108 protein-coding genes and 3 pseudogenes (2 of these 111 only partly in view) are annotated in these 113,927 nt (G+C 60.5%); 82 read left to right on the forward strand and 29 right to left on the reverse strand.

Annotated features, from left to right (window positions below; all coding sequences use genetic code 11):
- The 5 genes from QEO92_RS30355 to QEO92_RS30375 form a co-directional block, all read left to right on the forward strand.
- A protein-coding gene (locus QEO92_RS30355) for an ABC transporter ATP-binding protein (protein ID WP_227705779.1) crosses the window boundary here: on the forward strand, positions 1–823 show its 3' portion. The gene continues 194 nt to the left of window position 1, outside the view; only the last 823 of its 1,017 coding nucleotides appear in the window; the start codon falls outside the window, past its left edge; the stop codon is at positions 821–823.
- Positions 820–1,887 (forward strand): ABC transporter ATP-binding protein, encoded by a 1,068-nt coding sequence (locus QEO92_RS30360; RefSeq protein WP_407722190.1) that lies wholly within the window; start codon positions 820–822, stop codon positions 1,885–1,887. Before QEO92_RS30355 ends, QEO92_RS30360 begins: the two co-directional genes overlap by 4 nt.
- Positions 1,888–1,943: 56 nt before the next feature.
- Complete coding sequence (locus QEO92_RS30365) at positions 1,944–3,509, forward strand: ABC transporter substrate-binding protein (RefSeq protein ID WP_227705780.1); 1,566 nt, start codon at positions 1,944–1,946, stop codon at positions 3,507–3,509.
- Positions 3,510–3,627: 118 nt separating this feature from the next.
- Positions 3,628–4,587, forward strand: coding sequence for an ABC transporter permease (locus tag QEO92_RS30370; protein ID WP_227705781.1), 960 nt, complete (start codon positions 3,628–3,630; stop codon positions 4,585–4,587).
- Entirely contained in the window at positions 4,584–5,495 is a 912-nt protein-coding gene (locus tag QEO92_RS30375; protein WP_227705782.1) for an ABC transporter permease, read from the forward strand. The genes QEO92_RS30370 and QEO92_RS30375 overlap by 4 nt, the downstream gene beginning before the upstream one ends.
- An 81-nt stretch (positions 5,496–5,576) precedes the next feature.
- Here the strand turns inward: QEO92_RS30375 and QEO92_RS30380 are convergent, their stop codons facing one another.
- Complete coding sequence (locus QEO92_RS30380) at positions 5,577–7,166, reverse strand: ABC transporter substrate-binding protein (protein WP_227705783.1); 1,590 nt, start codon at positions 7,164–7,166, stop codon at positions 5,577–5,579.
- Between the two features lie 265 nt (positions 7,167–7,431).
- Here QEO92_RS30380 and QEO92_RS30385 point away from each other — a divergent pair, with 265 nt between their 5' ends.
- The 10 genes and pseudogenes from QEO92_RS30385 (at position 7,432) to QEO92_RS30430 (ending at position 19,101) form a co-directional block, all read left to right on the forward strand.
- Positions 7,432–9,060 carry a GMC family oxidoreductase gene (locus QEO92_RS30385; protein WP_227705784.1) on the forward strand — a complete coding sequence of 543 codons (1,629 nt, stop codon included), beginning with the start codon at positions 7,432–7,434 and terminating at the stop codon, positions 9,058–9,060.
- The gene (locus QEO92_RS30390; protein WP_227705785.1) at positions 9,057–10,115 is read left to right on the forward strand and encodes an amidohydrolase family protein; all 1,059 of its coding nucleotides are present in this window, start codon (positions 9,057–9,059) and stop codon (positions 10,113–10,115) included. Before QEO92_RS30385 ends, QEO92_RS30390 begins: the two co-directional genes overlap by 4 nt.
- 2 nt (positions 10,116–10,117) lie before the next feature.
- Entirely contained in the window at positions 10,118–11,221 is a 1,104-nt protein-coding gene (locus QEO92_RS30395) for an amidohydrolase family protein (RefSeq protein ID WP_227705786.1), read from the forward strand.
- Positions 11,222–11,890: 669 nt separating this feature from the next.
- Positions 11,891–13,246 (forward strand): ABC transporter substrate-binding protein, encoded by a 1,356-nt coding sequence (locus QEO92_RS30400; protein WP_227705787.1) that lies wholly within the window; start codon positions 11,891–11,893, stop codon positions 13,244–13,246.
- A 60-nt stretch (positions 13,247–13,306) separates the two neighbouring features.
- On the forward strand, positions 13,307–14,629 hold the full coding sequence (locus tag QEO92_RS30405; protein ID WP_227705788.1) for a carbohydrate ABC transporter permease: 1,323 nt from the start codon (positions 13,307–13,309) through the stop codon (positions 14,627–14,629).
- Between the two features lie 11 nt (positions 14,630–14,640).
- Positions 14,641–15,465, forward strand: coding sequence for a carbohydrate ABC transporter permease (locus QEO92_RS30410; RefSeq protein ID WP_227705789.1), 825 nt, complete (start codon positions 14,641–14,643; stop codon positions 15,463–15,465).
- Positions 15,465–16,520, forward strand: a complete 1,056-nt coding sequence (locus QEO92_RS30415) for an ABC transporter ATP-binding protein (RefSeq protein ID WP_037145428.1) — start codon at positions 15,465–15,467, stop codon at positions 16,518–16,520. Before QEO92_RS30410 ends, QEO92_RS30415 begins: the two co-directional genes overlap by 1 nt.
- Positions 16,520–17,266 (forward strand): annotated as a pseudogene (locus tag QEO92_RS30420) (glycerophosphodiester phosphodiesterase); the annotation flags it as partial. The gene QEO92_RS30415 and the pseudogene QEO92_RS30420, both read left to right, overlap by 1 nt.
- On the forward strand, positions 17,249–18,262 hold the full coding sequence (locus tag QEO92_RS30425) for a LacI family DNA-binding transcriptional regulator (protein WP_227705896.1): 1,014 nt from the start codon (positions 17,249–17,251) through the stop codon (positions 18,260–18,262). The pseudogene QEO92_RS30420 and the gene QEO92_RS30425, both read left to right, overlap by 18 nt.
- Before the next feature lie 2 nt (positions 18,263–18,264).
- Positions 18,265–19,101 (forward strand): inositol monophosphatase family protein, encoded by an 837-nt coding sequence (locus QEO92_RS30430; RefSeq protein WP_227705790.1) that lies wholly within the window; start codon positions 18,265–18,267, stop codon positions 19,099–19,101.
- Here QEO92_RS30430 and QEO92_RS30435 read toward each other — a convergent pair whose 3' ends face one another.
- On the reverse strand, positions 19,102–19,398 hold the full coding sequence (locus QEO92_RS30435) for a DUF2218 domain-containing protein (protein WP_227705791.1): 297 nt from the start codon (positions 19,396–19,398) through the stop codon (positions 19,102–19,104).
- Positions 19,399–19,568: 170 nt separating this feature from the next.
- On the opposite strand from QEO92_RS30435, the gene QEO92_RS30440 reads away from it, so the two are divergent.
- From QEO92_RS30440 to QEO92_RS30470, 7 genes are all read left to right on the forward strand, one after another.
- Positions 19,569–20,603 (forward strand): LacI family DNA-binding transcriptional regulator, encoded by a 1,035-nt coding sequence (locus QEO92_RS30440; RefSeq protein WP_037145434.1) that lies wholly within the window; start codon positions 19,569–19,571, stop codon positions 20,601–20,603.
- A 111-nt stretch (positions 20,604–20,714) separates the two neighbouring features.
- Positions 20,715–21,383, forward strand: a complete 669-nt coding sequence (locus QEO92_RS30445) for an amino acid ABC transporter permease (RefSeq protein WP_227705792.1) — start codon at positions 20,715–20,717, stop codon at positions 21,381–21,383.
- Between the two features lie 12 nt (positions 21,384–21,395).
- Positions 21,396–22,052, forward strand: a complete 657-nt coding sequence (locus tag QEO92_RS30450) for an amino acid ABC transporter permease (protein WP_081952674.1) — start codon at positions 21,396–21,398, stop codon at positions 22,050–22,052.
- Positions 22,053–22,103: 51 nt separating this feature from the next.
- Positions 22,104–22,907 (forward strand): transporter substrate-binding domain-containing protein, encoded by an 804-nt coding sequence (locus tag QEO92_RS30455; RefSeq protein ID WP_227705793.1) that lies wholly within the window; start codon positions 22,104–22,106, stop codon positions 22,905–22,907.
- A gap of 28 nt (positions 22,908–22,935) precedes the next feature.
- Positions 22,936–23,715 (forward strand): amino acid ABC transporter ATP-binding protein, encoded by a 780-nt coding sequence (locus QEO92_RS30460; RefSeq protein ID WP_052182570.1) that lies wholly within the window; start codon positions 22,936–22,938, stop codon positions 23,713–23,715.
- Positions 23,716–23,777: 62 nt separating this feature from the next.
- The gene (locus QEO92_RS30465) at positions 23,778–24,683 is read left to right on the forward strand and encodes a 2-hydroxyacid dehydrogenase (RefSeq protein WP_227705897.1); all 906 of its coding nucleotides are present in this window, start codon (positions 23,778–23,780) and stop codon (positions 24,681–24,683) included.
- A 14-nt stretch (positions 24,684–24,697) separates the two neighbouring features.
- Positions 24,698–25,021: a hypothetical protein gene (locus QEO92_RS30470; RefSeq protein WP_227705794.1), complete on the forward strand. Its 324-nt coding sequence runs from the start codon at positions 24,698–24,700 to the stop codon at positions 25,019–25,021.
- Positions 25,022–25,090: 69 nt separating this feature from the next.
- Here the strand turns inward: QEO92_RS30470 and kynA are convergent, their stop codons facing one another.
- A complete protein-coding gene (kynA, locus tag QEO92_RS30475) occupies positions 25,091–25,930 on the reverse strand; it encodes a tryptophan 2,3-dioxygenase (protein WP_037145443.1) in 840 nt (279 codons plus the stop codon).
- 236 nt (positions 25,931–26,166) lie between these two features.
- Between kynA and QEO92_RS30480 the strand changes: the two genes are divergently transcribed.
- Genes QEO92_RS30480 through QEO92_RS30515 form a run of 8 tightly spaced genes read left to right on the forward strand, consistent with a single transcriptional unit; the run spans position 26,167 to position 34,571 of the window.
- The gene (locus QEO92_RS30480; RefSeq protein ID WP_227705795.1) at positions 26,167–27,201 is read left to right on the forward strand and encodes an ABC transporter substrate-binding protein; all 1,035 of its coding nucleotides are present in this window, start codon (positions 26,167–26,169) and stop codon (positions 27,199–27,201) included.
- A 1-nt stretch (position 27,202) separates the two neighbouring features.
- Positions 27,203–28,063 carry an ABC transporter permease gene (locus QEO92_RS30485; RefSeq protein WP_227705796.1) on the forward strand — a complete coding sequence of 287 codons (861 nt, stop codon included), beginning with the start codon at positions 27,203–27,205 and terminating at the stop codon, positions 28,061–28,063.
- Entirely contained in the window at positions 28,060–28,851 is a 792-nt protein-coding gene (locus QEO92_RS30490; protein ID WP_227705797.1) for an ABC transporter permease, read from the forward strand. The genes QEO92_RS30485 and QEO92_RS30490 overlap by 4 nt, the downstream gene beginning before the upstream one ends.
- 8 nt (positions 28,852–28,859) lie before the next feature.
- The gene (locus QEO92_RS30495) at positions 28,860–29,927 is read left to right on the forward strand and encodes an ABC transporter ATP-binding protein (RefSeq protein ID WP_227705798.1); all 1,068 of its coding nucleotides are present in this window, start codon (positions 28,860–28,862) and stop codon (positions 29,925–29,927) included.
- 2 nt (positions 29,928–29,929) lie between these two features.
- Entirely contained in the window at positions 29,930–30,877 is a 948-nt protein-coding gene (locus QEO92_RS30500; protein ID WP_227705799.1) for an N-carbamoyl-D-amino-acid hydrolase, read from the forward strand.
- A gap of 22 nt (positions 30,878–30,899) precedes the next feature.
- Positions 30,900–31,538, forward strand: a complete 639-nt coding sequence (locus QEO92_RS30505; protein WP_227705800.1) for a helix-turn-helix domain-containing protein — start codon at positions 30,900–30,902, stop codon at positions 31,536–31,538.
- Positions 31,535–33,376: an adenine deaminase gene (locus QEO92_RS30510; protein ID WP_227705801.1), complete on the forward strand. Its 1,842-nt coding sequence runs from the start codon at positions 31,535–31,537 to the stop codon at positions 33,374–33,376. Before QEO92_RS30505 ends, QEO92_RS30510 begins: the two co-directional genes overlap by 4 nt.
- 10 nt (positions 33,377–33,386) lie before the next feature.
- Positions 33,387–34,571 carry an alanine racemase gene (locus QEO92_RS30515; RefSeq protein WP_227705802.1) on the forward strand — a complete coding sequence of 395 codons (1,185 nt, stop codon included), beginning with the start codon at positions 33,387–33,389 and terminating at the stop codon, positions 34,569–34,571.
- 124 nt (positions 34,572–34,695) lie between these two features.
- On the opposite strand, the gene QEO92_RS30520 is transcribed toward QEO92_RS30515, so the two are convergent.
- The 6 genes from QEO92_RS30520 to QEO92_RS30545 all read right to left on the reverse strand — a co-directional run bounded on the left by QEO92_RS30520 (position 34,696) and on the right by QEO92_RS30545 (position 40,393).
- Entirely contained in the window at positions 34,696–36,594 is a 1,899-nt protein-coding gene (locus QEO92_RS30520) for a nitric oxide reductase activation protein NorD (protein WP_227705803.1), read from the reverse strand.
- A gap of 10 nt (positions 36,595–36,604) precedes the next feature.
- A complete protein-coding gene (locus QEO92_RS30525; RefSeq protein ID WP_037145453.1) occupies positions 36,605–37,417 on the reverse strand; it encodes a CbbQ/NirQ/NorQ/GpvN family protein in 813 nt (270 codons plus the stop codon).
- Positions 37,418–37,477: 60 nt separating this feature from the next.
- On the reverse strand, positions 37,478–38,824 hold the full coding sequence (locus QEO92_RS30530) for a nitric-oxide reductase large subunit (protein WP_037145454.1): 1,347 nt from the start codon (positions 38,822–38,824) through the stop codon (positions 37,478–37,480).
- A gap of 21 nt (positions 38,825–38,845) precedes the next feature.
- Entirely contained in the window at positions 38,846–39,298 is a 453-nt protein-coding gene (locus QEO92_RS30535) for a c-type cytochrome (RefSeq protein WP_037145455.1), read from the reverse strand.
- A 255-nt stretch (positions 39,299–39,553) separates the two neighbouring features.
- The gene (locus tag QEO92_RS30540; RefSeq protein ID WP_037145456.1) at positions 39,554–39,826 is read right to left on the reverse strand and encodes a cytochrome C oxidase subunit IV family protein; all 273 of its coding nucleotides are present in this window, start codon (positions 39,824–39,826) and stop codon (positions 39,554–39,556) included.
- 15 nt (positions 39,827–39,841) lie between these two features.
- Complete coding sequence (locus QEO92_RS30545; protein WP_227705804.1) at positions 39,842–40,393, reverse strand: cytochrome c oxidase subunit 3; 552 nt, start codon at positions 40,391–40,393, stop codon at positions 39,842–39,844.
- 115 nt (positions 40,394–40,508) lie between these two features.
- Here QEO92_RS30545 and QEO92_RS30550 point away from each other — a divergent pair, with 115 nt between their 5' ends.
- Entirely contained in the window at positions 40,509–40,664 is a 156-nt protein-coding gene (locus QEO92_RS30550; protein ID WP_200883902.1) for a hypothetical protein, read from the forward strand.
- 10 nt (positions 40,665–40,674) lie between these two features.
- Entirely contained in the window at positions 40,675–41,358 is a 684-nt protein-coding gene (locus QEO92_RS30555) for an NnrU family protein (protein WP_227705805.1), read from the forward strand.
- A gap of 58 nt (positions 41,359–41,416) precedes the next feature.
- Here the strand turns inward: QEO92_RS30555 and ubiV are convergent, their stop codons facing one another.
- Genes ubiV through ubiT form a run of 3 tightly spaced genes read right to left on the reverse strand, consistent with a single transcriptional unit; the run spans position 41,417 to position 43,838 of the window.
- Positions 41,417–42,358, reverse strand: a complete 942-nt coding sequence (ubiV, locus tag QEO92_RS30560; protein ID WP_227705806.1) for a ubiquinone anaerobic biosynthesis protein UbiV — start codon at positions 42,356–42,358, stop codon at positions 41,417–41,419.
- Positions 42,359–42,360: 2 nt separating this feature from the next.
- Positions 42,361–43,338, reverse strand: a complete 978-nt coding sequence (ubiU, locus tag QEO92_RS30565; RefSeq protein WP_227705807.1) for a ubiquinone anaerobic biosynthesis protein UbiU — start codon at positions 43,336–43,338, stop codon at positions 42,361–42,363.
- Positions 43,329–43,838, reverse strand: coding sequence for a ubiquinone anaerobic biosynthesis accessory factor UbiT (ubiT, locus tag QEO92_RS30570; protein ID WP_227705808.1), 510 nt, complete (start codon positions 43,836–43,838; stop codon positions 43,329–43,331). Before ubiT ends, ubiU begins: the two co-directional genes overlap by 10 nt.
- Before the next feature lie 291 nt (positions 43,839–44,129).
- Here ubiT and QEO92_RS30575 point away from each other — a divergent pair, with 291 nt between their 5' ends.
- On the forward strand, positions 44,130–46,283 hold the full coding sequence (locus QEO92_RS30575; RefSeq protein WP_227705809.1) for a methyl-accepting chemotaxis protein: 2,154 nt from the start codon (positions 44,130–44,132) through the stop codon (positions 46,281–46,283).
- Between the two features lie 46 nt (positions 46,284–46,329).
- On the opposite strand, the gene QEO92_RS30580 is transcribed toward QEO92_RS30575, so the two are convergent.
- From QEO92_RS30580 to QEO92_RS30600, 5 genes are all read right to left on the reverse strand, one after another.
- Positions 46,330–47,276 (reverse strand): IS630 family transposase gene (locus QEO92_RS30580; protein WP_407721030.1). Its coding sequence is split into 2 segments (ribosomal slippage): positions 46,330–46,935 and positions 46,938–47,276, totalling 945 coding nucleotides; the frame shifts between segments, so codons are not numbered across the junction.
- Positions 47,277–47,368: 92 nt separating this feature from the next.
- On the reverse strand, positions 47,369–47,842 hold the full coding sequence (locus QEO92_RS30585; RefSeq protein WP_037146033.1) for a hemerythrin domain-containing protein: 474 nt from the start codon (positions 47,840–47,842) through the stop codon (positions 47,369–47,371).
- Between the two features lie 44 nt (positions 47,843–47,886).
- A complete protein-coding gene (locus QEO92_RS30590; RefSeq protein ID WP_037145465.1) occupies positions 47,887–48,162 on the reverse strand; it encodes a DUF6522 family protein in 276 nt (91 codons plus the stop codon).
- Between the two features lie 60 nt (positions 48,163–48,222).
- Positions 48,223–48,885, reverse strand: a complete 663-nt coding sequence (ric, locus tag QEO92_RS30595; RefSeq protein WP_227705810.1) for an iron-sulfur cluster repair di-iron protein — start codon at positions 48,883–48,885, stop codon at positions 48,223–48,225.
- 103 nt (positions 48,886–48,988) lie between these two features.
- Complete coding sequence (locus tag QEO92_RS30600) at positions 48,989–50,500, reverse strand: UbiD family decarboxylase (protein ID WP_227705811.1); 1,512 nt, start codon at positions 50,498–50,500, stop codon at positions 48,989–48,991.
- Positions 50,501–50,733: 233 nt separating this feature from the next.
- On the opposite strand from QEO92_RS30600, the gene napE reads away from it, so the two are divergent.
- The 5 genes from napE to QEO92_RS30625 all read left to right on the forward strand — a co-directional run bounded on the left by napE (position 50,734) and on the right by QEO92_RS30625 (position 55,120).
- The gene (gene napE, locus QEO92_RS30605) at positions 50,734–50,901 is read left to right on the forward strand and encodes a periplasmic nitrate reductase, NapE protein (protein ID WP_037146038.1); all 168 of its coding nucleotides are present in this window, start codon (positions 50,734–50,736) and stop codon (positions 50,899–50,901) included.
- A gap of 282 nt (positions 50,902–51,183) precedes the next feature.
- The gene (locus tag QEO92_RS30610; RefSeq protein ID WP_227705812.1) at positions 51,184–51,471 is read left to right on the forward strand and encodes a chaperone NapD; all 288 of its coding nucleotides are present in this window, start codon (positions 51,184–51,186) and stop codon (positions 51,469–51,471) included.
- The gene (gene napA / locus QEO92_RS30615; protein WP_227705813.1) at positions 51,446–53,950 is read left to right on the forward strand and encodes a periplasmic nitrate reductase subunit alpha; all 2,505 of its coding nucleotides are present in this window, start codon (positions 51,446–51,448) and stop codon (positions 53,948–53,950) included. Before QEO92_RS30610 ends, napA begins: the two co-directional genes overlap by 26 nt.
- Positions 53,920–54,411 (forward strand): nitrate reductase cytochrome c-type subunit, encoded by a 492-nt coding sequence (locus tag QEO92_RS30620; RefSeq protein ID WP_407722191.1) that lies wholly within the window; start codon positions 53,920–53,922, stop codon positions 54,409–54,411. Before napA ends, QEO92_RS30620 begins: the two co-directional genes overlap by 31 nt.
- Before the next feature lie 4 nt (positions 54,412–54,415).
- The gene (locus QEO92_RS30625; RefSeq protein WP_227705814.1) at positions 54,416–55,120 is read left to right on the forward strand and encodes a NapC/NirT family cytochrome c; all 705 of its coding nucleotides are present in this window, start codon (positions 54,416–54,418) and stop codon (positions 55,118–55,120) included.
- Between the two features lie 87 nt (positions 55,121–55,207).
- On the opposite strand, the gene QEO92_RS30630 is transcribed toward QEO92_RS30625, so the two are convergent.
- From QEO92_RS30630 to QEO92_RS30640, 3 genes are all read right to left on the reverse strand, one after another.
- Positions 55,208–55,579 (reverse strand): response regulator transcription factor, encoded by a 372-nt coding sequence (locus QEO92_RS30630; protein ID WP_037145476.1) that lies wholly within the window; start codon positions 55,577–55,579, stop codon positions 55,208–55,210.
- A 91-nt stretch (positions 55,580–55,670) separates the two neighbouring features.
- Positions 55,671–56,312 carry a response regulator transcription factor gene (locus tag QEO92_RS30635; RefSeq protein WP_227705815.1) on the reverse strand — a complete coding sequence of 214 codons (642 nt, stop codon included), beginning with the start codon at positions 56,310–56,312 and terminating at the stop codon, positions 55,671–55,673.
- Positions 56,305–57,915 (reverse strand): sensor histidine kinase, encoded by a 1,611-nt coding sequence (locus tag QEO92_RS30640; RefSeq protein ID WP_227705816.1) that lies wholly within the window; start codon positions 57,913–57,915, stop codon positions 56,305–56,307. Before QEO92_RS30640 ends, QEO92_RS30635 begins: the two co-directional genes overlap by 8 nt.
- Positions 57,916–58,257: 342 nt before the next feature.
- Between QEO92_RS30640 and QEO92_RS30645 the strand changes: the two genes are divergently transcribed.
- A complete protein-coding gene (locus QEO92_RS30645) occupies positions 58,258–58,776 on the forward strand; it encodes a Dps family protein (RefSeq protein ID WP_037145481.1) in 519 nt (172 codons plus the stop codon).
- A gap of 23 nt (positions 58,777–58,799) precedes the next feature.
- Positions 58,800–59,771: an alpha/beta fold hydrolase gene (locus QEO92_RS30650; RefSeq protein WP_037146040.1), complete on the forward strand. Its 972-nt coding sequence runs from the start codon at positions 58,800–58,802 to the stop codon at positions 59,769–59,771.
- Positions 59,772–59,895: 124 nt separating this feature from the next.
- On the opposite strand, the gene QEO92_RS30655 is transcribed toward QEO92_RS30650, so the two are convergent.
- Complete coding sequence (locus QEO92_RS30655; RefSeq protein WP_037145483.1) at positions 59,896–60,795, reverse strand: LysR family transcriptional regulator; 900 nt, start codon at positions 60,793–60,795, stop codon at positions 59,896–59,898.
- Between the two features lie 120 nt (positions 60,796–60,915).
- Between QEO92_RS30655 and QEO92_RS30660 the strand changes: the two genes are divergently transcribed.
- From QEO92_RS30660 to QEO92_RS30685, 6 genes are all read left to right on the forward strand, one after another.
- Positions 60,916–61,848 (forward strand): VOC family protein, encoded by a 933-nt coding sequence (locus tag QEO92_RS30660; protein ID WP_227705817.1) that lies wholly within the window; start codon positions 60,916–60,918, stop codon positions 61,846–61,848.
- A gap of 135 nt (positions 61,849–61,983) precedes the next feature.
- Positions 61,984–62,673 carry a hydrolase gene (locus tag QEO92_RS30665; RefSeq protein ID WP_037145487.1) on the forward strand — a complete coding sequence of 230 codons (690 nt, stop codon included), beginning with the start codon at positions 61,984–61,986 and terminating at the stop codon, positions 62,671–62,673.
- Between the two features lie 66 nt (positions 62,674–62,739).
- Complete coding sequence (locus tag QEO92_RS30670; RefSeq protein ID WP_037145489.1) at positions 62,740–63,027, forward strand: XapX domain-containing protein; 288 nt, start codon at positions 62,740–62,742, stop codon at positions 63,025–63,027.
- Positions 63,027–65,009, forward strand: coding sequence for an amidohydrolase (locus QEO92_RS30675; RefSeq protein WP_227705818.1), 1,983 nt, complete (start codon positions 63,027–63,029; stop codon positions 65,007–65,009). The genes QEO92_RS30670 and QEO92_RS30675 overlap by 1 nt, the downstream gene beginning before the upstream one ends.
- Positions 65,010–65,214: 205 nt before the next feature.
- Entirely contained in the window at positions 65,215–65,658 is a 444-nt protein-coding gene (locus QEO92_RS30680; protein WP_227705819.1) for a DoxX family protein, read from the forward strand.
- Complete coding sequence (locus QEO92_RS30685; protein ID WP_227705820.1) at positions 65,655–67,253, forward strand: MFS transporter; 1,599 nt, start codon at positions 65,655–65,657, stop codon at positions 67,251–67,253. The genes QEO92_RS30680 and QEO92_RS30685 overlap by 4 nt, the downstream gene beginning before the upstream one ends.
- Positions 67,254–67,575: 322 nt before the next feature.
- Here QEO92_RS30685 and QEO92_RS30690 read toward each other — a convergent pair whose 3' ends face one another.
- Positions 67,576–68,322, reverse strand: a complete 747-nt coding sequence (locus QEO92_RS30690) for a hypothetical protein (protein ID WP_227705899.1) — start codon at positions 68,320–68,322, stop codon at positions 67,576–67,578.
- Positions 68,323–68,893: 571 nt separating this feature from the next.
- On the opposite strand from QEO92_RS30690, the gene QEO92_RS30695 reads away from it, so the two are divergent.
- From QEO92_RS30695 to QEO92_RS30745, 11 genes and pseudogenes are all read left to right on the forward strand, one after another.
- Complete coding sequence (locus QEO92_RS30695) at positions 68,894–69,715, forward strand: DUF2092 domain-containing protein (RefSeq protein WP_407722192.1); 822 nt, start codon at positions 68,894–68,896, stop codon at positions 69,713–69,715.
- Positions 69,712–70,038, forward strand: coding sequence for a hypothetical protein (locus tag QEO92_RS30700; protein WP_037145501.1), 327 nt, complete (start codon positions 69,712–69,714; stop codon positions 70,036–70,038). The genes QEO92_RS30695 and QEO92_RS30700 overlap by 4 nt, the downstream gene beginning before the upstream one ends.
- A 280-nt stretch (positions 70,039–70,318) precedes the next feature.
- Positions 70,319–72,265 carry a DUF3604 domain-containing protein gene (locus QEO92_RS30705; RefSeq protein WP_227705822.1) on the forward strand — a complete coding sequence of 649 codons (1,947 nt, stop codon included), beginning with the start codon at positions 70,319–70,321 and terminating at the stop codon, positions 72,263–72,265.
- A gap of 42 nt (positions 72,266–72,307) precedes the next feature.
- Positions 72,308–72,721 carry a hypothetical protein gene (locus QEO92_RS30710; protein ID WP_227705823.1) on the forward strand — a complete coding sequence of 138 codons (414 nt, stop codon included), beginning with the start codon at positions 72,308–72,310 and terminating at the stop codon, positions 72,719–72,721.
- Positions 72,715–73,569: a peptidyl-prolyl cis-trans isomerase gene (locus tag QEO92_RS30715; protein ID WP_227705824.1), complete on the forward strand. Its 855-nt coding sequence runs from the start codon at positions 72,715–72,717 to the stop codon at positions 73,567–73,569. The genes QEO92_RS30710 and QEO92_RS30715 overlap by 7 nt, the downstream gene beginning before the upstream one ends.
- Complete coding sequence (locus QEO92_RS30720) at positions 73,566–74,555, forward strand: HupE/UreJ family protein (RefSeq protein WP_037145506.1); 990 nt, start codon at positions 73,566–73,568, stop codon at positions 74,553–74,555. The genes QEO92_RS30715 and QEO92_RS30720 overlap by 4 nt, the downstream gene beginning before the upstream one ends.
- A 138-nt stretch (positions 74,556–74,693) precedes the next feature.
- A pseudogene (locus tag QEO92_RS30725) lies at positions 74,694–74,897 on the forward strand (transporter); the annotation flags it as partial.
- 172 nt (positions 74,898–75,069) lie between these two features.
- Positions 75,070–76,218, forward strand: a complete 1,149-nt coding sequence (locus QEO92_RS30730) for an alpha/beta hydrolase (RefSeq protein WP_227705825.1) — start codon at positions 75,070–75,072, stop codon at positions 76,216–76,218.
- A gap of 285 nt (positions 76,219–76,503) precedes the next feature.
- Complete coding sequence (locus QEO92_RS30735; RefSeq protein ID WP_210058920.1) at positions 76,504–77,541, forward strand: IS110 family RNA-guided transposase; 1,038 nt, start codon at positions 76,504–76,506, stop codon at positions 77,539–77,541.
- A gap of 120 nt (positions 77,542–77,661) precedes the next feature.
- Positions 77,662–77,853: a hypothetical protein gene (locus tag QEO92_RS30740; protein ID WP_227701876.1), complete on the forward strand. Its 192-nt coding sequence runs from the start codon at positions 77,662–77,664 to the stop codon at positions 77,851–77,853.
- 37 nt (positions 77,854–77,890) lie between these two features.
- Positions 77,891–78,724: an IS5 family transposase gene (locus tag QEO92_RS30745; protein WP_210058921.1), complete on the forward strand. Its 834-nt coding sequence runs from the start codon at positions 77,891–77,893 to the stop codon at positions 78,722–78,724.
- 35 nt (positions 78,725–78,759) lie between these two features.
- On the opposite strand, the gene QEO92_RS30750 is transcribed toward QEO92_RS30745, so the two are convergent.
- The 3 genes from QEO92_RS30750 to QEO92_RS30760 all read right to left on the reverse strand — a co-directional run bounded on the left by QEO92_RS30750 (position 78,760) and on the right by QEO92_RS30760 (position 83,014).
- Positions 78,760–80,562, reverse strand: a complete 1,803-nt coding sequence (locus QEO92_RS30750; RefSeq protein ID WP_227705826.1) for an adenylate cyclase — start codon at positions 80,560–80,562, stop codon at positions 78,760–78,762.
- A gap of 460 nt (positions 80,563–81,022) precedes the next feature.
- On the reverse strand, positions 81,023–82,039 hold the full coding sequence (locus QEO92_RS30755) for an HAD family hydrolase (RefSeq protein WP_227705827.1): 1,017 nt from the start codon (positions 82,037–82,039) through the stop codon (positions 81,023–81,025).
- A 9-nt stretch (positions 82,040–82,048) separates the two neighbouring features.
- A complete protein-coding gene (locus tag QEO92_RS30760; RefSeq protein WP_227705828.1) occupies positions 82,049–83,014 on the reverse strand; it encodes a formylglycine-generating enzyme family protein in 966 nt (321 codons plus the stop codon).
- Between the two features lie 286 nt (positions 83,015–83,300).
- Between QEO92_RS30760 and QEO92_RS30765 the strand changes: the two genes are divergently transcribed.
- From QEO92_RS30765 to QEO92_RS30835, 15 genes are all read left to right on the forward strand, one after another.
- Complete coding sequence (locus tag QEO92_RS30765; protein WP_227705829.1) at positions 83,301–84,113, forward strand: transporter; 813 nt, start codon at positions 83,301–83,303, stop codon at positions 84,111–84,113.
- Positions 84,114–84,172: 59 nt separating this feature from the next.
- Positions 84,173–85,180 carry an ABC transporter substrate-binding protein gene (locus tag QEO92_RS30770; protein WP_227705900.1) on the forward strand — a complete coding sequence of 336 codons (1,008 nt, stop codon included), beginning with the start codon at positions 84,173–84,175 and terminating at the stop codon, positions 85,178–85,180.
- On the forward strand, positions 85,177–85,836 hold the full coding sequence (locus QEO92_RS30775; RefSeq protein ID WP_037146049.1) for a L,D-transpeptidase: 660 nt from the start codon (positions 85,177–85,179) through the stop codon (positions 85,834–85,836). The genes QEO92_RS30770 and QEO92_RS30775 overlap by 4 nt, the downstream gene beginning before the upstream one ends.
- A 15-nt stretch (positions 85,837–85,851) precedes the next feature.
- Complete coding sequence (locus QEO92_RS30780) at positions 85,852–86,166, forward strand: hypothetical protein (protein ID WP_037145514.1); 315 nt, start codon at positions 85,852–85,854, stop codon at positions 86,164–86,166.
- Positions 86,167–86,202: 36 nt separating this feature from the next.
- Positions 86,203–87,585 carry a DUF3300 domain-containing protein gene (locus tag QEO92_RS30785; RefSeq protein ID WP_227705830.1) on the forward strand — a complete coding sequence of 461 codons (1,383 nt, stop codon included), beginning with the start codon at positions 86,203–86,205 and terminating at the stop codon, positions 87,583–87,585.
- A 22-nt stretch (positions 87,586–87,607) separates the two neighbouring features.
- Entirely contained in the window at positions 87,608–88,546 is a 939-nt protein-coding gene (locus tag QEO92_RS30790; RefSeq protein WP_227705831.1) for a DUF2950 domain-containing protein, read from the forward strand.
- Between the two features lie 4 nt (positions 88,547–88,550).
- Positions 88,551–89,750 (forward strand): hypothetical protein, encoded by a 1,200-nt coding sequence (locus QEO92_RS30795; protein ID WP_227705832.1) that lies wholly within the window; start codon positions 88,551–88,553, stop codon positions 89,748–89,750.
- Positions 89,751–89,907: 157 nt separating this feature from the next.
- A complete protein-coding gene (locus QEO92_RS30800; protein WP_037145516.1) occupies positions 89,908–90,210 on the forward strand; it encodes a hypothetical protein in 303 nt (100 codons plus the stop codon).
- Positions 90,211–90,338: 128 nt separating this feature from the next.
- Complete coding sequence (locus QEO92_RS30805; protein ID WP_227705833.1) at positions 90,339–92,051, forward strand: tetratricopeptide repeat protein; 1,713 nt, start codon at positions 90,339–90,341, stop codon at positions 92,049–92,051.
- Positions 92,052–92,393: 342 nt separating this feature from the next.
- Entirely contained in the window at positions 92,394–92,897 is a 504-nt protein-coding gene (locus tag QEO92_RS30810) for a hypothetical protein (protein WP_227705834.1), read from the forward strand.
- A 14-nt stretch (positions 92,898–92,911) separates the two neighbouring features.
- Entirely contained in the window at positions 92,912–93,559 is a 648-nt protein-coding gene (locus tag QEO92_RS30815; protein WP_037145520.1) for a YidH family protein, read from the forward strand.
- 125 nt (positions 93,560–93,684) lie between these two features.
- Positions 93,685–95,244: an arylsulfatase gene (locus QEO92_RS30820; protein WP_037145521.1), complete on the forward strand. Its 1,560-nt coding sequence runs from the start codon at positions 93,685–93,687 to the stop codon at positions 95,242–95,244.
- Between the two features lie 56 nt (positions 95,245–95,300).
- The gene (locus QEO92_RS30825; RefSeq protein ID WP_037145522.1) at positions 95,301–96,851 is read left to right on the forward strand and encodes an arylsulfatase; all 1,551 of its coding nucleotides are present in this window, start codon (positions 95,301–95,303) and stop codon (positions 96,849–96,851) included.
- Positions 96,852–96,905: 54 nt separating this feature from the next.
- On the forward strand, positions 96,906–97,286 hold the full coding sequence (locus tag QEO92_RS30830; RefSeq protein WP_037145524.1) for a DUF1622 domain-containing protein: 381 nt from the start codon (positions 96,906–96,908) through the stop codon (positions 97,284–97,286).
- Positions 97,287–97,638: 352 nt separating this feature from the next.
- Positions 97,639–98,592 carry a SphA family protein gene (locus tag QEO92_RS30835; RefSeq protein ID WP_037145526.1) on the forward strand — a complete coding sequence of 318 codons (954 nt, stop codon included), beginning with the start codon at positions 97,639–97,641 and terminating at the stop codon, positions 98,590–98,592.
- A 162-nt stretch (positions 98,593–98,754) separates the two neighbouring features.
- Here QEO92_RS30835 and QEO92_RS30840 read toward each other — a convergent pair whose 3' ends face one another.
- Together QEO92_RS30840 and QEO92_RS30845 are read right to left on the reverse strand one after the other, a co-directional pair.
- The gene (locus QEO92_RS30840) at positions 98,755–100,713 is read right to left on the reverse strand and encodes a mechanosensitive ion channel family protein (protein ID WP_227705835.1); all 1,959 of its coding nucleotides are present in this window, start codon (positions 100,711–100,713) and stop codon (positions 98,755–98,757) included.
- Positions 100,714–101,033: 320 nt separating this feature from the next.
- Complete coding sequence (locus tag QEO92_RS30845; protein WP_227705836.1) at positions 101,034–102,101, reverse strand: AraC family transcriptional regulator; 1,068 nt, start codon at positions 102,099–102,101, stop codon at positions 101,034–101,036.
- 147 nt (positions 102,102–102,248) lie between these two features.
- Here QEO92_RS30845 and QEO92_RS30850 point away from each other — a divergent pair, with 147 nt between their 5' ends.
- The 5 genes and pseudogenes from QEO92_RS30850 (at position 102,249) to QEO92_RS30870 (ending at position 106,046) form a co-directional block, all read left to right on the forward strand.
- Positions 102,249–102,716, forward strand: coding sequence for an SDR family NAD(P)-dependent oxidoreductase (locus QEO92_RS30850; RefSeq protein ID WP_227705837.1), 468 nt, complete (start codon positions 102,249–102,251; stop codon positions 102,714–102,716).
- A gap of 527 nt (positions 102,717–103,243) precedes the next feature.
- Entirely contained in the window at positions 103,244–104,080 is an 837-nt protein-coding gene (locus tag QEO92_RS30855; RefSeq protein ID WP_227705838.1) for an alpha/beta fold hydrolase, read from the forward strand.
- 58 nt (positions 104,081–104,138) lie between these two features.
- Positions 104,139–104,892 (forward strand): annotated as a pseudogene (locus tag QEO92_RS30860) (SDR family oxidoreductase).
- 26 nt (positions 104,893–104,918) lie between these two features.
- Positions 104,919–105,338 carry a cupin domain-containing protein gene (locus QEO92_RS30865; RefSeq protein ID WP_037145531.1) on the forward strand — a complete coding sequence of 140 codons (420 nt, stop codon included), beginning with the start codon at positions 104,919–104,921 and terminating at the stop codon, positions 105,336–105,338.
- Positions 105,339–105,398: 60 nt separating this feature from the next.
- Positions 105,399–106,046, forward strand: a complete 648-nt coding sequence (locus tag QEO92_RS30870; RefSeq protein ID WP_227705839.1) for an HD domain-containing protein — start codon at positions 105,399–105,401, stop codon at positions 106,044–106,046.
- Between the two features lie 46 nt (positions 106,047–106,092).
- Here QEO92_RS30870 and QEO92_RS30875 read toward each other — a convergent pair whose 3' ends face one another.
- Entirely contained in the window at positions 106,093–106,479 is a 387-nt protein-coding gene (locus QEO92_RS30875; protein ID WP_227705840.1) for a winged helix-turn-helix transcriptional regulator, read from the reverse strand.
- Positions 106,480–106,561: 82 nt separating this feature from the next.
- Between QEO92_RS30875 and QEO92_RS30880 the strand changes: the two genes are divergently transcribed.
- Together QEO92_RS30880 and QEO92_RS30885 are read left to right on the forward strand one after the other, a co-directional pair.
- Positions 106,562–107,461 (forward strand): SDR family oxidoreductase, encoded by a 900-nt coding sequence (locus QEO92_RS30880; RefSeq protein ID WP_320443065.1) that lies wholly within the window; start codon positions 106,562–106,564, stop codon positions 107,459–107,461.
- A 428-nt stretch (positions 107,462–107,889) separates the two neighbouring features.
- Positions 107,890–109,404 (forward strand): sulfatase, encoded by a 1,515-nt coding sequence (locus tag QEO92_RS30885; RefSeq protein WP_227705841.1) that lies wholly within the window; start codon positions 107,890–107,892, stop codon positions 109,402–109,404.
- A 3-nt stretch (positions 109,405–109,407) separates the two neighbouring features.
- Here the strand turns inward: QEO92_RS30885 and QEO92_RS30890 are convergent, their stop codons facing one another.
- A complete protein-coding gene (locus QEO92_RS30890; protein WP_227705901.1) occupies positions 109,408–110,358 on the reverse strand; it encodes a LysR family transcriptional regulator in 951 nt (316 codons plus the stop codon).
- Between the two features lie 96 nt (positions 110,359–110,454).
- On the opposite strand from QEO92_RS30890, the gene QEO92_RS30895 reads away from it, so the two are divergent.
- The 3 genes in view from QEO92_RS30895 to QEO92_RS30905 are tightly spaced (at most 58 nt apart) and all read left to right on the forward strand, a layout consistent with a single transcriptional unit that may run on beyond the window.
- Positions 110,455–111,969, forward strand: a complete 1,515-nt coding sequence (locus QEO92_RS30895) for a sulfatase (RefSeq protein WP_227705842.1) — start codon at positions 110,455–110,457, stop codon at positions 111,967–111,969.
- A gap of 32 nt (positions 111,970–112,001) precedes the next feature.
- Entirely contained in the window at positions 112,002–113,345 is a 1,344-nt protein-coding gene (locus tag QEO92_RS30900) for an ABC transporter substrate-binding protein (RefSeq protein ID WP_227705843.1), read from the forward strand.
- A 58-nt stretch (positions 113,346–113,403) separates the two neighbouring features.
- Positions 113,404–113,927, forward strand: the 5' portion of a protein-coding gene (locus tag QEO92_RS30905; RefSeq protein ID WP_227705844.1) for a carbohydrate ABC transporter permease. The gene runs 403 nt beyond the window's last position; the window shows 524 of its 927 coding nt (coding positions 1–524); its start codon is at positions 113,404–113,406; the stop codon falls past the right edge of the window.

Here is a 113,927-nt window from a genome sequence, read left to right on the forward strand (position 1 = left end):
CCTCCGGCTCTTGCCGCCGCGCGATTCCCGCCTGGGCGGCAAGATCATGTTCGGAGGCCAGGACCTCGTTTCCTGTTCGGAATCGCAGATGAATCGCATTCGCGGGCGGCACATCAGCATGATTTTCCAGGAGCCGATGAGCGCTCTCGATCCGGTATTCACCGTCGGCTACCAGATAGAAGAAACCCTTCGGCGGCACTTCAAGCTCGACCGTAGGGAGGCGGCGGAGCGCGCCGTCGCGGCGCTTGATTCGGTCGGCATCGCGTCGCCACGCCACGTCGCGACACTCTATCCGATGAACCTTTCGGGCGGCATGCGCCAGCGTGTGATGATCGCCATGGCACTGGTCTGCGAGCCGCGCCTGCTCATCGCCGACGAGCCGACCACAGCCCTCGACGTGACGATCCAGGCGCAGATCATGGACCTGCTTCTAGGCCTTGCCGACCGCACCGGCACCGCAATCATGTTCATCACCCACAATCTCGGGCTGGTCGCACAGAGTTGCCATCGGATGGTGACAATGTATGCAGGACAGGTTGTCGAGAGCGGTCCGGTGAAGGACGTCATCGCCTGTCCCCGCCACCCCTATACGGCCGGGCTTCTGCAATCGATACCTGACAGCAACCGCCCACGAGGCACCCTGCCTTCGATCGCCGGCCGTGTTCCTTCGCTGCGTCACATGCCGAAAGGTTGCCGTTTCGGACCGCGCTGCACCTTTTCCGCCCAGCCTTGCGGCCTCTCCCAGAGCATCGAAAACACCGGCCGAAGGGAAGTGCGCTGTAATCGTTGGGAAGAACTCGAATTGGAGAGGGTCGAAGCATGAACGAAGTCGTTTCGTCCGGCCAGATGGCTCTCAAGGCCGACAACCTGCATGTCAGCTTCGGCAACGCACGGCGCGGCTCCCTTATCCGCGCCGTCGACGGCGTCAGCTTCAGCGTGCGCAAGGGCGAGATTTTTGGCGTGATCGGCGAGTCGGGTTCCGGTAAATCGACGCTCGGGCGCTGTCTTGTCGGCCTGCTCAGCCCAAGCGGCGGTGGAGTGCTGCACGGCGACATCGACCCGTTCAAGTTTTCCCGCCGCGAGCTCAACCGCCACCGGCGAAAGTACCAGATCGTTTCGCAGGATCCGAATGCGGCCTTCGATCCGCGCATGACCATCCTTCAGAGCGTCTGCGAACCGGCGGACATAGCTGGCGAGGGAACGAAGGCTCAGCGGCGCGAAAAGGCGTTCGCGATGCTGGACCGGGTGTCGCTGTCACCGGAAATGGCCAATCGTTATCCGCATGAGATTTCCGGCGGCCAGAAGCAGCGTGCCAACATCGCGCGGGCGCTGATGCTCGATCCGACCGTGATCGTGTGCGACGAGGTGGTCGCGGCGCTCGACGTGTCGATCCAGGCCGACATGCTCAATCTCTTCTCCCGGCTGCAGGAGCAGCTCGGCCTCACCTATGTGTTCATCAGCCATGATCTGAGAGTGGTCAGCCACATCAGCGACCGCGTGGCGGTCATGTATTTCGGCAAGATCGTGGAATTCGGTCCTGCCCATGCCGTGATCGACACTCCGCTGCATCCCTATACGGAAGCACTGCGATCGGCAGAACCCGAGGTCAATCCCGCTGCAGCCGAGGCTCGGCAGAGAATCATCCTTCAGGGCGAGATACCGAGCGCGATCTCGCCGCCGAGCGGCTGCCGCTTTCATACACGCTGTCCGCGTGTGCGGGACATCTGTCGCACGCAGGAGCCCCAGCAGCGCGAGTTGCTGCCCGGACGCCATGTCGCATGCCATTTCGCCGAGGAGATGCTCGGGGAAAAGGAGAGCAGAGATCTTGGTCCTGCGGGACGGAACGGCGCGGACCAGGGTGCTGCCGCCGCGCAGATGCCGACGTGATGGAATGCTGATGTAGTGGCCAAGCACGGCCGGTCATGGATGATGGAGGAGAAGACGTGACCACTAGTCTATTTGGAAAGATGCCGGATCTTACCCGCCGCTCGCTGTTGGCCGGAACAGCCGCCGCAGGCGGCCTGGCCCTGTTGCCGGCAATGGCGCGCGCTCAGGAAGCGCAGCCGAGGTCGGGCGGAACGCTCAGGGCCGTAATCCCGTTCAACCCCGCCGCGCTCGATCCGCTGACGGGCCGCAACAACCCCGATTTCAATACTCTTTTGATGATGTTCGACGCGCTGATCGGCTTCGATCCGCAAACGCTCGAACTTCAGCCGATGCTGGCGACGTCGTGGAAGTTCACGGATCCCACCACGCTGGTTCTGGAACTTCGCCAGGGCGTCGAGTTCCACGACGGCACGCCGTTCAACGCCGAAGCGGTCGTCTTCCACCTCAAGCGCGGTATGGAATACGATCGTTCGAACGTGAAATCGGATCTTGCGGTCGTCAAGCAGGTCGAGGCCACCGGCCCGTACCAGGTTTCGATCGCGCTGAAGTATCCGGATGCCACGCTCCCCTCGGTCCTGACCGACCGCGCCGGTCTTGTCGTGTCGCCTGCTTCGGTCAAGGCCGCGGCTGACGGCAACGTCGACCGCGCGCCGGTCGGCACCGGACCGTTCAAGTTCGTGGAATGGCAGGACAACACGATCATCAAGGTTACGAAGAACTCGAACTATTGGGGAGACGCGCCTTATCTGGACGGGATCGATGTCCGCATCGTCAACGAGTTCAACACGGCTGTCCGCACGGTGACGGCAGGCGAGTCCGACATCGTCCTCAACATGAGCGCACAGCAGATGGCCGTGGCCAAGCGCGACCCTAACCTGGTCGCTGAAGCCACGCCGTCGATGATCTACTACACGGCCTTCCTGAACTATGGCCAGGGACCGCTGGCGGACGTACGCGTTCGTCAGGCAATGAACTGGGCGCTCGACCGGCCGGTGTTGAACAAGGTCCTCTGGGGCGGCCTGGGCGGCGGGCATTGCAGCATGTTCCCGTCGGGCTTCTGGGCCAATGATCCCGCGACTGAAAACTTCTATACGAAGGATCTCGACCGCGCGAAGTCTCTCCTGAAGGAAGCGGGTTTCGCAAACGGCATCCAGATCGACACGTTCACCTGGGCGGACCAGGCCGCAGTCCAGCGCCAGGAGGTTCTGAGTGCCCAGCTTGCCGAGGCAGGCATCCGGCTGAAGGTCACCCCGGCGCAGCCGGCGCAGACGATGCAGTATTTTCTGACGGAGAAAAAGGGTCACATGCTGCTGACCCCGACGGGCGGCCTTCCCGACCCGGCAACCGCCTACGATCGTCAGTTTTCCGCGACGGCCTACCGCAACGCGGCCAAGACCGAATTGCCGGGCTATCGTGAACTGATGGATGAGGCCATGAGCACGTTCGACAACGCGAAACGCCAGCAGGTTCTCTACAAGATGCAGCGTTTCGTACTGGAGAATGCACTTCACCTGCCGCAGTTCTCGTCCGCCGGCATCATCGTACGCACGCCGAAGGTACACGGCTTCAATTTCAGCCTGTTGCAGCGCCCGCGCTTCCATAAAGTATGGATGGAGGCGTGAACCTCGGCAATACGACATCCCCACGCGGTGGTCGCTTCGGGATGTTGCGCGAAACCTAGACGGAGCGGGTTGCAGGCCCGCTCCGCGTCGGCATCAATTGCGGATCGACGGAGTGTAAATGATGGACGGCGTCCTCGGGATGGTTGCGCGAAGGCTGATGCAGCTTTTGCCCGTAATGATCGTGGCGACCTTCGTGGTGTTTTCCCTCGTCTATCTGATGCCGGGCGATCCGGCCGTCATGATTGCGGGCGATTACGCAACGGCCGAACGTATCGCGGAAATCCGCCACATCTACGGCTTCGACCGACCGATGCTCGTGCAGTATTTTGCCTGGCTGGGGAGCGTTTTGCAGGGTGATCTCGGCCACTCGCTCTTCTCTAACGAAGAGGTTCTGCGGCTGATCTTGGCGCGCTTGCCGCATACGATCCTGCTGGTCGTCTATGCGCTGGTCCTGGGCGCATTGATCGGCATCCCGCTCGGCATTCTCGCCGCCACGCGCCAGGGCACCACCCTCGACAAGATCATCACCAGCGTCGCCTCTCTCGGTGTCGCCGTTCCCAATTTCTGGCTCGGCATCATTCTGGTCACGCTGTTTTCGCTTGGCTATCGCTGGTTTCCCGCCACGGGCGCGGTTTCCTTCTTCGAAAAGCCGTTGGAAGCTCTCTACTATGCGACCCTTCCGGCGGTGGCGCTCTCGACCGGCGTCGTTGCGGTCCTGGCGAGACAGGTCCGCAGTGCGCTGCTCGAAGTGCTCGGCTCGCAATATATCCGCACCCTGCGCGCCAAGGGGCTTAGTTCGCGCTCGATCCTGTGGAAGCACGGGCTTCGAAACGTGTCGGCAACGATGCTGACCATTGCCGGCCTGCAGGTGAACCGGCTGTTTTCCAGCGCCGTCATCATCGAGGCGGTCTTCGCCGTGCCCGGTGTCGGCAATCTCATCAGCTATTCGGCACTTAACAAGGATTTCCCCGTCGTGCAGGGCGTGGCGCTCGTGCTCGTGCTGGTGGTGATCTTCACCAATCTTCTGGTCGATGTGCTGAACGCGACCTTCGATCCCAGAGTGGCGGCTTCGACATGACCGATACGAACATGACTGCGATCACTGAAAGCCGTGCCGAACCGGCAACCCGGTCGACCCTTCCGCCCCCCAACCGCTTCCGCTTCTGGGCGTGGCTATGGTCCGACAAGCGCGCCCTGATAAGCCTTCTCTATCTCTCGCTTCTCGTGTTGGCAGCGATCTTCGCGCCGCTGGTAGCGCCCTATCCGCCCAACGAGCAGAACCTGATGGACCTCCTGATGCCGCCGAGCGCCGAACATTGGCTGGGCACGGACGACCTCGGCCGGGACACGCTGAGCCGACTGATGTACGGCTCCTACAACGCGCTCTACGCCGCAAGCCTTGCCGTCGGCATCGGGGTTGCGATCGGTGTTCCGCTCGGGGTTTTCATCGGCTTCGTCGGCGGCTGGATCGACGAGCTCGGCAGCCGCATCATCGACGGCGTCCTGGCTTTTCCGCCGATCGTGCTCGCCGTTGCGGTCACCGGCGCGCTCGGCATCGGTCTTACCAATGCGATGATCGCGGTCGGCTTCGCCTTCGCGCCAGTGCTGGCCCGGACGATGCGGGCGCAGACCCTGGTGGTGAAGAACGCGCTCTACGTGGAGGCGGCAACCGGCTTCGGCGCGTCGCGCCTGCACCTGATCCTCCGCCATATCCTGCCCAATGCGATCCAGCCTGTGATCGTCGAGATCACCCTGATGCTGGCGGTGGCGCTCCTGGCGGAAGCGGGCTTGAGCTTCCTCTCGCTCGGCGTCCAGCCGCCGGAGTCGAGCTGGGGCGGTATGTTGGCGCGTGCCTATCACTATGTGGAAGTGGCGCCGGCGCAGATGTATGCGCCGGGTTTCGCCATCCTGTTCACGGCGCTCGCGTTCAACACGCTCGGCGAGTCGATCCGCGTGCTTCTCGACCCGACGATCAAGCGGCGGTGAACGTTCTCGCTGAGGCCAGACACGAAACGGCCCGGCCTTGCGACCGGGCCATTACTGTTGCTGGCTGATGCCGCGTCGGGATCAGGCGTTCTGGTCAAGCCATACGCGGTGGAACCGCGGAGAATGCAGTCGGTCGTAGTGCCAGTCCTTGACCTTCTTGTTGCGGATCGACATGGCGGCCGACGTCACCAGCGGCAGGTGCAGCGCCTGCTCCACGACGAAGCGCTGCAGGGCGGCGAAGGCCGCCTTGCGCTCTCCGGCGTCGGCCGAGGCGCCTGTCGCGTCCAAGAGTTTACGGAACTGCGGATCTTCCACTTTGCCGGCGTTGAACTGACCGCTCGCACCGAACAGCCGCTCATAGGTCTGGCTCGGATCGAGCCAACCGCCCTGCGGATTGAGGATCATCGAACCCTTGCCCTCAATATAGAAGAACTGGTTCACCACCTGCGGGGGCGAGGGCGTGACCTTGAGGCGGATGCCGACCTGCGAAAGCTGGTTGCCGACCAGTTCGAGGCGCTGGATCGACGTCTGGTCCGGCCAGCTCCAGGTTTCGACTTCGAGGCCGTTCGGATATCCGGCCTCCGCCAGCAGTTTGCGGGCCTTTTCCGGATCGTGCTGGTAGAAATTCGCCGTGCCGGCATCGACTGCCCAGAAGTCCTTCGGGAACATCGTCGAGGTCGGCTGCCCCAGGCCAAGCATCAGAACCTTGTTCAGTTCCTCCCGATTGATGGCGTAGTTCATCGCCTGCCGGACCCTGATGTCGTTGAGCGGCGGCTTGGCGAAGTTCATCATCAGCGTGAAGAAGATCATCGAAGGATTGGCCTCGGCGGTGAGATCCGGCATGCGGCGTGCGGTGGCGATCTGCTGCGCGGCCATGTTGAGCGCCAGATCGGTCTCGCCGGCAGTCACCGTGCGGGCGGCCGTGTTCAGCTCGTTGATGATGCGGAAGTCGATGCCGTCGAGATAGGGCAGGCCCTTCTGCCAGTAGTCGGGGTTCCTGGCGACCTTGATGAGCGTATTGTCCTGCCATTCAACGAACTTGAACGGTCCGGTGCCGACAGGATTGCGGTCGACATTGCCGTTGGCCGCAGCCTGGATGGAAGCGGGTGACACTATGCAGCCGACGCGCCCCGTCAGGATTGTCGGCAGCGAGTAGTTTGGCTGCTTGAGCTTTATCGTCACCTGGCCCGAGCCGGTGGCTGCTACTGATGCGACCGAGACCAGGTCCGACTTCACGTTGGAGCGCGGATCGTTCATCGAACGGTCGAGATTGAACTTCACGGCTTCGGCGGTGAACGGTGTTCCGTCATGGAATTTCACACCGTCGACAAGGTTGAGCACGAGCGTCTTAGGATCGGTGAAGGTCCAGTCCTTCGCCAACATCGGCTTGAGTTCGAGCGTGGCCGGATCGAACGCGATCAGTGCGTCGAATATCGCATACAGCGCATTGAAGTCGGGCACGTTGCGCCCGGTGATCGGGTCGAGTGCGGCCGGATTGAACGGCATCGCAATGCGCAGCGTGCCGCCCGGGCTGGGCTGTGACGCTTGAGCGAACGTCCGTCCAGGCAACAGCATCGCGCCGCCCAGCACTGCACTGGACGCAAGAAGCGTCCTTCGATTGATCCCGCTGCCGTTGATGATGGACGATCTTGCGTCCTGCTGCTTGCTCATCTCCTGGGCTCCTCCCCATGAAACAGATTGATGAAATAGATAGATGTCAGGCAGGCATGCGTGCATACATGATTGTCGCTTGGCCGGCTTCCTCCTCCGACTCTGCAGCACTCTGCCGAGCGCAAATCTACAACAGCACCTTTCCTGTGTATACTTTTTGCGTGAAGTTTTGACGCAAACAGCTTCCTTCCGACGGGGGCGTGTGCCATGATTATACGAGAGGCTGCGATGGCATTGCCGGTCGCAGGAAATGGAGGAGTGAAGCATGGGCGCGTTCGAGCGTTCCCGGACCTACGACTATATCATCGTGGGCGGCGGCACTGCAGGCTGCGTGCTCGCCAACCGCTTGTCGGCCGATCCGTCAGTTGAGGTGCTGATGATCGAAGGCGGCGGTGAGGGGCGTGGCTTCTATGTCGACATGCCGCTCGGTCTCGCCTTCCTGATCGGCAGGCCGCAATACGACTGGCTCTATAAGGGCGAGCCCGAGCCCTATCTCGAAGGGCGCCGGATGCCCTTGCCGCGCGGCAAGATGCTCGGCGGCAGTTCCGCCATCAACGGCCTGATCTATGTGCGCGGCCATGCCTACGACTACAATCAGTGGGCGCAACTTGGCAATCGCGGCTGGTCGTGGGAGAGCGTATTGCCCTATTTCAAGCGTTCCGAAGCTTTCCATCACCCGAGTTCGGAGGCGCACGGCACGGAAGGTGAATGGTCGGTTTCGGATCCCAACGTGCGGTGGGAAGCCCTGGTCGCCTATCGCCAGGCGGCGATCGAGCAGGGTATTCCAGCCTCGGACGACTACAATTCCGGCGACAACGAAGGTGTCGCCTTCTTCGTCGCCACCATCAAGAATGGCGTGCGTCACTCCACCGCGCGGGCCTTTCTCCAGCCGATCCGCCACCGCCGCAACCTGACCGTTGTCACCAATGCGCTCGTCGACCGCGTGACCTTCGACGGCAGGCGCGCGAGCGGCATCACCTTCAGCATCGATGGACAGAGCCAGGAGGCGAAGGCCGGGCGGGACGTCATTTTGTCGGCGGGAGCTTATGGTTCTCCGGCCATACTCGAGCGATCGGGCGTCGGTGCGCCGGACGTGCTGTCAGACGCCGGCATCGAGGTGCTGCACGGCCTGCCGGGCGTAGGCGAAAATCTGCAGGACCACTGGCATATCCGGGTGCAGCATCGCCTCCACAACACCCATACGCTCAATACCCGTGGCGGGACGCGCCTCGGCCGAATGCTGCTCGGCATGCAGTATCTTGCGACAAAGAGGGGACCGCTCGGCGGTTCGCCGACGCTGCTCGGCGCCTTCATCAAGACTTCGCCGGATGCGCCGGCTCCCGATATCCAGATCCACGTTTCAGGTTCCACGTCGCCAAGTTTCGGCGGTGCGATGCATCCGTTTCCGGGAATTACCTCGTCGGTATGCATCCTCAGGCCCGAGAGCCGTGGCCATTGCCATGTCGCGGATAGGGATCCTTCGGTCCAGCCGCGCATCCTGCATAATTTCCTGAAGGAGGAGGCGGACCGGGAGATTGTCATACGCTCGGTCGAGGCGGTCCGGCGCATTGTCGCCAGCTCGGCCATGGATCGTTTCGAGCCGGAGGAAATCCTGCCGACCGCTGCCGTGCAGTCGCGGGACGAACTGCTCGACTATGCGCGCCGGACCGTCAACACCACCTTCCATCCCGTCGGCACCTGCAAGATGGGCCGCGATCGTATGGCGGTGGTGGATGACCGGCTGCGGGTCCACGGTCTCTCCGGCCTGCGCGTCGTCGATGCCTCGATCATGCCCACCATCGTATCAGGCAATACCCAGGCCCCGACCGTCATGATTGCCGAGAAGGCGGCGGATTTCATCCGGGAAGAAAGAACGGGAGTGCAGGCTGCATGAACATGTCCAGAGTACAGACTGCCGGCGCGATCGACTGCGACGTCCATCCTCCGACGCCGCGCCGCGCGGACCTGCTTCCCTATCTCGACGACTATTGGACAGAGATCGTCACATCGCGCGAAGTCGACGTGCTGGAACTGATGGGCTATCCGGAGCGCACCCGCCCCTACATGCGGCCCGGCTGGGAGTGGACCGACGATCCGCTCACGCAGATGCAGAAGAACCTGCTCGATCCGCTCGGCCTCGAATGCGCCATCCTCAACGTCGTATCGGGTGCGCATGCGCTCTTCGACCCCTATCTCGCGGCCGCGATCTGCCGTGCCACCAACGACTGGCTCGCCGACAAGTGGCTCGATCGTGATCACCGGCTGAGGGCGTCCATGCTGGTGCCGCTCCAGAATGTCGAAGCCGCTGTCGAAGAGATCGAACGGAGGGCCGGCGACAAGCGCTTCGTGCAGATCCTGACGCTTGCCATGACCGAGCTTCCGCTCGGCCGCCGCACCTACTGGCCGATCTACGAGGCGGCTGAAAGACACAGGCTTCCGATCGGCATTCACGCGGGCTCGAATTTCCGCCATGCGCCCAGTCACAGCGGCTTCCATTCCTTCCTGATCGAGGACCATGTCGTGCAGCCACAGGGCTTCTCGACCCAGGTCGCGAGCCTGATTGCCGAAGGGGTCTTCACCAAATATCCGAACCTGAAGACGGTGCTGATCGAATCCGGCGTCACCTGGATGCCGGCCCTGATGTGGCGCATGGGCAAGGATTGGCGCGGCACGCGCATCGAGGTGCCGTGGGTCAAGGATGCTCCCGGCGATATTATCCGCCGGCATGTCCGTATGACATCGCAGCCTTTTGACGGGCCGGACGATATCGGGGACGTGGCCAAATCGCTCGACCATCTGCTGAGCGATGATATGCTGCTGTTTTCCTCGGACTACCCGCACTGGCATTACGAAGGAATGGACGTGTTGCCGGAGGGCCTGCCGGAAGCCAAGCTGAACAAAATTCTCCGCGACAACGTTCTTGCTACATATCCGAGGCTTGGAGATTGATAATGGAAACTCCCGTACTCGAACGAGCCGAAGACAAGACACAGGCGCTTGGCGTGGTGGACTGCGACGTGCATCCGGCCTTTTCCCGGCCGGATCAACTCACCGACTATCTACCCGAACGTTGGAAGACCCATATACGCGATTATGCCGTTCGCTCGGCAAACCCGCTCTACGGCACGCTGCCCTATCCGCGCATGACGCCGGGAAACGGCATGCGCCGGGATTCCTGGCCGCCGAACGGCGGTCCGCCGGCTTCCGACCTCGCCTTCCTGCGGGAGCAACTGCTCGACCAGTGCAATATCGACTACGGCATCCTGCAGCCGCTCGCCGCCGGCAGCATGGCCTTCAATCAGGAGCTCGGCGCGGCGCTATGTGCAGCCTTGAACGACTGGCAGATCGACAAGTGGGCGGGGCCGGAGCCGCGCCTGAAAGCCTCCATCTGCATCGCCCAGGAAGATGCGAAGGAAGCAGTCGCCGAAATCGACCGGCGCGTCACCGACCGCCGTTTCGCGCAGATCGCCATGCCGCCACGCACGATGGAGCCATGCGGCCGCCGCCGCTACTGGCCAATCTACGAGGCGGCCGAGCACTACGGCCTGCCGATCGGGCTCCATACCAGCGCCTTCGGTTACCGCCCGAACACACCGTCCGGCTGGACCTCCTTCTATCTGGAGGAGCACTATGCGGCTTCCAACAGCCTTCAGACCGTGCTGACCAGCATGATCCTCGAAGGCGTGTTCGAACAGTTCCCGAAGCTGAAGATCGTGCTCGTCGAAGGCGGCTTCTCCTGGCTGCCGTCGCTCGTCTGGCGTCTCGATCGCGAATGGAAGCGCATGAAGAGCGAGGTGCCGCATGTGAAGCGCAAGCCATCGGAATATGTGCGCGAGAATTTCTGGTACACGACGCAGCCAATCGAGGAGCCGGAAAACAACCGGCATCTTCTCGATATCCTGCGCTGGATCGGTGTGGATCGGCTGATGTTCTCGACAGACTACCCGCACTGGGATTTCGACGATCCGCGCTATGCCTTCAAAGTGCCGCTGACGCCGGCAGAACGTTATGCCATTTTCCGCGACAACGCCGTGAAGCTGTTTGGCCTGCAATAAGCACCACGCAGAATAACCATCCGGGGCAGAGCACCCCATGCCGTGCGCTGACGATGCCGGAGCCGCGAAACTGCAACATGTCCTCCTTCAGGCTTTTGCGGGGGACGCATCCGGCAGGCAAAAAAGAAATCCTCCTCTGATTTCAAGAGGAAGGTCACTTAGACAGCTCTGCTTCGTCCACGTCTGATTTCCGGCATTTATCCTGACGGTGTCATCGGGCAGGGAGCCGGGTCGCGAACCGGTTCATCCACGGGGAGATCCGGCGTCCGGTGATGGTCGTTCCACGGCAGGGGACGCGCCGTCAGGGCGCCAACCACCGGAAGACGAGGTTTCAATCCCGGAAACCGCGTCTCCGGAAAAGCCAAAGCGATCGGGCAGGCGGACGAGCCTGACATCAATATCACCTGATACCAACTGCCTGCCCATCCCACATGGACCGGGCCGCGGCGGAGTTTTCCTCCGCAGCGGGCATTCGTGCTGCGTGCAGATGGAGACAGCACAACTCCCCGAAGGAAATTTTGCACACGCGTACATTTTGTCATCCGGGTGTTATGAGGCGCCTCTAAACCGGCCTCGTTGTGACGATCTTCAGCGCTTCTTCAGACCCAGGGACGACCGGTCGCCTGGGGCCTGGGGAGGCAGCCAATTCACTCTTCGGGGAGTTAACCGATGACTGTTCTTCCGATCCTGAAATCCGCCACGCTCGCAGCCGTGCTGCTTGCTTCGACCGCTGTTTTCGCATCCGCCAGGGATGTCACCATCAAGGTATGGGCCGGTGGCACCGGGCCGACCGCCGACTACCGCATCGACAATATCAAAATGGCTGCCGATCTGATGCAGCGCGAGGCTGCCGTACGCGGCGAAGAGCTGAAGATCACCGTCGAGGGCCAGACATGGGCCGGCTGGGACGACTTCAAGCAGGCGGTGACACTGGCCGCCGAATCCAAGACCGCGCCGAACATCATCGTTTCCGGCCACGAGGACATCGGCACCTGGTCGAAATCCGGTCTGCTGCGTCCGGTCGAAGACTATGTCGATCTCGAAGCCTGGCCGCTCAGCCAGATCTATCCGAACCTGCTGGAGGTTGCGACTTTCGACGGCCGCCTGTGGGGCATCCCGCAGGACGCCGAGGCTCGCCCCTTCTTCTTCTCAAAGCCGCATCTGAAGGCGATCGGCTACACGGACGGACAGATCGAGGCCCGGCCGGCCAAGGTCGAGAGCGGCGAGTACACGCTCTACACCATGCTCGACGACGTGAAGAAAATGCAGGACCAGGGCGTCGTCGAAAAGGGCAAGGGCTTCATGCCGCGCCCGAGCAACGGTACCGACTACTGGCAGTTCTACCAGAGCTTCGGCGGCGAAATGACCGACAAGGACAGCGGCAAGCTGTTGCTCGACCGGCAGGCGCTGACGGACATGTACCAGTTCTTCGTCGATGCCGTCGACAAGGGCGTCGTGCCCTCGACCTATCTCGGCATGGCCTGGGACACCTGGCACGACGCCGTTGCCCACGACAAGGCGGGCGCCTGGCACGGCGGCACCTGGCACAAGGCGGAATGGGAAAGCAAGTGGGGCCTGAAGGACTTTTTCGGCCAGATCCAGTATAGCCTGATCCCCGCCGGCAACGAGCGCGGCCATGCCAATTCCGTCACTCATCCGCTCGTCTATCTGCTGTCGACTGCCGGAACGGACGACGATGCCGCGATTTCGGCCGAGCTGATCTCCATCGCCTCGGAGCCGCGCTTGAACGCTCTGCATGCAGTGAAATCCGGTCACCTCGCCATCGGCGAAGCGGAAGCCTCCGTGCCGCTCTACGCTAACGATCGTTGGGCGACGCTTGCCACCAAGGACTTGCTGCCGCACACGAATTCCATCCCGAACGATCCCGATTTCGGCCTCTACTGGAAGGCGATGTACAAGGGGCTCGAGGCCTCCTGGACGAAGACCTCCTCCGTCGCCGACGCGGTCAAGGCCGTCGAGACGGAAGTCCGCAACGCCCTCGGCGACAAGATCGTCATCCGCTAACCCGTCACCAGCCGGACAGGCCTCGTGCCAGTCCGGCTGGTCTTTCGCTTCCGGTGGTTCATGCGTTCTCCTCGGGTTTTCAAGATAAATCTTCTCGGCCTGGCCTTTCTGGCTCCGGCGCTGATCCTGCTGTTCGGCTTCTTCTTCCTGCCGGTGGTGCTGACCAGCGTGTTCGCCTTTACCAATATGAGCACCGCAACGGGGATCACCGGCGGCTCCTACATCGTCACCGGCAATCTCATCCGCTCGCTCGCAGAACAGGGTCTGGATCCGCTGACTGTCGATGCGCTGGGGCGATCCAGTTATGTGGTCGATCAGCAGGGCCTCGACAAGGCGCGAGCCGCCAAGGTCGATCCGAAGCTGCTTTCCGAGATCGAGGCCAGGCTGAAGGGCCGCATCTTTGCCAGTGCGGTCGAGTTCGAACGCGAGCTGAAGGGGTTGCCGTCCCGCCCGACGCGCGTGCGCGACCTGAAGGTCGCTGCCGGCGCGTTCGAACAGTCCGTGCTCAACATCCGCTACGAGAGCCGCAGCGACATCGAGGCCGCGCTGTCTGAGGTGCTGGATCATCCGTCCGGCGACGCGATCGGCCGGATTGCTGAGGCGAGCTATACCGGCTGGACCTGGACGACGGGTAACTTCATCAAGCTCGTTACCACCCCGGATACCTGGCGCATCGTCGTCAACACGGCCTTCTACGTGACGCTGACGCTGGCCTTCAATGTGCTGGTCGGCCTGTTCCTGGCTATCACGACATTTTATCTTCCGCCGGTGGGGGCTGGTTTTTTCAGCGTGCTGTGGCTTTTGCCGCGCATCACGCCGGTCGTCCTCTACGCCGTCCTGTGGAAATGGTTCACCTGGGATGGCGGCTTCGTCTTCAATATCGCCAGCGAGCTTGGCCTGCCCGCCTTCAACTACATGAAAGGATCGGTGCCCAGCGCCTGGACGGTCGTGATCCTCGCCAACGGGTTCATCGGCGCCTCCTTCGGGATGATCCTGTTTTCCGGGTCGCTGAAGGCCATTCCGGTGCAGCAACTATGGGCAAGCGAGGTGGACGGCGCCAGTCGCTGGCAGCAGATCCGCCATATCATCCTGCCTCAGATGCGCTGGCCGATCCTGTTCGTCACCAGCTATCAGACGCTGTCTCTGCTGTCTTCCTATCAGGAAATCTGGCTGACGACGAACGGTGGCCCGGGCAGCACCACGACGGTCTGGGCGCTGGAGGCCTTCAATACCGCGCTCAACAACTATACCGGCAACCTGCAATACGGCCTCGGCGCCGCCATGGCGCTGGCTCTGGTGACCGTCGGGCTGGTTCTTTCCATCGTCTACCTGCGTCTGTTCCGCTTTGACGACATGATGTCGAAGCCGAAGATCGAGTTCTAGGGGGCCGGGGCATGACACGCAATTTCGCCGCCTGGCCGATCATCCTCATTCTCCTGGTGCTCAGCCTGCCGCTCGTGGTGATGTATCTCTTCCTGGTCATCGATACATTCACCAATGCGCCGGTTGGCTCCATCCTGCCCAATGAATTTACGCTGCAGCACTGGCGCTTCCTGATCGACCCGACGATCACCGGCGATGTATGGAAACCGACGCTGACGACCTTTCTCTTCGCCATCAGCATGGTGGTGATTGTTGTCAGTGTTTCGGCGACCGCTGGTTATGCATTGTCACGGCTCGCTTTGCCGTTCCGGCGCTTCCTGCTCTCCGGCATCCTGGTCATGCATGCCTTCCCGTCGGTCACACTGATCATCGGCGTCTTCCTGGTCCTGCAGTTCGCCGGTCTCTACAATTCGTTGATCGGCGTCGTCCTGGTGAAATCCAGCCTCATGCTGCCTTTCGGCATCTGGATCATGAAAGGCTTCTACGATGCGGTTCCCTGGGAAATCGAAATGGCCGGCGTGCAGGACGGCGCCAGCCGCTTTACCGTCTGGCGGCGGCTGATCCTGCCACAGGTCAGGCCCGGGCTTCTGTCTCTGGCGATCTTCGCCTTCATCGATGGCTGGAGCGAATACATGCTGCCCCGCATTCTCGCACCTTCCAGCGATTTCGAGGTTTTGTCCGTGTATCTCAACACGGTGTCGGATCCGAATTCCAGTACCTACAACTTCAACATCTTCAAGTCGGTCGGGCTGTTCTACACGCTGCCAATCCTTGCGCTCTTCATCGTCTTCCAGAACCGGCTCATGAATATCTTCGGCGGAGGCACCAAAGGCTAATGCAGATCTCGATCCGCAATTTCACCAAGAAATTCGATGACACGCCCGTCATCGAAAATATGAACCTCACCGTCAACGGCGGGGAGATGCTGGCACTGCTCGGCCCGTCCGGCTGCGGCAAGTCCACCACGCTGTTTGCGATCTGCGGCATTCATCGCATCGACGGGGGACAGATCCTGTTCGGCGATCGCGACGTCAGCACCCTGCCGAGCCAGAAGCGGAATGTCGGCGTCGTGTTCCAGAACTACGCGCTCTATCCGCATATGACGGTTTATGAAAACATCGCGTTTCCGCTCACAGTCCGCAACGATCGGAAGGCGGACATCGACAAGGAAGTGCGGGCTATCGCCAAGCTGACCCACATCTCCGAACTGCTGGAGCGGCGTCCGGGCCAATTGTCGGGCGGCCAGCAGCAACGTGTGGCGCTCGCCCGCGCCCTGATCCGTCGCCCCGACGTGCTTCTCCTCGATGAACCGCTCGCCAATCTCGACGCGAAGCTGCGTCTCGAAATGCGTTCGGAAATCCGCCGCATCCAGCTGGAGACGGGCATTACCGCCGTTCTCGTCACCCACGACCAGGTGGAGGCCATGTCCATGTGCGATCGGATCGCCATCATGAAGGCGGGTGAGATCGTCCAGATCGCCACGCCATCGGAAATGTACAACGACCCGCGCACGGCCTTCGTCGCGGGGTTTCTCGGCAATCCGCCGATCTCCTTCCTCAAGGGCAGGGTGCAGCAGGGGGCTTTTGCGCTGGATGACGGTGGCCTGAAGCTGCCGCTCGCGGCCCTTTCCGGCATCCCGGATGGTACGGCACTGACGCTCGGCATCCGCCCCGAGCATTTCGGCATTGCCGGTGACGTGCCGATCGAAGGCAAGGTGACCTTTGCGGAAACGCAAGGCCGCGAAAACCTCTATGACGTCGTGCTGCCGGATGGTTCCGTGCTGCGCTCGATCCAGCCGGCGCGCAACGACGTGAGGCCCGGAGACAGCGTGCGCTGGAGCCTCGACAGCAAGGCGGCTCTCGTCTTCGCCGAAGACGGCCGGAGGCTCTGATCATGCGGGATTTCAGCGCCCTTTTCCACAAGTTCGACTGGCCGGAAAACAGGGGGAAATTGCCTTTCTGCATCGGCCATCGCGGTGCGAGCGGTCACGAGCGGGAAAACACACTCGCCGCCTTCCGCCGGGCTGCCGAACTCGGCGCCGAGATGTGGGAACTCGACACACAGATGACCGCCGACGGCGTCGTGGTCGTCTCCCATGACGATCATCTGGAACGCGTCTTCCAGAAGGACCTTCACATTTCGAAGATGACCTTCGGGGATCTGCGCGAAGCGATTCCCGACGTGCCGAGCTTCGAGGAAGTGGCAGCCCTCGGCCGCGAGACCGGCTGCGGGCTTTATATCGAACTCAAGCGACCGGGCACCGGCCCGCTCTGCTGGCGGCACCTGAAGGAGATGGGGCAGCGTTTCGCCTGCCTCGGTTCCTTCGATGTCGCCCAGGTGCGCGAGCTGCGCGACATGGGCTGCAACTATCCGCTCTCGGTACTCGTCCGCGTCGGAGTTGATCCGCATGCGCTCGGCGAGCAGTCCGGCGCCGATATCCTGCATCTCTGCTGGGAGCGCGCGAGCGACTCACCGCAGGAATTCGTCACCCGGGAACTGATCGAAAGAGCCTTCGCCGATGGTAAGGAACTGGTGCTCTGGCACGAGGAACGGCCGGATGTACTGAAGGACATCATGGCGCTGCCAGTCCTCGGCATCTGCACCGACCTGCCGGACCTGATGCGCCCGAAGGAAGGAAACGGCCTTTCCCGCGAGCCCCGCCGCGTCACGTCCTTTGACGTGGCGCGCGCGGCGGGCGTTTCCCGTGCCGCCGTGTCGCGCGCCTTCACACCCGATGCCAGCGTCTCGGAAAAGACCCGGCAGAAGGTCTATCAGGCGGCCAAGGAGCTCGGCTACCGGGTGAATTATCTCGCCCGCAGTCTGACCAACAAGCGGTCCGATTTCGTGGGCCTTGTCGCCGCGGGGCTCGACAACCCGTACCGTACCCAGCAGCTCGAACATCTGGCTCGCGCGCTGATCGCCCGCAACTATCGACCGATCCTGCTGCCGACCTCGAAGGAGGCCGATAGTGCGACCGTTATCGGGCAGTTGCTGCATTACTCCGTCTCCGGCGTCATCGTCACCTCCGACGCGCCGCCATCCCATATCTTCGAGGAATGTGCAGTCGAAGGCGTGCCGATCGTCCTGATCAACAAGGGTGAGGACTTCCCCTTCGTCGATCGAGTGGTTTCCGACGATCGTATGTCGGGTTACACGGCCGTCGATCATCTTATCGAAACCGGCGCGAAGAGGCTCGCCGTGATTGCCGGCAAGGCGGTCTCCTACTCATCGCGCCGTCGCGCCGAGGCTTTCCAGAGCCGCTGCACAGGCCTTGGAATCGAGGCGCCACTGATCCCGGTTGCGATCAACGATTACCGGCACGGCCACGAGGCGGCGGAAAAGCTGCTGGACATGGGCATAGACGGCGTCTTCTCCGTCAACGACTACATGGCCTGCGGCGTGCTCGACGGGCTCGCCAAGGCGGGCCGGGGCGACGGATCGGTCAAGGTCATCGGCCACGACGACATTCCCCAGGCAAGCTGGATTGCCTATGAGCTCACCACGTTCCAGCAGCCTTGCGACGTGCAGGCGGAACAGGTGATCGACCTGCTCACCAGCCGCATGTCCGAACCGGATGCCGTCGCGCGGGTGGAATTCACCCCCGTGACGCTGATCAAGAGAAGAAGTGCATAAAAATGTCATTGCAATTCGAGAGTTCATCTCTTCGGGCTCGATGCGAGGCGGCCGCCGCGATCGCGCGGCAGGTCGGCCAAGATACAGCTCGATTTCGGCAGGAGGCGCTGCCGGATGCGTTGGGGATCGAGAACAAGGGACCGCAGGATTTCGTGACGATCGCCGACCGCCGCTCGGAAGAGGCGATCCGCAACGCCCTGCTGGCGGTCTTTCCCGAGGATGCCTTCATGGGAGAGGAGGGGGGCGGTCAATCCGGCGAGAGGGGGACCTGGGTGGTCGATCCGATCGACGGCACGACGAATTTCATTCGCGGCTTCCGCCATTGGGGCGTGTCGATCGCCTTCGTTGCCGGCAGCGAGATCCTGATTGGCGCCATCTACGATGCAGCGCAGGACAAGGTGTTCCACGCGATCCGCGGGGAGGGCGCCTTCAAGGAAGGCCAGCCGATCGCAGCCGCGAAGACTGTGGACCCGGCCCAGGCAATCGCTGTCCTCGGCCACTCGCGCCGTACCGATTTTGAGGATTACATCTCCGTCTCGCGCCGGCTCTACGAGCGCGGCATCGATTACCGCCGAATGGGGGCGGCGGCGATCGGCCTCATCCGTGTCGCGGAAGGCATTTCGGACCTCTATTACGAGCGGCACCTCTCGGCCTGGGACATGCTGGCCGGCGCACTGATCGCAAAGGAAGCCGGCGCGACAGTCGCCGTGCCGCCGCTCGACCGGCTGCTTCACCGCGGCGGGCCGGTGGTCGCCTTTGCACCCGGTCTCGGGAACGAATTCTCCTTCCTGATCGAGATGGAAGGGCTTTCGGCGGCACAGCAGGACGGGCGAGCCTGATCAGGCGGCTATGGCCTGGTTCCAGACAAGTGGAGCCAGTTCTTCGCGAAACGCGAAGCGGACCAGATGGGATTCGATTACCTCTTTTGTCCGCGAGAGCTGCTCCTCGTCGGGCGCGGTGGCCGTCACCGTCAGGCTCGCGTCATCCGCATCGAGAATGCCCTTGCCCATCGCAAACGTGCATTCGCCGTGTGTCGGGGTAAAGCTTACCTCGATCTTGTGGGCGAAATGTTTGCAGAGCTGCTGGAGATATTTCGAACCCTGTTCGGTTTTCACGGCGGCAGTCGCCTGAAGCATTTGGATCTCCTTTACATGATTTTTCTTCTCCACTTATAGGCGGTGGCGTAGTGCCTGTCATCTCCTGAGCCGATCACGAAATCCGGATGGCTTGACCGGCGCTATCCCGAGGTCGGATTATAAGAAAAGAGCCCTATCCGGGTTCCCGTCACCTCTGCTAAGTGAAGTTCATGCCATCTGACGACCGAAAGAAAAGCCGTGTCACGCTTCTCGATGTGGCGCGGCATGCCAATGTCTCGCGCGCCACCGCTTCGCTCGTGATCCGCAAGAGCCCGCTGGTCGGGGCTGAAACGCGGGTACGCGTCGAAGCCGCGATGCGAGAGCTCGGCTATGTCTACAATATGGGGGCGGCGCGGCTTCGTGCGGAACGCAGCCACACGGTCGGCGTGGTCGTCCCGAATCTCACCAATCCGTTCTTTGCGGAACTCCTGTCCGGCATCGAGGCCGTGATCGATTCAGCCGGCATGGTCGTGATCCTGGCAAACAGCGGCGATCTTGTCGAACGGCAGGACATGGTCATGCGCCGCATGCGCGAACACGGCGTCGACGGCGTCATTCTCTGCCCGGCGGCGGATACTGCGCCGGAATTCGTCGAACGTGTCGGTGAATGGAACCTGCCGCTTGTGCAGGTGCTTCGTCATGTTTCGGAAGATGTCGATTATGCCGGGGTGGATTATGCCGCAGGCATGCGGCAGGCGGTGGATTACCTTGCGTCCCTCGGCCATCGCAAGATTGCCTTTGCTGTCCACGGGCCGGTCCATTCAGCCTATCTGGAGCGTATCGAAGGCTTCCGCGAGGCCATGGTCTCACGCGGTTTCGATCCGGGCATGATCATCCGGGTTCCATACCAGACGGCAAGAATTCCCGCTTCGGCTCACTTGCTCTTCGACAAGGGAGAAGAGCCGACGGCGGTCATCTGTTTCAACGACGTCGTGGCGCTCGGCCTGTCAGCCGGGCTTCACGACCTCGGGCGGGAAGTGGGTGAGAATTTTTCGCTGGTCGGTTTCGATGACGTGGCGGAAGCCGAGGTGATGCGTCCGCGCCTCACGTCCGTCTCCACCGGCCCGGTGACGATCGGTGAGAACGCCGCCCGGCTTCTGCTCGACCGTCTCATCGATCCGATGCTCCCACCCCGCAGGGTTGTGAAGGAAACGCAGCTTCATATCCGCCAGTCCTGTGCACCGCTTGCCGTTACCACCCTATAATAAACACCCACGGGTGGTTGACGCCCGTTGGAAAAGCTTTTAGATCGATCTAAATGAGCGTGCGCCACAGAGGAGCGGAGCCCGTTCGACAATGATTGGGGAGGTCCCAAGTTGTACAATTTCAACTTCGAGCCCGTGTTCGTGGGCTTCGATCAGCTCTTGCTCGGCGCCTGGCTGACGATCCAGCTCTCCTGCGCGGCGATGATTCTCGGCCTGATCGTCTCGGTTCTGTGTGCGGCCGGCAAGACTTCCGGGATTGCGCCGCTGCGCTGGCTGATCGATGCCTATATCGAGGTCATCCGCAACACGCCCTTCCTCGTGCAGATCTTCTTTATCTTCTTCGGCCTGCCATCGCTCGGCCTGCGCCTGACGCCGAACAGCGCGGCGCTTCTGGCGCTTGTCGTCAATTTCGGCGCCTACGGCACCGAGATCATTCGAGCCGGCATTGAATCGATCCAGAAAGGGCAGGTTGAGGCGGGCACGGCACTCGGTCTCTCCAAGCTGCAGATCTTCCGCTACATCATCATGAAGCCGGCGCTGCGCACCGTCTATCCCGCGCTGACCAGCCAGTTCATCTACCTGATGCTGACCTCCAGCGTCGTTTCGGCAATCTCGGCGGACGACCTCGCAGCCGCCGGCAACGACCTGCAATCGGCGACCTTCGCGAGCTTCGAGGTCTATATCGTCGTCACGCTGATCTATCTCGCCATGTCCGTCGGTTTCTCTGCGATCTTTTCGGCGATCGAGAAGGCCGCCTTCAAATATCCGTTGAGCCGGTAGGGGTAGGATATGCTGATCAGACCTTTCGGCTGGAACGAATTCTGGATCATCGTCATCGCGGCGCAATGGACGATCGCGCTCTCGGCGATCGCCTTTGCCGGCGGCGGAATCGGCGGCCTCGTTATCGCACTGGTGCGTGTCTCCGATTCCAAATGGCCGCGTCTCGTCGCAACGGGCTTCATCCGCGTTTTCCAGGGCACGCCGCTGCTGATGCAGCTTTTCCTGGTCTTCTTCGGGCTCAATATCTTTGGCCTCGGCATCAACCCTTGGGTTGCCGCTGCAATCGCCTTCACGCTGCATGCGAGTGCATTTCTGGGCGAAATCTGGCGCGGCTGCATCGAGGCAGTGCCGCCCGGACAACGGGAAGCGGCGACGGCGTTGGGCCTACGCTACTACAACCGCATGCGCTACATCATCCTGCCGCAGGCTTCCCGCATCGCGGTGGCGCCCACGGTCGGCTTCCTGGTGCAGCTCATCAAGGGCACATCGCTTGCGGCGATCATCGGCTTTACCGAGCTCACCCGCCAGGGTCAGATCATCAACAACGCGACCTTCAGTCCGTTCCTCGTGTTCGGGACGGTCGCCGCGGTCTATTTCGTGCTGTGCTGGCCGCTTTCGGTGCTCGCGCGGCGCATGGAAACCAGATTTTCCCGGGCGACGACACGCTGACGGGACCCGAGCCGGAGGGAGGAAGCCGGCATAACAGAAAGGGTAGGAAAAATGAACATTTCCAGACGCATGGTAGTGGCCGCGATCGGTGCGGGCCTGATGGTGGGCGCGATGGCCTCGACGGCCGCGGCGCAAACCGTCGAAAGCATCAAGGCTGCAGGAACGGTCAAGATCGGCATGCTGGTCGACTTCCCGCCCTTCGGCATCATGAACACCAGCAACGAGCCGGACGGTTATGACGCCGACGTTGCCAAGCTGCTCGCCAAGGAATGGGGCGTGAAGCTGCAGATCGTTCCGGTCACCGGCCCGAACCGCATCCCCTACCTGCAGAGCAACCAGGTCGACCTGCTCGTCGCCTCGCTCGGCATTACCGAAGAACGCGCCAAGAGCGTCGATTTCTCCGAGCCTTATGCCGGTATCTCGATCGGCGTCTTCGGAGCCAAGGACACTGCCGTTTCCAAGCCGGAGGACCTTTCCGGCAAGACGATCGGTGTTGCCCGCGCCTCGACGCAGGATACAGGGGTGACGAAGATCGCGCCAAAGGATGCCAAGATCCAGCGTTTCGATGACGACGCCAGCGCCGTGCAGGCCCTGCTGTCCGGTCAGGTGGAGTTGATCGGTGTGTCGAACGTCGTCGCCGCTCAGATCGAGGCTGCCGCTCCGGGCCGTTTCGAACAGAAGCTTCAGCTCAGCCAGCAGGTGCAGGGCATTGCGGTGCGCAAGGGCTCGGCTGAGCTGTTGACGGCTGTCAACACCTTCATCGACAAGGTCAAGGCCGATGGCGAACTCAGCAAGATTCACGAGAAATGGCTCGGCACGCCGCTGCCGGATTTCGTCGCCAACGCCAAGAAGTAAAAAGTAGGGATTGAAGGGAGTTCCTCGCATGAATGAGGTTACAGCAAACGCATCGGCCGCGGCCAGGCGGGGAGCTTCCGATCTGGCTGTGAGCATGGAAGGTGTCAACAAGTGGTATGGCGGCTTCCACGCGCTGAAGGATATCGAGCTTTCGGTCAACCGGGGTGAACGGATCGTCATCTGCGGCCCGTCCGGTTCCGGCAAGTCGACGCTCATCCGCTGCATCAATCAGCTCGAGACGATCCAGAAGGGTCGGATCGTCGTGGACGGTCACGATCTCACCGCCGGCGGCAAGAATGTCGATATCGTCCGCCAGGAGACCGGCATGGTCTTCCAGAGCTTCAATCTCTTCCCGCATATGACGGTTCTGGAAAACTGCACGCTGGCGCCGATGAAGGTGCGCGGCATTTCCCGCGCGGATGCGGAAAAGACCGCCCGCAAATACCTGGAACGGGTGCATATTCCGGAGCAGGCGGAGAAATATCCGGCCCAGCTTTCCGGCGGCCAGCAGCAGCGTGTGGCGATCGCCCGCGCGCTCTGCATGAACCCAAAGATCATGCTCTTCGATGAGCCCACCTCCGCGCTCGACCCGGAAATGGTCAAGGAAGTGCTCGACACGATGATCGACCTCGCGAAAGAGGGCATGACCATGCTCTGCGTCACGCACGAGATGGGTTTCGCCCGCCAGGTCGCCGACCGGGTGATCTTCATGGACCGCGGCGAAATCCTCGAAATGGGCACGCCGGACGAGTTCTTCGGCAACCCGAAGAACGAGCGTCTCAAGACCTTCCTCGGCCAGATTTCCTGAGCCGCAGCCATTCAAGATACGGAGTTCCGGACGTGAAACCAGATATCCTGCTCGTAGAACCGATGATGCAATTCATCGAGGATCAGCTCGACGCGGCCTACACGGTGCACCGGATGTACGATCCGGCACAGAAGGCGGCGCTGGAAGCGGCACTGCCGAAGATCCGCGCGGTCGCGACCGGCGGCGGCACCGGACTTTCCAACGATTGGATCGAGAAGCTGCCTTCGCTCGGCGTCATCGCCATCAACGGCGTCGGAACCGACAAGGTCGATCTGAAATTTGCCCGCAGCCGCAATATCGACGTGACCACGACGCCCGGCGTGCTGACCGACGATGTCGCCGATCTGGGCATCGCGCTGATGCTCGGCGTGCTGCGCCATATTGCCAGGGGTGACGCCTTCGTGCGCGAGGGAAAGTGGGGCAAGGAGGCTTTCCCGCTTGGCACAAGCCCGAAAGGCAAGCGGGTCGGCATTCTCGGCCTCGGCCAGATCGGCAAGGCCTTCGGCCGCCGCGCCGAAGCCTTCGGCATGGACGTGCGCTACTGGAACCGCTCAGCCGTCACTGACACGACCTGGAAATCCTGCGCCTCGCCGGTGGCGCTGGCGGAAGACAGCGACGTGCTCTGCGTCATCGTCGCGGCGAATGACGAGACCCAGAACATTGTCAATGCCGAGGTCCTGAAGGCTTTGGGACCGAAGGGTATTCTGATCAATATCGCGCGCGGCAGCGTTGTCGACGAGGACGCGCTGCTCGCAGCGCTGAACGATGGCACGATTGCCGCCGCCGGTCTCGACGTCTACCTCAATGAACCGCGTATTCGCGAAGACTTCTTCACAGCCCCGAATACCGTGCTGATGCCGCATCAGGGCAGCGCAACCTATGAGACGCGGGTCGCCATGGGCAATCTCGTGCTTGCCAATATCGCTGCCCACTTCGCCGGCGAAAAGCCGCCGACCACCGTGAACTGAGCCGGAGACATACGATGATCATCCGACAGGCCTTTTTTGAAGGCACGATCCATGCCGGCAAGGAAGAAGAGTTCAAGGCCTACGTCGCCGATAGGCTGATGCCGCTGTGGCTTTCCTTTCCCGGCGTGAGGGAGGTTCGCGTGCTCTACAATATCGAGCGGGACGAAGGAGCGCCGTCCTATCCCATGGTGCTATCCACCATGTATGACAGCCGCGAGGCGCTCGCTACCGCGCTCGAATCCCCGGTGCGCTATGAAAGCCGGGAAGTGACCAAGGGCCTGCTCGAAATGTTCGACGGCCGCATTCATCACCACGTTTTCGACCTCGCCCTGAACTGAACACCGGCGCGCCGCCTTCCACGCCGGTTATGAGGCAAGAGGAGGGAAGCCGCCTGAGGCGACCCTCGGTTACAAAACGGTACGCACCCGCCAGAGTTCGGGGAAAAGCTCCACCTCCAGCATCTTCTTCAGATAGTGGGTGCCGGATGTGCCGCCCGTCCCGCGCTTGAAACCGATCACACGCTCGACCGTGGTGACGTGGTTGAAGCGCCATCGGCGGAAATAATCCTCGAAGTCGACGAGCTTTTCCGCAAGCTCGTAGAGTTCCCAATATCGGCCGGGAGCGCTGTAGACCACCCTCCAGGCCTCCAGCACCTTCTGGTTCTCGCCGCGCGTCATGCGCCAGTCCGTGCGAGCCCCATCCTCGCCGATATCGAAACCGCGCCGGGCAAGCAGCATCAGCGCTTCGTCATAAAGGCTTGGCTGTGCGAGGATGCCTTCCAGCATGGCGATGATTTCCGGCCGGTGCGAATGCGGACCGAGCATTGCAAGGTTGCGGTTGCCGGCCAGGAATTCGATCGCGCGATACTGATAGGACTGGAAACCAGAGGATTTACCGAGCGAAGCGCGGAATTCGGTGTATTCGCTGGGCGTCATGGTGCGCAGCACGTCCCAGGCATTATTGAGCTGTTCGAAGATGCGGGCGACACGCGTGAGCATCTTGAAGGCCGGCTGAGGATCGTCGCCGCGGATCGCGGCGATTGCCGACGTGATCTCGTGGATTGCAAGCTTCATCCACAGCTCCGAAGTCTGGTGCTGGATGATGAAGAGCAGTTCGTCATGCGCCCCGGAAATCGGCTTCTGCGCATTGAGCACTTCCCCGAGGTGCAGATAGTCGGAATAGGACATCTGTTCGCGGAAGGACATTTCCGCGCCGTCCTCGACAGGATCGTAAGGTTTGGTGCTCATATGCGCGGCATCTCTTGTGTCTGGCGGTTCCAGGTCCCCTTGTGCCGGAGGTTTCGGCAAATATCCACCGCTTTGATCGACGGGCTGGGTCACTGCATTGACTAGTCATCTGACCATGCCGGCAAAACTGCCTATATTTTGGGCTGACATGGGGCTTGTATAAAAAATCACTCCATGTATGATTTTCCAAATCGAAAATTATTTTCCAAACCGATAACGAAGAGGGGTTGAGATAAATGTCATCGATGGTTTCCTTGATGCGTATGGCCGCATTTGTGACGGGCATCGCGCTGCCGGTTTTCGCCAACGCGCAGGAGAAGCTCGTCATCTCGGACTGGGGCTATGCCAATGATTTCCTCGTTCCGAAGGTCTACGAGCCTTTCGAAAAGGCCAACAATGTCAAGATCGTCATCGAGACGGGCGGGGCACCGGAGCGCCTGAACAAGGCCCGCATCCGCGGCGGTGTCGATATCATCTACCTGACCGACAAATTCTCCCAGATCGGCATCGACCAGGGGGCCTTCGACAAGATCGACGCCTCCAAACTCGCGAACTTCGATGAACTCTACGACGCCGCCAAGCACCCGCAGGGCGATTACGGCCCGGCTGTCACCTTTGGCCGCTATGGCATTGTCTACGACAAGACGCGCACCGCTACACCGATCACATCCTGGTGCGACCTGTGGCGGCCGGATTTCAAGGGCGCGATCGCCATGCCTGGCTTCAACACGACGGGCGGCCCGTCTGTCGTCATGATGGCCGCGAAATGCGCTGGCACCGATGCCTTCAACGACCCTGATGCAGCCTTCAAGAAGATGGCGGAGCTGAAGCCGAACATCGTCAAGACCTTCAGCTCCGGTTCGGAGCTCACCAACCTGCTCTCCACCGGCGAGGCCTTTATCGGACTCGCTCAGGACTATGCCTTCCCGGCGATCAAGGCCGCCAATGCGAATATCGGCTGGGCCGAGCTGAAGGAAGGCGACTTCGCCATGATGAACACGATCAACATTCCGGCCAATTCGAAGAACAAGGAGCTGGCGCTGAAGTTCATCGACTGGCAGCTCAGCAAGGACATCCAGCAGATCTCCTCGATTGCCCTCGGTGGCGGCCAGGGCCCCGTCAACAAGAATGTCGAACTGACGCCCGAACAGGCCTCGCGACTGGTTTATGGCGAAAAGGCGGTCACGAGCATGCAGACCAATCCGTATGAGAAGCTGCTCACGGTCAATGCCGACTGGGAAAGCCGCTGGAACACGGTGTTCGGGCAGTAATTTGTCACACAGTCCGTCAATCACCCGGCGTCTTGGCGCCATCGGGCCATGGGCGCTGGTTCTGCCGGCGTCCCTGGCACTGCTGCTGCTGCTCGTTCTTCCCGTCGCCGGCACGCTGATGGAGAGCTTCGGCAATCCGAAGGGGATCTGGGAGAATTACCGGCTCTTCTTTTCCAGCAGCTATAACCGCGCCGTTCTGATCCGCAGTTTCTGGATCGCGCTCCAGGCAACTGCCGTGTCGCTCGTCGCCGGCTTCTTCGGCGCCTACATGATCGCCAATTCCCGCCCGGGCCTGAAGCGGGTGCTGCTGATCGTCTCGGTCTTCCCGCTTCTGACCGGTGTCGTCGTGCGCTCCTTTTCCTGGATGGCGATCCTCGGCCGCAACGGCATCGTCAATACCGCGCTCATACAGCTTGGCCTGATCGACCAGCCTCTCAGCCTGCTTTTCACGCAGGGTGCGGTGATCGTGGGCCTCGCCTATCTCTTCACGCCGCTGATGATCCTGTCGCTTGTCGGCGTGCTCGAAACAATCGAGGACGACCTTTATCTCGCCGCCGAATCCCTTGGCGCCAGCCCTTTCGGCGTCTTCCGCCAGGTCACGCTGCCGCTGGCGGTGCCGGGCATGATCGTCGGCTCCGTGCTCGTTTTCACCGGCAGCCTCGCGACCTTCGTCACGCCGCGGCTTCTCGGCGGCGAGCAGCAGATGACGCTGGCGACGCTCCTTTACCAGAAGGCCATGATTTCCTTCGACTGGGAGGCGGCCAATACCATCGCCGCGATCATGATGGCCGTCACCATTCTCTGCGTTTTCCTGATGGGCTGGCTCGTCCGGCGCGCCACATCCGCGAGGGTTGCGCAATGAACCGCCGCAAGCTCCACCCGCTGATGCACCTCGCCGGCTGGCTGGTGATGCTGTTCCTCATCGGCCCCGTGGTAATCGTGCTCGGCACCTCGGTCAGCGACACCACCTATCTCGCCTTTCCGCCGAAAGGACTGACGCTGCGCTGGTTCGAAAACGTCTTCGCCCAGGACAGTTTTCTGTCGACCTTCGCCATCTCCATGCAGGTCGCGGCGGGCGGTACGCTGCTGGCGCTGATGCTCGGTCTTGCGGCGGCCTATGCGCTCGCCCGCTACCGCACCACGATCCCGGCCTGGTACGGCTCGGTCTTCTTCCTGCCCTTCTTCATCCCGGAAATCGTCTTCGGCTTTTCGCTTTTGAAAACCCTGATCGTGCTATTCGAGCTTCCGGTCATGCCGTCACTCATCCTCGGCCATGCAATCCTCTGCCTGCCCTATATGGTGCGGGTCATCGGCGCGAGCCTTGCAAGCTTCGACTTCTCGATCAAGGAGGCGGCCGTCAGCCTCGGCATGCATCCGGTGCGCGCCTTCTGGACGATCGTGCTGCCCAATATCCGCTCCGGCATGATTGCCGGCGTGGTGCTCGCCTTCATCACCTCGCTGAACGACATGGCGGTGGCACTGTTCCTGACGGGGCCTGGAATTTCGACGCTGCCGATCGAGGTCTTCACCTATGTCGAGCAGTTCTTCGACCCGACGGTCAGCGCGGTTTCGGTGCTTCTGATGGCGGTCACCACCATCGTCATGATCCTGATCGAGCGCAGCCTCGGGCTGTCCCAGACCATCAAATAGGAGCCGAAATGGCCGATCACGCCGTTACATTGGATAATGTCGTTGCCCATTATGGCCGCACCCAGGTCCTGCACGGACTGAACCTTTCCGTCGGCGAAGGCGAACTGGTCTCGCTGCTCGGCGCCAGCGGCTGCGGCAAGACGACGACGCTGAGGCTGCTCGCCGGCTTCATCCAGCCGACCAGCGGCGCCATCACCGTCGCCGGGCGCGACGTCACCGGCCTTCCTCCCCACAAGCGGGATGCCGGCATCGTCTTCCAGAACTATGCTCTGTTTCCGCATCTTACGGTCGCGGACAATGTCGGTTTCGGGCTCAAGCAGCGCAAGGTGCCGGTCGCCGAGCGCGAGGCTCGCGTCAAGGCCATGCTCGCTCGCGTCGGCCTTGCCGACTATGCCGACCGCTTGCCGGCCGCGTTATCAGGCGGCCAGCGTCAGCGCGTGGCGCTCGCTCGGGCACTGGCGATCGACCCACCGCTTCTGATGTTCGACGAGCCGCTCTCCAACCTCGATGCCAAGCTTCGGATCGACATGCGCGTCGAGATCCGCGAATTGCAGCGCGCCAACCGCCGCACCGCGATCTACGTCACCCATGACCAGGAAGAGGCCTTTTCGATCTCCGACCGCGTGGCAATCATGCATGCCGGCCGGATCGTCCAGCTCGACACGCCGGAAGTCCTCTACACCCGCCCGGTCAATGCCTTCGTGGCGCGTTTCGTCGGCTTCGACAATCTGCTGCCCATGACCGTGATCGCCCGCAACGGTGACGCCGTCACCGTGGAGACGGTCGGCGGCACGCGCCTGGCGCTATCGCAGGGTATGACCGGTCCGCTCCCCGATCGCTTCCTGGTCGGCGCCCGGCCGGAAGGGCTGGAAATCGTTTCCATGGGGCCGGAAACGATCCCGGGCAAGACGCATACGCGTTCCTATCTCGGCCGCGCCTACCAGTACAAGGTTGATACCGCGATGGGCGTACTCACCGCCAACGCGCCACTTGCCCACGACCACGGGCAGGACAGCGCCGTTGGTCTGAGGCTGAATTTCGAACATTGCTGCATCCTGCCGTACGAGGAGAACTGACCATGGCACGCTCGATGGTGGTCGCGGCCGCGCAGATGGGGCCGATCGCAAGACAGGACAGCCGTAAACAGGTCGTCGCGCGGTTGATCGCGCTTTTGCAGGAAGCGGCGGCCCGCGGCGCCGAACTGGTGGTCTTTCCCGAACTGACGCTGACGACCTTCTTTCCCCGCTGGCATCTGACCGATTCCGCCGAGATCGATGCCTTCTTCGAGCGCGAAATGCCCGGACCGGAAACGCTGCCGCTCTTCGAGGAGGCGAAACGCTTGCAAGTGGGCTTCTATCTCGGCTACGCGGAGCTTGCCGTCGAAGAGGGCAGGACCCGTCGCTACAATACTGCCATCCTCGTCGACCGGGCCGGTGCGATCGTCGGCAAGTATCGCAAGGTCCATTTGCCGGGCTGGGACAGGCCGCAGCCGGACCTTCAAGCCCAGCATCTTGAAAAATACTATTTCGAGCCCGGCAATTACGGCTTCCGCGTCTGGAAAACCATGGGCGCGACGATCGGCATGTGCATCTGCAACGACCGGCGCTGGCCCGAGACCTACCGGGTGATGGCGCTGAAAGGTGCCGAGATGATCCTGGTCGGCTACAATACGCCTGACGACCATACCGGCAGTTTCGATTTCGACAGCCTGACGCTGTTCCACAATCAGTTGTCCCTGCAGGCGGGCGCCTACCAGAACTCAACCTGGGTCGTCGCGACCGCCAAGGCGGGACTGGAGGAGGGCTCGAACCTGATCGGCCAGTCGATGATTGTCGCACCGTCCGGCCAGATCGCGGCGATGGCGACTTCCACGGAGGATGAAGTTGTCGTGGCAAAGTGCAATCTCGATATGGCAACGCTCTACCGCAAGACGATCTTCGATTTCGCACGCCATCGCGAGCCGGACCATTATCGCCTGATCGTCGAAACCAGGGGGCCGATTGCGGGCGCAGAGAACGAGACTTGAAAACGGGAGGGAGGAACCCGGAATGAATGATCCAGGACAACACACGGCGCCGACAACCGACGATGCAGCCGCCGTCGCGCGTATTCTGTCGGACCTCAGGAAGGCGAACAGCTGGACGCTGTCCGAGGTTTCCAGGCGAACCGGCGTCTCCATCTCGACGCTGTCCAAGATCGAAAACGGCCAGAGCCGTCCCGCCTACAGCGTGCTCACTCGGCTCGCTTCCGGCCTCGACATCGATTTTGCCGACCTGCTCGGCGGAGAGCCGCCGCAGGCGCGCTTTTCCGGCGCCGCCCGCGCCATCACGCGCGCGGGCAGGGGCAAGCATTTCGGCAGCGAGATGGGGCTTTACGAAATGCTGGCGACCGATCTCGCTGCCAAGTCACTGCAGCCGATGGTCATCGATATCCAGCCGCGTGACGACGACAGTCCGAGCGTCAGGAGCGCCCACTCCGGCGAAGAATTCGTCTATGTGCTTGAAGGCGATGTCGTTTTCGAGATGAATCCTTATGCGCCCGTTGTGCTCGCAGCCGGCGATTCCGCCTATTTCGACGCGGCGATGGATCACGGTTTCTATGCGGTCGGCCCGAAACCCGGCCGCATCCTCTCCATCTGTTTTGCCGGTTCGGCACCGAAGCCGACGGAAAGCCTGGAAGCAAAATGATAAACGCGAAATCCGAAGTCCTTATCCGCCAGAAGCTGACGCTCGTCGCCCTCGGCAAGGCCCCCGCCGATCGCATCCTGCGCGTCGGCAGGCTGCTCGATACGGCAACCCGCACCTGGGCCGAGAACCAGGAAATCGTCATCAAGGGTGATGGCATTGCCTATGTCGGTCCGGCCGGTTCCTGGCCGGGAACCGCCGATGCCATCGTGGACCGACCGTCGCTGATGGCCATCCCAGGGCTCGGCGAAGTGCATAAGCATATCGAAAGCTCGCACCTGACGCCCGAATGGGAGGCGGCCCTGGTGATGCCGCGCGGCAATACGTGGACATGCGAGGCAAGCCACGAATTTTCCAATGTGCGCGGCTCCCGCACGCTCGAGTTCTGGATGGCTGCGCGCCAGCACGGCTCGCCGCTCAAGATCTTTCCTCTGCCCGGCTCGGCGGTGCCGCCGACAGCCTATGAACATGGCGGCGGCTGGTTCGGCTATGACGAACAAAAGGCTTTCCTGAAAGACAGCCTGATGGTCGCCGGGTTGGACGAGGTCATGGACTGGCCGGCCGTGTGGAACCCCGAAAACGCATCGCATGCGCGGCTGTGGGGCATGATCGAGGCAACCTTCGAAGCCCGAGGTGTGGTCGAGGGCCATGCCGCCGGGCTGAGGGACTTGCCGACCATCAACGCTTTCGCGGCCGCCGGTCTCGCCTCCGATCACGAGGCATGGACCGCCGAGGAGTTCTGGGACAAGCTCTCCCACGGGCTCTTCATGGAACTTCGTCCGCATTCCATGCCTGACGTCATCAAGGGCCTGCTTCAACGCGGCCTTTCCGACTGGTCACAGATCGCCTTTGCCACCGACGACCGCAGCGCTTCCGAAACCCTGCAGAAGGGCGCGACCGACTATAATGTCCGCCTCGCCATCCAGTCCGGCCTTGCACCGGAAATCGCCATCCAGTGTGTCACCATCAACCCGGCACGGCACATGCGCCTGACCCCCTGGGTCGGTTCGATCGCTCCGGGCCGTTTCGCCGATATCGTGCTGCTCTCGGACCTCGAGAACTTCGAGATCGCCGAAGTCTGGGCCGACGGCTGGCAGGTCTCCGAGGGCAAGCGTTACATCCTCGACGTGCCACAGATCGACTGGCCGGAATGGGCACGCAATACGGTGCAGATCGGTGGCGAGCTCACGGCCGCGGATTTCGCGATCGAGGCGCCCGCCGGCCGCACCACGATGATGGCGGCTGTCTTGCGGCCCTTCCATTGGGAAGACAGTTTCCTCACCTACGAACTGCCGGTAGATGGGGGGAGGGTTCAGCGCGATACGGACCGAAACATCACCAAGTTCGCCATCGTCGACCGCTTTTCGGGTAAAAAATCGCTGTCGAAAATGTTCTGGGCAGGAACCGGGCCGCGCACGCCCGATTGCGCGCTGGCAAGTTCTCTCGCCCATGACAAGCACAATGTCTGGTGCGTCGGCTCCTCCGACGAGGCCATGGCGATGGCCGTCAATGCGCTTGCCGAAATCGGCGGCGGCTGGGCCCTCGTGCGGGACAACAAGGTCGTCGCCACGGTGCGCTACGAAGTGGCCGGGCTGATGTCGTCCCGTTCGGCAGAAGACCTGGACGCCGACATGCAGCGTCTCTATGCCGAGGGCGACAAGATCGACTGGATGTTCGAGCCCTCGTCCTCGCCGCGTTGGTGGGCAGGCTTTCCCGAGCGGCTGGCCTTCGCCACGCTTACCTGCGCGCCCTGGCGCTGGGTACTGGTGGCGCCTTCCGACGACGTGCCGCAAGGTCTTGTCAATGTCGCCACCGGCGAAACCCATCCGATTGTCTGGTGAGGAGGGCGCCATGCACGACCCATTGAATGTCTCAGCCGATGGGACACGGAAAGCCTTTGCCGGGGCTGAAGACCTGCAAACACCCTGCGTCGTGGTCGATGAACCGCGGCTCGACGCCAATATCGCCCGCATGCAGTCGATCGTTGGTAGCCGGGTGGAACTGCATCCGCATATCAAGACGCACAAATCGGTGGCGATCGCCCGACGACAGCTTGCGGCCGGAGCCCGCGGCATCACTGCCTCTCATGCCGCCGAAGCCGCCGTTTTCATCCGGGCGGGCATTTCGCCGGTCACCGTCGCCTATCCGATGATCACGCCGGGGCAAGTCGCGGGCCTCCTGAAGCTCGCGGCCGATCGCGATGCGGAATTGCGCTTCATCGTGGATAGCAGCTTCGGGCTTGATGTCCTGGAACAGGCCGCGGTCGAGACGGGCAGGGCAGGCGGCGTGTTCCTCAAGATCGACGTCGGCCTGCATCGCTGCGGCGTCGATCCGAAGAGCTCCGAAAGCCTCGTGCTGGCGGACAGATTGGCACGCTCGAGATATCGCTTCATGGGACTGCTCTCCCATGCCGGACACGCCTATGGCGCCGGCAATCCGGACGGCGTCCGCAAGGCGGCGGCTGACGAACGCGAGACGCTGCTGCGCTTCCGCGAGGCCTTGCGTGGCAGGGGGATCGACGTGCCGCGCATCTCGATCGGCAGTACCCCGACGATGCTTTGCAATGACGGCTTCGAGGGCATCGACGAAGCCCGGCCCGGCAATTATATCTTCCTCGATCTCACGGCCGTCAGGCTCGGAATCGCCACGCGCTCGGAGATTGCGCTGGCGGTCGCAACAACGATCATTTCGGCCAATCGCGACTTCTATATCATCGATGCCGGCTCGAAGACGCTGAGTTCCGATCTCGGTCCCCACAGCGTCGGTACCGGCACTGCCTTTGGGGAAGCCTGGTCGGATGAGCTCGAAACACCGTTGATCGTCACGCGGCTCTCCGAAGAGCACGGCATGGTCGCGCGCGGCGCGACCGATCTTGCGATCGGTGACCGGCTGCTCATCTATCCGAACCACTCCTGCGTCGTCGTCAATCTGGCTGCCGGCCTGCACCTTGTCGGCGGCGGAGAACAGCGTCGGCTGGCCATTGATGCCGCCGATAACCGCATACGCGCACAGGGCGAAGGCGAAGATCGGGATTAGCGTTCGAGATCTGTCCGGACAGAACGGCAGACCATTTCGATAAGGCGGCGCAGGCGCTGGTTCAGAGTGGAGAGGTGGAGGTTCGGCAATCCGCCGCGGCCGAACCTCCGCGCGGCCGGGTTCTCTAGCCCGTCAGGCCGCGATAGATGGCGGGCAAGGCCGCCGGCAGTTTCGAAATGTTTCCGACAACCGCATAGCCGTTGCGGCCGAACATCGTCGGCAGATAGGATTTTGCGTCCTGGTCCACCGTCACGGCGAATACGTTTACACCCTGGCGACGCGCTTCCTGCACGGCGCGGCGACTATCCTCCAGCGCGAAACGGCCCTCGTAGTGATCGATGTCGTTCGGCTTGCCGTCGGTCAGGACGAGAAGCAGGCGCGTCCGGTTGGGACGTTTTGCCAGTTCGGCGGTCGCATGTCTCATGGCGGCTCCAAGACGCGTGTAATATCCGGGCTTCAGCCCGGCGATACGATCCTCGACACCCGGAGAAAGCCGTTCATCGAACCCTTTCACAGTCTCGACCCGCACCCAGGAACGGCGTCGCGACGTGAAGGTCAGGATGGAATGATCCGTGTCGCAGCCGGTCAAACCTTGCGAGAGGACGAGAAGCGCTTCCTTCTCGACGTCCAGGACCCGCCGGTTGTCGATCCATGCGTCGGTGGAAAGGGAGACGTCGACGAGTATGGTGACCGTAAGATCGGGGTTGCGCGGCTGGCTCGTGATGTGAATGCGGTCCGTGCCCTGTCCACCGGCCACGAGGTCGGTCCGGCGTCGGACAACCGCATCCAGATCGAGCTCCGCTCCATCAAGCTGTGATTTGAGGAGTTCCTGGCGAGGGCGCAGGATCTCGAATTGCTTGCGCACCTTCCTGACCAACGCCTTCGTGTCGTTCGACATGGAAAGGCGATCGCCGGAGACCGCCACCGGAACGGCAAGAACCCGGCAATGGTTCTTCAGATAGGCGGCCTTCCGGTAATCCCATTCGGGATAGGTCAGATCGGCGGCGATTTCCTGGAGGTCGACCATTTCGGGCGGAAGGTCGAGATCGAAGCGGAAACGGGATGAGGGACGTTCCCGCCGATGCCCGAGGACCATCTCGTCGAGATCCTCGGCAGCCTTTCCATCCTCATCGGGCGTGTCGTCGGTCGGCCGGTCGACATTGACCATTTCGGCCATCGCCAGGATCTTTTCGAAACGGTTCAGGATGAAGGGGCTCCGGTCGGAACGCTTCTCGTCTTCACGCTCCCGTTGGGCGGCAAAGCGGCGTCCTCCATTCGACCCTTGCGGATCGCCGAGCGGGGCTTCCGAATCCGTGGCCGAGGAGCGGCTTTCCTCCTGCTGGAAGAATTCCGGCCAGAGCGGCACATCCATCATCGGCTGATAGCCGGGCGGGGCATGGTGCGGGAATATCGCTTTGGGCAGATCGTCGGGCAGGCCCGCGCCGGTGCGAAGAAGGCTGACGATCCTGTTTTCCAGAAGCTGTTCGACCGCCGGAAGCTTGCCGCGATGGCGTTCCGCAAGTGTTGCCGCGCAAAGGCGTCGATAGGCCGGACGCAGCCCGGGGAAGGCGGCTAGGGCGGCTTCCACGTTGGTCGTGGAAAGGTGCAGCCGCTCAAGATCGCGGATAAGGGGATCGGCCGACGTGGGCTGTGCCTCCGGCAGCATGGCCACGGCGGCGGTCAACCAGATGAACAGCTCGCGGTTGAGGCTGCGATCGGGAAAGAAGTCGATGACCTCTGGCAGCATTGCCCGTGCAAAATCCCGGCCGGACCGGGCAAGCCGCTCCTCGCCCAGCCCGACGAGCTGGCGAAGCTTCAGCCTATGTTTCGACGTGCGCTGATGGGCAGCAACGAGCTGGACGGCGTGATCGCCGCCGAAGCCGCGGAAGCAGGAGGCGAGCATCGGCTTGATCTCGTCCAATGCGACCGCGTGTTCCGGATATCGCGGCGTGCTGCGCGTCTGGCCGATCAGCCGATGCCAGGCCTTGCCGACGGTTTCTTCCAGTTCGAGGAAGTCCAGCATTGATCTGTCCTCAAGCTACGACCGCATTTGCGACTTCGAACAGCGCCGCCCGCACATCCGGATCATCTGTCAGTGGCTCGATCAGGGCGGCACGGATCGCGTCACGCGGCTTCAGGCCGCTTTCGATGAGCGAGGCGCAATAGACGAGCAGGCGCGTCGAAACGCCTTCTTCGAGATCGTGTCCCTTGAGCGCCCGCAGGCGGTGGGCGAGGGTAACCAGCGGCACGACATGCCGCTCCGCAAGACCGCTTTCTGCCGCAACGATTGCAACCTCCTGTTCCCGGGGCAGGAAATCGAATTCGATAGCGATGAACCGTTGCTTGGTCGAAGGCTTCAACGTCTTGAGAATATTCTGGTAGCCGGGATTGTAGGAGACGACCAGCATGAATTCCGAGGGGGCTTCCAGCACTTCTCCCGTTCTTTCGAGAGGCAGGATGCGCCGGTCGTCCGTCAGCGGGTGGATGACGACGGCGACATCCTTTCTCGCCTCGACGATCTCATCGAGATAGCAGATACCGCCGCCACGAACCGATCTCGTCAGCGGCCCGTCGACCCATACGGTCTCGCCGCCTTTCAGAAGAAAGCGGCCGGTCAGATCGGCGGCCGTCAGATCGTCATGGCAGGAGACGGTGGAGAGCGGCAATTCGAGCCGTTCCGCCATATGGCTGACGAAGCGGGTCTTGCCGCAGCCGGTCGGGCCTTTCAGAAGAAGCGGAAGCTGCCGCTTCCATGCCGTCTCGAACAATTCGCATTCGTTTCCTGCAGGAACGTAGTGAGGGACCTGCCCGGCATCTGCGGTTTTGACCTGAGGGTTCGCGTTCATTGGGGTATCCTTGATCTTTAGAGGGGGAGCAGCTCCATCGGGAGATGGAGCCGCATCGCATCATTCGGCCGGCTGGATGCTTGCGCTGCCAGCAAGGTTTTTCTCGCGGCCAGGGACGAACAGAGCCCAGAGGAACATCAGCGCGGAGATCAGCACGAAGACGCCCGAGCCGAGGCGGATCCAGTAGAAGATCGCCAACTGGTCCTGGACATCCATATAGCCTTCGCCCAGGACGCGCTGGAGATGCACCTGAAGGACGCCCGCAAAGGTCAGAGCGAAGGTCATCACCGACATGGCTGTGCACATGATCCAGAAGCTGACGATCGAAAGCCACTGGTTGTACGGGCTGCGACCCCGGATTTCCGGAACCGCGTAGGCCATGACGGCGAGGTTCAGCATGACGTAAGCGCCGAAGAAGGCGAGGTGGCCGTGGGCTGCGGTGACCTGCGTGCCGTGGGTGTAGTAGTTGACCGACGACAGCGTATGCAGGAAGCCCCAGACGCCCGCTCCGAAGAAGGCCATGACCGAGCAGCCGATCGACCAGAGGAGCGCGGCGCGGTTCGGATGCTTGCGGCCGGCCTTCCAGGTCATCACGAACGTGAAGATGACCATGGTAAAGAAGGGCGCCACTTCAAGCGTCGAGAAGAGCGAGCCGATCCACTGCCAGTAGCCCGGCGCGCCGATCCAGTAGAAATGGTGGCCGGTGCCGAGAATGCCTGAGAACAGGGCAAGCCCGACGATGACATAAAGCCACTTCTCGACGACTTCGCGGTCGATGCCGTTGAGCTTGATCATCAGGAAGGCGAGGACCGAAGCCATGATCAGTTCCCAGACCCCTTCGACCCACAGGTGGACGACATACCACCAGTACATCTTGTCGAGAGCCAGATTGGCGGGGTTGTAGAAGGCGAACAGGAAGAAGATCGCGACACCCCAGAGGCCGAAGATCAGGATGTTCGTGACGACGGTCTTGCGCCCCTTCAATACCGTCATGGTGATATTGAACAGGAACATCAGGCAGACGACGACGATGCCGACCTTGATAATGAAGGGTTGTTCCAGAAATTCGCGGCCTTCATGGATCTTGAAGAGATATCCGACGACGGCCACAGCCGCGGCGCCCAGGAAGATCCAGAACTGGGCGATGGCGAGTTTCGGACTATATAGTTCCGTCTCGGCCTCCTCCGGCAGGAGATAGAAGGTGGCGCCCATGAAACCGATGAGCAGCCAGACGATCAGCGCATTGGTGTGCACCATGCGCACGATGTTGAACGGCAGAAGTTCGGCGAGCGTATTCGGCAGGACGTAGATGGTGCCTGCAAGCACGCCGAACAGGACCTGAGCGATGAAGAGGCCAAGCGCGCCGTAGAAATACAGCATTGCGACCTTTTGCGTCTGATATTTCATGTGTTTTTCCTTCCCGTCAGATCAGCCGGCATCGTTCGGCGGCCAGTTCTGGGTCTTGATCTTGCTGGTCCATTCGAGGAAGTCGGCCAGATCGTCGAGTTCCTGTTCCGTCAGATTGAACTGCGGCATCTGCCGCCTGCCTTCGATTCCGCTCGGCTGTGAGGCCATCCATGCTTTCAGGGTGGCGCGGGCGGTGTCCGGGTCTGTATCGCCGCCCCAGCGCTTCCACACATTGCCCACTTCCGGCGCGAAATAGGCGCCTTCGCCGAGAAGGGTGTGGCAGTTGATACAGGAGTTTTTTTCCCAGACGTGTTTGCCGCGCGCGACGGAATCCGTCAGCGTGGCCTCGTCCGTGGAGGTGGTTCGCATGTAGTAGTGGCTGTGGGCGGTGAGCCCCAGAAAGATTGCGAAGAAGAACGCGGAGCCGCCGTAAAAGACGTTGCGTGCCCCGGTCTTCGTGAGGCGTTCTGCCATCCTGATGTCCCCTATGTGCGGATGCCTTTGGCAAATTCGGGAATCGAGCCGCGGATGCGGACGATGACCCGTGGAGCTTCTATGCGAGGATTCCGGGATGGGTTCTTTGCGCTTTCCCAAACAAAAAGTCGGAGCTTCGAGAGACCGCAATCTCGAAAGGCGAGGGCCGGCTTTCCTTGGCACCCGGTAGGGAGCAATGACGGCCGCGCCTGCGGTCAGGGCACGCGCCGGCTTGAGAGGGGAGCTCAGGTTTGCCTAGAGAACAGCCGCCAGCACGGCCTTGCCCAGGGAGAGAGCCGCGAAGAAGGTCGGCCAGATCATCAGCGCACGGGCCAGGAGAGGCCGGGTTCCGCGCAGGCTCATGAAGTCGAGCACGATGAGCCGCACTTTCGCGACCGTCATGACCAGGATGGCCGTGAACGCGATCATCGGGATCGCCTCCTGCTTCCACTGGGCCGCGATCAGCGCGCCAACGATGCCGAGCATCAAGACCCAATTCGCGCTGCCGAAGAGTTTCGAATCGTTCATTCCGGCCTCCCGACCCTAGCTCAGGTAGATCAAGGGGAACATCACCAGCCAGACGATGTCTATGACATGCCAGACGGTCGTCAGGATGACGATTGTCGAGCGCTCCAGTCTAATCGCCGCCAGCACGAAAAGAGCCGCTACGAAAGCCACATGCGCCAGGTGGAAGCCGGTGATGAGAAAATAGAGTTCGAAAAAGGTTTGAAGATTCTCATCGCCGGCAGCGGTCCATTCGGAGCTGTACTCGACGAATTTCAACGCCACGAAGAGGAAACCCAATGCCGCGGCAAGCAACAGGAAGAGGCGCTGTCGGCCGGGTTTGTCCTGAGAGTTCGCCGCAAGCGCGGCCTGCCAGCTGCTCGCCAGGAGCACGACGGTGTTGAAGCCTGCCAGCCGAGGTGTGAGGTGGAGCTTTGCAAGCGCAAAGCTTTCCGGGTGAAGCATCGACATGACGAGATAGCCGATCAGCAGGATACCGAATGCTGCAAGCTCCCCCCATACCAGTACCCAGAGAAGAAGGTCACTGCCTTCATCCGCCTCGTCGGTCGCCGGGATTACCGCCATTCTCATGTCTCCGTTATTTTCGGGGCAGAAGATGAGGGCAATTCAGGCGCCGCTCTTTGTCATATCGCAAAGAAACGAGAGATGGAGGGCTTAGGATCAGGGCAAAACCCAAGGATTTGTCATGTCTGACGCTCAAATAGGCCTCGTGATGGCCGCTCCGATCATTGTCATATTCGCCATCGCACTGAAGCGCATGGGGGTGCTGCAGGGGTACAGCTCGCTGGCGGCTGTTGTCTTTTCAGTTGCCATTGCCGGCGTTCTCTTCTGGCAACAGTAGCAGTCCTGCCATGCCGGAGTTCCTTTTGGCGTTTACGGCGTTCGTCGCCCTGCACTCCATACCGGCGGTGCCGCGGATCCGTGGCACGCTGATCGGATGGATGGGGCACGGAAGTTATATCGCCGCCTATTCCGTCGTTTCCACCGCGGCTCTTGCCTGGCTTTTCCTTTCCGCCCTGAGCCTCGATTACGTAGAAGTCTGGCAGCCGGAGCCATGGCAGGCCTGGTGCACGCTCCTGCTCTCGCCGATCGGGCTGTTCCTGGTTCTGGCCGGCCTTTTCAGCCGGAATCCCTTTTCGATTTCGTTCAGGAAGAAAGGCGAACCGGACGCCATCGTGGCCGTGACGCGCCATCCGGTTCTATGGGGTTTCCTGTGCTGGTCGATCGGGCATATCCCGCCCAACGGAGATCTGCGTTCGCTCCTCCTGTTCGGCGGCTTTTCCGTCTTCTCCGCCGGCGGGTTCCTCATGCTCGAAAGAAGGGCGCGTCGCGCATTCGAAACCAGATGGCCGGTGGCCTCTTCGCAAACCTCCGTCATTCCGTTCGCAGCAGCCATCAAAGGTCGAGCCAGGCTCAGGATCGACAGGCCGATGGCCGTGGCAATCCTTTGCACCATCGTGCTCGTCTTCTGGCTCCTTGCTGGAGGGCACGCCGCTCTGATGGGCGCGGATCCGCTTGTTTTCCTTCGTGCTTGATCACGCCCTGACGGGACGTGCTTCAACCATCGCGTCGGTCGCACATTGCTTAGCCAGATTAGTCCAGGCCCACGCCATGGGCCGTATTGCGGGCACGTGCGACCCATGCAGCTCCTTCGCGCGCATGATGAAAACCGTTCGAAAGCGGGGCCATCGGATAGATCTCGCGCAGCAGCGCGATCGCCTCGTCTGCATCCAGCGTGTCATCGAGCACGGCGCGGTAGAGCTTTGCGACCGCCACCATGTCGCAGTCCTGGGGCGACAGTCGGATTGCCGAAACGCCGCATGCGGAGAGGCTTGCGAGTTCACCCAGGAGCGCCTGACAGGTATGGGAAACGGTCTGCACCCCGTTCAGGGCGAGGAAAGACTGACGGTCAAGGGTTTTCACCGGCAGGCCGTCCGGGTCTTCTCCGCACACGAACTGGCAATTGTCCTTGATCCTGCCCTTGGATCTGGCATGCGCGCATCGCGCCGAAATCGCGAGCGGCATTCGGCCGAAGGCGAACACCTCGAATGCGATCCGGGGGCTGTCGGCAATGATTTTCTCGACGGATGCGAAAGGCAGTTCCGGCGGCAGACAGATCGCGGTCGCACCGCGGTCAGCGAGCAGTTTGGCCGTCGCTGCATTGTACACATTGACCAATGGGCCGATGCTGTGAGGCCTGCCGTTCAGGAGCCCCAGGGCGGAAAGGTCGTTGGCTTCGATCAGATGCTCGCTGTCGGAAACGAGTTCCCGGATCTGACGGCTTTCCCGCTCCAGCGTGACGAGCGAAAGCGTCGACAGAACCACACTCTTTCCGGCCGCTTCAAGCCGCTCTATCACCTCGGCGATGTGGGGTTCGATGAAATGCTGGCGCTTGGAGCAAACGGTCTCGCCAATCACCACGCGATCCACCGGCGCTTCGTCGGCGATGCGGAAATGAAAATCGCGCCATTTGGGGCCATCCCAAAGATAATAGACAGGTCCCATCGTCAAGGAGGGCGGGACGGTGCGGCTCATGCTCATCTCCAGCGCTTCTCATAGGCGCCAGATGTGGTCTTCTGGCCTTCGCTCAGGTTACGCAGGCCGGCAAGCAATGCGGCTCGCTTGGTAGGATCGGCCGACAACGCCCTCTTCAGGGTCGACACGACCTCGGCGACATAGGCCTTGCCGCGCTGGCGGCCCTCGATCTTCAAAGCGCTGACACCCGCGGCGGCAAGCGCATCGATCTCGCCCATCACATCGAGAGAAACCGGGTCCTCGAAAGCATAGGCGCGACTGTCGGCGATATCGAAGCGGCCCTTGCAGAGAGTGGGGTAACCGGCCGCCTCGCCGGCGGGGAAGCGATTGATGGTATAATCACCAAGCTCCGAAACCAGCTCGTTGCCTTCCTGACGGTAACGCACGTGGCTTGCCGGCGAGCAGACGCCGTTCATGTTTGGCGATTTTCCGGTGGCATAGGAGGATAGAGAACAGCGCCCCTCGGCCATGACGCAAAGCCCGCCGAACACGAAGACCTCGATCTCGCAACGAATCTGCGGCGCAATGCGAGCGATGTCGGCGATGGTTAGCGTCCTCGGCAGGACGACCCGTTTGGCATTGAACGCATCGACCAGAAAATTGATCGCATCCGCGTTCGAGGCGGAAGCCTGGACCGAGACATGCAGCCGCTGTTCGGGATAACGCTCCGTCACATGCGCCATCAGGCCGAAATCCGCGAGGATCAAGGCATCGGCGCCAAGCGCGACCGCGTCGGCGGCAGCGCGATACCATATCTCTTCGTTCCCGGCGCGCATGAAGGTATTGAGGGCAACAAAGGTCTGCGTGCCGTGGCGACGGGCATAATCGATCGCCGTGCGCAGTTCGTCGCGACTGAAATTGAGGCCGGGGAAATTGCGGGCGTTGGTCTCGTCACGGAAGCCGCAGTAAACGGCGTCGGCTCCTGCATCGACGGCCTCGCGGAAGGCCGCGGGCGTTCCGGCCGGGCAGATCAGTTCCATGCGGAGACCTCGTCGGCAAGTGCACGACGGCGAATGCCTTCAGCCAACTTTCCGAAGACCGGAGCGAGAGGACCGGCGAGGGCGGACAGGTCACGCGGCAGGTCGATGTCGGCGTCGTCGAGCGCATTCCGCATCGCAAGCATGGCCTCCATGTCTCCTGTGATGGAAAGATCGCGCGAGAAGAACAATGCATCGGCATCGCAACGGCCTTCGAGCAGTGCAAGCAAGATGAAGAGCGGCCCTTCCACCGAGGCATCAACCGCGCTCTGCATTGCCGACTTTCTGATGACGCAGATCGCCGGCCGGGCCGGCTCCACGATAAAGGCGAGCGGCAGGTCGCCCGGCAGAAAGGCGAAGCGTTTCGCCTTGTGCTCCCCCAGCCGTTCGAAGAGATCCGGATGCTCCTTCAACACCCGCTGGAACAGCATTCCCGTCGCTCGTTCAATCGCCGCAAGCGGCATGTAGTTCAGGGGAATGGCGAGCAAGCGGGGAAATTCCATATTGACACATCCTGCTGAAATGCGGGCTTAGGCTATCGACTGCAGGAGGGGCGGTGTTTGAGCTAGCGCAAAGACAAACGACAGTTCCGGTCGAACGGGTTCGGGCTCATGGCCGTGCTGATCCGCAAGCAAGATTTGCCAATGGGGTGCGGATAGTTTTGCCCGGCGGCTGAATGCTGGGTTGTTTGCGCTGCGGCAAAGAGGCGAGCGGCGCGTGTGGTAGCATAAAAAGGCCGGGAATGAATTGCGGCATTTCGGCATGAGGCCGGCATCGCTCCGGAACCTTTGTTCATGCGTTTGTCTGATGTCGCAATCACCAAGAGAATCCTGCTCTCCGTCTGTATTCCGCTTCTTCTCGCCACCGGGCTTTCCTATGACAGGATCGACAGCGGCCTCAGCACCTACCGTGACACCGCGCATCTGGTCGATGTCACCGAGTATATCTCCCATGTCGGAGAAGCCGTTCATCAACTGCAGATCGAGCGCGGGGAGAGTGCAGCGATCCTTGGCGGAAAAGCCGCAGGCGCCGGGGAGCACCTGAAAAAGGTACGGCTGGACTCCGATCAGTGGATTTCGGTTGTCGCGCAGGCGGATCTCGGCGGCCCGACGATACGGCGCGAGGAGCTTCAGGCCTTGACCGATGTCCGACGGAGAATCGATCGGATCGGTATGACCTCGGATGAAAGCAGCACGTTCTACACCCGTCTGATCGGACAATTTCTCGCGATACCGCGTACTCTGGCGGCACAGAATACCGACAGCGGGCTTTCAACGGAGATCGCCGCCTATAACCAGCTCTCCCAGGCGAAGGAGTTCGCGGGGCAGGAGCGGGCACTCGGCAATGCCGCGATCTCGTCGGGGCATATCGATGCTGCAGCGCTTCTGAGGCTTTCCCTTCTCTATGGCAGCCAGTCGATATTGCTCGAAGGGTTCAAGGTGAACCACCCGGACCTCGCCCAGGATATCGAGGCAGTTCGTCCGGACAGCGATACGATGCTTGCGTCGATGCGCCAGCGGTTGCTCAGCTCCGGCACGGATGCGGATCTGTCGAGCTGGAACGCGGCACAATGGCATAAGGCGGCGACCGAACGCATCAATGCTCTACGAGTAATCGAGAAAAAGATGCTGATATCCCTGCGCGAAAAGGCAGCGGTTCTGGCGCAGCGGGAATTGGAGACTCTCGTAACGATGGGAACGGTCCTGGCGCTGGCGATTGCGGCAGCGCTTGCCTTGTCGACATCGATAGGCCTGGGCGTCGTCCGTCCGCTCAGAAAACTCACTGAAGCCGTGCAGCGCCTGGCCGAAGGCGAAGTCAGTGAAGCGTCAGTTGCGGCCGATACGAAGGATGAGATCGGAGCACTGGCTCTTGCCGTGCGTCACGCAATCGAGGCTGCCAGGGAACGGGCGGAGCTTGATCACCGGGAGCAGATGCGCCGTGCTGCGGAGAGGCAGAAAGAGGCCGAGCTCATCGAGCAGGAGCGAGCCGCCCGGTCCCGCGAACTCGAACATGCCTTGCGGCAACTGGATGGCGGGCTCAAGGCGCTCGCCAGCGGCAATCTTGGCCATCGTATCACCGAGGAACTGGCATCCAATCTCGAACCGCTCCGGCTGACATATAATCAATCGGTTCAAACTCTGGAACGCCTTGTCTTCCTTGCCGGCAGCAACGCCAACTCGATCAACGATGCCTGCACCGATCTGCACGAAGCGGCCGACGACCTCGCCCGCAGGACTGTCGGCCAGGCCGCGGCTCTGGAAGAGGCCGCCGCGGCGCTGGAAGAAGTGGCAACGGCGGTGAAAATGTCGGCTAGCGGCGCCGAGGAGGCAAAGAAGTCGGTGGGGATCGCCAATTCCGATACATCCCAGGCCGCAAAGGTCGTCGCCGACACGGTTGCTGCCATGCAGGAGATTGCCAAGTCTTCCCATCAGATCGGCCAGATTATCGGGGTCATCGATGAGATCGCGTTCCAGACAAATCTCCTGGCCCTCAATGCCGGCGTGGAAGCTGCCCGGGCCGGGGAGGCTGGAAAGGGATTTGCCGTGGTTGCTCAGGAAGTGCGAGAACTCGCTCAACGCTCTGCAACGGCGGCACGCGAGATCAAGGCTCTTGTTGCGAGCGCTTCGAGAGATGTTTCCGGCGGAGTCGCCCTGGTCGGGCAGGCGGGGGCCGCGCTCGACGGTATCGAACGCCACGTCCGGATGATCAACCAGCAGGTCTTGGCGATCGTTCAATCCTCGGCCGAACAATCGGTGGCCCTTGCAGAAATCACGTCGACAATCAGCCAGCTTGACCAGATCACGCAGCAGAACGCATCGATGGTCGAGCAGACAAACGCAGCCACCCAGTCTCTCGCAAGCGAGACCGAGAAACTGAGGGCACAGCTCGGCGCGTTTCAGACCGGAGAGGAGATAGGCTCCGATATTGGAAGACGTGCCGCGGCGTGAGGGGAACTCGTATCGCGGAGGCGAGCCTGGCTAGAGCGGGATGATTTTAGATCCGTTCATATCCGGCCTCGTTGAAATAGTTCTGGCATTCTTTTGGAGAAACGGTTTGGAGGATGGTTGCGAGCGCGTCATGGATGGCGTTGCGGCTTCTGGCCTGCGCCTCGCGTAGCCGGTGTTTGATCTTGGCGAAGAGCTTTTCGATCGGATTGAGATCGGGGGAGTATTGCGGCAGGAAGAACAGCCGCGCGCCGGCCTTGCGGATGGCGGTGCGGATCGCCGCGGCCTTGTGCGAGCCGAGATTGTCCATCACGACGATGTCGCCGGGCGTGAGCTCCGGCACCAGCACCTTTTCGACATAGACGAGGAAGCTCGTCGCGTTGATCGGCCGGTCGATGACCCAGGGCGCGCTGACGCGATCAACGCGCAGGGCGGCAATGAACGTCATGGTGTTCCAGTGGCCGAAGGGAGCCTGGCCGAACAGCCGTTCGCCGCGCGGCGCCCAGCCTCGCAGCGGCGCCATGTTCGTCTTCGTCCAGGTCTCGTCGATGAAGACGAGGCGGGCCGGATCGATGCGATGGCGATGCTTCAGCCAGCGGCTGCGTCGGGCGGCGACATCGGGCCGGTCGCGCTCGCTGGCGACCAACGTCTTTTTTTATAACTCAGCCCTTCCTCATGCACGCAGATCCAGACGGAGCGGTAGTCGACCTTCAGGCCCCGCTCCGCCAATTCCGCGACCAGCCCGCGCAAGGTGAATGCCTGCGCGCGGCAGCGCTCGATTAGCCAGGCCCGATGCTCACCGGCGATCGCTCGCGGCTTGTGCCCGCCCATCTGGCCGGCGGCGGCGCTGCCCGTCTCACGGAAGCGCCGTACCCAATCGATCGCCGTGCTGATGCCGATGCCGAAGCGCTTCGCCGCCGCCCGACAGGACACCCCATCGCGCGTCACTGCACCAACAACACGGTCCCTAAGGTCATCCGAAAAGGGTCTCGCCATCCTGGCCGGCCTCCTGCACCGGCCTGAATAGTGAATCTGATTTGCTCACAAAAGGGAATCCCCATGCCGATTCCGCCTAAATTCATCCCGCTCTAGGCGAGAACTTCGCGACCTTCGGCCTCCGCGACCAAAAGTGCTTCGATGATCAGTTTTTCGGAAAGAACGTGTCTGCGGACGCTTTCCAGGAAGCCCTGGAGCATGTAACGAACGGCCTGTTCAGGCGGGATGTCGGGCCTTTCTGCCATCGCTTTCAGCGTGAGCGATACCTCCTCGCAGGTCAGCACGTCGCAGCGGTGCTCGGCTTTCAGTCGCTCGATCAACGTGGCGGCGAAATGCGAGCCGGCATTCCTGTCGAAATCCGGGAACAGGATTCGTTCCTCCACCTGATGCGTCTGCTGCAGAAGCGGAATCATGATCTGCGACGCGCGCAGGCAGGCGTCGCGGTCCACGTCCGACGGGAGCGCAAAAGCTATCTCTTCCAGGACGAGGCAAAGCGCCATGAGAGCTTCGTGGTTCCTTTCGAGCTGGGCGAGAGCATGCGTGTTCAGGTTTGCGTCTGCAGGCATATTCATTCCCTCATTGTCACCAGGAGCTGGAGGTTGCATCAGCGTCAGGGCCCGCGAACCCGGCCGCCTCCGCGAACGAATGTCATGGCTTCGTCCCGGACCTCGCCTTCGTTGCTCAGGATGGCGCGCCACAGGCGGTTTCCAAGGCGAACGCTGAGGCGGCAGGTCCCGATGTCCTCAGCTTCGCCACGCTCCACCATGCTTTTCACGAGACCTTGCCGGATTCTCTGCCGGAAGTCTTCGCCTGATAGCCCGAACCGACCGGCGAGCTCACCGGATTCCAAGATGAAGTCCCCGTTTGGGCCCCGTTCGATATGCATCGCTTTTCCTTCGTCGATGATATTGAGGCGGGATCTACCGCTTCAACGCGCTTTGACATTCTACGACACGGTTTCAAACCTTGGGAACAGCACTTCGTTTTCGAGATGCATATGGACGACAAGGTCGTCGGTGAATTTGCGCAATCCCGTATAGAGCGCCGTCCAGGATCTGCAGGCACCTTCCGGCAGGGCAAGGCTGTGCGTCACATGCTCGATGGCCTGCAGATGCTGTGCTTCATCTTCATGCTCGTGCCGCATTTCGGAGATCGGATGGGTGATCATCGGGCTGCCGCCGCGCTGCATCATCGGAAAGAGCACCTGCTCCTCCCTTTTCATATGGCCTTCCAGATCATCCCGCAGCCTCGTCAAGGTTTCTGAAAGTCCGATCGGCGCGGAAGGGTGAGCGGCATGCACTCGCTCGACTTTCTGGGCCAGAGGGATAAGCCAATCGAGCTCTTCGCGATGCGCGGCGTGATACCTGCTGAGGATGTGCGCAATCAGGGCCAATGTTTCCTGCGGCGCATCCCGTCCCGATGCCTGCTCGAGGGCCTCCAGATCGGCGATCAGGGCGGCCGGCGCAAGACCTGCCTGTTCAGCCGCCATGGACAGAGGTATGTCGCCGCCGCAGCAGAAGCTGATACCGTGACGGCGAAAGATTTCGGCGGCACCCGGCAGTTCCGTGGCGAACGCGGCGACCGTCTTGTCCGGGTTAATTCCACTCATGATGTGCTCCTCGTCGATGATGATTTCAGGATTGCGGTGAGGCCGGTTTTTGTTCTCTCGCAGGTGCCGCTCGCAGCTCGAAGCTCTGCAAATGATCGGGTTGTCATGGCGAGACCCCGCCGAGGCCGAGGGACGCCCACATGCGGTCGATCTTTCCCACGACTTCCGGGGACATCTGGAGAACCTGTCCCCATTCCCTCGCTGTTTCCGAACCGATCTTGGTCGTGGCATCCAGCCCCAGCTTGCCACCGAGCCCAGGCTGCGGAGAGGCAAAATCGAGGTAATCGATCGGGGTTTTATCCACCATCATGAGGTCGCGGCCGGCATCGAAGCGGGTGGAAAGCGCCCAGATGACATCCGGCCAGCTTCTGACGTCGATGTCGCGATCCACCACGACGATCAGCTTGGTATAGCTGAACTGCGGCAAGATCGACCAAAGGCCCATCATGATCCGCCGTGCATGCCCCGGATAGCGCTTGTCGATCGAAACGACCATCGCCCGATATGAACAGGCCTCCGGCGGGAGCCAGAGATCGTGGATTTCGGGGAACTGGCGCTTGACCAGCGGGATGAAGAGCTCGCTCATGGCTTCACCAAGCGTGGATGGCTCATCCGGGGGGCGACCGGTATAGGTGGAGAGATAAATCGGATTGCGGCGCATCGTGATCGCCGAAAGGGAAAGAACAGGAAAGGCCTCGGCGGCGTTGTAGTATCCGGTGTGGTCTCCGTAGGGGCCCTCTTCGGCCACTTCGGCAGCGGAAACCAGGCCCTCCAGAACAATTTCCGCCTCTGCGGGAACCGGAAGCGGCACAGAGAATGCCGGCGCGATCTCCTGCCGCCTGCCTTTCAACAGACCGGCGAAATTCAACTCGCTCAGGTTCTCCGGCAGCGGCATGACGGCAGCGAGGATTGTTGCCGGATCCGCACCGATGACGACCGCCACCGGCATGTCGCGGCCGAGCGCCTGCCACATACGGTGGTGTCTCGCGCCACCCCGATGGGCCAGCCAGCGCATGATCAGGCGGTCCTTGCCGAGCTTCTGCATCCGGTAGATGCCGATATTGATATCCGTCGGGTCGTCCGGCGCGCGCGTGATCACCAATGGCCATGTAATGAGGGGGGCGGGCTCGCCGGGCCAGCACGACTGGATCGGCAACCGGCCGAGATCGATTTCCGTGCCTTGCCAGACGATCTCCTGGCAAGGCACGCGAGATGTCGAACGGGAGTTCAGGGCGAGGGCGGCTTTCAGAAGCGGAAGTTTCTGCCATGCATCACGGACCGATTTCGGCGGCTGCGGTTCACGCAATTCACTCAGGAAAGCGGCAAGTCCCGAGATGCCGCCTGCCTCAAGCCCGAGGCCCCATTCTATTCTCTCACGTGTCCCGAACAGATTGGCGAGGAGGGGGATCGGCTTGACGTTGCCGGAAGCATCGACCGGCTTTTCGAAGAGCAGCGCAGGCCCCTGATCCACAAGAACCCGGCGATGAATTTCGGTGATCTCATGAACCAGCGATACGGGTCGAGATATCCGCTTCAGCCGCCCTCTGCTTTCCAGAAAGGCAACAAAATCCTGAAGATTGGCGTAGCGGCGGGGAACTGGGACATCGGCTTTCATCCCCGCCAGATTCAGAAGAAAAGAACAGATGTCTTTGCGCTTGCGCAAATAGGCCAAGGCAAAGAGATGCAGACCGGGAGTGACAGGAAGCCCTCTGCTTTTCAATGCATGCATTCGGCAACCAAAAGGCGATGCGCATTTCATTTTTGGCTTTTTTTTGAGCGATTCAATGTTAGATTGCATAGCAAGTGCGCAGCATGGAGGATTGATTGGTCAATTTTTCCACCGAGCAACTGAAGGATGGAGCGCCAAAATCCCGCAGGCGCGCTGAACTTTTAACGTTTGTCATCCTGGCCTTTGGCATCTGGCCTATCGTCGCCGTTGGCGTGGTCGGCGGATACGGCTTCCTGGTCTGGATGTACCAGATCATCAGCGGCCCTCCCGGTCCCCCCGGTCATTGAGGCTCGTCATGCAGGATCGTCGCCTCACCCGATACCGTATCCTGCCAGACAGGATAACGTCAGACACGGGCGCCCGACCTCGAGGTTTTGGCCCCCACCCGTTCCATGCAGACACGGGATTCGGCGTCCTGGCCGAACGATGTCCTGCCGAGGTTATCGGCGCCCGACCGGCACGCGGTGACCTCCTCCTTCCGGATAACGACAACGAAGCCGTCACCGGTGGCAATGCATGCAAGGCGTCTGCCCTGTCGGCGCGATGCGCGTGGAACAGCGGGATATCCGATGTCTGAAGGGAAGCAGCGCTACTACGTGTCCAGCGCGGTGATCGTGATGAAGCCGCAGGACCAGGAAGGCGTTCGCCGGGCAATATCCGAGATGAGCGGTGTCGAGGTCCACGGCGTTCAGGACGGCAAGATGGTTGTCGTCATCGAAGGTTACAGCAGCGGCCAGCTGGGTGCGGCTTTGTCGGCAATCTCGGCGATTGACGGCGTGGTCGCCGCGAACATGGTTTTTGAACATTCCGAAGAGCAAGAGGGTATCGCAGATGAAGGGAGAACTGACGCGGCGTGATCTCATCAAGGCGCATGCGGCAGGCATTGCCGCTGCGACCGCGGGGATCGTCCTGCCGGCAGCCGCTCAACCTGTTCCGGGCGGCGTGGAGGCGCTGGAGATCAAATGGTCCAAGGCGCCCTGTCGTTTCTGCGGAACGGGCTGTGGCGTCATGGTCGGCGTCAAGGAGGGCCAGGTTGTCGCCACCCATGGCGACATGCAGGCGGAGGTCAATCGCGGCCTGAACTGTATCAAGGGTTACTTCCTCTCCAAGATCATGTATGGCGAGGACCGGCTTACCCAGCCCTTGCTGCGCAAGCGGAACGGCCAATACGCCAAGGACGGCGAATTCGAGCCTGTCAGCTGGGACGAGGCCTTCGACGTGATGGCTGAGCAGTGCAAGAGGGTGCTGAAGGAAAAGGGGCCGACCGCTGTCGGAATGTTCGGCTCCGGCCAATGGACCATCTTCGAAGGTTATGCCGCGACCAAGCTGATGCGGGCGGGGTTCCGCTCCAACAATCTCGACCCCAACGCCCGGCACTGTATGGCGTCCGCGGCCTATGCGTTCATGCGCACCTTCGGCATGGACGAGCCGATGGGCTGTTATGACGATTTCGAAAACGCAGATGCCTTTGTGCTCTGGGGTTCGAACATGGCGGAGATGCATCCGATTCTCTGGACGCGTGTGGCGGACCGGCGGCTCGGCCACGGCCATGTCAAGGTTGCCGTGCTTTCCACCTTCACCCATCGCAGCATGGATCTCGCCGACATACCGATCATCTTCACGCCCGGGACGGATCTCGCCATCCTGAACTACATCGCAAACCACATCATCACCAGCGGCAAGGTCAACGAGGAGTTCGTCCGCAACCATACGACCTTCATGAAAGGCGTGGACAATATCGGCTATGGCCTGCGCCCAGAGGACCCGCTGGAACTCAAGGCCACCAATGCCGGTGATCCGACCAAGACGGAGCCGATCGATTTCGACGCCTTCAAGAAATTCGTTTCCGACTACACGCTCGAAAAGACCGCCGAACTGACCGGGGCCGATCCCGGCTTTCTGCAGCAGCTTGCCGAACTTTATGCCGATCCGAACCGGAAGGTCATGTCGCTCTGGACCATGGGCTTCAACCAGCATGTCCGCGGGGTGTGGGCCAACCAGATGGTCTACAATCTCCATCTGCTGACCGGCAAGATTTCCGAGCCTGGAAACAGCCCCTTCTCGCTCACCGGCCAGCCGTCCGCCTGTGGAACGGCTCGAGAAGTCGGCACCTTCGCGCATAGGCTGCCTGCCGATATGGTCGTCACCAATCCCGAGCACCGGCATCATGCGGAAGAGTTGTGGAAGCTTCCTGAAGGGCTGCTTCCCGACAAGCCGGGTTATCATGCCGTCCAGCAGGACCGAATGTTGAAGGACGGCAAGCTCAGCTTCTATTGGGTGCAGGTCAACAACAATGTCCAGGCAGCCCCGAATACCAAGAACGAGACCTATCAGGGTTACCGCAACCCGGACAATTTCATCGTCGTCTCCGATGCCTATCCGACGATCACGGCGATGTCGGCCGACCTCATTTTGCCCGCCGCCATGTGGGTGGAGAAGGAGGGAGCCTATGGCAATGCCGAGCGCCGCACCCATGTCTGGCACCAACTGGTGCAGGCTCCGGGCGATGCGCGGTCCGATCTTTGGCAGATAGCGGAGTTTTCAAAGCGCTTCACCACCGACGAGGTTTGGCCCGCGGATATATTGGACAAGCACCCTGATTATCGTGGCAAAACACTGTTCGAGGTGCTGTTCCAGAACGGACAGGTCGACCGGTTCCCGCTGAGCGAGATCGACCCGGACTATGCGAACAACGAGGCCAAGGATTTCGGCTTCTACATACAGAAAGGGCTGTTCGAGGAATATGCCTCGTTCGGGCGCGGTCACGGTCATGATCTCGCGCCCTATGACCGCTACCATCAGGAACGAGGCCTGCGCTGGCCCGTCGTCAACGGGCAGGAGACCAAGTGGCGCTATCGGGAGGGCTACGATCCTTATGTGAAGCCGGGCGAGGGCGTACGCTTCTACGGGCGACCGGACGGCAAAGCCGTGATCCTTGCCGTTCCCTATGAGCCGCCCGCCGAGTCCCCCGATGGTGAATATGATTTCTGGTTGGTGACCGGCCGCGTGCTCGAACATTGGCATTCCGGATCCATGACCATGCGCGTGCCGGAATTGTACAGGGCTTTCCCCGGCGCCCGCTGCTTCATGAATGCCGACGATGCCCGAAAGCGGGGCATCAATCAGGGTGCCGAAATCAGGATCGTCTCCCGGCGCGGTGAAATCCGGTCCCGGGTGGAAACCCGCGGGCGCAACCGCATGCCGCCGGGCGTGATCTTCGTGCCCTGGTTCGATGCCAGCCAGTTGATCAACAAGGTCACGCTTGACGCCACCGATCCCATCTCCAAACAGACGGATTTCAAGAAATGCGCAGTCAAGATCGTTCCAGCCGTCTGAGCTTTGGTTCCTTTCGAATCGTAGCCACGGCCTTTGCGGTCGCGTTCATGGCGACGCTTGCCGCAGCCCAGATGGTCCCGCAATTGTCGGGCCCGCCGCAGGCCATGGAGACGGTGCCCGCCCGCCCGATGCCCAAGTGGAACGTGGATGACATACGCAAGATGCGGGCATACCCCGATCAGCCTCCGGTCATTCCGCACTCGATCGAAGGCTATCAGTTGTCGGTCAACACGAACCGCTGTCTTTCCTGTCACAGGCGGGAGTTCACGGAAGGGGCGGGCGCACCGATGATCAGCGTCACCCACTACATGACGCGGGAGGGACAGATGCTCGCGGACGTTTCGCCGCGCCGCTATTTCTGCACGGCCTGCCATGTTCCGCAGGCGGAAGTGAATCCGCTCGTCGGCAACACGTTCCGGGACATGAGCCAGATGGGTGTCGAGCATCTGGGGGGCAAATAGGGTGATGGGACGGATAAAAAATCTTGCGGCGTGGATATGGAAGATCCTCAGCACGCCGGCGGGCACTCTGAGCCTTGCCTTCCTGACGCTTGGCGGTTTCGTCGGCGGGGTGATCTTCTGGGGCGCGTTCAATACCGCGCTGGAGCTGACCAATACGGAGAAGTTCTGTACCGGATGTCACGAGATGCAGGCGAACGTCTACGAGGAACTGACACGGACGATCCATTTCTCCAACCGGTCCGGCGTGCGCGCCTCCTGTCCCGATTGCCATGTGCCGCACGAGTGGACCGACAAGATTGCCCGCAAGATGCAGGCTTCCAAGGAGGTCTGGGGCAAGATCTTCGGCACCATCAACACGCGCCAGAAATTCCTCGACGAACGTCTGCGGCTTGCGCAGCACGAATGGGCGCGGCTGAAGTCCAACGACAGCCTCGAGTGCCGCAACTGCCATTCTTCGATAGCCATGGACCTTTCGAAGCAGACCGAACGCGCCGCGGATATCCACACGCGATATCTCCTGAGCGGGAGGGCGACCTGCATAGACTGCCACAAAGGCATCGCTCACGAATTGCCGAACATGCAAGGCGTCAACCCGGGATGGCAGATGCCAAAGGAACTGGAAGGCGAAGTCCTTCCCAGCGCTTCAGCGGTGGATGACCTGCGGCGGGCGATGGATCAAGCCCACTCCGGCCTGGTAAGCATTGAATGAGTGAAAAGGGCCTGGTTCGTCTGCGCTCTGAGCGCCGAGCGGACCCCCTTTCAAATTGGATACCTGTTAAGAAGCGACGGCGTATCTTCAGTGCTTCAGCGCCTGTTCCAGACACCGCACCAATTGATCGAAGTCGACTGGCTTGCCGAGAAAGGCAAAAGCGCCGCCGTCAATCGCAGCCGCCCGCGTTCGTTCGTCGCGGTAGGACGTCATGAAAATCATCGGCGGCTTGGGCGCATTCTGCGAATTCAGCACCGCCTGCAATTCGATGCCGCTCAGGCCTGGCATTTTGACATCCACGAGCATGCAATCGATCGCCGCGCGATCATCATCGGCGAGGAAAGCTTCCGCCGAGCTAAACAGTCGGCTCCTGTAGCCGCATGACAAAACGAGATCGTCAAGGGCTTCGCGGATCGACTGATCGTCGTCAACGATTGCTATGACTGGTTTTCTGGACAATTTTTCGGGCCTTGCGACATCAATTCAACTGCCCATCGTATACGACTTACAGAAAGGGCCTTGTACCATACAAGTGTCTAGGTTTCTGAATTCAAAGCCCCAGCAACTCGGCCTTGCGCACCAGATCCGCCACCGAGCGCGCCTCCATCTTGCGCATCACATTGCCGCGATGGAGCTTGACCGTGATCTCGCTGATGCCAAGGCTGAAGGCGATCTGTTTGTTCATCAGGCCCTTGACCACGGCCGCCATAACCTCATGTTCGCGGGGCGTCAATGTACTGGCCAGCTTTGCGACAGCATCATTGGCCGCAGATTGCAGGCGGACTTCCCGGTCCTTCTGGAACGCCGCCGCAACGGCATCAAGAATGTCCTGGTCCCGGAACGGTTTGGCGAGGAAATCGACCGCGCCGGCTTTCATTGCGCGCACGCTCATCGGTATGTCGCCATGGCCGGTCATGAAAATGATCGGCATCTGGTTCCCGAGCTTTTCCAGATGAAGCTGGAAATCCAGGCCATTGGCGCCAGGCAATCTCACGTCGAGCAGGATACAGCCTGGTCGTTTGAGATCGGCATTATCGAGCAGGTCCTGCGCGCTTTCAAAGGATGTCGCATCCGTGCGGGTCGAGAGGAAAAGATCGACCAGCGCTTCGCGTATCGAGGGGTCGTCATCAACGATGTAAACGACGGGTGTGTTGTTTGCCGGGGCTTTTGCAGACTTCTTTGCGTCATTCATCGAGGGCCTCGATCGGTACGATCATTTCGAACAGCGCGCCGCCTTCGGCGTGATTGCTGGCGGTCAGGGTGCCGCCACGGGCTTCCAGCATACTGCGGCAGATGGCAAGGCCCATGCCGAGGCCGGTGTCCTTGGTGGTGTGAAACGGCCTGAACAATTTCGCGACGATGTCCGCGCTGAGGCCAGGGCCGCTGTCATGAATGCGCACTGCCACACTTTCCGCAGCAGCCGGTTCGATGGAGACCGAAATCCGCCGCAGCTCGTCCGGCGTCTCGCCCATGGCCTGGATGGCATTCGTGATAAGGTTGATCAACACTTGTTGCAGTTCGATCCGGACGGCACTGACGGGAGATATGTTGGATGCCGCGCGGGTCTCGAACATGATCCGGTTCCTGGCAAGCTCGCCCTCCATCAGCGCACGCGTCTCGGTGACCAGATCGACCAGCGACACCGGCTCACGAACCGGCGTCCGCTTGCCGAGCATGGACCGCGTGCTCTGGATGATGTCGCTGGCGCGCTGGCTGTCGCGCGCGATGCGTTCGGCCGAGCGGGCAACGGCATCGAGATCCGGCGGGTCACGATCGAGCCAGCGCAACAGGGTCTGGGCGTTGACCACCAGCGCAGCGAGCGGCTGGTTGAGTTCGTGGGCGAGTGACGCCGACAGCGCGCCGACGGTTGCCGCGCGCGATGCCAAAGCCAGTTCCGCCTGAGCCTCGAACAGTGCCTTCTGGGCCAGTTCGCGCTCGGTAACGTCGAGCATGCCGACGATAACGCGGTTGAAATTGGCGGGGTCTTCCGGGAAGCCGACCGTCAGCAGCACATGCTTGTGGGCGCCATCGCTGGTGATGATGCTGCCCTTGCCCTCAAAATGTGTTTCATTGTTAAAAATTGCCACGATGAGGTCAAGAAAGGTCGCATCATTCTGGGCGATGAAGCGGCGCATCGAACTGGCATTTTCGCCTCTCACATTGCCGAGCAGTTCGAGTGCCGCCGCGTTGGCGGCGACTGTCGGGATGCGGGCGATACATTGCTCGAGAAAATCGGGATTCTCCCGGGCATGAGCGCCGAGGTCTTCGACGCCATCGGCCTTGAGCGCCATCAGCATGGCCCGGACCTGCGAATAGTCGCGCTCCCAGAGAGCGACGCGGCTCTGCTCGAAAATCGTTCGGTAGCGTTCTTCGCTGCTCTGCAGGGCCATGTTAAATTTTATCAGGTCCAGGCGGGCGCGCTGATTGCGGATGATCAATGCGCAGGTGATCAGCATCGCGGCGACCGCCACTGTCAGACGCAGTGTTGCGGCGAGGTCGGCTTGCAGCCCATGGGCAACTGCATAGGAGAATGCTGCCAGGCCGATGCACATCGCCGTCAGCAGCAGCGTTCCCTTTTCCGTCAGGGTTTCTGCCGACAGAAGCAACGTGATGACATAGAGGGTCGCCAGCGCGCTATGGATGTCGGTGAAAGTGTCGAGATAGAAAACCGTCGCTGTAAGGACAACAGCGAACGAAAGAATGCCGATCTCATGGCGTGCCGGCAGACGCCGTTTCGGGTTCACAAGAGCGAGCGATCGCAATGCTTTCCCCCACTTGGATTTCAATGGCACCATCAAGCCATTCCGGTCGATAAAAAGCAAACGCAATGTCGAATATTGCCATGCAAACTCAATCTCATACGTCCTTAAAAGAAAGGCCATCCCAGGTGGCTGGGATGGCCTTAACCGGATCGCGACATCCGAGGTTCAGGGGAGGGGATGCCTGAACCGTCAGGGCCATGGTGCCCAGCCTGTCTTCTTGGGAGGGGATCGAAGACGCATCATGTGTAGCTTCAGCGGTCGCCTGGCGAAACTATACCAAGGTGTGGGTTCGCCTAGCCAAGCATTGGATACTGTGGTCTGGCGTCGTCGTCTAAAAAGTCTCCAACAGCCTGCACACCCCCAATGGAGACAGTCATGGACCGCACGCTTACTGAGAAACACCGCAAGTCACCGCTCGCAACGCCGACAACTCTGAGCTCTAATGCAACAACGGATATCGCCGGTGCATTGACCGCGCTGCTGGCGGATGTCTTTGCGCTCTATCTCAAAACCAAGAATTTTCATTGGCATATGAGTGGGCCGCATTTCCGCGACTATCACCTGATGCTCGATGAGCAGGGTGAGCAGATCTTTGCGATGACCGACGACGTCGCCGAGCGGGCTCGCAAGATCGGCGGCACCACACTTCGCTCGATCGGCCATATTTCCAAGGTGCAGCGGCTCCTGGACAATGACGCCGATTTCGTGACCCCGGCGGATATGCTGGCCGAGCTCCGCGACGACAACCTCACACTGGTCTCGCTGATGAAGGCGGCACACGATCTTTGCGATGAACATGGCGACATCGCCACGGCGAGCCTGATCGAAAACTGGGTGGACGAGGCCGAGCGTCGTGCCTGGTTCCTGTTCGAAAGCACTCGTGGCGCCGAATGAGCGCCCGGATTTCGGACAAGCCGATGACATATGAATTTTCTCTCTCGCGCCGGCAGGTCCTGCTGACCGGCACCACCCTTTCTCTGGCTTTGGCCATGCCGGCCCTGGCTTCGGAAAAGAAGACCTCCCCCAACCCAGAAGGAATTGAACCCATGACCCATAATTTCGTGACCACCAAGGACGGCGTTGAAATCTTTTACAAGGACTGGGGTCCGAAGGACGCGCAGCCGATCGTTTTTCACCATGGCTGGCCCCTGTCGTCCGACGACTGGGATGCCCAGATGCTATTCTTCGTCAATCAGGGCTACCGTGTCGTGGCCCATGACCGCCGCGGCCATGGCCGCTCGGCCCAGGTCAGCGACGGTCATGACATGGACCATTACGCCGCCGATGCGGCTGCCGTTTTCGAGCATCTCGACCTTCGCAATGCCGTGCATATCGGCCATTCGACCGGCGGCGGCGAGGTTGCGCGCTATGTCGCCCGGCATGGCCAGCCGCAGGGGCGCGTTGCCAAGGCGGTTCTTGTCAGCGCCGTTCCGCCCCTGATGCTGAAGACGGCTGCCAATCCTGACGGCACACCGATCGAAGTGTTCAATGGTTTTCGCGCAGCGCTCGCCGCCAATCGCGCCCAGTTCTACATCGATGTTGCCGCCGGCCCGTTCTATGGCTTCAACCGGGAGGGCGCAAAGATCTCGCAAGGGGTGATCAACAACTGGTGGCGCCAGGGCATGATGGGCAGCGCCAAGGCCCATTATGAGGGGATCAAGGCCTTCTCTGAGACCGATCAGACCGAAGACCTGAAGGCGATTACCGTCCCCACGCTGGTGACCCAGGGTGATGACGACCAGGTCGTGCCTTACAAGGCAGCCGTGGAGCTTCAAGCCAAGCTCATCAAGAACAGCACACTGAAAATCTACAAGGGCTTTCCGCACGGGATGCTGACCACGCACGCCGACGTGATCAATCCGGACCTGTTGGCCTTCGTCAAGGCATGACGCAGAGGTTTGGCCGCGGCGGAATACCGCCGCGGCCATCTCGAACCGCCAGCCGCCCGCACGCTACCGCATCGGACGTGGTGTTGGCGAGCGTCCCGTCCGCCGGCTTAGCGCATGCGATTGCTTAGCCGAGCATCACCATATGAGCCGCGACCTGCTCCTCGAAGAATTTCGAAAACGAGGCGATGCGGGGCGGTAGTGCCTGATAGGGGGGATAATAAAGCGTCAGCCACAGATCCGGCGGCGCCCAGCCGCGCATGACGTGGACCAGCCGTCCCGTTCTCAAGTGTTCCGCGATGTGAAATCCCGGCAGCATGGCAACACCGGCGCCATCGGCGGCCATGTCAGCAAGAATTTCGCCATTGTTGGCGCTGAACGCCCGACCGGCCGAGATTGTCATACTCGATCCACCATCCGACAGCACCCAGTTTTCCCGGCGGCTCTCGCCGCTATAGGCAAGGCAATCGTCGGGTGTCAGCTCGCTCGGATGCTGCATATCGACGAACCGGCTTCCAGGTGCCGCGACGAGAATGCGCGGCACGACGCGGATCTTTCGCCAGATCGTGAATTTGTCCGATGGTTGGGACGAGATGCGGATTGCCAGATCGTAATCGTCATCAACGATGTTTACGAACCCGTCTGACAGGGAGATCTCGAAGCTCATCTTCGGATAAAGCTGCCGAAAGCCGGAAAGGATTGGCGGCAGCACTGCCTTGCCGAACCAGGTCGGAGCGCTGATCCTCAGACGGCCCTGGTCCGCCTTATGGGCATTTCGGACGTCCTTGCGGGCGGTTTCAAGTGCCTCGACCGCCGGCTGGATCTGCGCGGCAAAAACAGCCCCATCGGTCGTCAGCGATACCTGGCGCGTCGTGCGAACGAACAGCTGGACACCAAGATCGTCCTCCAGGGCTGCGATTGCTCTCGTCACGGCGGCCGGGGTCATGTCGAGTTCGCGGGCGACCTGCGCAAAATTGCGCTTCTCGGCGGCCAGCAAAAAGGTTTTCAGGACTTTATAGTCGTTCATATCGATTATTGCAAAAATGGAAATTCATTCGACAGGAATATTGCAATTCCGCGGCGCAATCAATCCGATTACACCTTTGTCCAACGAAACGGACATCGGCAGCGCAGAAAGGCACGGGCCATGATCAAGGACATCAAGGGACTGCATCACATCACTTCGATGGCGTCAGATGCACAGCAGAACAACAGGTTCTTCACCGATACTCTCGGCCTTCGGCGGGTGAAGAAAACCGTCAACTTCGACGAGCCGAGCGTCTACCATCTCTATTATGGTGACGAAAAGGGCACGCCCGGCACCGTCATGACCTATTTCCCCTTTCCCAACATGATGCCGGGTCGCCCGGGCGTCGGCGAAGTCGGCGAAACCCAGTTTTCCGTTCCCAAAGGGTCGCTTTCTTTCTGGAGCGAGCGCTTTGCCGCCCAAGGCGTCGGCGGGGTCGAGGCAGATACCGTGTTCGGCGCCAATCGCCTGCGCTTCATCGGTCCTGATGGTGATGGTTTCGCTCTCGTTGAGACCGCTGATGACACCCGACCGGCCTGGGTCGGGGAGGGTATTTCGGAAGAGGTTGCCATTCGCGGCTTCACGGGTGCCCGCTTCAACCTGCACGATACGGCTGCGACCGAAGAACTTCTTCGCTTCATGGGCTATGCACGAACTGAGGCCGAGGGCAACGTCACCCGCTTCATTATTCCCGGAGGCAACGGGGCAGACAGGATCGACCTTGCCGCGCTTCCGAACACGCCGTTTGCCCGCCAGGGTGCCGGCTCTGTCCACCATATCGCTTTCGCCGTCGAAACCCGCGAGAAGCAACTCGAGGTGAGGAAGGCGCTGATGGATACCGGTTACCAGGTGACCCCGGTCATCGATCGCGATTATTTCTGGGCAATCTACTTCCGCACGCCGGGCGGCATCCTGTTCGAGATCGCCACCAACGAACCCGGTTTCGACCGGGACGAGGATACCGCGCATCTTGGCGAGGCACTCAAGCTGCCGAGCCGCTACGAAAGTTTCCGCGCTCAGATCGAAGCTAGCCTCGTTCCGATTGCGGCGTAAGATCGAGGTTTCGAACCTCATCAAGACAGAACTTTACCTTTCGACACGGCTGCCTGGCGCAGGCAGCCGACCGCCGAAGGCATCTCAAATCCAACCGCCGCTGATCGGCACCACACATCAAAAAGGAGAACCACAATGTCGAAGCTCGAAGTCCTCACCCCGGCCAACAGCCAGCTCATCTTCATCGACCAGCAGCCGCAGATGGCTTTTGGTGTTCAGTCGATCGACCGCCAGACGTTGAAGAACAACGTCGTCGGCCTCGCCAAGGCCGCCAGGATCTTCAACGTTCCGACGACGATCACCACGGTCGAGACCGAAAGCTTCTCCGGTAACACCTTTCCGGAACTGCTGGCGGTCTACCCGGAGAACGACATTCTCGAACGTACCTCGATGAACTCCTGGGACGACCAGAACGTCCGCGATGCGCTGGCGAAGAATGCCGCTGACGGCCGTAAGAAGATCGTCGTTTCTGGCCTGTGGACGGAAGTCTGCAATACGACCTTCGCGCTTTCCGCTCTCCACGATGTCCCGGATTACGAAATCTACATGGTCGCCGACGCTTCAGGCGGCACCTCGCTCGACGCCCACAAATACGCGATGGATCGCATGGTGCAGGCCGGCGTCATCCCTGTCACCTGGCAGCAGGTCCTGCTCGAATGGCAGCGCGACTGGGCCCGCAAGGAAACCTACGATGCCGTTACCACCTTGGTGAAGGAGCATTCGGGCGCCTACGGCATGGGCATCGATTACGCCTACACCATGGTTCACGGGGCGGAAGAACGCGTCAAGCACGGCAAGCGCATCGGCCCGAACCCCGCCAAATAAGGACCCGAGCAGACCGCTCCGATAATCCCGTCGGAGCGGTCTTTCCGTAATCGTGGAGGATATCCCATGAAAGTCTATTTCTTCTCTCTCGGTGCAGGCCTGCTTGTCGGCATCGTCTATAGCCTCTTAAACGTCCGCTCGCCTGCACCACCGGTCATCGCTCTCGTGGGTCTCCTCGGCATTCTCGTTGGCGAGCAGATCCTCCCGCTTGCAAAGACGCTCTGGAGCAAGGAGCCCGCCGCCGTCTCGTGGCTCCACCAGATCAAGCCGCACATGTTTGGTCACCTTCCCAAGGGTCGCGACCGTATTGATGTTGCTCACCGCGCGGATGCCCGGGTAGAGGAGCGGAGCTGATGGCGACACGTCGAACTTTTCTCGGAGGGGCGTCGAGTTTGGCGTTTTCGAACCTCTTCTCAACGGCGAAAGCCGCCGATCCCAACCAGACTGGAGTAGACACCATGCATCCCGACCTGATCCTGCACAACGGCCGCTTCACGACCCTTGACCGCACGAACCCGAACGCGACCGCGGTCGCCATCAAGGACGGACTGTTTCTGGAGGTCGGCTCCGATAGCGAGATCATGGCTCTAGCCGGATCCGACACGAAGATTGTTGACCTCAAAGGCAAGCGTGTCCTGCCCGGCCTGATCGACAACCACACCCACGTCGTCCGTGGCGGCCTGAACTACAATATGGAACTCCGCTGGGACGGCGTACGCTCGCTTGCCGATGCCATGGATATGCTCAAACGCCAGGTGGCGAATACGCCCGCGCCGCAATGGGTGCGCGTCGTCGGCGGTTTTAGCGAACACCAGTTCGTCGAAAAACGCCTGCCGACCGTCGAGGAGATTAATGCGATCGCGCCAGATACGCCGGTCTTTCTCCTGCATCTCTACGACCGCGCACTTTTAAACGGCGCTGCTCTGAGAGCCGTCGGATATACCCGCGACACACCGAATCCGCCGGGCGGCGAGATCACCCGTGATGCCAACGGGAATCCGACGGGCATGCTGCTGGCAAAGCCGAATGCTGGCATCCTCTATTCGACGCTTGCCAAGGGACCCAAGCTACCCTTTGACTATCAGGTCAATTCCACCCGACACTTCATGCGTGAACTCAACCGGTTGGGTGTGACCGGCGTCATCGATGCCGGCGGCGGTTTCCAGAACTATCCGGACGATTACGAGGTGATCCGGAAGCTCGCTGACGACGGTCAGATGACGGTTCGGCTTGCCTACAACCTTTTTACCCAGAAGCCCAAGCAGGAGAAAGAGGACTTCCTCAACTGGACGAGCTCGGTCAAATACAAGCAGGGCACCGACTATTTCCGGCATAATGGCGCCGGTGAGATGCTGGTCTTTTCCGCGGCCGACTTCGAGGACTTCCGTCAGCCTCGTCCCGACATGCCGCCGGAGATGGAAGGCGAGCTGGAAGAAGTCGTCCGCGTGCTTGCCGAAAACCGCTGGCCCTGGCGCCTGCATGCCACCTATGACGAGACCATCTCCCGCGCCCTCCACGTCTTCGAGAAGGTCAACAAGGACATTCCGCTCGAAGGACTGAACTGGTTCTTCGACCATGCTGAAACCATCTCCGAGCGTTCGATCGATCGTATTGCGGCGCTTGGCGGCGGTATCGCCACCCAGCATCGCATGGCCTATCAGGGCGAATATTTCGTCGAGCGTTATGGCCATGGCGTGGCGGAAGCGACACCCCCGATCGCGCGTATGCTGGAGAAGGGCGTGAAGGTCTCCGCCGGCACCGATGCGACCCGCGTCGCCTCCTACAATCCGTGGGTGTCGCTGTCGTGGATGATCACCGGCAAGACCGTCGGCGGCATGCAGCTCTACCCGCGCGCCAATTGCCTCGACCGCGAGACGGCGCTCAGGATGTGGACGGAAAAGGTCACCTGGTTCTCCAACGAGGAAGGCAAGAAGGGCCGTATCGAAAAGGGCCAGTTCGCTGACCTGATCGTGCCGGATAAGGACTTCTTCTCCTGCGCCGAGGACGAGATCTCCTTCCTGACTTCGGAACTCACCATGGTCGGCGGCCGGATCGTTTATGGTGCCGGCGACTTCAAGGCGCTCGACGAGAACGACCTGCCGCCTGCCATGCCGGACTGGTCGCCGGTGCGCAAGTTCGGCGGATATGCGGCCTGGGGCGAGCCGGAAGGCGCTGGCCGCAATTCGCTGCGCCGGACTGCCATCGCGTCGTGCAGTTGCGCCAGCAATTGCGGCGTTCATGGTCACGATCATGCCGGCGCCTGGACGTCCAAGCTGCCGATCGCGGACCTCAAGGGCTTCTTCGGCGCACTCGGCTGCTCATGCTGGGCAGTTTGAGTTCGGCTGGTCATTAACGACGACACCGGATGGGCAGCGTCTATCAGTCCCCATCCGGTTTCACGCCTACATCCTATCTATTGCGAAAAGCGCAATTAAATCAAAACAATTGATGCAATTGTTGGCGTGAATGGTTCCCGCCAATATCGCTCCATCAGAAAACGCAGCGCCGCCCTTACAGCGGCCAATATTGTCGGAGCCAACAATGACTGATCAGTGTCCTTCCACAGCGCGCCGCAAGACATTTCTTGCAGAAATCGTCGCGGCGCCCGTCACTCGGACTGCAGCACTTCTTGCACTCTGCGCCGCCTACATCCAAGGGCCGCTCACCAAGATCTTCGATTTCAACGGAGCACTGGCCGAGATGGAGCATTTCGGCCTTCATCCGGCAGCCGCATTTGCTGTTGTTGTCATCGTATTTGAGCTCACGGCCTCCGCGATGGTGGTCTCCGGCTTCCTGCGCTGGGTTGGCGCTCTGGGGCTCGCTGGTTTCACTCTCCTGGCGACGCTCATTGCCCTTCGTTTCTGGGAGCTTCCGCCCGGCATGGACCGCATGATGGCGACCAACGCTTTCTTTGAACATCTGGGCCTCGCCGGTGCATTCGTCATTGTTGCCGCAATCGATCTAACGAAGGGAGAAGGCAAATGAGCACCGCAAAAACGCCAGCGAGCAGCTTCGCTCCCCTTGCGCAGCCGGTCTTCGCAGTCCTCTGGGCCGCCACGGTTCTCGGCAATACCGGCAGTTTCATGCGCGATGTCGCGAGCGCGTGGCTGATGACGGACCTGTCCGCTTCGCCGGCAGCCGTCGCCATGGTTCAGGCTGCAGGGACGCTGCCGATCTTCCTGCTCGCCATCCCGGCCGGGGTGCTGACCGATATCCTCGATCGCCGCAAATTCCTGATCGCGGTCCAGCTTCTGCTTGCGTCCGTCAGCATCAGTCTGATGGTTCTGGCGCATACGGGAATGCTTTCCGTCAGCGCCCTGATTGGACTGACTTTCCTCGGGGGCATCGGCGCTGCACTGATGGGGCCGACCTGGCAGGCAATCGTGCCTGAACTGGTCAAACGCGAGGATGTCAAAAGCGCCGTCGCACTCAACTCGCTCGGCATCAACATCGCCCGATCGATCGGCCCGGCGGCTGGTGGTTTACTACTTGCTGCCTTCGGCGCGGCCCTCACCTACGGCGCGGACGTTGCCAGCTATATCGTCGTTATTGCGGCGCTGATCTGGTGGCCGCGTGCCAAGAACGCCAACGATGCACTCGCAGAAGGCTTCTTCGGGGCCTTCCGGGCCGGCCTTCGCTACACCCGGGCCAGCCGTCCGCTGCATGTCGTCCTGCTGCGTGCTGCCATCTTCTTCGCGTTTGCGAGTGCTGTCTGGGCACTCCTGCCACTCGTCGCGCGTCAATTGCTCGGCGGAGATGCGAGCTTCTATGGCATCCTGCTTGGTTCGGTCGGGGCAGGGGCTATCGGCGGTGCATTGGTCATGCCGAAGCTGCGTGAACGTTTCGATGCAGATGGTTTGCTTCTGGGTGCGGCTGTCGTCACCGCCCTTGTAATGGGAGCCTTGTCGTTTGCCCCGCCAAAATGGTTTGCCATTGTCGTCTTGCTGTTCCTCGGCGGCGCCTGGATTACCGCGCTGACTACACTCAACGGTACAGCTCAGGCTGTGTTGCCAAACTGGGTGCGCGGCCGTGGTCTTGCCGTCTACCTGACTGTTTTCAATGGCGCGATGACGGCCGGCAGCATCGGCTGGGGCGCCGTCGGCGAAGCGGCAGGCGTACCGGGTACCTTGCTGATCGGCGCCGCCGGGTTGCTCGCCGCAGGTTTCATCATGCATCGCCTGAAACTGCCTGCAGGCGACGCGGATATGGTACCGTCAAATCATTGGCCCGAGCCGCTCGTGGCAGAACCGGTGGCCCATGACCGCGGCCCGGTCCTGATACTCATCGAGTACCATGTCGAAAAGCATCACCGCACCGCTTTCCTGCATGCATTAGACGAACTCTCCCAGGAACGTCGGCGCGACGGAGCGTATGGCTGGGGCGTGACCGAGGACTCTGCTGATCCGGAAAGAATGGTCGAATGGTTCATGGTGGAATCTTGGGCGGAGCATCTTCGTCAGCACAAACGGGTCTCCAATGCAGATGCAGACCTGCAAGGCAAGGTACTGGCCTATCATACAGGCCCGGAGAAGCCGGTGGTTAGGCACTTCCTGACGATCAACAGGCCCGGCAAAGCTTGATCGAAGACCGCAATCCGCAGCACGGAGAGGGGCGCAAATGCCCCTCGGATTAGGCAAAGCAAGCCAGGCCCTTGTTGGTCGACCGAAGGCCAACAGTTCGCTTGATCGCTCTACTGTTGTTTCATTCCCCCGCGATGGCGGCTCTCGTTATCCTATGGTTTCTCCATCCCAGCCAGACCAGGGCGAGTGTCAGATCCTTCGGTGCGCGCCTCGTTGAGACGGCGCGGCAAATGTGTCCTCTGCAGCCTGACGAACGAGGCGGAGGTGGTGGGGCTCATCGAGGCGCTGGGGCGCAACTTGCCGGCCTCGTGCTGGAATTGCCCTAGAACCGCAAGGCGAGGCTCAAAATGGGCCCCTGCTGGACGACGTCGAAAACGAACCCGTCATCGCTATAGTCCACACCTGCCGCCCGATATCCCGCGATCACCGAGAGTCTCTCGTTGAAATTGTAGCCGAGGGCCAATGCGACGTCCCAATCGAGATCGGCTCCGCCTCCTCCGACAAGGCCCCAACCGGTTATGTAGATTTCGGGCGTTATCGAATAGCGTCCGCGAATGCCGGCTAGTCCATCCACCCAGGTTGCGCTATCACTGCGCTCCACGCCGTCAAGGAGGCCGCCACTAAACGAAATCGTGGTATCGACGGACCATACCTTGATACCGGCCACGATGTCGAGATAACCGGATGAATCCGCCAGAACGGAATAACCCGCGCCGACCAATCCGGTAAACATCTCCGTCGCAACCTCGACGTCCGAAGCCAATATGCCCAACGGAGTTGACGCCCCCACAGAGAGCTTCGCGTATTCGATATCTCCAATAATGCTGAAGCGATCGTATCGCGCTTCACCCGCTGCCATGGCGGCGAAATCAAGATGATCGAGGATGTCGCCAAAATCGGCGTCGATATGAACGCTTGGCAGGCTGAACTGTGCAGTGTCGCCGGAAATACTCGTGCCCCAGAAATAAGGTGCGAAAGTGAACGTCCAGCCATCCTGCGCTTCGACCATGTTGGGATCCTGCGCCAGGAGGGGTGTGACGTCGGCCGCTCGGGCCGCCGTGCCAGCCATCAGATAGCAAGCGAGAGATATTCCAAATACAAAGTAGTTTGGCAAGCTTATCTCCTTTGTTCGCGGTGATCTCCCCGGGTAAACTATTTATCTTAATTGCGAAGCGCGAATGTTTAAATGCTAATGATAATTTCTCCTGATTTCAATTGATCTTTACACGAAAAAGTCAGCTAATTTGCGTATAATACATCAAGATGAACCTGTATCATACATTGCGTGTCGCCGATAAATTTGTAGGGAATTGGTGCCGCAAATTTTCTGGCTCTCGTTGCCAAGTATCTTCATCCGGTGGACTCGCTGGTGTCGTGGCCCCGAGAGAAGCGGCATGATCGATATGGTGGCGAGCGTCGAACCGAGGGTGCGTCTGTTTGTTTGCCCCCATGCCGGCGGTTTTCCCAAGGCAAAGGCGCCAGCACTCTTCCAGGCCAAGGCTCGGAAGTCGTCGGTGCGGATCCCGGTTCAGCGATACCCGAATCTACAGGATGCTACAGGGCTCCGCCACATCGTGGGCAGCCTGGCGTGATAGGGAAAGAATAGCCGCATAGAAAAGACTGTTTCAGGCGAGGAAGTCATGAGGGACACCCGGATATGTTGCGGTCGTTCGAATGGGCGAAACCATGCAAGGCCTCATCTTCTTGTTCTTGCAACGTTGCTTGCCTTGGGGCTGTCCTGTTCCCAGGCGTCGAGCCAAAGCGCGATCGATGAGGATGCCGACAAACTGTTGCGCGCGATGTCGTCTTATCTCAGCGGGTTGAAGACGCTGAGCTTCGACTACGATACCGACCAGGAGATCATTGATCGATGGGGGCAGAAGCTGCAGTACAGCGCCTCGGGTGCGGTGATGGCATCGCGGCCCGACAAGCTGCATGTAACGCGGAAAGGTCCCTATGCCGACGTTGAAGCAACGTTGAACGGAAAGCTCATTTTTCTCTACGGCCGCGGGCTCAACATATTCGCCCAGATGGAAAACCCAGGAACGACCATCGATACGGGACTTGAGGAATTCCGCATGTCGACAGGCCTGGACGCCGCGGGTGCCGATCTGCTGTCGGCTGATCCCTACGCAGTCCTCACCGAAACAGTCGATGAAGGAAACTTCGTCGGCACGGCTTTTGTTGGTGGCGTGGAATGCGACCATCTCGCTTTCCGCACGGAAATAGTCGATTGGCAGATCTGGATACGCAAAGGCGAGCAGCCGGTGCCGGTCAAATATGTGATCACCTCCAAATGGGTGACCGGAGCGCCGCAATACTCGGTGCGGCTGACCAACTGGAATGTCGAGCCCAAACTCGACGAGTCGATATTCACGTTCTCTCCGCCCGCTGGTGCGAAGAAAATCGAGCAGATCGGTTCCGATGTCATCGGCGATATCACTCTGGAGGATGCGCAATGAAATCGGTAGGTCGGTGCCTGTCGGTGGCAACACTCATCTGCGGCCTGGTGACGGCGGATTACTGGACGAACGGCGCCATAATCCCAGCGGATTTCGTGGTCTCCGATGCACAGGCGAGAGTGGGCAGGCCGGCCACGCCCGGCAGCGTTGCGGGCGTGGCGCGCCGAACAACACGTCGCGTCGTGCGTCGCTCCACCATCTATGTTGCGACGCTGCCAAGGGGTTGCTCAAACGTCGTTATCAACGGCGTTTCCATGTGGTCTTGCGGTGGAGCGTACTATCAATCCTATGGTGGGCGTTATGTCGTCGTCTATGTCGACTGATGCGGGATGGTTTGCGCGAAACCAAGAGATCGAGCGTCTCCTCGACGCTGTTTCGAAAGGAAGCGTTCCCGGCTTTCGCGTTGACGGCAGGAAAAGCAGTTTCGGAAGTCTGCTGTGCAGCATTTTTACTTTCCGGACGGTTTTCTATGAATTTACTTTATAAAAATAGATCGTTTTATCTAAATAATAGTATTGTTAGGAAACAATATTCGACTAGGTGATTTAATCACGATTATTTTATGATAAAATTACTAAGTCCTGTGTGGCAATGGAGGAAGACATGGTGGAAATATCAACGATCAGGGTTCTCTTGACCGCTGTCGCGTGCTCCTGTCTTGGCCTGCCCGCTCTTGCGGTGGATGCCCGCAGCGACGTCGGCACCCTCGATCAGGCGAAGGCGGAGAAGGTCTTCCCCGACAAAAGGCCTTACTCACCCTATGCCGATCGCAGTTTCCCGACCCGCCCCCTGTTCGGAGATACCCATCTGCACACGGCTGCATCCTTCGACGCTGGCGCATTCGGCGCGCGATTGACGCCGCGCGATGCCTATCGCTTTGCGCGAGGTGAGCAGATCATTGCATCTGGCGGGGAGCCGGCCAGGCTGTCGCGGCCGCTCGACTTCCTGGTTGTGGCTGACCATTCCGACAATATGGGCATGTTTCCGGACCTGTTTGCCGGCAAGGCCGAGGTGCTTTCCGATCCGCAGGCCAAGACCTGGTACGACATGATCAAATCCGGGCGGGGAGGAGAGGCTGCACTGCAGATCATCATGAGTTTCAGCGCCGGGACGCTGCCGAAGAGCATGATCTATGGTCCCGAAACGCGGCCCTACAAGTCGGCATGGCAGGATACGGTCAAGGCGGCGGAGGAATACAACGATCCAGGCCGGTTCACGGCCCTCATTGGTTATGAGTGGACTTCGAATACGGGCGGCAACAACCTGCACCGCAATGTGATCTTGCGCGACAATGGCGATAAGGCCGAGCAGATCGTGCCTTACACGACGATGAAACCGCTCGGCAGCGACAACCCGCGCGACCTCTGGAAATGGATGCAGGCCTATGAGGACAAAACGGGAGGGAGCGTGCTCGCCATTGCCCATAACGGCAACCTCTCCAACGGCATCATGTTTCCGATGATCGAATCCTTCACCGGCAAGCCGGTGGACAAGGAATATGTGGAAGAGCGCGCAAGGTGGGAGCGCCTCTACGAAGCGACCCAGACAAAGGGCGATGGGGAAACCCATCCCAGGCTTTCCCCCAATGACGAGTTTGCCGATTTCGAGACCTGGGATTTTGGCAATCTGGACGCGAGCGTAGCCAAGAAGCCGGAGATGATCGAGTTCGAATATGCACGGTCGGCGCTGCGGAACGGTCTCAAGCTCGAAGCCGAACTTGGCACCAACCCCTACAAGTTCGGCATGATCGGCAGTTCCGACGCCCATACCGGGCTTGCCGCGATGGAAGAAGACAATTTCTTCGGCAAGACAACGCCGCAGGAACCGAGCCCCGAGCGGCTTACGGCCACTTTCGTCAGTAATCCGCAGACCAATATCAAGGTCATGGATTGGCAGGTGAGTGCCTCCGGCTATGCCGCCGTATGGGCAGCCGACAACACTCGTGAAGCGATCTGGGACGCGATGCAGCGTAAGGAGACCTACGCCACCACCGGGTCGCGCATGATGGTTCGTTTCTTCGGCGGTTTCGATTTCGAGCCGGCAGACGCTTCAAACCGCAATCCGGGCGCCATCGGTTATGGCAAGGGTGTGCCGATGGGAGGCGATCTCGGGCCGGCCCCGGAGAATAAGGCGCCCAGCTTTCTCGTCGCAGCCTTGAAAGACCCCATAGGGGCCAATCTCGACCGGTATCAGATCGTCAAGGGATGGCTTGATGACAAGGGTGAAACCCATGAGCAGGTCTATAATGTGGCATGGGGTGGTGACCGCAAGCCCGATGCCGACGGCAAGCTGCCATCGGTTGGCAGCACTGTCGACGTCGGGAACGCGACCTGGACCAACACGATCGGTGCACCGGAACTGATTGCGGTCTGGACTGACCCGAATTTCGATCCGACGCAAAAGGCCTTCTATTATGGCCGCGTGATAGAGATTCCGACACCGCGCTGGACTGCCTATGACGCCAAGCGTTTCGGCACGAAACCGCTGGAAGGAACTACGATGACGATGACGGAGCGCGCCTACACGTCGCCCATCTGGTACACGCCCTGAGGGTGAGGTGCTTCTGTGTGGCTTAAGCGGGGAGTGTCGGTATTGCGGATCCTGACAACTCGTTTCGGCGGGGCAAGCGAGCCGCGGTTCCTTGCCGGAGCCTTGCCCGCGGGCGACGCGGTCATACTCGGCCGGCAGGCCCCCACGGGTGCAATTGTTCCGGCGGCAGCTATTGCCGGTCTGGCGATCGGTCTCGATTCCGCCCCGATGGATGCGAGCGACCGGGACGGACTGGTCGCCTTTGCAGGTCTGGCTTGCGGTGTCTTCTGTGTCGCGACGATTGTCATAGGCCTGACGATTGGTCAGACGAAAGAATGGCGACGCATCGGCGTACGTATCGCTGGTTCATGGATTTCCGCCGTTTCAGCCCTGGTGCCTACACTGTCTCTCGTCGCACATGCACCGCATGAAGCATGCGCGATTGCCTCGGTGCGCGGAAGTGCTGCGTCATGGTAAAGCGACTTCTGAAGGAACCGCTCGTTCATTTTTTTCTGATTGCCCTTGCCATCTTCGCGATGCATGGCGTTGTCGGCGACAAGAGTGTGCCGGCGCCGGACGTGATCGTTGTCACGGCCTCGAAGATCGAGCAGATGGGCTCGGTCTTCACCAAGACCTGGCAGCGGCCGCCGACGGGGCGTGAACTGAAGGGCTTGATCGACGATCATGTCAGGGAAGAGATTCTTGTCCGTGAAGCGCTGGCACTCGGGCTCGACAAGGATGACACGGTCATCCGACGCCGGCTGCGTCAGAAAATGGAATTTCTCGTCATAGACGAAGCCGATGCGCCGGTGCCGACGGATGCGGAACTGAATGTCTATCTGAAGGCGCATCCCGGCGCATTCGAGACCGATCCGATGCTGGCTTTCCAGCAGGTCTTCCTCAACCCCGAGCGGCAAGGCGACGCGATTGCCAGGAACGCCGCTTCCACCCTGGAGGCGTTGGCGACGATTCCTTCAACGGATCCGGCTTCGCTCGGCGATGTCACGCAGCTTCCGCCGGTGGTGGAATTGACCGGCAAGACAGCAATCGCCCAGATGTTTGGCGGCGAATTCGCCGAAGCGCTCGACAAGGCGCCCGTGGGCCAATGGATCGGTCCTGTCGCCTCCGGCTTCGGCCTTCACCTGGTTCGGGTGACGGAACACAAGCCGGGTCGTTTGCCGGCACTCGGCGACGTTCGCGCCGCGGTGATGCGCGAATGGGCGAATGACAGACGCGTCGCGCTCGAAGACCGTCGCTTCGCTGAGCTTCTCAAGCGCTATGACGTGACCATCGAGAACCTTGCCGTAGCGAGGACGGTCCCATGATGCGATTCTGCACCCTGCTGGCAATCCTCTCGCTGGCATTTGTAGCGTCACCGGCGGCTGCTCACGAGATGCGGCCGGCCTATCTCGACATGCGGGAAACCGCACCCGACGAATTCGCCCTGGTCTGGAAAGTGCCGGCGCAGGGCGAGATGCGCCTGGGGCTTTATGTGCGTTTGCCGGACACTTGCAGGGCGAACGCCAAGCCCCGCAGATCGATCGAGGGCGGCGCCTACATCGAGCGCTGGAGCGCTACTTGCGAGGGTGGGCTGAAAGGCAAGGAAATCGCCATCGATGGCCTGCGCTCGACGATGACCGATGCCCTGGCGCGCATCGCCCACCGGGACGGTACGACGGAGATCTCGCGCCTCAAGCCGGAGGCGCCCACCTTCATCGTCGCGGACGCGCAGACCAGCCTCGAGGTGGCGTCGACCTATTTCCGTTTGGGCGTCGATCACATCCTCTCCGGCTTCGACCATCTGCTGTTCGTTTTCGCCCTCTTTCTGCTGATCCGCGATCCCGTGATCCTGATCAAGACGGTAACGGCTTTCACCATCGCCCACAGCATTACGCTGGCCGGAGCGTCACTGGGATATTTCAGTCTGCCGCAGAAGCCGGTGGAAGCGACGATCGCACTCAGCATCGCTTTCGTCGCCAGCGAACTGGTCAAGATGAAGCCGGACAGCAAGCGCCTTTCCGAGAGCTATCCATGGCTGGTCGCTTTCGCTTTCGGACTGCTTCACGGATTTGGATTTGCCGGTGCACTTAAGGAGATCGGCCTGCCGCAATCCGATGTACCGCTCGCCCTTTTGACATTCAACGTGGGGGTAGAGGTGGGCCAGCTATTGTTCCTGACCCTGGCTTTCGTCCTGTTGCGGGCGTTCATCGGCTTGTTCAGCATCTCGTTCGCTTTGCTGCGCACAGCTTCCGGCTATCTGCTCGGCGCGATTTCAACATTCTGGCTGGTGGGGAGGCTGGCCAGCTTCTGACCGTGAAATGCGACTGCCAGCCGCTCGTTTTTAAAAACTGAGGAACGCACACGCAACAGCAGCAAAAAACGAACCAGGCCCTGGAGGGGAGCCATGCGACTTGTATCAGAATTTTCAATCGCAGCCTGCGCATCCGTCATGATTGCGGCTTTGGCCTTCGCCGGCCACGCGGCGGCTCAGGAGGGAACTCAGGAACTGGCCAAGCAACTTTCCAATCCGATCGCGTCGTTGATAAGCGTGCCCTTTCAGTTCAATTATGATCACGGTTACGGACCTGATGATGGTGACAGGGGCTTCGTCAATGTGCAGCCTGTCATACCGTTCTCCATCAATGACGAGTGGAAAAAACGGGATCGCAGGACGGCTCATTCCCTTTTGGCATCGAGTATTCGAGAGGAGAAATCGTTTGGTCGAGAGTTCTGTCGGTCGTCGTAATTGTACCCCACGGCGCGCCGGTCCTGGATCTATCGCACTGCCTGCAAGCGAGCGGACGTGCCGCGAAGCCGTCGGCTCCATGCGGAAGCGTGCGAACCAGGCCGTCGCTCTTTTGGTCGGCCTGGCTGTTGCCGGGTGTGCCGGGCGTCCCGAGGGTGTTCTTACCCCGATCGCCGCCGGCCAGCAGTCGGCATCGGCATCGACCGTGACGATGCTGGTTGCCACCAGTCGAAAGCCATCAGGCGATTCCGCGACCCTGTTTTCAGGGGAACGCAGCCTGACGCTATCGTTGACCGACATCACCATTTCGATTCCACCGCATCGGTCCTCCGGTACCGTGCAATGGCCAAAGAAGTTGCCGCCTGATCCGGGCAAGGAGTTTGCGGTCGTCAGGGCGCAGAATGTGGAGCGAGGCACCGAGGCGCGCAAATGGTTTCAGAAGTATAACAAGACGGGACACGTTCTTGTCTTCGTCCACGGGTTCAATAACCGCTACGAGGATTCGGTTTTTCGCTTTGCCCAGATCGTGCACGATGCCGATGCGGAGGTCGTTCCTCTGCTCTTCGCCTGGCCGTCCCGTGCAAATTTGCTCGACTACAACTATGACAAGGAAAGCACGAATTTCTCACGCACGGCATTGGAGGAGGGGCTCGGGATCATCGCGGAAGACCCTACGGTCAAGGAGGTAACCGTCATGGCCCATTCGATGGGCACATGGCTGGCGATGGAATCGCTGAGGCAGATGGCTTTGCGTGACGGAAGGGTCGCCGCCAAGATAAAGAATGTCATCCTCGCCTCGCCGGATCTCGACGTCGACGTCTTTGGGCGCCAATGGTGGGAACTTGGGGAAAACAAGCCGAAGATCACCATTTTTGTGTCGCAAGACGACCGGGCGCTCAAAGTGTCGCGGCGGATCTCGGGCGGAGTCGACAGGGTAGGACTGATCAATCCTGCAGCCGAACCATACCGCACCAAGCTGGAAACTGCCGGAGTTACGGTGGTGGACCTCACCAGGCTCAAGACCGACGATTGGCTCAACCACGGCAAATTCGCGGAAAGCCCTGAGATTGTGCAGTTGATCGGCTCACGGCTGGTAACGGGACAGACCCTCACGGACTCGGATGTCGGTATCGGCGAGACTGTCTACAGCGCGGTCGATACGGTGGGCAGGGTTGCGGCGACCACAGTGGCCGCTCCGATCACTCTTGTAGATCGCGGGAGACGCTAAAGAATCTTCGACCTGATTAGTTGCGGCCTGAATCAAGATTTATAGTATAATGTGAATGTTATATATGTTGAATACAGGATATATTGTCTGCCGGTTGACTTCCGCGTCGAGCGGCAAGCAGGCCTTGTTCGGGCGAAGAAGGCATTTAAGAGCCTGACCGAAAAAGATAGGATATTCGGCTTGCGCCCCACCTCGGACGGTGATGCGGGAAGGTGCTGCGCTTCGAGCTGATGATAGAACGTGGTCTGTCGCGACAGCCACAAGCATCAGGAAAGGAAGCGCAGCATGAAGCACTTTATCGGCCTCGATGTCTCGGTGAAAGAGACCGCCGTTTGCATTGTCGACGAAACGGGCAAAATCTGCCGGGAGGTGAAGGTTCACAGCCACCCCGACGATTTGCTCGCGGTCGTGAAGGATCCGAGCTGGAACATCGAACGGGTCGGGCTCGAGGCTGGGCCCTTGTCGCAGTGGCTTTTCGAGGGGCTTGCAAGCGCAGGATTGCCGGTCATCTGCATCGAGACGCGCCATGTGAAGGCGTTCCTGAAGGCCCAGCCGAACAAGACTGATCGTAACGACGCGCGTGGAATCGCGCAGATGATGCGGGTCAACCTGTATCGTCCGGTGCATGTGAAAACGCTGACGAGCCAGAAGCGGCGGGCGCTCTTGACGGCCCGCAAGCTCCTGCAAGGCAAGGCGATAGCCATCGAGAATGACATCCGCGGCCTTCTGCGCAACTTCGGCCTCAAGGTTGGTGTTGTGGGAACGGTGAAGTTCGACGAGCGCATTCGAGAGCTCGTCGAAGGCATGCCCGACCTGGAAGACCTCATCGGGCCACTGCTTTCTGCCCGGAACAAGCTGCGCGCCGAATTTGCTCGTCTGCACAAGAAGGTGCTGGCGTCCGCCGAGGAGGATGCGACCTGCAAGCGCTTGATGACGATCCCCGGTGTCGGTGCCGTCACGGCGCTGGCCTATACCGCAACCATCGACATTCCGCAGCGTTTCAGAAGCTCCAAGGCAGTGGGTCCCATCCTCGGGCTGACGCCGAAGCTCAACGAGTCCGGTGAAAGCAAGCGTGTGGGCCGCATCTCCCTGTGTGGGGACGGCATGATGAGAACGCTGCTCTATGAGGCCGCACAGACGCTGCTGACGCGCGTGACGAAATGGTCATGGTTGAGAGCCTGGGCAATGAACGTCGCGAAGCGGCGCGGGATGCGCAAAGCCATTGTCGCACTTGCGCGTCGCCTTGCAGTCATCATGCATCGCATGTGGCTGGATGGCGCTGGGTTCCGCTGGACGCGGGAAGCTACGGCCCCGACCATCTGATCCGGACGGCCAGGAAGGAGAGAGACAGAAAGTTCCGCCCCGGCGGACAAGCGTCCTTCGCAGGACGATGGATGAGGTAAGTTCGTACTCAACTCCGTGCCGACCGCACTCGATGACTCGATGTCGGTCAGGACGCTAAAAAAGATAGGACTGCCTCATTCTCCTGATCCTATGCTGGGAGGGCAAAGCGCCGATCCCGTAGAGAAGCAAGGACCTGCGAAAGACGTCGATGCCGGGCACATGGAAAGGCTCGAAGCGCTTGACCTGAACACGCCGAATAGAGAAGAGTTGAGTGAAATCAGCCAGTTGTGATTCCTTCGGATTTGCTTAGGATTCGATGGAGACCGCAATGGGCTGGACTGATTTCACCCGCCGCCAATATGGCCGACGGACGGTGCGTTATGCAAGTGATCTGACGGACAGGGAATGGCTGCTGATCGCTCCCTTTATGCCGACGCCACGCAGGCTCGGTCGACCGCGCAAGACGGAATTGCGTGAAGTTTTGAACGCACTGCTTTACATCGCATCGACCGGATGCCAATGGCGGATGCTGCCGAAGGATTTTCCACCCTATTCAACCGTGCAGGGTTACTTCTACGAGTGGCGGGCGACTGGCTTGTGGCTGCGGATCAACCATCATCTCGTTATGGAGACGCGCGAGCTGGAGGGAAAGGAAGCCTCGCCAACGGCGGGCGTGATCGACAGTCAGAGCGTCAAAACGACCGAAAGTGGCGGGATTGCGGGCTATGACGCGGGCAAGAAGACCAAAGGTCGCAAGCGTCATATTGTCGTCGACACGCTCGGCTTGATGGTGGGGCTCGTCGTTCACGGCGCAGACATTCAAGACCGCGACGGTGCGGCTGCAGTCCTTAAAACCATCCTCAGACGCTGGCCGTGGCTCAGGCACATCTTTGCTGACGGCGGTTATGCCGGTCCGAAACTGCGGGCAGCATTGCAGAAGGTCGCGAAGTTCACGCTCCAGATCGTCAAGCGAACAGACAAGGCAAAGGGCTTCGAAGTGCTGCCGCGTCGCTGGGTCGTGGAGCGCACATTCGCCTGGCTTGGTAGATGCAGGCGACTGACCAAAGACTGGGAGAAATCAATCGCCTCCGCTGAAACCTGGATGCTCATCGCCCACATCCGCATTCTCACCCGGAGGCTCGCAAGGTATTATGTCTATTGAGCTCTTTTCGAGTCAGGCTCTAACATGGAATGCGCTCATTGGCCTGCCGAGGCAAGCGATGCGCTTCGAAACGACAGGCCGGCCTTGCGAATACCATCCAGGAAGTGCGCTTTGTCGCTGTCGGAGAAGTTTCGCTTTTTCAATTCGGCGTCGATCTTGTCCAGAAAGTTTGATTTCGTGGCGTAGAAGCGGCCCGCGCTTGTTTGGGCTTCTTTCATCATTCCACTCTGAGCATAGGTTGCCGCGGCGATCAGGTGCGGCAATGGATTGTCGACGTTTTCGACACGACGAATGAGATCCGCCGCAATGGCATAGTGTCCGAGCAGATAATTAATCATCGCCAGGGACGTCAGGTAGTAGTTGGCGTTGCTGGGATTGTCTGCGAGCGCCTTCTCGATCAGGGCCGCCCCCTCTGCCAGGGAGCCTGATGCGGCCAGACGAATGCCGAACTCGCCGGTGAGTTCCATGTCGTTCGGATTAAGGGCCAATGCCTCGCGCCCCGTCTTTAAACCCATCTCGACATTGTTCATCAGGAAATAGATTGTCATCAAGGCTTGTTGAGCCCGAATATTGTTCGGATCAAGGGAGATTGCGGTACGTGATGCCGCAAACGCGCGCTCCAGAGAGGTCGGGTCTTTGGGGACATCGCTGGGGCCAAAGCGCTCCTCATCCAGGAGAACTGCGGCCAGCAAAGCCCAGGCCGTGGCATACTCGGGAAACCTCTCCACCGATTTCTCAAGACAGCTTAGAATATCAGCGCGTGGGCTCCAATCGAGCTGTTGCCTGTAGCCGTAGTAGGACATCAGGCAGGTATAGGCCTCGGTGTCGCTGCGGGAAGTGGACTTCAGGCTCACGAAATTTTCACGAGCGATGACCCCATACGCTTGGCCGATTTCCGTTGCGACCCTGTCGGCGACATATTTCTGGAAGTTGACCGGGTTCCCGACGTCGACCTCGCCATCATAGGTTCGAGTCCACAGAACTTCTCCACTTGATCCATCCAAAAGGTTCACTATCAGGTGGAGATGGGTTCCCGAGGTATGTATGGACCCACCCAGGTCAAAAATCCCGCCGCTGGCCGGAACTTGTTCATAAGTCTCCTTTGTAGGCGCGGTGATTACGATTATATCCTTGAATCTGGCGAGCCGGCTTGCAATTTCAGCAGACACTCCGCGGGCATATACCGTCGAATGATCATTGGTGCCGAGATCTTCGAAATCTCTGATAAACACCCGCGGCGCATATTCGACATAGCTGGCCGGCTGGTCCGATGCATTCCAGTTGTAATAACCTGTTGCACCCACGGCCAGGGAAACGGCCAGCGCTCCAAGTATCATCATCTTCCGGTTCAGGTGGTGAACTTCAGCGTGCGCGTCAGGTCGTTGTCCGGACTCATTGGTTGCCCGTGAGCCGCCCGTGTTCTGTGTCAAGCGCCGAGCGAAGCGCGGTATATAGCAGCCTTTTGGAACGCTGATGAGAATGGGATCCGCCTGGCCAGCGATCAGATAATAACGCTCAAGTGCGCGGCGGATTCGACCCGCCTCAATGCGGACAACCGGATCGTTCTGAGCATCGAATGATTGACTGCGGCCAAATACCTCGATTGCAATGGAATAGGCCTTTATTCGGTCTGACCTGCCTGCAAGCGTCTCATCCACCAGATATTTGAGAAACTTCTTTGCGCGGTCGGGAACGGCAAGTTCTTCGCTTGCCAGGATGCGATCCAGTTGATCCTTTACATCAAGGACAAAGCGCTCCGGCTCCAGCGTATCCTCCGGAACGAAACCAGCCAACGGCGCAGCGCCGAGTAAACGGACTGAGGGACCGTGCTCCACCATGTTCGCTGCCCTCCCTCGAATAGCCAATTCACGTCGGCTATGATAGGCAGCACCATCTTACGAAAGTGCAGCCTTTATCCTCCTGTCGTTTCTGATGCCTTACTTTAGCAATCTATGCAATTAGGAAATATCCCTACTGCCCGATGTCTACGCATTACGGGGCGAGTCTTTCCGCACCTGCTTCGGCATGCCATGGCTGCGAAAATGCTGTAGCTCGACTTGGATATCAGCGACGTGCAGCGCCGGCTGAAGGAACGGGTTCCCGCTATGATAAGTTTGGTGCAATTTAGGCTCGTACGGCTGACCGCCTTCATTCGCGGCATCCATCCCCACCAGTACGATTCCGGCGGCGAATCCTCCAGTTCAAACCCCTCATCAAAGGCAGCCAAGGAAGCATAGGCAAGGCCCCGCAGTTCCGACAGCACCGCCAAGCCTTCGGCTCCCGGATGAGGCCGTGCCGCTAATTTTCGAAGGCGTAGACCTTCTTCCAGTCAGCTTTCATGTCGACCACCAGCCAGTTGCGACGCTCGGCTTCGTTCAATGCCTTGTCTAGACGCCCGAAAGCAGAGTTCCGGTCGTATGCGTATTCGCGTTCGCCATCCGTGTGATGGATGATCATCGCAAAGCCATGCTGTTTTCCGCCGGTCACCCATCGCAGCATCTCGTAATCGCCGTCGGAATTGCCGGCGACGAAGACTGGGCGACGACCGATGAACTGGTTGATGCCCACAGGCTTGCCGGGGCCGTCGTCAATGAAATCGATCGCCGGCAGCCGCCGCAGGACCGGGACGTTTCCGACAAGGGCGAACTCCGTCCTGATCGTGCTGCCGATCACCTGCTCGGGCGGAATGCCATAGGCTTTTTCCGTAATCGGACGCATGAATTCGATGCCACCGCCGGAGACGATGAAGGTCCGGAAGCCATTGGCGCGGAGATATTCGAGCAGTTCCCGCATCGGCAGAAACGTCATCTCGTCAAAAGGTTTGCCCGTTTTCGGGTGCCGCGCGGTTGCAAACCAGTCGGTGACGATCTTGTTGAACTCGTCGGTGGTCATGCCGGCATGGGTCGCCATGCCAAGATCGACGAGTTCCTTTTCGCCGTTCCTCGCCACGCCGGCGAGGTCGTTGGCGAGAACGGATTTATAAGGCTCTTTTTCCTTCCACTCCGGATGCTGCGGGGCAAGCCTCTGCACCCGGTCAAGGACGAAGCCGAGCTGGAAATAGTAGGGTTGCTCCGACCACAACGTGCCATCGTTGTCGAATACGGCGATCCTGTCTACGGGGGCCACGTATCCCTCGCCGCCCTCGGTGACGCTGCGTTGAACGAACTCCATGATCCGCGTTTTGGCAGACGTATCGTTCCAGGAGGGAAGAGGCTCCTGGGCGAGAGCGGGCCGCAATAGTCCCAGGAGCAACAGAACGAAAGCGACGAGAAGCGAGGCAAGGACCGCATCTATGTTTCGAGACTGCCTGATCATGGACTTCTCCTATGCAGGTACGCGTTTCACACAGCGGAAGCCCACATGGCTTGTGGAGGTGTCCTCCGGTTCGGCATGGCGGGCGGCGGGTCGGTAGCGGCGGCAGTAGTTCGGGGCGCAGAGATGCGAACCGCCTTTCAGGACACGCCGGGCGATCCTTATCGACGGCTGGCTGGGATCGTAGCTTGCATCTTCCGGGCCGCCCCGCGGGTTCTTCGGGATGCAGCAGGACTTCGCCGCGGGCTCGGGGTGGCGGGCGGACCAGTAGTCGCAGGTCCACTCCCAGACATTGCCGATCATGTCATAAAGACCGTATCCGTTCGGCGGGAACGCTTTGACGGGTGTGGTGCGTTCCTGTCCCTTGGGCTTTACGGTGCTGACCGGAAAGATGCCCTGCCAGGTGTTCGCGCGTGGAACTCCCCCCGGCATGAACTCTTCGCCCCAGGCGTATTCTGCATCGTCGAGGCCGCCGCGTGCCGCCAATTCCCATTCAGCTTCCGTCGGCAGATCGAGGCCGGCCCAATCGGCATAGGCTTTCGCGTCGGCATAGGCGACATGCACGACCGGGTGATCGAGTTTGCCGCGCAGGTCACTCAGCCCACCCAGCGGCCGCCGCCAGTTCGCCCCGAACTTGAATGTCCACCATTGCGAAATGTCGGCGCCTCTGACCTGTTTGGGCTGGACGAAGACCAGCGAACCGGCCTTCAACATCTCGGGCAGCGCGCCGGGATAGTCTTCGGCGTCGGGGATCTTTTCTGCGACCGTCACATGGCCCGTCGCCTTCACAAATTCCATGAACTTGCGATTGGTGACAGGCGTCTCCTCGATAAAGAATCCGTCGACATCGACGGAGTGAGCCGGCGCCTCCTCCGGATAGTGGTGGTTCGAGCCCATCGTGAATGTCTGGCCCGATATCCAGACCATTCCATCCGTAGGCGTCGACAGCTTTGGTATCCTCTCGACCGCAAGTGTCATGCCTGCCTCCGATTCACCAGAGCGCAGCATCGCTGCGCGCGATGTAAACAGGAAGTACGTAACGGTAAATGCCCGTCGATTTACGTGCCCTCTGCACGCCCGAAGAGCAGTTGGCGGAAGTCTAACACGAGTGGCAGCGGTTTCCTCCCACGGACGTAAATGCCGGGGTATTTACTGTAACGTACTTCCATCCGCCCGTCCGACATGGGCACCTTTTCGCCGGCAGATATCCCGAAACCGTGAACCGGAGACAGGGGCTGGATCAGGAGGAGGGAAAGGAGTCGTGATGACAAGGCCATTAGCATCGGGCTCCTTGGCAGCGTGGTCGATTGTTTTCGGATCTCTGTCGGACCCTGCCTTCGCACAGGATGCCGACACCGATCTTGCCCAGAAACTCAGCAATCCGGTGGCGTCGCTCATCAGCGTGCCTTTCCAGTTCAATTACGACCGCGGCTTCGGCCCGGACGACGGCCATCGCCAGATCCTCAACATCCAGCCGGTCATTCCCATCTCCCTCAACGAAAACTGGAACGTCATCTCCCGTACAATCCTGCCGGTGATCTGGCAGGATGATATTGCCGGCCCGTCCGGCAGCCAGTTCGGCCTCGGCGATATCACTCAGAGCTTCTTCTTCTCTCCCAAGGAGCCGACGGCGGGCGGGATCATCTGGGGTGCCGGGCCAGTCTTCCTTCTGCCGACCGCGACCGACGATCTGCTGGGCAGCGGCAAGTTCGGCCTCGGTCCGACGGCCGTCGTCCTGAAACAGGAGGGATCGTGGACCGTGGGCGCGCTTGCAAACCACATCTGGTCGGTCGCAGGCGATGGTGACCGGCGCGATGTCAGTTCCACTTTCCTCCAGCCCTTCGTGTCCCTTACGACGCCCGACGCCTGGACCTTCACGCTGAACATCGAAAGCACCTACGACTGGGAAAGCGACGACTGGTCGGTGCCGCTCAATTTTCAGGTTTCCAAACTGGTCAAGTTCGGCGAACAGCCGGTCAGCTTGACCGCAGGCGCGCGCTACTGGGCGACGGCGCCCGACAATGGGCCGGAAGGCTGGGGGGTCAGGCTCGCGATGACCTTCCTGTTTCCGAAGTAGTGCGGCCGCACGCTTCGGCGACAAGAGATGAACGACACTCAAAGAGGCACGTCATGCTAATGAAAGTCTCAGGCCGTGACGATGGTAGCAAAACACAGCCGGTATCGGGTGCCGACGGGCGTCGCCGGCTGCGTGCAGCTATTCTTTCCATCCTGCTCGCAGGCGTTTCGGCTTCGGCGAATGCCGCCGACCTTTCGATCGCAATGCCAAACTGGCCCTCGGGACAGGCCACCGCCAACATCCTGAAGGTCGCCATCGACAAGAAGTTCGGCCTGCAGTCGGAGGTGCGCGAAATGGGTGCGCTCATCGCCTTTGCCGGGCTGGAAACCGGTGACGTCGACATCCACCCCGAGGTCTGGCGGCCAAACCTGGACGCGGCGATCGCCAAATACGTGGACGAGAAGAAGGTGGTCGTCCTCGCGAAGCGTTCCGTCGCCGCATGGGAAGGCCTCTGCGCCACCGAAGACGCCATCAAGGCCGGAATACGAAGCGTCACCGATCTGACGGATGCCGACAAGAGCGCTCTGCTCGATACGGATGGCGACGGCCGCGGAGAGTTATGGATCGGCGCTCAGACCTGGACGTCGACCGGCATCGAACGGGTGCGCGCCAATAGCTACGGATATTCCAAAAACCTCGCGCTTGTGGAAGCGGAGGAGGACGTCGGCATGGCGGCGGTGGATGCTGCCGTCGCGACGGGCCGCCCCATGGTCTTCGCCTGTTATGCGCCGCACAATGTCTTCGAGCTCCATCGGGTGACGCGTCTGGAGGAGCCCGGCCACGATCCCGCGAAATGGAAAATCGCCCCGGGGGACGACCCGCTCTGGATCGCGCATTCAAGCGCCCCCGTCGCCTGGCCGCCCTCCGAATTCCATATCGCCTATTCGAAGTCCTTCGCTTCGAAGCACCCGGACGTGGCTGCCTTTCTCGAGAAAATCGACTTCACACCGCAGGAAGTGACCAGCATGACCTATGCACTGCAGGTGGAGCGCCAGCCAGCTCCCGACTACGCCGAAAATTGGGTCAGGCAGAACGCCGCTCGCATCGATGGGTGGGCGAAGCCATGAAGAAGGCATTTAGAACCATCGCATTGTCATCTGCCGTCCTCTGGCTGGCCGCGTTCGTCGCGCTGGCCGCGCAGACGCAGATTTTTGATCCAAAGACCCGAAAATGGGTCGACTACGACAAGAAAACCGCGCGCCAGTATTTCGCCCGCAACCAACAGCTCCCAGACGCATTCCGCATGCAGCGCGTCACCTTCCGCACGGCGGAGCAGCCCGGCACGATCATCATCGACGGCAACCAGCATTTCCTTTACCTCGTGCAGCCCGGCGGCCAGGCCATTCGCTACGGTATCGGAGTGGGGCGGGAAGGGTTCGGCTGGGCCGGAATCGTGCGCGTCGGACGGACCGCGGAATGGCCGACCTGGACACCTCCCGCAGAGATGGTTGCCCGCGACCCCAATGCCGTCAAATGGGCCTCCGGGATGCCGGGCGGTCCGGAGAACCCCCTCGGCGCACGCGCTCTCTATCTCTACGAAGGCGGCGCCGACACCATCTACCGCATTCACGGGACGCCGGAAACCTGGACGATAGGTCTCGACGTCTCTTCCGGATGCATCCGCATGAATAACGACGACATCATCGACCTTCACTCGCGGGTGAAGATCGGGGCGAAGGTCATTGTCCTGATGCAGGGCGCAGCCCTGTATAAGGGCGTCTGAAAAGGGGGACGGGAATTGCTCAGTTTCTTACAGCGCCGATCATCACCGGCAATCTTTATCGCGGCGATAGCGACCATTGCTGCCTGCCAGTCGGCGCCGCCGCCCGAGCAGATGTCGCGGACGGCGGTGCAGACAGCACCCGCCGACCTCCAGCTCCTTTGTGCCGATGCGGTGGCGAAACAGAGCGGTCTCGATCGGGCGAAGATCCTGCCGACCGGATCGCGCCCGCTCGAGACCGGGGCCTACGGCGTCGACATTGATGCCGTAGGCCGCAAGTTCAACTGCGTGATAGACAGCACGGGCATTGTGAAGAGCGTACAGCCCGCATGAGCCTGGGAACGTTGTCCAGAGAAATGGGAGGCCGACATGAACATCAACCCATCCTCCATCGTCAAACGGTCGACGTTCGCGGCGACGGTCGTCCTGGCGGCTGCGTCCATAGCCGTGCCCCAGTGGCCGAGCACTGTGTCCGCCCAGTCCACCACGATCGCGGCTCAATCCTCGCCGGCAGACCAGCCCGATCCATTGAGCGAAGACGAACTCGAAGTTCTGGTTGCGCGTATCGCCCTTTACCCAGACGAGCTTCTTGCGCTGATCAGTTCGGCCTCGCTCTACCCGCTGCAGATCGTGGAGGCGTCGCGGTTTCTCGAAAATCACGCCAAGGATTCGAACCTAAAGCCGAAGGAGAGCTGGGACGGCAGCATCGTCTCGCTGTTGAACTATCCCGAAATCGTCAGGATGATGGCGGACGACCTCGACTGGACGCAGAGCTTCGGCGACGCCGTCGCTTACCAGCAGAAGGACGTGCTCGTCGCCATTCAGGCGCTACGCGACAAGGCCGTCGCCGCCGATATCATCAAGACCGACGACAAGATCAAGGTCGTTCAGGAGAACGACAATGTCGTCATCCAGGCTGCTGATCCGGAAAAGATCTACGTTCCGCAGTACGAACCTGCGATGCTCTATGAGCCCGACTATCAGCCGGTGCCGCTGTCCTACTATCCGGACCCCTATCCGAACTACTGGTATCCGACGGCGACCTTTTTTGCGGGCGCCGTAACCGGGGCGATCTTCGCTTCCGTAGTCGACTGGGACAATTGGGGTGTATGGGGCGGCCGCTTCGACGGTGGCGACATCGACATCGACTGCAACAGATGCATGAACGATATCGACGTTAACCGCAGGCTCAACTTCAACGATATCGACTGGAAGAACGTCGACCGGAGCAAGATCAATTTCGACAAGAACCAGTTCGCCAATCTCGACCGCACCAGCATCAAGAACGGAATCGAGGCAAATGGCGGCAAGAACCTTCGTGACAGAGCAAAGGACGTTCGGCAGGGTTCCGCAACGAACCTGCGCGAGCGGAAGACGGCGCTCAAGGATATCCGAGCAAACAAGATCGATAGCTCGAGGCGGCCTGGCGGCGGCGCTGTGGCGAACCGAAACCCGCCCCGCCCTGTGGCGCGGCCAGATACCAGGCGGGCCGATGCCGGTCGATCCGCAGGAAAGATCGAACGCAAGGTCGGCAAGCCCCGTCCGGCAGCCAAACGCGACAATCGGCCGAGACACCCATCCGGTCTGGGCGAAGTCAGGCATGGCAAGGTGGCGAAGGTTCACTCGCAGCGCGGCGGGCAGGCACTCGGCGGAGGTCTGCACGGCGGCGGACGCCCGCACAGGGAGTTCCATGCGGGTGGAGGCTCCAGGCCGGCAATGCACCGCGGCGGTGGCGGCCACCGGCGCCGTTGATGATCCGCGAAAGGAACATGTCATGACCAGATTGATAAAAATCGCTTTTGCGGCGCTCGCACCCGCACTGCTTTATTTTCCTGCCAGTGACGTCGGCGCCCAGGAGAATCCCGCTGGGCTCGGACAATACGTGTCGACCACAGAACCCGAGGAGTTCGACGATCCGGACGAGGCCCTGACCGCGTTGAGGGAGGCGCTTGCGGCAAATGATGTCGACCGGGTCGCAACCCTGCTCGGGCTCGACGCGGCCAAGCTCAAGGCGGGCGAGGACGTGATGGACGCCTTCTCGATGATTCGAGAGGGCGCCGCAAGACGGCTGGCTCTCGAAAGCGAAGGCGAGCGCCGGATCGTCGAGGTGGGCGACATGCTCTGGCCGCTGCCGTTTCCGCTTGTGAAAACACCCGGCAACAAGTGGGCATTCGACACCGAGGCCGGTATCGAGGAGATCGCCAACCGCCGCGTCGGAGAAAACGAACTTGAGACGATCGCAACGCTGCGGGCGTATGTGGATGCGCAGGAGGATTATGCTCTCGACGACCACGACGGCGATGGCGTCCTCGAGTACGCGCAGAAGTTCATCAGCGCGCCGGGCGGCACGGACGGCCTTTACTGGCCGGACGATCAAGGCGACGGCCCAAGTCCTGCAGGTGACCTTCGTCAGTCGGAAATCGACAGGGCTGCGGACGGCAAGGGTTACTTCGGATACCGCTTCAAGATCCTTACCCGTCAGGGAAGCAACATCGCCGGCGGCGCATACGACTACGTGATCAACGGCAACATGATCGCAGGCTTCGCCGTCGTCGCCTGGCCCGTCGTTTATGGCGAGACGGGGATTCACACCTTCGTCGTCAATCGCAACGGCATCGTCTATCAGGCGGATCTCGGGCAGGACACCGAAAGGCTTGCAGCCGATATCCGGCAGTTCAACCCGAACGACAATTGGGTCGTGACGGGAGACTGACGTCATGGGGGCGAAGGGAGAGGCCGCTGAAAACGCTGCCCCAACCCCAACGGCAGCTTCCGGTGAGACATCATTCGAATTCCTCGCTTTTCGGGGCGGCCCGTTCTATGATCTTCAAAAGCGCTTCGCCCTGCTCGAGGACCACGCGCTTAGGGCCGGACCGCGGGCGCTGATCTTCACCGCTCTCGCATGGCTGGTGCCGCTGGTTCTCTCCATCACCGATCCTCGTTCGTATCTTGCCGATCCGGGCGTCTGGGCCAAGTTTTTGATCGCGGTAGGCGCTTTTCTTCTGGCCGAGCAACAGGTCGAGTGCGGCCTGCGTATGAAGCTCGGGCAGTTCGTCCGTGCGCCTCTGATCGCTCCGCACTCATTGCCTGCCGCTGGGGATGCGGTCGCTATGGCGCTACGGCGCAGGGATTCGGCTCTGGCGGAGGCGGTCTGTCTGGGATTCGGTATCATGCTTTCGGTCGTCGCCTTCACCGGCATTTCGCCTGCGGCCTCCTGGGCCGTCGATCCGGCGCCTGACGGGCCGCGCATAACCCCGGCGGGATGGTGGGCACTGTTCGTCAGTTTGCCGCTTTTCGGTTTCCTGTTTCTGCGCGGGCTATGGAGGCATCTGGTCTGGGCACTGCTGTTACGCAAGATCGCCACCCTCGACCTTCGGCTCGTTGCTACCCATCCCGACGGAAATGGAGGGCTCGCCTTTCTTGCCGATTACCCGAATGCCTACATGCTGTCCGTGCTCGGTGCGAGTTCAGCCGTGGCAGCTGCGGTCGCCAAGCACCTTGCGCACGAGACGATCAGCATGACCACCTTCACCAGCATCACGGGGGGATGGCTGGCGATCGTGCTGGCGCTCTTCGTCCTTCCGCTCGCGGCGTTCTCAAGTCCGTTGGTGCGGCTCAAGGAGAGCGGCGTCCTCGTCTGCGGTGCGCAAGCGACGCGGTTCCAGCGCGCGGCCGAGCGGAAGGCGCTCGGCGCAAATGTCGTGGCGGACTCGCCGGAGGAGCGGGACGAAAAGGAGGAAACATCCGACGTGTCCAAACAGTTTGATGCTTTCCGCAAGCTGTCGGGGGTGCTCGTAAACCGTTTCGCGGTTTTGCCCGTGGCTGCCGCGGCTTTGCTGCCGTTCGCAATCGCGGGAGCGATGAAGCTGCCGTTCAAGGAGGTATTTTCCGTTCTCAAGAAGCTGCTGCTTCTCTGATAGCCAATCCTTCTTAGCCTGGGCACGCTCGTCAGTTGCAATCAACGCGCCTGCGACATCCTCCTCGCACAATCCGCATCTGCATTTACTGTAACGTACTTCCAATGCGCCCGGCCTCGGAGGAGGCTCGGGAGCAAAAACTGACGAGGGGTCTCCGATGCCCATTGACGACTATACCGACGAAGCCGGCGAGAAGGTCAGGTCGCGTCGAGGCCTTTGGCGTCTCATGCTGAGGCTGCCCACGATGCGAGGCGATCTCCAGATCCTGGCTGCCAAGTCCCACCGCCTGGATGCGCTCTGCGCAGCCTACGAGGACGCCAGCGTCACGCTCGCACGGCTCCGCAAGGAACGACACAACGCCGACCAGACGCTCCTCGCCGAGTACCGCATGATCTGTGAGGAAATCGAATCAGACGTCATCCAATATTGTCTCACCCACGACTCCAGTGTGTCAGAATAGCATGTACAAAATCGCAATTCTCTAAAACTTAAAGTTTAATTAGCAATCGATGTTGAAACTTCTTGTCAATTACGCGATAGTGGCTCTGGGTTGTACTTAAGTCGGACCATTCGTTGCGAGGGGCGTTCATGGGCGCTGAAGAGCACGACACCGGGACCTCGGAAGTATCGGAACCGGAGGCACGGACGGAGCTGACGCGGCTGAGTTCCGATGAACGGTTTCATGCGACCGGACGACAGAAAGCCATTCTGATCTACCTCTCCGAACGGAAGTTCGCCGGTTGTGAAGAAGGAACGAAGGCGTTCGCGATCGCCGTCGATGTCCTCGGAAGAACATCGAGTTTCGAATCATCCGTCGACCCCATCGTTCGCATCGAGATGAGCAGGCTTAGATCCGCACTCGAGAACTACTATGAAGCCTTCGGTCATGAGGCGGCCGTCTGGATCGAAATACCTCGAGGGCGCTATGTCACCCTGTTTACGAGATCGAGGCTCTCCATCGTGGACTCCTCGGGCGGCGGCAACCACGACATCGGCGAACCGCCGGTTGAACCCATCGGAGTCCCGAAGACCGCCGCCCCGGGGATACCTCGTCGTTCGAGGTTCTGGCCTGTGGTCGTATCGGCGGCGGCGATAGTCTGCGTGACGGCCGGCGTTGCCGCGGGCACCTGGCTCTACAGCCGTCCTGTCCTCACGCAACCTCCCACCGTCGGCGTCGCTGTCGGAGCCTTGGATCCGGAGCTCGACGGCGAGGCGAGCCTGACGCGCGACATGCTGCTGACCGCGCTCACCCAATTCCAGACCCTGACCGTCAGTGCTGAACCGATTGGACCTCACGCATCCAAGACCGATTACCATGTCGAGATAAGATACTATGCGGATGGCGAAGACCGGAACGTCTGGTGGCAGATCGTTGAAGGCAAGTCCGGGCATCTCCTGAAAGCAGGAGTCGAAAACGTTAAGGCCAATGGCAAGAGCCCGGTAGCAATGCGGGAGGATGTCGCGGCCACGCTGTCCGGGAAGCTGGCTGCAACGAAAGGTGTCATCACTTTGCTCGAGTTGCGGAAAACTTCCGATAGTGCCCTTGGGAACGTCTGCGTGCTACACGCCGAAGGCGCGCTGGAGGATGGCGATGCCCGCAAGATCGGACGCGCAGCGAAATGCCTTGAAAGAACGCTCAAACTGGATCCAAAGCATGCGGACGCCGCCGCGGCGCTTTCGGTGATCACGGCATTGAATGCGGATGAGCATTCGACCGCTCGTGCGGTTCAACTCGCCGAGGATGCAGTTGCCGTCGATCCGCTTTCCGACCGTGTGCAGATGGCCATGGCACGCGCTCAGGTCGCGGCGGGCAAGACGGACGGTGCGCTGATCTCCGCCAACCGCGCACTTGCCTTGAACCCACACAATCCCGACGTAGCCGCCACCCTGGCGAGCGTCCTGTTCAGCGCTGGTTACTGGGACGCCGCGAACGATATGGCGGCAGACGCCGGGCGTTCGCCAGACCTCGTTCCGCGCGAAGCGATTCTGGTGAAGGCACTGGACGCTTACCGGAGGGGCGACTGGTCGGACGCCTCCCTGTTGGCGGAGCAGGTCACGGGAGGAGGCGTCGCGGGCATGCTGAAGGCTGCGGCGCTCGGGCAACTCGGATCTCCCGAGGCCGCACAGCGGCTATCGGAAGTCCGTGCGGAGTTTCCCGACTTCGAGAGCACGTTCCGCGCCAGAATGGTGGCTCATCGGTATAGGCCCGACCTCGTCGCGTCTATCGAGGACGGTCTGCGCAAGGCGGGAGCACGCTTCCGGCTGAAGACGCTGGCCAGCGCCTACGCGCGGGAAGACTGATCGCTCAGCGACGTAAACGGGCCGGCCATTTACAGTTACATTTACCGTAACGTACTTGTGTTTTCACCGAAGCGCCGGATGCTGCCCCTGAAAGCATCCGGCAATCAGATACGGCACGACAAGCATATCCGAAAGGCATTTTTCTTGGGTTAGTCGCCCTTCTTCTGCTGCCGTTCAGCCAGAAAGCCGGAGCAGGTTCCTATCTGCTTGGCTTCAAGGGATCGGTTGATGCGATCTTGCCACCGGCTGAGGTCTTCCGTCCGACGGCACGACATGCCCGGCACGTGGACAGCTTGATGAGCGATGGTTGCTGCGTCGCGATATCCGGAAAGGAGGCCAGGAATGAGCAAGGACGACGACCCTTCTCGGCTTCAGCTGGCGCTGACCTGGACCGTCGTCGCGCTCGCGATCGTCCTGCTGCTCTTCGGCATTCTGCTGCATGGCTTTTCGGCGGAGGTTCACCAGCGATTTTGGAGCGATATCTTCGGTCGGCTTGGAGGCCCTATGACCTTCCGGTTCATCCTGCAGCCGGCAATGGCGCTGCTCGCCGCGCTGCCGGACGGTATCTCCGATGCGAGGCACGGTCATTCCTCCTTCTTCTGGACGAACTGGAGGGATCCGACAGTCCGGCACGGTCGCCTGCGCGAAGGGCTTATCTCGACGGCGCGCGTCCTGTTCCTCGGCATCGGTATGGACGTCATTTATCAGCTGAGAGAGTTCGACCGGTTTTATCCGGCCGAGGCCGTGGTGATGGCGCTGCTGCTCGCCCTCATTCCCTATTTCGTCTTCCGCTGGCTTGTCGAACTCATCGCCGGCCGGTGGTTCGCCCGCAAACCCACTTCTTGAAACATGTGAGCTACATGGCCAATCCGCCCAAAGCAATTCCCCAAAGGCCTGCGAAACTGCCGGAAAGCCCGGTGCCGCCCATCCCGAAAGTCGACGAGTCGAAATCGGACGTCGCCTCGGTACAATATTCCGCCTACCGGACCAACCTATCCAACCACCGGACCGGCCTGTCGGAACACCGTACCTCCCTCTCGGAATACAGGAGCGACCTTTCCACGTACCGCACCGACCTTTCGACGGATCGCACCAAAATGTCGATGCGCCGGACCGGCATGTCTTTCCAGCGTACGCGGATGAGCGCCGACCGCACGCTGATGTCTGTGATCCGCACGTCGCTGTCGTTGATCTCCTTCGGCTTCACCATCTTCCAATTCTTCGAGAGGATGCGCGATGCTGGCACCATCACGCATGCCGCAGCACCCCGCAATTTCGGCGTCACGCTGGTCCTTCTGGGCATAGTGCTGCTCGTCTGCGGCATCATCTACCATCTTCAGTTCATGTTGGGATTGCGCCACGAGCGGGAGGCAATGCGGCGGGATGGGCTCGTTCATGCCGAAAGCAAATTTCCCCCTTCGATAACGCTGATCACCGCGATCCTGCTGCTGATCATGGGAGTCGTCGTCATCCTCAGCATGGTGTTTCAGGCCGGGCCGTTCGGATAACCGCCCGAGGAAACAGCCGGCTGCCCGGTTCGAAGGAGGAAGAAGCAGCCGGTTCCTACGACCTGAAGCCGGTCATCCGCGCAAGCAGCTATCAACAAGCAGCTATCAAATAGGGAGTTAGCACTATGGCCAAGACAGACAAGCCAAACATTCTCGTTATCTTCGGCGATGACATAGGGATGTGGAACGTCGGCGTCTATGCCAACGGCATGATGGGCGATACGCCCAACATCGACCGCATCGGGCGCGAAGGCATTATCTTCACCGATCACTACGGCCAGGCGAGCTGTACGGCGGGCCGCGCAGCCTTCATCATGGGGCAGGTGCCGGTTCGCACCGGCATGACGACCATCGGTATTCCAGGCTCGCCGCGCGGCATCCAGAAGGAGGATCCGACACTTGCCGAGGTGCTGAAATCGCAAGGTTATGCGACCAGCCAATTCGGTAAAAACCACCTGGGCGACCGCAACGAGTTCCTGCCGACGGTGCACGGCTTCGACGAATGGTTTGGCAACCTTTACCATTTGAATGCGGAAGAAGAGCCTGAGCAGCTCGATTACCCGGGACAGAAGAAACCCGAATACACCAAGAAATACGGGCCGCGTGGCGTGCTGCATGCCTGGGCGACAGACGAGGACGATTCATCCACGGACCCCGTCTTCGGCCGCGTCGGCAAACAGAAGATCGAGAACACCGGCATGCTGACACGCGAGCGCATGGAAACCTTCGACAGCGAGGTGCTGGAGCAAACGTTGAACTGGCTGGATAGGAACGGCAAGGGCGATAAGCCTTTCTTCTGCTGGTTCAATACGACCGCAATCCACATCTGGTCGCACCCGCAAAAGAAGTACGTGCAGATGGCGGTGGACGAAGGACGCGCCGAAGAGGACGTCGTGCGTGCGAAAATGCTGGAACACGACGAACACATCGGCGCGCTCCTGCAGAAGCTCGAGGAACTCGGCGTCGCCGACAACACCATCGTCGTCTACACCACGGACAATGGCAACGAGCTCATGTTGTGGCCCGACGGTGGTTATGCGCCGTTCCGCGGAGAGAAGGGAACGACCTGGGAAGGAGGGCTGCGGGTGCCATGCATGGTGCGCTGGCCGGAAAAAATACCCGCCCATTCCATATCCAACGGCATTCAGAGCCACGAGGACCTGTTTGTGACCCTCGCAGCGGCAGCCGGCTTGCCTGACCTCAAGGACAAGCTGCTCAAGGGGCACGAGATGAACGGTGCGACCTACAAGGTCCATCTGGACGGTTACAACAACCTCGACCACTGGACCGGCGCCTCTAAGAAGTCCGCCCGGCGCGAATTCTTCTACTACGACGAGACGGACCTGATGGCCGTCCGCGTAGACGCCTGGAAGATGCATATCGGCCTCAAATCGGAGGGCAGTTGGTGGAATGACAAGTATTATCCAAGCGTTCCATATCTCTTCAACCTGCTGATGGATCCCATGGAGAAGATCGATCCGGAGTCCCACGAATGGGGTTATGCGGGCCGCAAGTTCTTCGCCCAGAAGATGTGGGCGCCGACCGCCGGCCAGTCGTTCATCGGTGAGCATTTGAAGAGCCTGAAGGACTATCCGCCCCGGCAGGGCGCCGACACGCTCAGCCTTCACAAGGCCCTCGAAGCGGCGATGGCAAAGATGGAAGCTGCCAGAACGTCAAACAATTAGAGACCTTACCGCGGTCTTCCGGTCGCGACCGGAGGACCGCAACAGGAGGAAGATTCATGGCCAAGTCACCGAAGAACGGAAAGCCGAATATTCTCGTCATATGGGGCGACGATATCGGCATCTCCAATCTGAGTTGCTATTCGCACGGGCTGATGGGTTATCGTACGCCCAATATCGACCGCATCGCCAAGGAAGGCATGATGTTTACCGACAGCTATGGCGAGCAGTCCTGCACCGCCGGCCGGTCAGCCTTCATCACGGGCCAGAGCGTCTACCGTACCGGCCTTTCCAAGGTCGGGCTTCCCGGCGCACCCATCGGCATGTCCGACAAGCTCGTCACGATCGCGGCGCTTCTCAAGGAGCAAGGCTATGCGACGGGACAGTTCGGCAAGAACCACCTGGGCGACCTCAACCACATGCTGCCTACCAATCACGGCTTCGACGAGTTCTTCGGCAACCTCTATCACCTTAATGCCGAGGAGGAGCCGGAGATGGAGGACTATCCATCGCCGAAGGATTTTCCGAACTTTCGCGACAAGTTTGGGCCCCGCGGCGTCCTCCACACCTTCGCGACCGATGAGGACGATCCGACCAAGCACGAGCGCTGGGGCCGGGTCGGCAAGCAGAAGATCGAGGATACGGGACCGCTCAACCGAAAGCGCATGGAGACCTGCGACGACGACTTCGTAGCGGCCGCTCAGGACTTCATCCGTCGGCAGGAGGAGGCCGGCAAGCCTTGGTTCGTATGGCTCAATACCACGCACATGCATCTCTACACCCATACCAAGCCGGAGAGCCGGGGCCAGGCCGGGCGCTGGCAGTCCGGCTACCACGACACGATGATCGACCACGACAAGAATGTCGGCCAGATGCTCGATTTCCTCGACGAGATGGGCATCGCCGAAAATACCTTCCTGCAATACTCAACTGACAACGGTCCGCACCGCAATTCCTGGCCTGATGGCGGCACGACGCCCTTCCGCAGCGAGAAGAACACCAACTGGGAAGGCGCCTTCCGTGTGCCGATGCTGGTGCGCTGGCCCGGGAAGATCGAGGCCGGCTCGATCAGCAACGAAATCGTGCAGCACCACGACTGGCTGCCGACGTTTCTGGCGATAGCCGGCGCCCCTGACGTGGTGGAGAAGCTGAAGAAGGGCTATCAGGCAATCGGGCGAACCTACAAAAACCATATCGACGGCTATAACCTGCTGCCCTACCTCACCGGCGAGCAAGAGAAAAGCCCGCGAAATTTCTACTTCTACTTCAGCGATGACGGCGATGTGCTGTCGATCCGCATGGACAACTGGAAGATTACGTTCATGGAGCAGCGCACGGCGGGCAAGCTTGCTGTCTGGCGGGACCCATTCACGCGACTGAGGGCACCGGTCATCTACAACCTGCGCACCGATCCATACGAGTTCGCGACCGTCACATCCAACACCTACGACGACTGGATGATGCAGCACGCCTACCTCATCTACGCGGTGCAGGCGGTGGCGGGGAAGTTCGCGGAGACGTTCAGGGAATTTCCGGCCGTGCAAAAGCCGAACAGCTTCACTATCGACGACGCGATGTCAAAGATGAGCGAGGCGGCAGGCGGCGACTGATGCCGTGTGCGGGCGGCGAGCAGTCGCCGCCCCTTTTCGAGGGAGCCAGGTGGCATGAAGGAATGGCTGATCGCCGTGACGGAGAACGGGATCGTCATCATCGACTGGATGGCGCTTGTCATCGTGCTGATCGGGACGGCAGAGGCATTCTTCGTCGGGCTGCGCGCGATGCTCAGCTCGCCCTCCGGTCATGAGCGGCGCGACATCTGGCTGCGTTACGCGCGCTGGCTGGTGGCGGCGCTCACCTTCCAGCTCGCAGCGGATATCATCGAAACATCGATCACAACGGATTGGGAGGCGGTGGGACGCATCGCAGCCGTCGCAGTGATCCGCACTTTCCTCAATTATTTCCTCGAACGGGATCTGGCGGAGGTCAGGGAACGCCAGAGCAAAGTTCTGAGTGCGCCATTGTCGAGCGTCCCGAGGGAGGAATAGCAATGTTTCGCCATGGCTCCGTTCTCTCAATGACGCCTTTCGCTGCCTTTGCCGAGTGGCCGGCGTCCGCGCTCGGCGACGTGAACTGCAGTGATTTCCTTCTTCCGTCTGGTGTATCGTCGTCACGATCAGACGGTGGGGGACAGATGTGACCGCGAGTTGCCGCTTCGAGCCGGATCGGGCATCCGGTCCCGGAAGGTGGCATTCGGACGCAACTTAACGGCATTCGAAGAAGGGAGCAGCGTCAACGGCAACATCAGACGGGGTATTGGGGATGGTCAGCGACCGGCCATACGACCTCAAGATCGAATCGGGAATTCCGCATGTGAACTTCTGAGAGGGGAAGAGGAATATGCCTGCACCGAAAGCGTACATGCTGGCAGCATCCGCCGTGGTTGCCGCCTCCTTTCTTTGTTTGGACAAGGCGAGAGCCACTGAGGCCGTTGCCGGCCGCTACATCCCGGGAGCGTTCGCCGGCCCAGGGGCGGGCATTGTACCGCCGACGCCCGGTTTCTATTGGGCAGTGTCAAACATTTACTACCATGGCGAAGCGGGTAGTGACGTGCCCTTTGGGGGGAGTTCGATCGCGGTCGGTCTTGAGGCCGATATCTGGGCGACAATTTTCGGCGGATTGTACGTCCCCGACTGGGATCTTCCCGGAAACTGGACCTATGGATTTCAGGCGGCGATCCCCGTGGGCTGGACCGGAGCTACAGCAACCGTCGGACCCTTCGACGCCGACGACGAGGTGGCGGGATTGGGCGACATTGCGTTTGCACCTATCATGCTTGGCTGGCACAACGATGCGCTCAACACGTTCTTCTCCACCTCCTTGACGATAACCGCCCCGACCGGCACGTGGGAGGAGGGAGAACTGGCCTTTGTCGGCCTCAATTATTGGACTTTTACTCCAGCAATCGGATTCACGCGCCTCGTTCCCGAGCATGGCCTGGACTTTTCTGCGAAGCTCGGCATCGACATCAACACCGAAAATCAGGACACCGATTATTACAGCGGTGCAACTGCGCATCTCGATCTGGCTGTGACGAAAAGTGTGACGGAGAATTTTTCCGTCGGCGCTCTGGCCGGTTTTCTCTACCAGTTTGAAGACGATGACAGTACGTTTGCGGACGCCCGGGACGGGTTTCGCGGACGCTCGATCGCTATCGGACCGTATCTTTCCTATAAGGCGAAGCTGAGCGAAGAGACGGAAGTGAGTTTGTCCCTCAAATGGCTGCACGAGGTGGAAGTGGAAAACCGCATGAAAGGTGATGCGATCTTCTTGGACATCAGCGGGAAATTCTGACCGGCTGGCGCATAACGGTAGCTCGGGTTCATCGGTCGAGGCCGTTCATGTCTCCTTGGGTGCCGGGCTATGAAGCAGACCCTTGTGCCCGTGCCACGTCTGATGTTCCGCCCTCGAGATGTTCCGGTATCTCGCGAAAGATCGCTCCGGATGCTCGTTCGATCAGCTTTGGGGCGAAGCGTTCACGCCCTCCGCCGCCGCCGTCTGGATTTGCTGCGAGCGAAGCGCCATCGCCGCCGCCGCGCCGTCTTTTTCTTCGCCGCCGACCTGTACCATGGGGTGCGCGAAGCTGATGCCGTTCTGCTGGAATGCCTCCCTGATCATCGCGTAAGCCCGCCGTCGGATCATGGACTGGAACTGGCTCGGCTTCAGCATCATGCCGAAGCTCAAGTCTATCCCGTAGTCGCCGAACTTCTCGACCCCCTTCATCTTGAGGGTTTCGATGATGAGAGGCTCGAATTCCGGGTCCTTCTGAAGTTCCTTACCGACCGCCTTGGTAAGTTTCTTCACCTGCGCGACGTCGGTGTCGTAGGCAACCGAGATTATGAATTTCACAACCGCCCAATCTCGGCTCATGTTCTGGACGGCGCCGAGTTCGCCGAAGGGTACGGTATAGACCGGACCCCGGTGATGGCGCAGCCGCACGGAGCGCAGGCTGAATCCTTCCACGGTCCCCTTGTAGCTACTGGCCTGGATGTATTCGCCGACCCGGAAAGCATCATCGAGCATATAGAAAATGCCACTGATGACATCCTTGACGAGCGTCTGGGAACCGAATCCCAGCGCCACGCCGAAAACGCCTGCACCCGCCAACAGCGGGCCGATCTCGACTCCGAGTTCCGACAACACTATCAGTCCAGTCATGACGATGACCATGGCCGCAAGAGCGTGCCGGAAGATCGGCAGAAGTGTACGAAACCTGGCGCGTCGCGCGGCCTCTGCCGGCGACATGCCACCGCTCTGCTCCGCGGCTGCCATGCTCCTATCGATCCAGGTCTTCGCGATCTGCCAGGCGAGATCGGCAATGAGAAGCACAACGACGCTTTTCAACAAGCCGTAGAAGATCGCCGCAACCGTAGGATTCATGTGGCCGAGCGAGTCCGGATTGAACTGCCAGACCAGCGCCAGCCAACCGAGGGCGGCCGCCACTGCGAGTGCTCGCGCGCCTCGGACAATCAGAACCCCCCGCAGACTATGGGGGTCGGCTGGGGATAAGGATGCGGCTGCGCGTCCAACCGCCCTCAGAGCCTCCGGCAGCAGGAGCGCGTATAAGCTCAACCAGAACAAGCCCTTGAGATCGAGGCACCAGAACATCCATACGATTACGAGGAACGCCGTGAGCAGTATTTTGCGGGAAACCGGAATGTGCCGGCTCGACCATACGGCCTCGGATGCGAGAACAAGCACGAGTACGGAAAAACCTAGAGAAACGGCATCCGAAACAGCCGGATCCACGCCGGTATAGCCGCCGGCCAATACGGTTGCCATCGCGAATGCCGCGATGCCCAGGATGATGTGCGCCCGCACCCGCGATGCCGGCTGCTCGACCAAGGCGAGCGCGATCAGCACGGAACCGACGCGGTAAAGGACGAAGGCCGAGATATAGGCCAACAGGACAACGCGTACGAGCGGCGGCCAGTTGAAGGCAAAGAAAACGATGGCCATAGTGATCGCGAACACCGCGACCGGGGCTAGTTCGCGGATAACGAGGTTCGAGAAGCGTTGGGTGCGACGGTAGATCCACTCCGCAGCGAGGCCGAGAGCTAGCAGCCCTGCGAGGATGATAAAGACGGGAGCGTAACCACTTGAGACAGCGTCCTCTCGAATTCTCACGGCGGCGGCCGATATTTCACTGGGAATTCGCGGAAAGGCCGCCAACGTCTGGTCTAGCCGAGCCCGAGTAGAGCTTTCCCATGCGGCAAGGTCGGATGAAGGACCGTTAACGGTCGCGGCAGCCGCCGTCGCCCCCGCAGGCCGGGGTGCCCCGTTTTCCAGCCAGGTACGGATCTCAGGATCCTGCAGCAACCGCACAAGATCGTCGATCTTCTGTTGCGGCGGGGTCTGCGCCAATGAAGGCCATGCCAACAGGAGCGCAAGGAAGAGTGCGATCAGCCACTTCATTAGTCGGCCTCTTGAGTGGAAACTGGGAGTCTATGCCCGCGAAGATCTGCCAGCGCGGCTTGCCGTTCATACGGCTCCCATGGACTGGCTATGCACATGAAGCCACAAGGGAGGCTCTTGTGGAAGTAGGTAACAGTAAATGCAGGTGCAGACGCGCGTAAACGTCGGCAAAGAAGGGCTCTACGGGGATGAATTTCCACCCAGCGGAGGACGCATCGACTTCTCGATCGGCAGTAAGGTTGGCGCATCGCGCTCGGCGTCATGCTCGGGACAAGCCCACTGCTGTCCGGTTTAAGTTTCCATTACTGGCATCGTTGGACCTAAATCGGGTTCGAAGCGCGAAGAGGACCAATTTGATGGTGGCTTGCGGTTTGAGCAGGCTGAACGTTTGGCTTTCGTGCAGTGACCCCGGACGTGTGCTCGGTTGGAATTGCGTCTTTCCCGGGCCTGCCAGGCGTGGCAGGAACGCGACCGCTAAAGTTCGTTCGATAGCGTGTGGGCGAAACTCCCATGATCCGTCGGAACGTTGCGCTGAACGCGCTATCGGATGTGTAGCCCAGTGAGGCGGCGATGGAGGTTACAGGTTCGCGGCTACGGCGCAGCCTCGCTGCGGCAAGCCGCATCCGCCAGCGCGCAAGATAGTACATCGGCGACACGCCAACGCTTACTTTGAAATGACTGGCGAAGGCCGATCGCGACTGGCCCGCAAGACATGCAAGTTCGGCTAGGGTCCAACTGCGGACGGGATCCGCATGAATCGCTTCCCAAGGCTTGCCAATGCGCGAGTCCGTGAGCCCGGCGAGCCAATTCCCCGGCGCTGGCGGCAGATCGGCGACATAGGCTCGGAGCGCATGGATGAACATGAGTCGAAGCAGATCATTGCAGGCGAGAAGCGAGCCAGGTCCAGCGTTTCGCCACTCCCGATCGAGTTGCTCCAGCAGCCAGTGCACGGCAGAAGCGGCCTCGCCAGAAATGAGGATCGCAGCCGGCAAGACATCCGTGAGGATCGCGCCGTTCACCGTATCGAAGCGCACGCTGCCGCCGATCAGGTGCGTGTCATCGCCGTCGCCGCAATGCCCGCTTTGTCCGAAGTCACCAAACACCGCCACCGCAGGTATCGGCGGTACGCCCGGTGAACTGGCGAGCGTGAACGCGTCACGGACCACAACGAAGCAGTCGCCCTCGCTGAGTTGCCGGGGCGGCAGGCCCTCGCTCGTGGTCAGCCAGCATGTGCCCCGCCGTAGTGCGCAGAATTTGATGTAGTCGGGCGCCGGAAAGCGGATCGCCCAATCTCCTCCGGCGGTCAGCGTCACCGACGCGACAGCGTGTGCGTCAACGAGTCGGAGGACATCGGAAAGACCATCATTGGGCGCATTTTGGACGATCACGACAGCAAACCGGACGCAGATGAATGGATCATCTCGTTTTCTTAGCCGAAACTGAGCCACAGCACCATGTCTGGCGGGGTAAGGATGATATTGCCGGTTCAAATACCAATCGGATCAGGGTTTGATGCGGCCACGACGGCGGCCGATGTGATCGGAGACGCCGGCCTGAACGGGCATACTGCGATCGTGACCGGTGGCTACTCCGGCATCGGACTGGAGGCGATCCGCGCGCTGGCCGGCGCTGGCGCAAACGTGATTGTTCCTGCCCGGGACGTGGAAAAGGCGGCCGGCGCCTTGCACAAGATGGAGCGGGTCGAACTGGAAACGCTGGCGCTGACCGATACCGCTTCCATGGCCAGCTTCGCGGAACGCGTCGTCTCTGCCGGTCGCACCGTTTCCATCCTCATCAATAGCGCAGGTATCATGGCCACCCCGCTCACGCGCTATGCCGATGGCCATGAAGGGCAATTCGCCACCAACCATCTTGGTCATTTCCAGTTCACCCTTGCGCTGTGGGCCGGCGCTCAAGGCGGCGGGAGGATCGGGACGGAACTGCCACGAGCGCAAAGGCGAGCGCCGAGAATACGATCGGCACGAGGGTATGGTTCGGAATGATCGCATGGGGAGGCCGCCGGCATACGTCGACGATGGTCTGCTTCTTCAGACCAGGTCATAAAATACATCCTACTTGCTGCTTTTCCGAAGATACTTAAAGATGCGTATCAACGAACCAGTAGGGACGAATTTTATAAATATATTTGTCTAAATCCGATTGTTTATTTGGGGGTCTCATAGTGTATGTTTGAATTTATTCAAGGATATAATCTTGTATCACTGGCGAGGTTTTTATGAAGGGTGCCAGCATTGATTGTCGATCGTTACCACGTCCTGAGCACGCTTAGTGTGAAGCAAAACGATCATCCCACCCGACGAAGCAAGCCGAATGGAGAATAGTCGTTCTGCCATGGATGACGAGGGGATAAGTTATGACAGACATGAAGCCAAATGAGCCGATCGATCCCGACCGTCGGGATCTGCTTGCCTTCGGGCTGGGCGCGACGATGCTTGCGTTGCTCCCGAGCTGGCCGGCCACAGCACAATCAACCACAGTCCAAAACCCAACCGTTGAAAGGAACCAAAGCATGGCCACCATCACCACACGCGATGGCGTCGAGATCTTCTACAAGGACTGGGGCCTGAAGACCGCCCAGCCCATCATGTTCCACCATGGCTGGCCGCTGTCATCCGACGACTGGGACACGCAGATGCTGTTCTTCCTGCAGAACGGCTATCGGGTCGTGGCTCACGACCGGCGGGGCCACGGGCGCTCGGCACAGGTCAGCGAGGGTCACGATATGGACCATTATGCCGCTGACGCCGCAGCGGTCGTCGAGCATCTCGATCTTAGGAACGTCGTTCATATCGGCCACTCTACCGGCGGCGGCGAGGCGACGCATTATGTGGCCAGGCATGGGCAGCCGCAGGGCCGGGTAGCCAAGCTGATCATCATCGGCGCGGTTCCCCCGATTATGGTGAAGACGGCAGCCAATCCTGGCGGCTTGCCGATCGAGATTTTCGACGGACTGCGAAAGGCGCTCGCCGACAACCGTTCCAAATTTTACGTCGATCTGCCGTCGGGTCCCTTCTACAGCTTCAACCGGCCCGGTGCACAGCCGATCCAAGCCGTCATCGACAACTGGTGGCGTCAAGGCATGATGGGGGGCGCCAAGGCCCACTATGACGGGATCAAAGCCTTCTCCGAGACCGATTTCACCGAAGATCTGAAGGTCATCACCGTGCCGACCCTCGTCATGCACGGTGACGACGATCAGATCGTGCCGATAGCGGACTCCGCCCTCCTTTCGGCCAAGCTCCTGAAGAACAGCACGTTGAAGGTCTACGAGAAATTTCCGCATGGCATGTGCACCACCCATGCCGACGTGGTCAACCCGGACCTCCTCGCTTTCGTGAAGGGCTGAGATCCAGGCCGACGCTCTGGCGCCGGCCTTCTAATCACGTTCTAACGGAGACAGTTTCATGAAGATCGTCGTTATCGGCGGCAGCGGATTGATCGGGTCGCGCACCGCAGCACTCCTGCGCGAAGCCGGTCACGAGGTGCTCGCCGCCTCACCCAGCACGGGCGTCAACACCCTCACCGGCGAAGGCCTCCCGGAAGCCCTCGCCGGCGCAGAAGTGGTGGTCGATGTCGCCAACTCGCCCTCGTTCGAGCCGCAAGCGGTACTCGCCTTCTTCGAGACCTCGGGTCGCAATCTGCTTGCCGCCGAACGCGCGGCCGGTATCCGCCATCATGTTGCCCTCTCCATCGTCGGCACCGACCGCATGCCCGACAACGGCTACTTTCAGGCCAAGGTGGCCCAGGAGAAGCTGATTGAAGGCTCGGGCGTCCCCTTACAGCGTCGTGCGTGCCACCCAGTTCATGGAGTTCCTCGGCGCCATCGTCGAAACCAGTGTTGTCGATGGGATCGTCCGCCTACCGGACGGTTTGTTTCAGCCGATTGCCGCGGACGACGTGGCCGCCATCGTGGCAGAAACAGCTACCAACGCTCCACGGGGCGTGCATTTCGATATTGCGGGTCCTGATCGGGCGCCTTTCGATCGGATCGTCGCGCGCTATCTCGAGGCGATCGGTGATAGCCGAAGCGTCGTGAGTGACCGGAAAGCGCGATACTTCGGTGGGACGGTCGTGGAGACGTCGCTGGTACCGCTTGGCGAGGCGAGACTCGGTCGCAGCTCGCTCGACGACTGGCTTGGCGCCCACCGGCCCACTTGATGCTTCTAACCTTCGGGGATACGCCCATGAGATACTATCTTTTCCCATTGCTCCTGGCTGCGGCGTACGCCGTGCCTGCATCTGCCGATGATGTGCCGGGAGCCAAGAGCGCGAAAATCACGCTCGTCTACGAGCATGCGCTCCCGGATGTGCCCGGTAAGAGCATTCGCGGCGTTCTCGTAGAATATGGCCCCGGCGGCTACTCACCGGCACACACGCACGCGAAGTCGGCGATCATCTATGCGACGGTCCTGGAAGGCGCCGTAAAAAGCCAGATCAATGGAGGGCCGGTTCGGACCTTCAAGGCTGGCGAAAGCTTCACGGAATTACCGGGCGACCATCACGGCCTCAGCGCAAATGCCAGTGATGCGGAGCCGTCGAAGCTGTTGGCAGTGTTCGTCGTCAATACCGACGAGAAGGTGCTGACCATCCCGGATGAGAAGTGACCCGCAGCCGCCGCTCGCTGCACCCTGCGGGCGGCCACCCAGCAAGATCCGGAGGTAACCATGACCGAAACTGCCAGTAGAATGCTTGCAGGAATGTCCGTCCCTGACACGCCGCTCGTGGACAAAGCGATTGAATACGCGCGGGAGAAATGTGAGCCTTATCTGTTCAATCACGTGGTCCGTTCCTGGCTTTTCGCAGCGCGGCTCGGGCAGATCGAAGGCGTTGTGCACGATGCGGCGGTCGTTGCAGTCGGGACGCTACTGCACGATATCACGCTGAACGAAAGGTTCGCCGGACCACGCCGTTTCGAGGTGGAAGGGGCGGATCTTGCACGAACATTCGCGACTGAGAGCGGCGTCGATGGTCGCCGCGCGCAATTGATCTGGGATAGCGTCGCCCTCAACTCGACCCCTTCGATCGGCCTGTACAAGGAACCAGAGGTCGCGCTCTGCACCGCGGGGATCGGCCTTGATGTCATCGGTTGGCGCTACGACGCCATCCCCGCCGCCGAGCTGGTGAGGATTGTCTCGGAATTTCCCAGGCTGGGAATGAAGCAAAAAATGACGAAGTGCTTTTGTTGCATCGTCGAGAAGAATCCGGAGACGACGTATGACAACTTCGCGCGTGATTTCGGCGAACGGTTCGTTCTAGGCTACAAGGCGCCCTCGGTGGTGGATCTGGTCTTGAACGCCCCCTTCGACGAATGAGGTCCGCGGCGACTCTGCGACCGGCCTGCTCGCTGTAGGCAACCCATCAGGAGACCGTCAATTGATGCTCATATTTGAGCATCCAGTCCCGCATCTCGCGGAGCGTCGGCATCAAGTCGATTCCGGCTTGCGACAGCTCATACTCGACGCGCGGCGGAATCTCCGCGAAAGCACTACGGATCACGATGCCGTTGTTGGCGAGATCGCGGAGCTGCTCAGTCAGCATATGCTGGGTCACTCCCGGGAGTCGGCGGCGCAATTCGCCGAACCGGAGCGGCCCTTCGACCAGGATGCAGACAATTTCGATCTTCCATTTGCCCGTAATGGCGCGAATGGCTCGCTGGAAGCGCAGAATGTCGATTGGCTCCGGGCCTGTGCATCCGGCGCATTCGTCTTCGTCGTAGAGACGTGGTTCAGTGGTCTGATTTTTCATGCTGGGTCTGAAAATCCATCCTACTTGATAATCTCATATAACAGCTCGATGTTGCGGTAAAGCAAACAATCAGAGTGATATTATGAGCAAGATATTGGTTACGGGTGGTTCGGGTTTCGTCGGGAGCCACATAGTTGCAAAGCTTCTGAAGGAAGGTCATCAGGTTCGAACGACAATACGGAGCCCCCAGCGTGAAGCCGAAGTCCGGGCGATGGTGCGCAATGATGGTGTTGAAGCCGACCAGAAGCTTTCCTTCAGCCAGGCCGATCTGACCGATGACCATGGGTGGCCCGTTGCTGTCGCCGGATGTGACTATGTGCTGCACGTCGCTTCGCCGTTTCCACAGATTGCCCCGGAGAATGAGGACGAACTGATCGTCCCGGCGCGTGATGGCACCTTGCGCGTCTTGCGCGCCGCGAGAGATGCCTGTGTGAGGCGTGTCGTGCTGACCTCCTCGTTCGCGGCTATCGGCTATGGCCACACCAACTATGACAAGGTCTTCAACGAGGAGGATTGGACGGATCCGAACGGTCCGGACATGCAGCCCTATATCAAATCCAAGGTTCTTGCCGAGCGAGCGGCCTGGGAATTCATGGCGCGTGAAGGCGACGCTCTTGAATTAACCGTTATCAATCCCGTCGGTATTTTCGGGCCGGTTCTGGGGCCGGATATTTCTGCTTCGATTGCCTTCATCAAGCAGCTTCTCGAAGGGGCTCCGCCCCTGCCTGGCTTGAATTTCGGCATGGTCGATGTCCGCGATCTTGCCGATCTCCACATCCTCGCAATGGCGGCGGAGGCGGCAAGGGGACAGCGCTTCATCGCGGTGAGCGGCGATGTCGTCACGCTGTTCGATATCGCCAAGGTCCTCAGGGAGAATCTCGGCGAGTTCGCTGCGAAGGTGCAAGCACCGCTGATAGAAGAAGCGACGAGAGCACCCATTCGCAGGAGCACCAGCGAGAAGGCCAGGCGAATGCTGGGATAGCGTCCTCGGGCTCAGGAGGAAACCATCACCGACACAGCCCGGAGTCTATTTCACTACGGTGTCGTAGGCTTGGATTAGCGGCCGGATGAGGCGGTGATCGTTTCGGCGTATTTGCCCGGGATGCTCGAGCGCGGGCCAGCCTCCACCGAAAGCGGTCTCCGGTCTTCGACGACGATCACGACCGCGAACGGGGCGGCTCAAAGCAAAAAGTGACCGGTCGTGGGTTCCAGCCCGTTCAAGACCATGAACGACTGGCAACGGCGGTAATCTTCTGCCGTTGTCCTAATGCGCTTGGCTCGTTGCCTAAAACAGCAGAGCGCAAATGTCGAAAATGTACATGACTGATCACCGCTGGTTATCTCGTCAGTACCGGGAGCGATTATGCGGGCGATGATCTTTGCCTTAAACGGGTAACAGGGAGGACCCTCATGAAAACGATCTTCGTCCTTTTTGACTCGCTCAACCGCGACGCTCTCGGCTGTTATGGCGGAACCGGCATCGCCACGCCCAATTTCGACCGGTTCGCCGAGCGCTGCGTTACCTTCGACAGACACTATGCCGGCTCGCTGCCCTGCATGCCGGCACGGCGCGATCTGCATTCCGGCCGGCTTAACTTCATGCACCGCTCCTGGGGACCTCTGGAGCCATACGACAATTCGTTCGCGCAGATCATGAAGCGGAAGGGCGTCTATACCCACCTGATCACCGATCACCTGCACTATTTCGAAGACGGCGGGCATGGTTTTCACACGAAATTTTCGAGCTACGACTATATCCGCGGGCAGGAATACGATCCTTGGGTTCCGATGGTCGCGCCGCCGCTGGACATGATCGCCGAGAAATTCGACCAGCGGCATTACAATGTCAAAAAACCGAGCAAGCGGCTGCAGCATGCGATCAACCGGACCGAGATGCAGCAGGAGCAGGACATGCCCGGTCCGCGCTGCTTTGCCTCGGCCTTTGATTTCCTTGACCGCAACCGGATGGCCGACAATTGGTTCCTCATGCTCGAATGCTTCGATCCACATGAGCCTTTCCATGCGGCGGATCGCTTCAAGGAACTGTATGCGACAGGTTACCAGGGCAGCATCCTGGACTGGCCGCATTACGACAGGGTGGCCGAAAATCCGGAAGAGATGACCGAGATCCGCGCGAATTATGCGGCGCTTGTGGCGATGTGCGACGACTATTTCGGCAAGCTGCTCGACTACATGGATGAACATCATATGTGGGACGACACCTGCGTCGTGCTGAGCACCGACCATGGTTTCCTACTGTCGGAACATGGTTGGTGGGGCAAGATCCGCATGCCCTATTACGAAGAGATCTCCCATATTCCGCTGATGATACATCACCCGGATTTCAAGAACCGGGCAGGAGAGCGCCGGCTGAGCCTGACCCAGACCGGCGATCTGATGCCGACCTTCCTGGATTTTTACGGCCTGAATATCCCAGGTGAGGTGCGAGCTCGCAGCCTGCTGCCGCTGCTCGAAAAGGATGTTCGCCAGCGCGATGTTGCGGCATTCGGCGTGTTTTCCGGGCCGATCGGCGTGACGGATGGCGAATGGGTGCTCTATCATTATCCGCCGGATATTCTGGCGGACGGACTGGTGGAATACACGCTGGCGCCCGCGCATATGGCCGTACCGTTCGATGCGGAGGAACTGCGCACGGCCAGGTTGGCACCGCCGTTTGATTTTACCAAGGGCATACCGCTGCTCGCCATTGATGCCTTGAGGGGCGTGCCTCGTCCGCCCGGGAATGACGGCAAGGGTTTCGAGGATCTCGGCACGCGTCTCTACAATGTCATCAACGATCCGAAGCAGGAAATAACTGTCGAGGATGCCGGACATCAGGCACGGCTCACGCGTCTACTGCTCGGTGAACTTGCGGCACACGATACGCCGCCGGAAGTCTATCGGTGGTATGGGCTTACGCAATAGCCTTCAAGGCCCCGCTTGCGAGGCCTTTTTCTTGTCGGATCGACTGGCCATTGCAAAGGGAGTCGCCTTCTCGAGGAATTTCCGCATCACCTTGATCGGCGGAAAATCCTTAGAGGAGCGATGATAGGTGATGCCGGTCGGAATGCTCCAATGGAAACCTTCCATATGGATTTCGCGCAATTGCAGGGTCGAATAGCTCTGGGCGAGCGGCACCGGCATGCAGGCGATGAAATTGTGCTCGACCAGCATCTTGAGCGCAATCTGCAGGGAATGAGATTCGAGCGCAAGCGGCGGTGCTGGCAGTTCATGGCTTGCAAAAAATCGATCGATCTTGCCGTTCGCCAGTCCACCGCTGAACAGGCTCAGCCAGGGATAGTCGAGAAGCTTCTCGGGCGTGATCTCGCCCCCGTCGAACAGCGGATGCTGGCTGGATGCGAACAGTGAATTCTCCTGATCGTAGAGGATATCCGTGATGAAATCGCGGCCAAGCCCGTCGATCTCGGTGGGAATGCCGCCAGCATAGCATCTCAGATCACCGCGCTGCAGCAGCGGCAGAAGATCCGCGCCGACACCGGTCGACACCGCGACCCGCAGGTTCGGGAAATTGGTACGCAGGTCGGCCAGCATGTTGGGAAAATAGACTGCCGAATAAACCGGTCCGCCGCCGATGCGCATCTCGCCGCCGAGGCCGCGCGTTTGCACCTTGAGTTCGACCAGTGATGCATTCCATGACGCCTCGATTTCCCGTGCCCGGTGTCGGAAGAGCTCGCCCGCCTCGGTTAGCCGCACGCCACCCGGTAGCCTCACGAACAGCGAGCAGCCGAGATCCTGCTCGAGCAGGCGGATCGATTTGGTCAACGCCGGCTGGCTGACATTGATCGCCCTTGCTGCCGCGTGAAAGCTTCCCTGTTCCGCAACACTCAGAAAATGATGCAGCCTCCAGATATGATGCATCGCCACAAGTGATATCCCCAGGTTATCGACATCGATGTGAGAGGTATTAGCGCAAGCCGAAGACTGCCGCTAGTTTCCGCTCATGGAGGATCTTTGATGCGTGCAGTTTTTGTGCTGTTCGACTCGTTGAACAGGCTTGCTTTGGGTTGTTATGGGGGAACAGCTGTTCCGACGCCGAATTTCGATCGGTTTGCGGCGCGGTCTCTGACCTTCGATAATCATTATGTCGGCAGCCTGCCCTGCATGCCGGCGCGGCGCGACCTTCATACAGGGCGTCTCAACTTCATGCACCGATCCTGGGGACCTCTCGAACCCTTCGACAATTCCATGCCGGAGCTTCTGAAGAAGAACGGCGTTTACACACATCTCCTGACTGACCACTTCCATTATTTCGAAGACGGCGGAGCGACGTATCATTCCCGTTATTCGACCTGGGATTTCGTGCGCGGCCAGGAGTACGACATCTGGAAGGCGTTGGTTCAGCCGCCGCTCGATCGCTTCCGCAAAGAGTATTCCAACCAGCATTATAACGGTCCGAACCAGGCGAACCGCCTGCAGCATCAGATCAATCGGGAGTTCATCAAGGAAGAGAAGGATTTCCCGGCCGTCCAGTGCTTTGACCGGGCGTTCGAATTCCTGGACAACAACCGCGGCGCCGACAACTGGATGCTGCATCTGGAATGCTTCGATCCGCACGAGCCCTTCTACACGCCGAAGCGGTTTCGCGAGAAGCTCAAGACGAATTATGACGGCCCGATTATAGATTGGCCGAAATACGCGCCGGTTTCAGAAAGCGAGGACGAGGTCGCCGAAATACGCGCAAATTATGCTGCCCTGGTCGCTATGTGCGACGAATATTTCGGCAAGCTGCTCGACTATTTCGATACCCACAATCTCTGGGAAGACACATGCCTCATCCTGACGACCGACCATGGTTATCTCCTGTCAGAGCATAATTGGTGGGCGAAGAACGTCATGCCCTATTATGAGGAGATTTCGCATATACCGCTTATCGTTCACCACCCGAAGCTCGGCGCCCGCAAAGGAACGCGCACCAATGTCGTGACGCAGACACCTGACCTGATGCCGACGATCCTCAAGCTCTTCGACCAGGAGATTCCAGCCGAGGTGCAGGGCGCTTCGGTTCTCGAACTGGTGGAAAGCGAGGAGCAGGAAAGGTCGGTGATCTTCGGCATGTTCGGCGGCGCGATCGGCGTGACCGACGGCAGGCATACCTGCTTTCTTTATCCGCCTGATCTCGATGACGAAAATCTCAGGGAATACACCCTGATGCCGACGCATCTGCACAGCTTCTTCGCGCTGGACGAGCTGAAGACGGCAGAGCTTCACGAGCCGATGGATTTCACCAAGGGCCTGCCGGTGCTGAGCATTCGGGCACTGAACGATGCCCGACGCCCGCCCGGCGGCGACCGCACCCATTTCAAGAGCTTCAAGACGGCGCTCTACGACAATGTTGCAGACCCGTACCAGCAGAACCCGCTCGATGCACCGGACTTGGAGGAGCGCTTCAAGGGCGCCATATCGGCCATCCTCCGACAGCATTCCGCAACACCGGAATTCTTCGACTGGATGGGTCTGGAACAGTCGTAGAGCGAGATTTCAATTCAGGGAGGAGAACCGAAATGTCCAAAAGAAAAATTGGCAGATACACGAGAAGGACGCTGGGCAGGCTTCTTGCCGGCCTTTCCCTCGCAGCATGCCTCACGTCGCCGGCGTTTGCGCAGGATGCGGGCACGATCAGAATCCTGATCAGCCAGTCGCCCTGGCTGAACTCGTTCGTATCGCTTGTCGATCAATACCAGAAGGATACCGGCACGAAATTCCAGCTCGACGTGACGCCCTTCGGCGGCATGGTCGACAAGATGCGCAACTCGGTTCGCGCCCAGCAGGGTTCGTACGATATTATCAATATCAATGCCCAAGGGCTCGCGGAAATGTATGCCGGCGGTTTCCTGAGGCCGCTCAAGGAGATCGATTCCAGCTTTTCCCTGCCGGAGGGTGTGCTGGATTTCGGCGGTTCGGCCCACTGGAACGCCTCCAAGAGCAGCTTCGATCCCAAGGGGGAGCTCCTCGGTGTTCCGACCAATGGCAACGTCCTGGTGCTTTATTACCGGAGCGACCTCTACAGGCAGGCCGGGTTGAAGGTGCCGCAGACCTGGGATGATCTGCTGGCCAATGCCAAGAAGCTGCACAATCCGCCGAAGACCTACGGCTTTGTGTCGCGTGGTACGCGTGAATCGATCCTGTTCGATTTCTCGCCCGTCCTCTTCAGCCATGGTGGCAGCTTCTTTGCAGATCCGGAAACCGGCGATTTTTCGGTGACGCTCAACAGCCCGCAGGGCTTGCAGGCGCTGGAGACGTTCATCAAGCTCAACAAGGAAGTTGGCGCGGGCAATGCCGGCGCGCTTGAACAGGCCGAACTGATCCAGCTCCTTTCCACCGGCAAGGCAGCCCAGGGCACTGCGGTCATCGCAGCCGTCGCCGACCTTCAGGACCCTAACAAGTCGATCGTCACCGACACGATCGAAACCGCGCTTCTGCCGGCCGGCCCGGGCGGCAAGCACGCGTCGGTCGCCGGCCACTGGATGGCGGGCATTCCGAAGAACGTGCCGGAAGCCAACCAGAAGGCGGCGCTGAAATTCCTCAAGTGGTTCCTGCAAAAGGATACGCAGGTTGCCTACACACAGGCTGGCGGCATCCCGATCCGCAAGGACCTCAGCGATACCGCACTTGCCGGCGATCCAGCCTACCGTTTCATCAAGGCGTTTTCGGAAAATGCCGATGTCGCCAAGATGAATACGCCGCTTAAGGAAGGCGTGCGTATGAAGGAGGTCATTTCGCTTTATCTCAACCGGGCGCTGATCGGTGAGATTTCCGCCAAAGATGCTCTGAACGGCGCCGCGACCGAGATGAATCAGATTTTGACTGCGGCCGGCTACAAGCTCACTCCTCCCAAGATGCTGTAAGCCGCACGGTGTCCGGGACACCATGCCCGGACACCCCTTTCTGGAGTTATCTTTCACAATGGCGATACGTCCCATAGACGCGACGAAAATCGAACGCGCTAATTTCTGGTGGAGGGCTGGCTCCCTTGCTCCTGCCATCATCGTCCTCGCTCTTCTGTCGATCTGGCCGGTCTTCAATTTGGCTTATCTGAGCCTTTCCGACGTCAAGTGGGTGTCCGGCTCGGCCGTCGTCGATTTCGTCGGGTTGCGAAATTTTCATGAGCTTTTCACCGGCGAGGAGGTCTACTGGGCCGGTGTCAGGAACACGATCATTTTTGCGATTTGCGCCGTCACGTTGCAGATGATTTTTGGGTTCACTATGGCGCTTGCGGTGCGTCGTGCTTCAAAGATCGGCAGGAGCGTGCTGACCGCGGTCTTCCTCTTGCCCATCGTCATTCCTCCGATCGTCATCGGGGCCATGTGGCGCCTTCTGCTTGGCCGTGATTTCGGTATCGTCAATTCCTTGCTGAGCTTCCTGAGCCTGCCGCAGGTGGACTGGCTCGGCGATCCGCGGTTCGCGCTGATGTCCGTTGTCGTTGTTGA

This window comes from Neorhizobium petrolearium, assembly GCF_029854435.1.
In the GTDB taxonomy this organism is placed as follows: Bacteria; Pseudomonadota; Alphaproteobacteria; order Rhizobiales; family Rhizobiaceae; genus Neorhizobium; species Neorhizobium petrolearium.

What these genes read in the sequence shown, in the direction of transcription:
- QEO92_RS30360 (WP_407722190.1), top strand. Translation starts at nt 820, where the DNA reads ATGAACGAAGTCGTTTCGTCCGGCCAGATGGCTCTCAAGGCCGACAAC.
- QEO92_RS30370 (WP_227705781.1), top strand. Translation starts at nt 3,628, where the DNA reads ATGATGGACGGCGTCCTCGGGATGGTTGCGCGAAGGCTGATGCAGCTT.
- QEO92_RS30375 (WP_227705782.1), top strand. Translation starts at nt 4,584, where the DNA reads ATGACCGATACGAACATGACTGCGATCACTGAAAGCCGTGCCGAACCG.
- QEO92_RS30380 (WP_227705783.1), bottom strand. Translation starts at nt 7,166, where the DNA reads ATGAGCAAGCAGCAGGACGCAAGATCGTCCATCATCAACGGCAGCGGG.
- QEO92_RS30385 (WP_227705784.1), top strand. Translation starts at nt 7,432, where the DNA reads ATGGGCGCGTTCGAGCGTTCCCGGACCTACGACTATATCATCGTGGGC.
- QEO92_RS30390 (WP_227705785.1), top strand. Translation starts at nt 9,057, where the DNA reads ATGAACATGTCCAGAGTACAGACTGCCGGCGCGATCGACTGCGACGTC.
- QEO92_RS30395 (WP_227705786.1), top strand. Translation starts at nt 10,118, where the DNA reads ATGGAAACTCCCGTACTCGAACGAGCCGAAGACAAGACACAGGCGCTT.
- QEO92_RS30400 (WP_227705787.1), top strand. Translation starts at nt 11,891, where the DNA reads ATGACTGTTCTTCCGATCCTGAAATCCGCCACGCTCGCAGCCGTGCTG.
- QEO92_RS30405 (WP_227705788.1), top strand. Translation starts at nt 13,307, where the DNA reads ATGCGTTCTCCTCGGGTTTTCAAGATAAATCTTCTCGGCCTGGCCTTT.
- QEO92_RS30410 (WP_227705789.1), top strand. Translation starts at nt 14,641, where the DNA reads ATGACACGCAATTTCGCCGCCTGGCCGATCATCCTCATTCTCCTGGTG.
- QEO92_RS30415 (WP_037145428.1), top strand. Translation starts at nt 15,465, where the DNA reads ATGCAGATCTCGATCCGCAATTTCACCAAGAAATTCGATGACACGCCC.
- QEO92_RS30425 (WP_227705896.1), top strand. Translation starts at nt 17,249, where the DNA reads ATGCGCCCGAAGGAAGGAAACGGCCTTTCCCGCGAGCCCCGCCGCGTC.
- QEO92_RS30430 (WP_227705790.1), top strand. Translation starts at nt 18,265, where the DNA reads ATGTCATTGCAATTCGAGAGTTCATCTCTTCGGGCTCGATGCGAGGCG.
- QEO92_RS30435 (WP_227705791.1), bottom strand. Translation starts at nt 19,398, where the DNA reads ATGCTTCAGGCGACTGCCGCCGTGAAAACCGAACAGGGTTCGAAATAT.
- QEO92_RS30440 (WP_037145434.1), top strand. Translation starts at nt 19,569, where the DNA reads ATGCCATCTGACGACCGAAAGAAAAGCCGTGTCACGCTTCTCGATGTG.
- QEO92_RS30455 (WP_227705793.1), top strand. Translation starts at nt 22,104, where the DNA reads ATGAACATTTCCAGACGCATGGTAGTGGCCGCGATCGGTGCGGGCCTG.
- QEO92_RS30460 (WP_052182570.1), top strand. Translation starts at nt 22,936, where the DNA reads ATGAATGAGGTTACAGCAAACGCATCGGCCGCGGCCAGGCGGGGAGCT.
- QEO92_RS30465 (WP_227705897.1), top strand. Translation starts at nt 23,778, where the DNA reads ATGATGCAATTCATCGAGGATCAGCTCGACGCGGCCTACACGGTGCAC.
- QEO92_RS30470 (WP_227705794.1), top strand. Translation starts at nt 24,698, where the DNA reads ATGATCATCCGACAGGCCTTTTTTGAAGGCACGATCCATGCCGGCAAG.
- kynA (WP_037145443.1), bottom strand. Translation starts at nt 25,930, where the DNA reads ATGAGCACCAAACCTTACGATCCTGTCGAGGACGGCGCGGAAATGTCC.
- QEO92_RS30480 (WP_227705795.1), top strand. Translation starts at nt 26,167, where the DNA reads ATGTCATCGATGGTTTCCTTGATGCGTATGGCCGCATTTGTGACGGGC.
- QEO92_RS30490 (WP_227705797.1), top strand. Translation starts at nt 28,060, where the DNA reads ATGAACCGCCGCAAGCTCCACCCGCTGATGCACCTCGCCGGCTGGCTG.
- QEO92_RS30495 (WP_227705798.1), top strand. Translation starts at nt 28,860, where the DNA reads ATGGCCGATCACGCCGTTACATTGGATAATGTCGTTGCCCATTATGGC.
- QEO92_RS30500 (WP_227705799.1), top strand. Translation starts at nt 29,930, where the DNA reads ATGGCACGCTCGATGGTGGTCGCGGCCGCGCAGATGGGGCCGATCGCA.
- QEO92_RS30505 (WP_227705800.1), top strand. Translation starts at nt 30,900, where the DNA reads ATGAATGATCCAGGACAACACACGGCGCCGACAACCGACGATGCAGCC.
- QEO92_RS30510 (WP_227705801.1), top strand. Translation starts at nt 31,535, where the DNA reads ATGATAAACGCGAAATCCGAAGTCCTTATCCGCCAGAAGCTGACGCTC.
- QEO92_RS30515 (WP_227705802.1), top strand. Translation starts at nt 33,387, where the DNA reads ATGCACGACCCATTGAATGTCTCAGCCGATGGGACACGGAAAGCCTTT.
- QEO92_RS30520 (WP_227705803.1), bottom strand. Translation starts at nt 36,594, where the DNA reads ATGCTGGACTTCCTCGAACTGGAAGAAACCGTCGGCAAGGCCTGGCAT.
- QEO92_RS30525 (WP_037145453.1), bottom strand. Translation starts at nt 37,417, where the DNA reads ATGAACGCGAACCCTCAGGTCAAAACCGCAGATGCCGGGCAGGTCCCT.
- QEO92_RS30530 (WP_037145454.1), bottom strand. Translation starts at nt 38,824, where the DNA reads ATGAAATATCAGACGCAAAAGGTCGCAATGCTGTATTTCTACGGCGCG.
- QEO92_RS30535 (WP_037145455.1), bottom strand. Translation starts at nt 39,298, where the DNA reads ATGGCAGAACGCCTCACGAAGACCGGGGCACGCAACGTCTTTTACGGC.
- QEO92_RS30540 (WP_037145456.1), bottom strand. Translation starts at nt 39,826, where the DNA reads ATGAACGATTCGAAACTCTTCGGCAGCGCGAATTGGGTCTTGATGCTC.
- QEO92_RS30545 (WP_227705804.1), bottom strand. Translation starts at nt 40,393, where the DNA reads ATGAGAATGGCGGTAATCCCGGCGACCGACGAGGCGGATGAAGGCAGT.
- QEO92_RS30550 (WP_200883902.1), top strand. Translation starts at nt 40,509, where the DNA reads ATGTCTGACGCTCAAATAGGCCTCGTGATGGCCGCTCCGATCATTGTC.
- QEO92_RS30555 (WP_227705805.1), top strand. Translation starts at nt 40,675, where the DNA reads ATGCCGGAGTTCCTTTTGGCGTTTACGGCGTTCGTCGCCCTGCACTCC.
- ubiV (WP_227705806.1), bottom strand. Translation starts at nt 42,358, where the DNA reads ATGAGCCGCACCGTCCCGCCCTCCTTGACGATGGGACCTGTCTATTAT.
- ubiU (WP_227705807.1), bottom strand. Translation starts at nt 43,338, where the DNA reads ATGGAACTGATCTGCCCGGCCGGAACGCCCGCGGCCTTCCGCGAGGCC.
- ubiT (WP_227705808.1), bottom strand. Translation starts at nt 43,838, where the DNA reads ATGGAATTTCCCCGCTTGCTCGCCATTCCCCTGAACTACATGCCGCTT.
- QEO92_RS30575 (WP_227705809.1), top strand. Translation starts at nt 44,130, where the DNA reads ATGCGTTTGTCTGATGTCGCAATCACCAAGAGAATCCTGCTCTCCGTC.
- QEO92_RS30585 (WP_037146033.1), bottom strand. Translation starts at nt 47,842, where the DNA reads ATGCCTGCAGACGCAAACCTGAACACGCATGCTCTCGCCCAGCTCGAA.
- QEO92_RS30590 (WP_037145465.1), bottom strand. Translation starts at nt 48,162, where the DNA reads ATGCATATCGAACGGGGCCCAAACGGGGACTTCATCTTGGAATCCGGT.
- ric (WP_227705810.1), bottom strand. Translation starts at nt 48,885, where the DNA reads ATGAGTGGAATTAACCCGGACAAGACGGTCGCCGCGTTCGCCACGGAA.
- QEO92_RS30600 (WP_227705811.1), bottom strand. Translation starts at nt 50,500, where the DNA reads ATGAAAGCCGATGTCCCAGTTCCCCGCCGCTACGCCAATCTTCAGGAT.
- QEO92_RS30610 (WP_227705812.1), top strand. Translation starts at nt 51,184, where the DNA reads ATGTCTGAAGGGAAGCAGCGCTACTACGTGTCCAGCGCGGTGATCGTG.
- napA (WP_227705813.1), top strand. Translation starts at nt 51,446, where the DNA reads ATGAAGGGAGAACTGACGCGGCGTGATCTCATCAAGGCGCATGCGGCA.
- QEO92_RS30620 (WP_407722191.1), top strand. Translation starts at nt 53,920, where the DNA reads ATGCGCAGTCAAGATCGTTCCAGCCGTCTGAGCTTTGGTTCCTTTCGA.
- QEO92_RS30625 (WP_227705814.1), top strand. Translation starts at nt 54,416, where the DNA reads ATGGGACGGATAAAAAATCTTGCGGCGTGGATATGGAAGATCCTCAGC.
- QEO92_RS30635 (WP_227705815.1), bottom strand. Translation starts at nt 56,312, where the DNA reads ATGAATGACGCAAAGAAGTCTGCAAAAGCCCCGGCAAACAACACACCC.
- QEO92_RS30640 (WP_227705816.1), bottom strand. Translation starts at nt 57,915, where the DNA reads ATGGTGCCATTGAAATCCAAGTGGGGGAAAGCATTGCGATCGCTCGCT.
- QEO92_RS30645 (WP_037145481.1), top strand. Translation starts at nt 58,258, where the DNA reads ATGGACCGCACGCTTACTGAGAAACACCGCAAGTCACCGCTCGCAACG.
- QEO92_RS30650 (WP_037146040.1), top strand. Translation starts at nt 58,800, where the DNA reads ATGACATATGAATTTTCTCTCTCGCGCCGGCAGGTCCTGCTGACCGGC.
- QEO92_RS30655 (WP_037145483.1), bottom strand. Translation starts at nt 60,795, where the DNA reads ATGAACGACTATAAAGTCCTGAAAACCTTTTTGCTGGCCGCCGAGAAG.
- QEO92_RS30660 (WP_227705817.1), top strand. Translation starts at nt 60,916, where the DNA reads ATGATCAAGGACATCAAGGGACTGCATCACATCACTTCGATGGCGTCA.
- QEO92_RS30665 (WP_037145487.1), top strand. Translation starts at nt 61,984, where the DNA reads ATGTCGAAGCTCGAAGTCCTCACCCCGGCCAACAGCCAGCTCATCTTC.
- QEO92_RS30670 (WP_037145489.1), top strand. Translation starts at nt 62,740, where the DNA reads ATGAAAGTCTATTTCTTCTCTCTCGGTGCAGGCCTGCTTGTCGGCATC.
- QEO92_RS30675 (WP_227705818.1), top strand. Translation starts at nt 63,027, where the DNA reads ATGGCGACACGTCGAACTTTTCTCGGAGGGGCGTCGAGTTTGGCGTTT.
- QEO92_RS30680 (WP_227705819.1), top strand. Translation starts at nt 65,215, where the DNA reads ATGACTGATCAGTGTCCTTCCACAGCGCGCCGCAAGACATTTCTTGCA.
- QEO92_RS30685 (WP_227705820.1), top strand. Translation starts at nt 65,655, where the DNA reads ATGAGCACCGCAAAAACGCCAGCGAGCAGCTTCGCTCCCCTTGCGCAG.
- QEO92_RS30690 (WP_227705899.1), bottom strand. Translation starts at nt 68,322, where the DNA reads ATGGCTGGCACGGCGGCCCGAGCGGCCGACGTCACACCCCTCCTGGCG.
- QEO92_RS30695 (WP_407722192.1), top strand. Translation starts at nt 68,894, where the DNA reads ATGAGGGACACCCGGATATGTTGCGGTCGTTCGAATGGGCGAAACCAT.
- QEO92_RS30700 (WP_037145501.1), top strand. Translation starts at nt 69,712, where the DNA reads ATGAAATCGGTAGGTCGGTGCCTGTCGGTGGCAACACTCATCTGCGGC.
- QEO92_RS30705 (WP_227705822.1), top strand. Translation starts at nt 70,319, where the DNA reads ATGGTGGAAATATCAACGATCAGGGTTCTCTTGACCGCTGTCGCGTGC.
- QEO92_RS30715 (WP_227705824.1), top strand. Translation starts at nt 72,715, where the DNA reads ATGGTAAAGCGACTTCTGAAGGAACCGCTCGTTCATTTTTTTCTGATT.
- QEO92_RS30720 (WP_037145506.1), top strand. Translation starts at nt 73,566, where the DNA reads ATGATGCGATTCTGCACCCTGCTGGCAATCCTCTCGCTGGCATTTGTA.
- QEO92_RS30730 (WP_227705825.1), top strand. Translation starts at nt 75,070, where the DNA reads ATGCGGAAGCGTGCGAACCAGGCCGTCGCTCTTTTGGTCGGCCTGGCT.
- QEO92_RS30735 (WP_210058920.1), top strand. Translation starts at nt 76,504, where the DNA reads ATGAAGCACTTTATCGGCCTCGATGTCTCGGTGAAAGAGACCGCCGTT.
- QEO92_RS30740 (WP_227701876.1), top strand. Translation starts at nt 77,662, where the DNA reads ATGTCGGTCAGGACGCTAAAAAAGATAGGACTGCCTCATTCTCCTGAT.
- QEO92_RS30745 (WP_210058921.1), top strand. Translation starts at nt 77,891, where the DNA reads ATGGGCTGGACTGATTTCACCCGCCGCCAATATGGCCGACGGACGGTG.
- QEO92_RS30750 (WP_227705826.1), bottom strand. Translation starts at nt 80,562, where the DNA reads ATGGTGGAGCACGGTCCCTCAGTCCGTTTACTCGGCGCTGCGCCGTTG.
- QEO92_RS30755 (WP_227705827.1), bottom strand. Translation starts at nt 82,039, where the DNA reads ATGATCAGGCAGTCTCGAAACATAGATGCGGTCCTTGCCTCGCTTCTC.
- QEO92_RS30760 (WP_227705828.1), bottom strand. Translation starts at nt 83,014, where the DNA reads ATGACACTTGCGGTCGAGAGGATACCAAAGCTGTCGACGCCTACGGAT.
- QEO92_RS30765 (WP_227705829.1), top strand. Translation starts at nt 83,301, where the DNA reads ATGACAAGGCCATTAGCATCGGGCTCCTTGGCAGCGTGGTCGATTGTT.
- QEO92_RS30770 (WP_227705900.1), top strand. Translation starts at nt 84,173, where the DNA reads ATGAAAGTCTCAGGCCGTGACGATGGTAGCAAAACACAGCCGGTATCG.
- QEO92_RS30775 (WP_037146049.1), top strand. Translation starts at nt 85,177, where the DNA reads ATGAAGAAGGCATTTAGAACCATCGCATTGTCATCTGCCGTCCTCTGG.
- QEO92_RS30785 (WP_227705830.1), top strand. Translation starts at nt 86,203, where the DNA reads ATGAACATCAACCCATCCTCCATCGTCAAACGGTCGACGTTCGCGGCG.
- QEO92_RS30790 (WP_227705831.1), top strand. Translation starts at nt 87,608, where the DNA reads ATGACCAGATTGATAAAAATCGCTTTTGCGGCGCTCGCACCCGCACTG.
- QEO92_RS30795 (WP_227705832.1), top strand. Translation starts at nt 88,551, where the DNA reads ATGGGGGCGAAGGGAGAGGCCGCTGAAAACGCTGCCCCAACCCCAACG.
- QEO92_RS30800 (WP_037145516.1), top strand. Translation starts at nt 89,908, where the DNA reads ATGCCCATTGACGACTATACCGACGAAGCCGGCGAGAAGGTCAGGTCG.
- QEO92_RS30805 (WP_227705833.1), top strand. Translation starts at nt 90,339, where the DNA reads ATGGGCGCTGAAGAGCACGACACCGGGACCTCGGAAGTATCGGAACCG.
- QEO92_RS30810 (WP_227705834.1), top strand. Translation starts at nt 92,394, where the DNA reads ATGAGCAAGGACGACGACCCTTCTCGGCTTCAGCTGGCGCTGACCTGG.
- QEO92_RS30815 (WP_037145520.1), top strand. Translation starts at nt 92,912, where the DNA reads ATGGCCAATCCGCCCAAAGCAATTCCCCAAAGGCCTGCGAAACTGCCG.
- QEO92_RS30820 (WP_037145521.1), top strand. Translation starts at nt 93,685, where the DNA reads ATGGCCAAGACAGACAAGCCAAACATTCTCGTTATCTTCGGCGATGAC.
- QEO92_RS30825 (WP_037145522.1), top strand. Translation starts at nt 95,301, where the DNA reads ATGGCCAAGTCACCGAAGAACGGAAAGCCGAATATTCTCGTCATATGG.
- QEO92_RS30830 (WP_037145524.1), top strand. Translation starts at nt 96,906, where the DNA reads ATGAAGGAATGGCTGATCGCCGTGACGGAGAACGGGATCGTCATCATC.
- QEO92_RS30835 (WP_037145526.1), top strand. Translation starts at nt 97,639, where the DNA reads ATGCCTGCACCGAAAGCGTACATGCTGGCAGCATCCGCCGTGGTTGCC.
- QEO92_RS30840 (WP_227705835.1), bottom strand. Translation starts at nt 100,713, where the DNA reads ATGAAGTGGCTGATCGCACTCTTCCTTGCGCTCCTGTTGGCATGGCCT.
- QEO92_RS30855 (WP_227705838.1), top strand. Translation starts at nt 103,244, where the DNA reads ATGGCCACCATCACCACACGCGATGGCGTCGAGATCTTCTACAAGGAC.
- QEO92_RS30865 (WP_037145531.1), top strand. Translation starts at nt 104,919, where the DNA reads ATGAGATACTATCTTTTCCCATTGCTCCTGGCTGCGGCGTACGCCGTG.
- QEO92_RS30870 (WP_227705839.1), top strand. Translation starts at nt 105,399, where the DNA reads ATGACCGAAACTGCCAGTAGAATGCTTGCAGGAATGTCCGTCCCTGAC.
- QEO92_RS30875 (WP_227705840.1), bottom strand. Translation starts at nt 106,479, where the DNA reads ATGAAAAATCAGACCACTGAACCACGTCTCTACGACGAAGACGAATGC.
- QEO92_RS30880 (WP_320443065.1), top strand. Translation starts at nt 106,562, where the DNA reads ATGAGCAAGATATTGGTTACGGGTGGTTCGGGTTTCGTCGGGAGCCAC.
- QEO92_RS30885 (WP_227705841.1), top strand. Translation starts at nt 107,890, where the DNA reads ATGAAAACGATCTTCGTCCTTTTTGACTCGCTCAACCGCGACGCTCTC.
- QEO92_RS30890 (WP_227705901.1), bottom strand. Translation starts at nt 110,358, where the DNA reads ATGCATCATATCTGGAGGCTGCATCATTTTCTGAGTGTTGCGGAACAG.
- QEO92_RS30895 (WP_227705842.1), top strand. Translation starts at nt 110,455, where the DNA reads ATGCGTGCAGTTTTTGTGCTGTTCGACTCGTTGAACAGGCTTGCTTTG.
- QEO92_RS30900 (WP_227705843.1), top strand. Translation starts at nt 112,002, where the DNA reads ATGTCCAAAAGAAAAATTGGCAGATACACGAGAAGGACGCTGGGCAGG.